Source organism: Sphaerotilus sp. FB-3, from assembly GCF_023706025.1.
GTDB classification, from domain to species: Bacteria; Pseudomonadota; Gammaproteobacteria; order Burkholderiales; family Burkholderiaceae_C; genus Sphaerotilus; species Sphaerotilus sulfidivorans.
Genome location: NZ_BQWE01000057.1, coordinates 54,849 through 168,363, shown reverse-complemented (window position 1 = coordinate 168,363; position 113,515 = coordinate 54,849). Strand labels below are relative to the sequence as shown.

The following is a 113,515-nucleotide window of genomic DNA, read 5'->3' as shown; positions in this document are numbered from 1 at the left end:
TGTTCGACGCCTTCGTCAGCGCGGGCAAGCCGGTGGTGGGCATCTGCCGCGGCTGCCAGCTGATCAATGTGGCGCTGGGCGGCACGCTCTACCAGGACATCCCGAGCCAGCGGCCCTCCGAGGTGCAGCACCTGCATGTGCAGCAGTACGACCGCCAGTTCCATGATGCCGAGATCCTGCCCGGCTCCGGGCTGGCGCGGCTCTATCCGGGTGTGCAGCGCACGACGATCAACTCGATCCACCATCAGGCGGTGAAGGACCTGGGGCGCGATCTGGTGGTCGAGGCACGCTCGGTGCCCGACGGACTGGTCGAGGCGATCCGCTGGCGCGGCCCCAGCCTGGTCTTCGGCATGCAATGGCATCCGGAGTTCATGGCCCAGGACCAGCATCACCCGTCGCAGCTCGACGGCCGGCCGATCCTCGAGGAGTTCCTGGCCGCCTGCCTCAGGCGCCGAGGCTGAGGCCGACTCCGGCGCTGGCGCCTGCACTGGCACGGCCGCGCACCAGCAGCGCCTCCAGCTCGGTGGCGGCCATCGGCCGGCCGAGCAGATAGCCCTGCATCTCGTCGCAGCCCAGGCGGGTCAGCATCTCGTGCTGCGCGCCGGTCTCGACGCCCTCGGCGACGATGCGCAGGTTCATCTTGCGTGCCATCGCGACGATGGCCTCGACGATGGCGATGTCGTCGCTGTCGTCCGGGATGCCGTCGACGAAGGAGCGGTCGATCTTGAGCCGCTGCAGCGGGAAGCGCTTCAGGTAGGCCAGGCTGGAGTAGCCGGTGCCGAAGTCGTCGACCGAGAGCTGCACGCCGATGCCGCGCAGCGCATGCAGCAGCGTCATCGTGCCGGCCGGATCCTCCATCATGCTGGACTCGGTGATCTCCAGCTCGAGGTACGCGGCCTCCAGGCCGCTGCGGCGCAGCTCCGAGCGCACCGTCTGGTCCAGACCCCGGCGCTGCAGCTAGCGCACCGACAGGTTGACCGCCACCCGCATCTCCGGATGGCCCTGCCGCTGCCACTGCCGCACCTGCCGGCAGGCCTCGCCGAGCACCCAGTCGCCCAGCGGGTGGATCAGGCCGCTTTCCTCTGCGATCGGGATGAACTCGGCCGGGCTGATCATGCCGCGCTGCGGATGGGGCCAGCGCAGCAGCGCCTCGACGCCGACGAGCCGGCCGCAGGCATCGAACTGCGGCTGGTAGTGCAGGCACAGCTCGTTGCGGTCGATCGCATGGCGCAGGTCGTTCTCCAGGCGCAGCCGGGCATGCGCCTGCCGGTCCATTTCCGGGCTGAAGAAGCAGTAGGTGCTGCGGCCGGCCGCCTTGGCGCGGTAGAGCGCGGTGTCGGCGTACTTCAGCAGCAGATGCTCGTCATGGCCGTCGCGCGGATACAGGCTCACGCCGAGACTGGCGCTCACATGCAGATCGTGGCCATCGATCAGGAAGGCCTCTTCGAACGCGCGGACCAGTTCCTCGGCGGTCTGCGCGATCTGGGCTGCCTCGGTCTGATCCTCGATCAGCACCAGGAACTCGTCGCCGCCGAGTCGCGCCAGCGTGACCTCCGGCGGCAGCTGCTGGCGCAGCCGCAGTGCCACCTGGCACAGCAGCTCGTCGCCGACCAGATGGCCGAGCGTGTCGTTGATGTTCTTGAAGCGGTCCAGGTCGATGAAGATCACCGCGAGCATGCGGCCGCGGTGGCGCGCCATGCGCAGCCCCTGCTCGAGCCGGTCGAGCACCAGCGAGCGGTTGGGCAGGCCGGTCAGCGCATCGTGATAGGCCATGTGCTGGATGCGCAGCTCCTGCAGATGCTGCTCGGTCACGTCCTGCGCGATGCTGGCGCGGCGCACGGTGCGGCTGCGCTCGTCCTGCACCGCGAAGCTGCGCAGATGCACATAGCGCACCTCGCCGGAGGGCTTGATGACCCGGAAGCGGGTATCGTAGTTGTCCCGGTCGGCGGCGCCGGCGCGGATCTCGCGCAGCGCGCGCTCGCGGTCCTCGGGATGAATGTGCGCGGTCCAGGCATGCCAGTCGTCCAGCAGGCCGGCTGCGGGCAGGCCCCAGATCCGCTCGATCGCCGGGCTGATGTACAGCAGCCGCCCCGCGACCGGGTCGCTGAGCCAGACCACATCGTCGATGGCGTCGGCCAGCTCGCGCAGCCGGCGTTCGCTCTCGGCCAGCGCGCGGCGCTCGCGTTCGAGCTGGACCCGCAGGCAGGCGGACTCCAGCGCGATGTGCAGGCGCGGCATCGCCAGGTCGCGCTTGACCAGGTAGTCGTGCGCACCGAGACGGATGGCCTGCGCGGCGGCCTCCTCGTCACCCTGGCCGGTGACGACGACGATCGGCAGGTCCAGGCCGCGCACCTCGCGGATCTCGTGCAGCAGCTCGAGCGCGTTCATGCCCGGCAGCAGATAGTCGAGCAGCAGCGCGTCGACCGGGCCGAGCCCGTCGGGGCTGCCGTGCTCGAGCGCGGCCAGCACCGCCTCGCCGCTGCCGACCACATCGAGCAGGATGTGCGGTGCCTGCTGGCGCAGGCGGCGGCGCAGCAGGTCGACATCGCTGGCGGTGCGCTCGGCATAGAGCACATGCAGCACCTGGGCCGGCGCATGGTCGGGCCGCTCGAGCCGGCGCTGGCGGGCCGCGGCGATGGTCTGGGTCAGCGTGTCGAGATAGCGGGTGTCCTTGACGATGTAGTCGTCGGCGCCGCTGCGCAGCGCGCGCACCGCTGCCTCCTCGTCGCCGCAGCCAGTCAGCAGCAGCACCGTGGTGCCGGGCCGGCTGTGACGGACCTGCGCCACCAGCTCGATGCCGTTGCCATCGGGCAGGTTCATGTCGATCAGCAGCACGTCGCAGGGGCGGGCGGCATCGGCCAGCAGCGCGCGCGCCTGCTCGAGCGTGCCGGCCAGCTGCAGCTGCATCTGCGGGGCCTGCTGCGCCAGCATCCGGCGGGTCAGGTCGGCATCGAGCGGGTTGTCCTCGACGTAGATCAGGTTCATGGGTCTTGGCCGCCGATGCTGCCGGCGGCAGGGGGAAATTCGAGCACGAAGGTGGCGCCGCGTCCCGGCTCTGCGCGGGCGTGAATGCGGCCGTTCATGCGCTCCATCGCCTTGCGCACGATCGCCAGGCCGATGCCGGTGCCGGGATAGTCCTCGACCCGATGCAGGCGCTGGAAGATCTCGAAGATGCGGTCGTGATAGCGCATGTCGAAGCCGATGCCGTTGTCGGCGATCGTCAGCTCGGTGCCGCCGCCAGGCGCCTCGAGCGGTCGCGCGGTGATCGTGATCTGGCAGGGCCGGTCCGGGCGTCTGAACTTGATAGCGTTGTCGAGCAGGTTGCGCAGCACCAGCAGCAGGCCGCGCCGCTCGCCGCGCACCGACAGCGTGCCGGTGTCGATGCGGATCTCGGCGGCCTGGCGGCGCAGGCTGTCGTCCAGCTCCGCCAGCGCCTCGTCGATCAGGCCGCGCAGCGGCAGCGCCACCAGGGTCGGACGCAGCCGCTCGACACGCGAGTAGGCCAGCAGATCCTCGATCAGCTGGCTCATCTGGCGGGCCGCCTGGCGGATGTTGTCGATGAAGAGCCGGCCCTCGTCGTCGAGCTGGTCGCGCTTCTCGGCCAGCAGGAGCCGGCTGTAGCCGTCGAGCCCGCGCAGCGGCGCCTTCAGGTCATGCGAGACCGAATAGGTGAAGCGCTCCATTTCGCGGTGCTTGGCCTCGAGCTCCGCGGTGCGCTCGCGAACCCGCTGCTCCAGGCCGGCATGCATCGCCTCGAGCTGCTGTTCCGCCCGCTTGCGCGCGCTGATGTCGAGCAGATAGCCGTAGGCGCCGGGCCGCCCGGTCGCGTCGATCTCCACCGTGGCCCGCGCTTCATGCCAGACCGGGCCCCGCAAGGGGTGCATCAGGCGGAACTCGTGATGGAAGTCGGTCAGATGAAGAGCGGCCTCGCGCATCGCCTGCGCCAGGGCATCGCGATCCTGAGCGTGCACATGCGGCAGCACTCGGAAGTCCGGCGCGGCCAGCTCGTGCTCGTCGCGGCCGAAGGCGCCGGGCCGCCCGGTCGCGTCGATCTCCACCGTGGCCCGGGCTTCATGCCAGACCGGGCCCCGCAAGGGGTGCAGCAGGCGGAACTCGTGATGGAAGTCGGTCAGATGAAGTGCGGCCTCGCGCATCGCCTGCGCCAGGGCATCGCGATCCTGAGCGTGCACATGCGGCAGCACCCGGAAGTCCGGCGCGGCCAGCTCGTGCTCGTCGCGGCCGAAGGCCCGGCACAGGCCGGGCGAGATGATGGTGAAGCGCAGCCGCGCCGGTGCGCCGTCGAGCTCCAGCGCGAACGGCGCGCCCGGCGACAAGCGCATGAAGCGCGCCAGCAGCCAGTCCGCCTGCTGGCGCTCCGGGCCGCCGAGCTCCTCGAACTGCCACAGGCGCAGGCCGGCGTGGCGCAGGCCGACGCGCAGCATCGCCCGAGGCGACAGGCCGGCAGGTGCGCCGATCTCCAGCCGCAGCGGCAGCCGTTGCGCCACCGTCGTCTCTGTCTGCGGGTCCGCGGAGGGTTCGGCCAGCAAGGCCTGGAGTGCCTTCTGATGCTCGGCGCCGATCAGCGTGCACATCGCCCGCCCCGGCTGCAGTCCGGGGCCGAACAGCTGCGCCGCCGCGGTGTTGAAGCCGCGCACCAGGCCGTCGCCGTCGTCCACCAGGACGGCGGCATCGGGCACGAGCGCAGCCAGCAGGTCAGGGGGCACGGTGGCGGACATGAGAACCGGAATCGAGTCGAAAAGATGAAAGATGTCGCAGAACGCGAGTCTGGCGGCAGTCTCGCATGGATGCCCGGTGATCTTTCGCGGATTGCCCGGGGTCAGGCATGAAAAACCTTCCGGTACCTCTGTCAACACCGGGTCAGGCCGGAACGCTGCAATCGCCGAAGTGTGATCTGATCAGGGCTGGCTGATGGTTTCTTGACCGTTGGCCTTGACTTCCGACTCCAAGAACAGGGTTTGCCCGCATGACGGCTGCCCACGATCCCCATGAAATCTGTTCCCCTTTTCTGCCTCGGCAGGTGCGTCGAGGTCCGTGATGTCCTCTGATCCGCGTTCTCTGCGTCGCCGCGCCGCGGCATTGGTGCTTCAGCCGCTGCTCCATGAGGCGGCCCTGCATGAAGCACTGTGGCTCCAGCACGACACCATGCGGGCCGATCAGGTCTCCGACATCATCGCCTTCGTCGATCGCCTGGCGGCGCAGCATCTCTTCGATGCGGCCACCGTCAAGCGGCTCTACAGCGACTTCTACAAGGCCCTGCGCGAACGCGAGGACCGGCTGCCGGCCGATCCCTGGCCGCAGATGCAGGCGGCCCGCGCCGCAGCCCAGCCGCCGGCGCCGGTCATGCCGCCCGCGCCGGTGGCGGCACCCATCGCGCCGGCTGCACCGGTCATCAATCCGGTCGAGCGCGCCTTGCAGGCCGCGCGCGACGAGGGCCGGGTGCCGCCGGCGCCTGCGGCCACGCCGCCCCGGGCGCCGGAGAGCGAGCCGGCCGCGGTGCTGTTCGGCGTGCTGGTCGGCTCGGTGGTGGCCGAGGTGCAGCGCTTCCATGTCGAGGCGCTCGACGAGGTGCGTCGCGACGTGCTGCGCCGTGCCGACACCGCCGCGGCGTCGCCTTCGCTGCGCCTGGCCTTCCGCGCCGCCTGGAGCCGGCCGCTCGACAGCGACTGGCGCCTGCCCGGCCCGGCCGGCGATCTGGCCGATCTGGTGCGGGTGCTGCATGTGGCGCTGGTCGATGCCTTCGGCCGCAATGGCGCCGAGCAGATCCTTGGCCGTGCGCTGCGCACCGCCGAGGCCCATCCCGAGGCGGCGCACTTCGCGCCGCGCCAGCTGCTCGAGACGATCGCGGGGCTGCGCCTGTGATGTCCGCTGTCCTGTCTTCCGTCCTGGAGTGATGATCGATGTCCCGCCTGCCGGATTCCCCTGACCTGTCCGACGAGATCGATCGCGACGAACGCCTGCCGATGACGACGCAGGAGCGTCGCCTGGTGCTGACCTCCTCGATCGGCACGATCTTCCAGTGGTACGACTTCTTCCTGTACGGCGCGATGGCCTCGGTCATCGCCCGGCAGTTCTTCACCTCGCTCGAGCCGGGTGCGGCCTTCATCCTGACACTGCTGGCCTTTGCGGCCGGCTTCGTGGTGCGTCCGATCGGCGCGGTGATCTTCGGCCATCTCGGCGACCGCATCGGCCGCAAGCAGACCTTCCTGGCCACCGTGCTGCTGATGGGCATCTCGACGGTGCTGGTGGCGCTGCTGCCGACCTACAGCACCGCCGGCGTGTTCGCGCCGATCGCGCTGGTGGCGCTGCGCATGCTGCAGGGCCTGGCGCTGGGCGGCGAGTACGGCGGCGCGGTGATCTATGTCGCCGAGCACGCCCCGCAGCACCAGCGCGGCGCCTACACCGGCTGGATCCAGACCACCGCCACCATCGGCCTGCTGCTGTCGCTGCTGGTGGTGCTGGGCGTGCGCACGCTGCTGGGCGAGGCCGCCTTCGCCGACTGGGGCTGGCGGGTGCCGTTCGGCCTGTCGGCGCTGATGCTGTCGCTGTCGCTGTGGCTGCGCCTGTCGCTGACCGAGTCGCCGGCCTTCCGGCGCATGCAGCAGGAGGGGCGTGGCTCGAAGGCGCCGCTGGCCGAGTGCTTCGGCCAGTGGAAGAACCTGCGGGTGATCGTGCTGGCGCTGTTCGGCCTGGTCGCCGGGCAGGCGGTGATCTGGTACACCGGCCAGTTCTACGCGCTGTTCTTCCTGACCGGCGTGCTGAAGGTGGAGGCGAGCACCGCGACCTGGCTGATGACGGTGGCGCTGCTGATCACGCTGCCGCTGTTCGTCGGCTTCGGGATGCTGTCGGACCGCATCGGCCGCAAGCCGGTCATCATGACCGGGCTGCTGCTGGCCTGCCTGGGGCTCCACCCGCTCTACCATGCGCTGACCCACTTCGCCAATCCGGCGCTGGCCGAGGCGCAGCAGAAGGTGCGCATCGTGGTGCGCGCCGACCCGGCGACCTGCTCCTTCCAGGCCAATCCGCTGGCGACCGATCTCAGCTTCTCGTCGGCCTGCGACATCGCCAAGCGCACGCTGGCCCAGCTGTCGGCCAGCTATCACAACGAGGCGGTGGCGCCGGGCACGCCCACCGAGGTTCGCATCGGCGAGACGGTGCTGCAGCCGCCCGAGGGCGTGTTGACCGACGACGGCAGCCGCTTCGACCAGGACAGCCTGCTGGAGGTCTCGCACTTCCGCAAGGAGGTGCTGCCGGATGCGCTGGCCGCGGCCGGCTATCCGGTCAAGGCGGATCCGGACCGGATGAACCGGGTCGGCGTGGTGCTGGTGCTGGCGGCGCTGATGGTGCTGGTCGCGATGGTCTACGGCCCGCTGGGCGCAGCCTTGGTCGAGATGTTCCCGACCCGCATCCGCTACACCGCGATGTCGCTGCCCTACCACCTGGGCAATGGCTGGTTCGGCGGTCTGCTGCCGTCGATCGCCTTCGGCATGTCGGCGCAGGACGGCAGCATGTACCACGGTCTGTGGTTCCCGATCGCGGTGGCCGGTCTGACCTTCGCGGTCGGCATGGCCTTCATCCGGGAGACCAAGGACGTCGACATCTACGCCAAGTTCCTGTACTGGCACCCGAACCGGCTGGGGCGCTGAGGCCCCCGGCGCGGGTGCGGGGGCGGTCAGGAGGTGCCGTCGTCCTCGGCACCCAGCGCGGCGAGGTCGTCGGCCTCGACCTCGCGCAGCGGCGGGGGCACCAGCGTGACCGGCACCCGGGCTCGGCGCACCACCTCGTGCGAGACGGCGTCCTGCAGCCGCCCGAGCAGTGCGCCATGGCTCAGCGTGGTCATGACGATCTGTTCGCAGCCCAGCAGCAGCGCCTGCTCGGCGATCTCATGGGCGGCGTCGCCGGTGACGACCGCCGTCTCGAATGCGATGTCCGCGGTCTGCAGCAGCGCCGCGGCCGGGGCGAGCACATGCTCTCCGGCCTCATGGCTGGCACTGTCGATCAGGCCGGCATCGGGTGCGAGCACCACTTCGTACAGGTGCGGCGGATCCTGCACGTTCAGCAGCACGGCCTCGATCTCGAGGCCCGCCTGCCTCATCCCGATCACGTGACGCACGGCGTCGAGCGCATGTTCGCTTCCATCAAAGGGCAGCAGGATGCGGATCATCAGAGGTTCTCCTTGGGGACGATGGACAGGGATCATCGTAGTCCCGCTCGCCTGCGCATGCAGGTCGAATGGCACAAGGAATCTCGAGAAAGGCAGTGGGGAAGGAAGGAGATCGCGCGAAGCGGGGGAGGGGGTGACGAGCCTTGACCCTGGCACTGAGTGCTAACGGTTAGGGCTGCTTCGTTCCCGACCTGACCCGGTTGGCCGCGCCCCCATGCAGGGAGGCCCGTCAACCCGGATTGTAGCTGATATTTTCCACACGCTTGCCGCCCTGCCGCGTCATGCGGCCTGTGCCACCATGCGCATGATCCCCACGCACCCGAGACAATCGACGGATGAAGAAGAACATCGAATTGCGGTCTGACACGGATGGCGCCGCAGAGGGCGCGAATGACGGTCAGGCAGAACGGCAGATCGCCCTGCGCAAGATCCATCGCCTGATGGCGTTCTGGCGCATCGAGCCCCATGAGCTGCGCGGACCGATCGCGCGTGCCGCACCGGCGGCGCCGGCCGAGGTGCGCTATCGCCATCCGGTGTCCGGTGCCACCTGGGACGGCCTGGGCCCTCAGCCTACCTGGCTGCGCGAGGCCCTGATCCGCGAGGGCTACACCGTCGACGAACTGCGCCGCGCGGTCGGGGAGGGATGATCGGCGCCTGAAATGCAAAGCGCCGCAGGTCTGCGGACCGTGCGGCGCGATGGAAGGCGCAGAGCTGACCGAAGGACAACAGCGCCAACGCGGCAGCCGACAAGGAAAAACGCCCCAGCGCTTGTGACGCTGGGGCGTTGATCTTCTTGAACTTTTGGCTCCCCGACCTGGACTCGAACCAGGGACCTGCGGATTAACAGTCCGTCGCTCTACCGACTGAGCTATCAGGGAACGGTCTGGCTGATGATGCGGATGAATCTGATGTTTGGCTCCCCGACCTGGACTCGAACCAGGGACCTGCGGATTAACAGTCCGTCGCTCTACCGACTGAGCTATCAGGGATCAGATTTGTCTGCGTCAGCTGACAAGAATTGAATTCTATTGTGAAACTTTGATGGTCTGCAAGAGGTCAGGCCGCTTTTTTTTGCGATGCCTCGAATGGACGTGGATCCGAGCGTTCCGGGGTGGTGTGCGGCAGCCAGAAGTCGAAGACCCCGCCGCCTTGCGGGTGCGGCTGGTAGATCAGGTCACCGCCGAGCTCTCGCATGATCTGGCGGCAGATGGCCAGCTCGAGGCCGCTGCCCTGGCTGGCATTCGGGGCGGCGCCATTGCGGCGGGACTGGAAGAAGGCGTCGAACACCGTCTCGTGCTCGTTGTCGGGCAGCGCTGCACCGGTGTCGCGAACGCGCCAGTGCAGCCGCTCCTGCAAGTCGATCTCGGCGCTGAGCGTGACCGGCTCGGAGGTGGGTGTCAGCGCCAGCGCACGCTCTGTCAGCAGCCGCACCACCTGCTGGAAGCGCAGCGGATCGACGCGGGCCCAGGCGGCAAGATCGCTGGCATGCTCGATCCGGATCGAGCGGCCCAGGCCTGCGGGGGCCTCGCGCGCATGTCCGACCACCTCGCGCACCAGCGCCAGGGTGTCGCTGGGTGTGCAGTGCAGCGTGCCGGCCGAGCTCTTGAGCCGCGACAGGTCCAGCAGGTCATCGACCACGCCGAGCATGCGCAGACCGGCCTGATGCACATGGCCGAACAGCTCCTGCAGCGCTGCATCGCGCCGGGTGCGCAGCCGGCCCAGCTCGGAGAAGCCGATGATCGACTGCAGCGGCGTGCGCAGCGCATGGCTGAGGTTGCCGATGAATTCCGACTCGGCCCGGTAGGCGGCCTCGATGGTCTGACGGGCCTCGGCCGCGCGCTGCTCGGCCTCGTGGAAGCTGGTGACATCGGTCAGGCTGCCGATGATGCCGCCGGCGCGCTCGCCCGGGCGGCGCAGCGTGACCTTGGTGACCAGCATCTGCCGGCGCTCGCCGCCCTGGAGCACGAACTCCTCGACATAGTGGCTGCGCCCGCTGCCGCTGCTGCTCCAGAGTGCATGGTCGAGCGCCTGGTGGTAGGCGAGCTGGCGCAGCCGCTCATGGCTTTCACCGCGCTGGCCCAGCAGCTGCTCGCGGCGCACGTCGAGCAGATCCTCGAAGGCCTGGTTGACCATCGCGTAGCGTCCGAGCGGATCGAGCACGAACATCGCGGCCGGCGCGGCCTCGATCAGGGTGCGCAGATGGCCCTCGCTGTCGACGAGCTGGCTGCGGGTCTGCTGCAGCGTGAGCATCAGCTGCTCCTGTGTTCTCAGGGCCCGCCAGGCCAGCAGCGTGCCCAGGCCGATCAGTCCCATCGAGGCGCACATCATCATCACCGACCACAGCAGCTTGTCGCGCACGGTGGTCTCGACCGCGTCGACCGGCTGCTCCAGCAGCGTGAACACCGGCCAGCGCCCGCTGGCATCGAAGCTGCTGAGCGCCTGCGTGCCGTCGATGCCGGGGCTGTCGTAGTGGCCGTGCTCGCGCTCCGGCAGGAAGTCCTGCAGCGCGGGCAGGGTCGGGCGGGATTCACCCGGACTGGCGACGAGCTGATCGGTGCCGCCGAGAATCTGGCCCTGGAAGTCCAGCAGCGCGGCCGACAGCGTGCCGTGTCCCAGCAGGCGCTGCTGCTGCGAGGCCAGCGCGTCGGGGTTGAGGGTGGCGATCAGATGGCGCACGGGTGGGCGTGCCGGACCGGCCTCAGCCGCCGCGATCCGGGTCGACAGGGTCATCACGCCCACGCCAGCGGGCGGCACGCCGCTCTGGCGCAGATCTCGACCGGGCAGCCAGCCGCCCAGCCGGATCTCCCCGGCCTCGCTGGCCAGCGTCAGCCGGCCGGTGTCGAGCGGGCGCAGGTCCTGCGGCGCGTGGGTGGCCGCCAGGATCCGGCCTTCGGTGTCGATCAGCCACAGGCTGCGCATCTGCGGTGCGATGCGCAGGGTCGCGAGCATGCTCTCGCGCAACGCGTCGGTCTCGCCTGCGGGCTGGCGGTCGATCTGGCTGGCGAGGGTCTGCAGCATCAGCGCGCTGGTGTCGAGCAGGCGCTGCGTCTCGCCCTGCAGCACCCGCACCAGCGTGTCCATGCGCCGGGTCTCGTCGGCGATGACCGTCTGGCGCTGCCGGGCCGCATAGGCGGCGGTCAGCAGCGCGACCCCGACCAGCAGCGTCATGCCGAGCCAGAGCAGCCGGCCGCTGTCGATCAGCGTGCGGGCTTGCGGGGCCTCGGTCGGCTTCATGGCTCGTTCCCGGTGCGCTGGACGATCTCGGACAGGCCGTGCCGGCGCGCGGCGGCCGCGAGCCGGCCGTCCTGGCGGATGTGCGCGACGAACTGGTCCACCCGGGCCAGCCAGGCCGCGTCGCCCTGCCGCAGCGCATAGGCGTAGGGCAGCACATGCAGCGGCTGCTGCGGGCTCAGCAGCCGCGCCCAGTCGGCGCTGTCGAGCAGGCGACGGCTGTAGGGATAGTCGGTCATGAAGACATCGATGCGACCGGACTCGAGCTCCTGTTCGCGGGTGTCGGGCGCCTTGACCACCACCAGCGTGGCATGGCGCAGCTCGTCGCGCATGACGGTCGCCATGAAGGTGCCGGCCTGCACGCCGACCAGCACGCCCGGCCGGTCGATGTCCTCCCAGCGGCGCACCACCCGGTTGCTGCGGGTGGTGATCGCATGAATGCCGCTGCTCAGGTAGGGCTGGCTGAAGGCCAGATGCTGGCGGCGCTGCGGCAGTGCGGCGACCGCGAACATCGCGATGTCGCAGCGGACCTCGCGCAGGTCATCGATCAGGGTCGCGAACGAGGAGTCGACATGCCGCAGCCGCACGCCCAGCTCGCGCGCCAGCTCGGCCGACAGGTCGATGTCGAGCCCGCCGAGCTGGCGGGTCTTGGGATTGCGGTAGCTGATGCCGTAGTAGTCCGGCCAGATGCACACCCGCAGCTCGCCCCGGCGCTGGATCTGCTTGAGCGTGTCGGCACCAGTGCCAGCGGCCTGAGCCGTCGGCAGCAGCAGGGCGCCGGACAGGCAGAGCAGCAGCGGCCTCATCATCCGCAGCAGGCGCGTGCTTAGAACCTTCTTCTTCATCCTGTTCGAGGTGTCCGCCACCGATGCGACGAATCAGAAGTGTGACGGCAGGGGTCCGGGTTCGGACAAGAGGGGGATGCGCTGCGGAGCTTTTTCCGATATTGCGCGTGCCGGATTTTACGGAAATAAGCAGCGCGAGGCGATGTCTCGCGCTCAAGCCTCATCCGTGTCGGCCGAGGCGCTGCTGCAGCAGCGTGCTGCTGCTGGTGTAGAGCAGCGGGCCGCGCTCGTGCGGGCGCAGGCGCTCGTGCGCGGCATGTGCGGCCAGCGTGGCCTCATGGAAGCCGCACAGGATCAGCTTCTTCTTGCCGGGATAGCTGACGATGTCGCCGGCGGCATGAATGCCGGGCGCGCTGGTCTCGAAGGTGGCCGGGTCCACCACCAGCAGCTTGCGCTCCATCGCCAGGCCCCAGTCGGCGATCGGGCCCAGGCGCGGGCTCAGGCCCTGGCAGACGATCAGCGTGTCGAGATCCAGCGTACGCAGGCCGCCGTCGGGCAGCGTGATGTCGACCTGCAGCAGCCGGCCGGCCTCGTCCTGGCGTGCTGCGGCGAACTGCGCCGCATGGAAGACGAGGCGCCCGGCCTGGCGCAGCGCGTCGATGCGCGCCAGCAGCGGCGCATCGGCCTGCAGCACGTCGCGGCGGTGCATCAGCTGCACGGGCGGCTGATCGGGCTGCTCGGCCAGCGCCGCGGCGCGGACCAGCGCCGCCTCGTCGCCGCCGATGACCAGCACGCGCTGGCCTGCAAAGCGTGCCAGCGCGGCCGGATCGGTCGCGGGGTGGTAGTGGAGATGGCGGCCCTCGAGACCTTCCAGGCCCGGTGCCTTGAGGCGACGCGGCTGGAAGGCGCCGACGCCGGCGCAGATGAAGACGGCGCCGGCGTCGAAGGTGGTGCCATCGGCGCAGGCCGCATCGAAGCGGCCATCGTCACGGCGGGCCAGCCGCGTGACTTCATGGCCGAGGTGCCAGCCTGGCGCCAGGGGTGCGAGCTGCGCCAGCAGCCGCTCGGTCAGCTCGCGGCCGCTGCACTCCAGGATGCCGGGAATGTCGAGGATCGGCTTGTCGGCATACAGCTCGACGCATTGTCCGCCGGCCTGCGGCAGCGCGTCGACGATCCGCACCGACAGGCCGAGCAGGCCGAGCTGGAAGGCCTGGAACAGGCCGACCGGGCCCGCGCCGATCACCAGCGCATCGGTCTGCACGATCGGTGCGGCCGGGCTCATCGGATCGGCGCGGCCGGGATCAGCGCACCAGCTGGTCGAGCTTGCCGGTCACGTCCTTCCAGTCGGCGTGATCGGGCAGCGGGTCCTTGCGCTTGGTGATGCTGGGCCATTTCGGCGACAGCTCGGCGTTGAGCTTGATGTAGACCTGCTGGTCGGCCGGCACGTCCTCCTCGGGGAGGATGGCGCTGACCGGGCACTCGGGAATGCAGACCGCGCAGTCGATGCATTCGTCCGGATCGATCACCAGGAAGTTCGGGCCTTCGCGGAAGCAGTCGACGGGGCAGACATCGACGCAGTCGGTGTACTTGCAGCGGATGCAGGCTTCGGTGACGACGTGGGTCATGACGGGGGAATTCGGTTCAGGGTTGAAGGGCGGGATTCTACGGGCTCAGGCCACGGAGGCCGGGGCAGGGGCTTGATCGGGGTCATGCGCGCCGTGCGCATCGTCCGGCAGCACCGGACGGGCGCCGGCGCCGACGGTGACCAGGGTCGGGCGGCCGTGATGCAGCGCGTCGGCCTCGGCCAGCGTGGCCACCGTGTGGCGGCTGGAGCGCTCGTCGGGCCAGCCGGCGCGCGAGATCACCACCACCGGCGTGTCCGCCGGCCAGCCGACCTCGGCCAGGCGCTCGGCCAGCGAGGGCAGCTGGCGCCCGGCCATGTAGAAGACCTCGGTGTCGGCGCTGCGCCGGGCCTCGAGGTCGCCGGTGCGGGTCATCGCGGTGCTGAAGGCGACGCTGCGGCCGATGCCGCGACGCGTCAGCGGCTGCTGCGTGGCGGCGGCGGCGGCCAGCGCCGAGGTGATGCCGGGCACCACCTCGCTGGCGATGCCGGCCTGGCCGAGCGCGTGCAGCTCCTCCTCGAGGCGGCCGAACAGGCTCGGGTCGCCGCCTTTCAGGCGGACCACCCGGGCCGAGCGGCGTGCCGACTCGACCAGCAGCAGGTTGATGCGTGCCTGGCCGGTGCTCTCGGTGCTGAAGCCGCGCTTGCCGACATCGATCCACTCGGCGTCGGGCGCTTCCTGGCGCAGCGCCGGGTCGGTCAGCGCATCGGCCAGCACGATCTCGGCCTGGCGCAGGCGCTGCAGCCCGCGCAGCGTGATCAGGTCGGCCGAGCCCGGGCCGGCACCGACGAAGACGACACGCACCTCGCTCATGGCTCGGCCGTCCTGGCTCAGGCGCCGACCAGCAGCGCGCCGCTGGTGCGGTTGGTGGTCGGATCGACCACGATCAGCGCGCCGCCGACACGGTTGTCGGCATAGGCCTCGACGGGGAGCGCCTGCTGGGTCTGGATCTGCACACGGCCGATCTCGTTGACCGAGAGCTGCTCGGCCTCGACCTGCTCCAGCGTGTTGATGTCCAGGCGGTGCTCGATGGCGGTGATGCGCGCCTGCACCCAGCGGTTGCCGTGGCGCACCCAGTACTTGCGGCCCAGCACCGCCGGCTCGGTGTCGAGCCAGGCCAGCGTGCCGCCGAAGTTCTGCTGCACCGGCGCGCTGCCGGGCGTGAAGATCCAGTCGCCGCGCGAGACATCGACCTGGCGGTCCAGCACGATGCCGGCGGACTGGCCGGCCTCGCAGCCGTCGACCACCAGACCGGCGTGGCGCACCTCGGCCACCACCGCGGTCTCGCCGCTGGGGTAGATCTGCACCGTGTCGCCGGCCTTCACGCCGCCGTGGGCGATGCGGCCCCACATCACGCGGTGCTGGTGGCCGGTGCCCTGGCCGTCGTCGCGGGCGACGTACTGCACTGGCACCAGCAGGTGGCCGTCATGCGCCTCGTCGGTGACCGGCAGGGTCTCGAGCAGCTGCAGCAGCGTCGGGCCGGTGTACCAGTCCCAGTTCGCCGACGGGGTGGCGACGTTGTCGCCGCGCAGCGCGGAGACCGGCACGATGCCGCGCACGGCGATGCCGGCTTCTTCGGCGAACTTGGTCAGCGCCTTGGCCACGGCGTCAAAGGCGGCTTGCGTGCCGACCTCGATCGCGTCGAGCTTGTTGATCGCGAAGACGATGCTGGGCACGCGCAGCAGGCGCGCCAGCAGGCTGTGGCGGCGGGTCTGCGGCAGCAGCACCACCTCAGGCACCGAGGTGTCGAGCTTGGTGATGTCCACCAGCACCACCGCGGCATCGCTGCCGGCGGCGGCTGTCACCATGTTGCGGGTGTACTGCTCGTGGCCGGGCGCGTCGGCGATGATGAACTTGCGGCTCTTGGTCGCGAAGTACTGGTAGGCGACGTCGATGGTGATGCCCTGCTCGCGCTCGGCCTCCAGGCCGTCGGTCAGCAGCGACAGATCGATCGGGGCGCCGGCGGCGCGCTTCTCCAGCGCGTCGAGCTTGTCGGCCAGGATGCCGCGGCTGTCGAACAGCAGGCGGCCGATCAGGGTGCTCTTGCCGTCATCCACGCTGCCCGCGGTCAGGAAGCGCAGGGCCTTGTGCGCCAGTTCCTCGCCGGCGTCGATGTGTTCCACGGTGCTCATCAGAAATAGCCTTCCTTCTTGCGGCGCTCCATCGAGGCCTCGGAGGTGCGGTCGTCCATGCGGGTGGCGCCGCGCTCGGAGACGGTCACCTGCAGCGTCTCGGCGACGATGTCGGCGGTGGTGGCGGCGTCCGACTCCACCGGGCAGGTGCAGGTCATGTCGCCGACGGTGCGGAAGCGCACGTCGACCGTCTCGACGGTGTCCTCAGCCGAGGGCGGCGTCACGTCGGTCACCGGCACCAGCAGGCCCTTGCGGCGGTAGATCTCGCGCTTGTGCGTGTAGTAGATGCTCGGCAGCGGGATGTTCTCGCGGGCGATGTAGAGCCAGACGTCGAGTTCGGTCCAGTTCGAGATCGGGAAGGCGCGGAAGTGCTCGCCCGGCTTGATGCGGGTGTTGAACAGGTTCCACAGCTCCGGACGCTGCTCCTTGGGCTGCCACTGGCCGAAGGCGTCGCGGTGGCTGAAGATGCGCTCCTTGGCGCGTGCCTTCTCTTCATCCCGGCGGGCGCCGCCGATCATGCAGTCGAAGCGGTGCTCCTCGATGGTCTCGAGCAGCGTCACCGTCTGGTGGCCGTTGCGCGACTCCAGCGGGTGGGCCAGACGGATCGTGCCCTTCTTCATCGAGTCTTCCAGATGCCCGACGATCAGGCGCTCGCCCATCTCGGCAATGCGCTCGTCGCGGAACTGGATGACTTCGGGGAAGTTGTGGCCGGTGTCGACATGCACCAGCGGGAAGGGCAGGCGGCCGCTGAAGGTCGGGCGCTCGCCGGGCCGGGAGGTCTTCTGCTTGAAGGCCTTCTCGGCGAGGTGCAGCACCACGCAGGAATCCTTGCCGCTGGAGAACAGCAGGCCGGGACGCTCGAAGGCGCCGGCGACCTCGCGCAGGATGAAGATCGCCTCTTCCTCCAGCGCGTCGAGGTGGCGGTGGTCCACGTCGGGAAGCGTTTGGGTCATGGTCTCGGGGACAGTCGTCGTGTGTTCGGGGGGCAGGGCGGCGCGACTCTCGCGCTCAGGCCGCCGGCTTCTGGGAGACGTGCAGGCCGCATTCCTTGGCCGATTCGTCTTCCCACCACCAGCGACCGGCGCGGAATTCCTGACCCACCGCGATCGCGCGGGTGCAGGGAGCGCAGCCGATGCTCGGCATGAACTGGTCGTGCAGCGGGTTGTAGGGCACATCGTTGGCGGCGATGTAGTGCCACACGTCGTTCCAGGACCAGTCCACCAGAGGATTGATTTTCGCACGACCCTGGTCGTCGGCCTCGACGGTGCGGACCTCGCCGCGTGCGTTGGACTGCTCGCGGCGCAGGCCGGTGACCCAGGCGGTGCGCCCGGCCAGCATGCGCGAGAGCGGCTCCATCTTGCGCACGCCGCAGCAGGCCTTGCGCAGCGCGATGCTCTCGTACATCGCCTTCTCGCCGTTCTTCTGCACGAACTCGATCACGGCCTCCTGCACCGGGCGGTAGACCTCGACCTTCAGGCCGTAGTGCGCCTCGATGCGCGGGATCAGCGCGACCGTCTCGGCATGCAGCGCGCCGGTCTCCAGCGTCGCCAGCGTGATCGGCAGCTGATGGCGCGCGATCAGGTCGGTGACGACCATGTCCTCGGCGCCGAGGCTGGTCGACTGGATGATGCTGCCGGGGTGGGCGGCGGCGGCATCCTTCAGCGCCTGCAGGGCCGCTTCCAGGCGGTCCTCGAAGCCCGGCTTCCTGCGGCCGTACAGGGCGATCGCGCTCATATCGCGGCTCCGGCGTTGATGAAGTCGGCGCCGCCGGTCGCGGCCGGACGGGCGAAGACCGGGCGGGCCTCGCCGATTGCGCCCTGGTAGTGGCCGGCGAAGAAGCCCAGCGCGCGTTCGGCGGCCTCGCGCGACTGGTCGCGGCGCAGCGCCACCGCGTCGAAGCCGGTGCGCTGCATCAGCGGCAGCATGTCGACCAGCGCCTCGCCGGTGGCGCGGATCTGGCCCTTGAACTGGTAGCGCACCCGCAGCAGACGGGCCTGGGTGTAGGCACGGCCGTCGACCCACTTCGGGAACTGCAGCGCGACGAGCGACAGGCGCGGCAGGTCGGCGGCCAGCGTCTCGACGTCGACGCTGTTGGGCAGGATCACGCCGACGGCCAGGCCGGCCGGCCAGGTCTCGCGCACCGCGTGCCACTGCTCCAGCGTCAGCAGCAGATGGTCCTTGGGCTGCGGGTGCGGGATCGGGCCGTCCTCGCCGCCGACGGTGTGCCACGGGTCATGGGCGATGTCGATGAACTTCATGGTGTGTCGTGTTCCGGATGTCGGTCGGCCGCGGCTCAGGCGCGGGCGGTGGCGGTGCGCTGGGCGTTGGCGGCGGCCTTGAACGGGTCCAGGCCGATGCGGTGCAGCGCGTCGATGAACTTCTCGTCGGGCTGGCGCAGCTCGCGGTAGGTGTCGAGAATGGCCTCGACCGCGTCGGTGATCTCGCTGGCGGCGAACGACGGGCCGATGACCTTGCCCGGCACGGCCAGCGGCGCATGGGCCGAGCCGTCCGAGCCGCCCAGCGTCACCTGGTACCACTCGCTGCCGTCCTTGTCGACGCCCAGGATGCCGATGTGGCCGCTGTGGTGGTGGCCGCAGGAGTTGATGCAGCCGCTGATGTGCAGGTCGATCTCGCCGAGGTCGAACACCTCGTCGAGGTCGGCGAAGCGCTCGGTCAGCTCGGCCGCCACCGGGATGGAGCGCGCGTTGGCCAGATCGCAGAAGTCGCCGCCCGGGCAGGCGATCATGTCGGTGACCAGGCCGATGTTGGGCGTGGCGTAGCCGGCGGCCTTGGCGGCGGCATGGACTTCGGGCAGGTCGCTGGCCTTGACCCAGGGCAGCAGCAGGTTCTGGTCGTGCGTGACGCGCAGCTCACCGAAGGAGAAGCGGTCGGCCAGGTCGGCGGCCGCGTCGAGCTGGGCGTCGGTGGCGTCGCCCGGGGCCTGGCCGGCGCGCTTGACCGACAGCGTCACCGCGCGCCAGCCCGGCACCTGGTGCGCGTGCACATTGCGCGCGAGCCAGCGCTGGTAGGCCAGCGACGCGTCGGCGTCCGCGGCCGGCTCGGCCAGCGGCTCGACGCCGGCCGGGCGGGTGAAGCAGGCCGCGACGCGGTCGAGCTCGGCCTGCGGGATCAGGTGCAGCGCGCCGTCCGGGTCGTTCTCGAGAATCTGGCGGAACTCGGCCTCGACCTGGTCGAAGTACTTCTGCCCCTCGGCCTTGACCAGGATCTTGATGCGCGCCTTGTAGGCGTTGTCGCGGCGGCCGTAGCGGTTGTAGACCCGCACCACGGCTTCCAGGTAGACCAGGATCTGGTTCCAGGGCAGGAACTCGCGGATCACCGAGCCGATGATCGGCGTGCGGCCCATGCCGCCGCCGACCAGCACCTTGAAGCCGACCTCGCCGGCCTCGTTCTTGACCAGCTGCAGGCCCACGTCATGCCAGCCGATCGCGGCGCGGTCCTCGGCGGCGCCGGAGATGGCGATCTTGAACTTGCGTGGCAGGAAGGCGAACTCGGGATGCAGCGTGCTCCACTGGCGCAGCACCTCGGCGTAGGGGCGCGGGTCGACCAGCTCGTCGGCGGCCACGCCGGCCAGGCCGTCGGTGGTGATGTTGCGGATGCAGTTGCCGCTGGTCTGGATGCCGTGCATGTCGACCGCCGCCAGCTTGTCCATCACGTCGGCGGCCTGCGTCAGCGGGATCCAGTTGTACTGGACGTTCTGGCGGGTGGTGAAGTGCACATAGCCGCGGTCATGCACCCGCGCGATCTCGGCCAGCGCGCGGATCTGGCCGCTGCCGATCGCGCCGTAGGGCACCGCCACGCGCAGCATCGGCGCATGGCGCTGGATGTACCAGCCGTTCTGCAGGCGCAGCGCCTTGAAGTCGTCGCCATCGAGCTGGCCGGCGAAGTGGCGGTCGAGCTGGTCGCGGAACTGGGCCGCCCGGGCGCGGACGAACTGGCGGTCGAAGTCGGTGTACTTGTACATGGTGGCTCTGGAGGCTCGGCTCGGTGATCCCGGACTCGGGGAGAACTCAGTGGAACGCCCGGTAGAGGTTGTAGATGCTGATGAGGGAGATGACGGTGCCGACCAGGGCCAGCAGCGCCTTCGTGTTCAGATGACGGGTCAGCAGCGCGGCCAGCGGTGCGGCGAACAGGCCGCCGATCACCAGCCCGGCCACCGTCGGCCACGGGCTCTCGCCGACCAGCATCGCGAAGACGCCGGCGCTGACGAAGGTCAGGAAGAATTCGGCCAGATTGACCGAGCCGATGGTGGTGCGCGGGTCGGAGCCGGTGCCCACCAGCGTGGTGGTCACCACCGGGCCCCAGCCGCCGCCGCCCACCGCATCGACGAAGCCGCCCACCAGCCCGAGCTTGGCGACATGGCGCGGCTCCTCGTGGCGGCGCTTGATGGTGCGGAAGATCTTGCTGATGACATACAGCCCCATCAGCAGCAGATAGATCGAGATGATCGGCTTGATGGTGGCCGCGTCGACGCTGGAGACCACCCAGGCGCCGGAGATCGCGCCGATCATGCCCGGCACCAGCAGCCGCAGGAACAGGCTCTTGTTGACGTTGCCGAGCTTGATGTGGGAGATGCCCGACACCCCGGTGGTGAAGACCTCGGCGATGTGCACCGCCGCGCTGGCCACGGCCGGGCTGGAGCCGGTGGCCAGCAGGAAGCTGGTGGAGGTGATGCCGTAGGCCATGCCGAGCGCGCCGTCGACCGTCTGCGCCAGCAGGCCGACCGCCACCGCGCTCCAGAAGGCGCGGCTCTCGAGCGTCTCGGCGATGATCTGGAAGCCGGTGTGGCCATCGGGCTGGTTGAACAGCCGCGTGCCCAGGAAGATCGTCACGCCCATCAGCAGGAAGACCACCGACCACATCGCGAAACGCAGGACCGGATGGTCGCCCGAATGCGTCACCGCATTCTCGAGCGGCGGCAGGCCGAGCTGCTGGTGCTCGGCGTTGACAGGGTTGTCGGTGAGGTCGAGGTCGCGGATCTTCATACAGGGGGCGCATGCTATCTGCCCCCTTTATGGCGACAAACGACAAAAAAGTGGATAGCTTATGTCGTATGGTTATTTTGGGGTGGCGCCAGCCGGGCGGAACGGCTCGCCGCCGATGCGGCTGCCGGCCGACAGGCCCTTCTTCGCGAACCAGCCCTGGTTCATCTCGAGCACGAAGCGCACCGGCTTCTTCGAGCAGTGCGAGTCCTCGGTCTGCGGCTTCATGTCCTCGATGTTGACGATGCGGCCCTCGTCGTCGAGGAAGGCGGCCGACAGCGGGATCAGCGTGTTGCGCATCCAGAAGCACTGCACGCCGGGCTGCTCGAAGATGAACAGCATGCCCTCGCCGGCGGGCATCGCGCTGCGGTGCATCAGCCCGATCTGGCGCTGCAGGTCGGTGCGCGCCACCTCGGCGCGGATCTGGTGCATGCCGGCCGTCAGCGTGATCGCCGGCAGCTTCTGCGGTCCCTCCTGGGCGAAAGCGGCACCCGGCAGCAGCAGGCTCAGCGCCAGACCCAGCGTCGACATCAGCGCCGCCCGGGGCCGCCTGGCCGGCCTCTGGCGCCGGAGCCGATCAGGATGCCGATCTTTCGTGGTGGAATCCCCACAGCGGTGCAGGTGGGTGAGGCGAGTCAACACGGCACATCCGGGTTGAACCGGATCGAACTTGATGTGGATCATGTTTTGAGGGGGGCTGCCCCCAAAGAATAGCGCATGCGTGGCGGCCGCCCGGTCGTCCCATGCCCCCCATGCCCGCCACAACCCCACCCTCCGCTCGTGTCGATGCTCCATTGACGCCGTCTTCGGCCGCGTCCGGACCTGTCACGCCAGTGGTGCCGGGCCAGTTCAGCGGCGATCCTGCGCTGACCGCCACCCAGGCCGCCGCGGTCGACGATCGCGCCCAGCAGCAGGCCTTCACCCAGTGGATCGACGATGGCCAGGGCGGCGAGCTGGGGCAGTCGCGCCTGCTGATCGGTGGCATGTACTGCGCGGCCTGCGCCGGCCAGATCGAGGAGGCGCTGCTGAAGGTCGACGGGGTGAGCCGGGCCGAGGTCAGCGGTGCCGCGCAGCGTGCGGTGGTGGTCTGGGATCCGCGGCGCACCCGGGTCTCCGCGATGATCGAGGCGGTGCGCTCGATCGGCTACGGGGCGTTTCCCGACACCGGGGCGCAGGCCGTCGTGCTGGCCACCAAGGAGTCGCGCCAGTCGCTGTGGCGGCTCTTCGTCGCCTCCTTCTGCATGATGCAGGTGATGATGTACGCCACGCCCACCTATGTGGCGGCGCCTGGCGACATCACGCCCGACATGCTCGGCCTGCTGAACTGGGCCAGCTGGGTGCTGAGCATTCCGGTGATCATCTTCGCTGCCGGTCCCTTCTTCCGCGGCGCCTGGAACGGTCTGCGCGAACGCCGCGTCTCGATGGACCTGCCGATCGCGCTGGGCATCGCGGTCACCTTCGTCGCCAGCTCGGTGGCGACTTTCGATCCGGCCGGGCCGCTCGGCTCGGAGGTCTACTTCGACTCGCTGACGATGTTCGTCAGCTTCCTGTTCGCGGCGCGCACGCTCGAGGCGCGGGCGCGCCAGCGTGCGGCGCAGTCGCTCGATGCGGTGATGCGCCGGCTGCCCGATGCGGTCGAGCGCCTGGATGCGGCCGACCGTGGCGAGCTGGTGCCGTCGTCGGCGCTGGTCGTCGGCGACCGGGTGCGGGTGCATGCCGGTCAGGCCTTTGCCGCCGACGGCCGCCTGCTCGAGGGCCGCACCCAGGTCGACGAGGCGATGCTGACCGGCGAGTCGCGTCCGGTCGACCGGGCCGTCGGCGACGAGGTCTCCGCCGGCTGCCTGAACCTGGGCGCGCCGGTGGTGATGGAGGTGCTGCAGCTCGGCGCGCAGACCCGCTACCAGCGCATCGTCTCGCTGGTCGAGCGTGCGCTGACCGAACGCCCCGCCTTCATCCTGGCCACCGACCGGCTGGCCGGCCCCTTCCTGATCGCGGTGCTGGTGCTGGCGGCGCTGGCCTGGGCCGCGTGGATGTTCATCGATCCGTCGCGGGCGCTGTGGGTGGCGGTCGCGGTGCTGGTGGTGACCTGCCCGTGCGCGCTGTCGCTGGGCGCACCGGTGGCGCTGCTGGCCACCGCCGGCGAGCTGGCGCGCCGCGGCATCGTCGTGCAGCGCCTGGATGCGCTGGAAGTCCTGACCCGGGTGGGCGACGTGATCTTCGACAAGACCGGCACCGTCACCGAGGACCGGCTGGCGCTGGCCGCCACCGTCGAGATGCAGCCGACCGCGCCGGTCTGCGCCGGACTGCCGGCCGGGCTGCTGCGCGATGTGGCCCGCCAGCTGGCCGAGCGCTCCTCGCATCCGCTGTCGCGTGCATTGGTGCAGGCGCTGCCGCCGGCCGACTGGTCGGCCGAGCCGACCGATCTGCTCGAGCAGGCCGGGCAGGGCGTGCAGGCGAGCGTGCGCATCGCGGCCTGCAGCCTCGAGGTCCGTCTGGGCTCCGGCGCCTGGTGCGGTGCAGCCGAGGCGGCGGCTGCGGTGCAGCGTCCCCAGGTCTGGCTGGCGCTGCGCGATCGTCAGGCCGATGCCGCTTCGCTCTGGCAGCCGGTGCTGCGCTTCGAGTTCGACGAGGTGCTGCGCGCCGATGCGGCCAGCGGCACCGCCCGCCTGGCCGCGGAGGGCCTGGCGCTGCACCTGTTCTCGGGCGACCAGCCCGGCAGCGTCGCGGCGATGGCCGCGCGGCTGGGCATCGCCGACGCGCGTTCGCGCTGCACGCCCCAGGACAAGCTCGAAGCGGTCGATGCCCTGCAGCGTCAAGGCCGTGTCGTCGCGATGGTCGGCGACGGGATCAATGATGCGCCTGTGCTGGCCCGCGCCGACGTGTCGATCGCGATGGGCACCGCGGCGGCGCTGGCCCAGGCCCGTGCCGACGTGATCGTGCTGTCCGACCGCATCGAGGATCTGCCGGTGGTGTTCGCGACCGCGCGCCGCACGCTGGCGGTGGTGCGGCAGAACCTGCGCTGGGCGCTGATCTACAACGCGGTGTCGGTGCCGCTGGCGCTGGTGGGCTGGATGCCGCCCTGGCTGGCCGGCGTCGGCATGGCGGCCAGCTCGCTGCTGGTGGTGGTCAACGCGCTGCGCCTGACCACCTGGCGGCTGCGTCTGCCGGGAAAGGGCTGAGCGATGGACATCCTTTTCCTGCTGATTCCGCTGTCCATCGTGCTGGTCTTCCTGATCATCGTGATCTTCGCCTGGGCCCTGAAGGCCGGCCAGTTCGACGACATCGAGCGAGAGGGCGAGCGCATGCTGCGCGCAGACCCGGACGAGCTTGATTCGAGTCAACCTCGTCGCTGACGGGGTGCCAAAGAATTCCCGTCCGGGATCGAGAGAGTTTCCAAGGAGCAACCAATGGCAATCAACACACAGACGGCTGGCCCCGTCTACAGCGATGCGGTGGTACGGCAGTTTGCCGTGGCCGCCGTGCTGTGGGGCATCGTGGGGATGTTCGTCGGGGTCGTGATCGCGGCCCAGCTGGCATTTCCCGAACTGACCAACGGCATTTCCTGGCTGAGCTACGGCCGGCTGCGACCGCTGCACACCAATGCGGTCATCTTCGCCTTCGGCGGCTGCGCGCTGTTCGCGACCAGCTACCACGTGGTGCAGCGCACCTGCCAGACCCGGCTGTTCGCGCCCGGGCTGGCCCAGTTCACCTTCTGGGGCTGGCAACTGGTGATCCTGGCCGCAGCCGTGTCGCTGCCGCTGGGCTTCACTCAAGGCAAGGAATATGCCGAGCTGGAGTGGCCGATCGACATCCTGATCGCCGTCGTCTGGGTCAGCTATGCCATCGTGTTCTTCGGCACCGTGGGCATCCGCAAGGTCAGCCACATCTATGTGGGCAACTGGTTCTTCGGCGCCTTCATCCTGGCCGTCGCGCTGCTGCACATCGTCAACTCGGCCGCGATTCCGGTCGGTCTGACGAAGTCCTACTCGGCCTATGCCGGCGTTCAGGATGCGATGGTGCAATGGTGGTACGGCCACAATGCGGTGGGCTTCTTCCTGACCGCCGGCTTCCTGGGCATGATGTACTACTACATTCCCAAGCAGGCCAACCGTCCGGTCTACTCGTACCGTCTGTCGATCGTGCACTTCTGGGCGCTGATCTTCACCTACATGTGGGCGGGTCCGCACCATCTGCACTACACCGCGCTGCCGGACTGGACGCAGTCGGTGGGCATGATCTTCTCGCTGGTGCTGCTGGCACCGAGCTGGGGCGGCATGATCAACGGCATCATGACCCTGTCGGGTGCCTGGCACAAGCTGCGTGACGACCCGATCCTGAAGTTCCTGATCGTCTCGCTGTCGTTCTACGGCATGTCGACCTTCGAAGGTCCGATGATGTCGATCAAGACCGTCAACGCGCTGAGCCACTACACCGACTGGACCGTCGGCCATGTGCACTCCGGCGCGCTGGGCTGGGTCGGCATGGTGTCGATCGGCTCGCTGTACCACCTGATCCCGCGCATGTTCGGCCGCAAGCAGATGTTCAGCGTGCGTGCCATCGAGCTGCACTTCTGGCTGGCCACCATCGGCATCGTGCTCTACATCGCCGCGCTGTGGATCGCCGGCGTCATGCAGGGCCTGATGTGGCGTGCCACCAACCCCGACGGCACGCTGGTCTACAGCTTCGTCGAGAGCGTCAAGGCGTCCTACCCGTTCTATGTCATCCGCCTGGGCGGCGGTCTGATGTACCTGACCGGCATGCTGCTGATGGCCTGGAACACCGTCATGACCATCCGCGCCGGCAAGGCCGAGCCGGTGGCCATCCCGCCGGTGGCCGCGGCCCACGCCTGACCCCGACCCACGGAGCAACATCACCATGGCAAACAAGAATGCACCGGTGACTGGTCACGAGAAGATCGAGACCAGCAACTTCCTGATGATCGTCCTGACGCTGGTCACCATCCTCTTCGGTGGCCTGACGGAGATCGTCCCGCTGTTCTTCCAGACCTCGACCACCCAGCCGGTGGAGGGCCTCAAGCCCTACACCGCGCTGCAGCTCGCCGGCCGTGACGTCTACCTGCGCGAGGGCTGCTACAACTGCCACTCGCAGATGATCCGTCCCTTCCGCGCCGAGACGCTGCGCTACGGCGAGATCTCCAAGGCGGGCGAGTTCGTCTACGACCATCCCTTCCAGTGGGGCTCGAAGCGCACCGGTCCTGACCTGCACCGCGTGGGCGGCAAGTACAGCGACCAGTGGCACTACGTGCACCTGATGAACCCGCGCGACGTGGTGCCCGAGTCGAACATGCCGGCCTATCCCTGGCTCGACACCGCGCCGGCCAATGTCGACATCGGCAAGAACATGGCCGCGCTGCGCAAGGTCGGCGTGCCCTACACCGACGACGAGATCGCCAAGGCGGCCGACGAGGTCAAGGGCAAGACGGAAATGCAGGCGCTGATCGCTTATCTGCAGGTGATGGGCACCGCAGGTGGCAAGGCGACCCCGGCCGCGACCACCGCGGCTGCGCAGTGACCGGAGGAGGAGCGTCATGGACATCGTCAACGACCTCCGCAGTCTCGTCACCGTCTTCTTCCTGATCCTGTTCCTGGGCATCGTCGCCTGGGCCTATTCCAGCCGCAACCGCTCGGCCTTCGACGAGGCCGCGTCGCTCGCGCTCGACGGTGACGAGCCGGCTGATCTCAAGACAAGCACAAGCAACGGAGGCACCCGTGAGTGACTTCATTTCGAGTTTCTGGTCGTGGTACGTCATCGCGATCGTGGTGGGCGGACTGGTGTTCTGCGTGTTCGTCCTGGCGGTGGCCAGCAAGCGCACCGTCATGGCGGACGACAATTCGACCGGCCATGTGTGGGACGAGGATCTGCGCGAGATGAACAACCCGCTGCCGCGCTGGTGGATGGGCCTGTTCATCATCACGGTGGTGTTCGCCGCGATCTACCTGACGCTCTATCCGGGCCTGGGTGGCAGCAAGGGCGTTCTGAACTGGTCGTCCAAGGGCCAGCTCGAGGCCGAGCATGCCAAGGCCCGCGAGGCGATGGCGCCGATCTACGCCGGCTTCATGACGATGACGCCGGAAGCGCTGGCGGCCGACTCGAAGGCCATGGGCATCGGCGAGCGTCTGTTCGTCAACAACTGCGCCGGCTGCCACGGCTCCGACGCGCGCGGCAGCAAGAGCTTCCCGAACCTGGCGGACAACGACTGGCTCGGCGGCACCGGCGTCGACTACATCGCCAAGACCATCGCCGAAGGCCGTCAGGGCATGATGCCCCCGATGGCTGCGGCGGTCGGCTCGGCCGAGGATGTCAAGAACGTCGCCCACTATGTGCTGAGCCTGTCGGGCAGCGCGCATGACTCGATCCGCGCGCAGCTGGGCAAGAGCAAGTTCGGCGCCTGCGCCGCCTGCCACGGTGCCGATGGCAAGGGCATGCAGGCCATGGGCGCGCCGAACCTGACCGACAATGTCTGGCTGCACGGCTGGGGCGAGGCCGCGATCGTCGACATCGTGAACAACGGCAAGACCAACATCATGCCGCAGCACGCCAGCCGCCTGTCGCCGGAACAGATCAAGGTGCTCGCCGCCTATGTCTGGAGCCTGTCGCACAAGGGTGACAAGCAGACCGCGCTCGCTCCCGCAGGGGATGCGAAAGCGCAATAACCTTAGGTTCATCCTGGGTTAAAACCGAGGCCATGGATACCAGCAAGACGGGCGCTTCGCCCATTTCCTCGCCCTCCGTGGCCTCTGCCTCCGCCGGTCCTGCGCCGGCTGCCGAGCCGGCAGCCGCCAGGACCGTCTCGCTTTACCAGAAGTCGAAGAAGATCTATCCGCGCGCCGTCAGCGGCTATTTCGCGAAGTGGCGCTGGGCCCTGGTGTGGCTCACCCAGATCGTCTTCTACGGCCTGCCCTGGCTGATGTGGAACGACCGCCAGGCGGTGCTGTTCGATCTGGTCAGCCGGCGCTTCTACCTGTTCGGTCTGGTGCTGTATCCGCAGGACCTGATCTACCTGACCGGACTGCTGATCATCTCCGCCTACGGGCTGTTCCTGTTCACCGCGGTGGGTGGGCGACTGTGGTGCGGCTACGCCTGTCCGCAGACGGTCTACACCGAGATCTTCCTGTGGTTCGAGCACCGCTTCGAGGGCGATCGCGCCCAGCGGATGAAGCTCGACGCCGGTCCGTGGACGGCCGAGAAGATCCGCCGCAAGGGCGCCAAGCATCTGGTGTGGGTGCTGTTCGCGCTGTGGACCGGCTTCACCTTCGTCGGCTACTTCACCCCCATCCACACGCTGGCGGCCGAGGCGATGACGCTCGGCTTCGGCCCGTGGGAATGGTTCTGGGTGCTGTTCTACGCCTTCGCGACCTGGGGCAATGCCGGCTTCATGCGCGAGCAGGTCTGCAAGTACATGTGCCCGTACGCGCGCTTCCAGAGCGCGATGTTCGACAAGGACACGCTGATCATCAGCTACGACGCCGAGCGGGGTGACCCGCGCGGCTCGCGCGGCAAGAAGGTCGACCCGAAGAGCAAGGGCCTGGGCGACTGCGTCGACTGTGGCGTGTGCGTGCAGGTCTGTCCGACCGGCATCGACATCCGCAACGGCCTGCAGTACGAGTGCATCGGCTGCGCCGCCTGCATCGATGCCTGCGACGGCATCATGGACAAGATGAACTACCCGCGCGGCCTGATCCGCTACGCGACCCAGAACGGCCTGAAGGAGCATTTCACCCGTGCGCAGATGTGGCGCCGGGTGCTGCGTCCTCGGGTGCTGATCTACACCGTGATCCTGGTGCTGATCGTGGCGGCGGTCGGCGCGAGCATCTGGATGCGCACGCCGTTCCGTGTCGACGTGATCCGGGATCGCGCTTCGCTGGCGCGCATCGTCGACGAAGGCCAGATCGAGAACGTCTATCGCCTGCAGGTGATGAATGCCGGCGAGCAGCCGCATCGCTACCGTCTGGGCGTGAGTGGCCTGAACGGCATCACGATCGATCCGGCCACGGAGATCGAGGTCGGCGCGGCCGAGGCCCGCTGGGTGACGGTGTCCGTCCGGGTTCAACCGGAGGCGGCAGCCGAAGCCGGACCGGGCTCGCACGAAATACACTTCGACATTGCGCGTGTCGATGCTCAGGATCCGGCGCCTCTGGTCGTGCGCGAGAAGTCGACCTTCATCATTCCGCGCTGAGGAGATCTCCACATGAGTCGAACCCCTGCGAATTCCTCCCTCACCTCCACCCCGGCCGACGATCCGCGGCCGTGGTGGCGCTTCAAGATGATGTGGCTGGTGGTCGGCGGGCCGCTGGTCGTCGTTGCAGCCAGCTTCGTGACGCTGACCCTGGCGCTGAAGAATCCCGATCCGGTCATCCAGACGGCCGAGCATGTGTCGGCCGATCAGGCGGCCAACGCGCCGGCCATGCAGGGCCGCAACCATGCGGCCACCGGGGGCGTCAAATGAAGACCGACCCGTTCGAGCATGACGGTTCGCCGGTGTTCGATGGCGGGGCGGAGGTCCAGCCCGCGGCCTCGGCGCGCGAGCGCCGCTGGCCGGCGGTGCTGTGGCCGTCCTTCCTGATGGCCGGCGTCGTCGAGATGCTGGTCTTCTCGATGGTCGATCCGGCCGACCTGCGCTGGATGGGCAGCCCGGTGGCCGACGCCGACGCGATGACGATCTACTCGGCCGCCTTCCTGCTGTTCTGGGTGCTGATCGCGCTGGCCAGCGCGATGACGCAGCTGGTGATGGGCGATGAGGGGGGGCCGTCCGCCGGACGGCATCCGTCGGCCTGATCTGACTGCCGGAGGGGCTCCGGCGAGACCCGGAGCCTGGCGCTCAGCAGTTGGCCGCGTTGACCACCCGCTGCAGCGCGTTCTGGTCGAGGATGCGGATGTCGCGCTGCTTGACCTCCAGGATGCCTTCCTCCTGGAACTTCGAGAAGGTGCGGCTGACCGTCTCCAGCTTCAGGCCCAGGTAGCTGCCGATCTCCTCGCGGGTCATGCGCAGCACCAGCGCCGAGGCCGAGAAGCCGCGCGCCTGCAGCCGCTGGGTCAGGTTCAGCAGGAAAGCCGCCAGACGTTCCTCGGCGCGCATCGATCCCAGCAGCAGCATCACGCCATGGTCGCGCACGATCTCGCGGCTCATGATCTTGTGGAACTGGTGCTGCAGCAGCGTGACCTCGCGCGACAGCGTCTCGAGCTGGCTGTAGGGAATCATGCAGACCTGCGAGTCCTCCAGCGCGATCGCGTCGCAGGAGTGGTGGTCGGTGCTGATGCCGTCGAGGCCGATCAGCTCGCCGGCCATCTGGAAGCCGGTGACCTGCTCGCGGCCATCCGCTGCCGACACGACGGTCTTGAAGAAGCCGGTGCGCACCGCGTAGAGCGCGGTGAAGGTCTCGCCGGCATGGAACAGGCTCTCGCCGCGGCGCACGGTCCGGCGGGTGCCGATGATGTCGTCGATCGAGGACAGCTCTTCGTCCGACAGGCCGACCGGCAGGCACAGCTCGCGCAGATTGCAGGCGGAGCAGGCGACCTTGAGCGCGTCAAGGCGGGGGGACGTCGTGGTGTCGTGCATGGCGAAAAAGGCGTTGGTGTTTCGATGCGGATCCGCTCGAGCCCCATTCTGAGGCCGAAGGCTCTCGATCCGATCAATCGCGGCCGATTCTTGGGGATGTGTCCTGCATCGTGCTTGAGCTGCGTCAAGGTACGCCGGGCATCCGTCGGCACAGTGTGCGTCCATGGACCAACCGACTCTCCAACCGACCCGCGGCAGCGGCCTGCAGGCCGAGCCCGTTCTGACCGACGAACTGCTGCACCGGATGGATCGGCCCGGACCGCGCTACACCTCCTATCCGACCGCCGACCGCTTTGTCGAGGCCTTCACCGCCGAGCATTTCCTGCAGGCGCTGGCCCAGCGCCATGACATGGGCGGGGCCGGCGGGACGGGCGCGCCGCTGTCGCTCTACATCCATGTGCCGTTCTGCGAGTCGGTCTGCTACTACTGCGCCTGCAACAAGATCGTCACCCGCGACCACGGCCGTGCCGCGGCCTACCTGGATGCGCTCGAGCACGAGATGGCGCTGGCGGCCGACGCGCTGGGCGAGCGGGTGCAGGTCTCGCAGCTGCACTTCGGCGGCGGCACGCCGACCTTCCTGAGCGACGAGGAGCTGTCGCGGCTGATGGCGGCGATCCGCACGCGCTTCGAGCTGCTGCCCAAGGGCGAGTTCTCGATCGAGATCGACCCGCGCACCGTCACCCGCCAGCGTCTGGCGCATCTGCGCGCGCTCGGGCTGAACCGCGTCTCCTTCGGCGTGCAGGACTTCGATGCCCAGGTCCAGCAGGCGGTGCACCGCATCCAGCCCTTCGAGCAGGTCGAGGCGCTGATGCGCGATGCGCGCGAGTTGGGCTTCGAGTCGATCAACGCCGACCTGATCTACGGCCTGCCGCGCCAGACGCCCGAGAGCTTCGAGCGCACCGTGCGCCAGGTCGCCTCGCTGCGGCCCGACCGCATCGCGATGTACGGCTACGCGCACCTGCCGACGCGCTTCAAGCCGCAGCGCCGCATCGTGCCGATCGATCTGCCCAGCGGCGGCCAGCGGGTGGGCATGCTGTCGCAGGCGCTGGCCGGCTTCGTCAGCCACGGCTACCAGTACATCGGCATGGACCACTTCGCGCTGCCGGACGACCCGCTGGCGCAGGCCAAGCGCCAGGGGCGGCTGCACCGCAACTTCCAGGGCTACAGCACGCAGGCCGACTGCGACCTGATCGGCCTGGGCGTGTCGGCGATCTCCCGGGTGGGGGCTTGCTACAGCCAGAACGCCAAGACGCTCGACGAGTATTACGATGCGCTGCGTTCCAACCAGCTTCCGGTGGTGCGCGGCCTGGCGCTGACGCGCGACGACCTGGTGCGGCGCGCGGTGATCATGTCGATCATGTGCCATGGCCGGCTCAGCTACGAGTCGGTCGCGCTGGCCCACCTGATCGACGTGCGCTCGTATTTCGCCGCCGAGATCGAGGCGCTCGAGGATCTGGCCCACGACGGCCTGGTCACGCTGAGCGAGGACGGGCTGGAGGTCACGCCGCTGGGCTGGTACTTCGTCCGCTCGGTCGCGATGGTCTTCGACCGTCACCTGCGGGCCGACCGCAACCGGGAGCGCTTCTCCAAGGTGATCTGAATGACAGGTGCGCTGCTGCTGACGGCGGCACTGATGGGCCTGGCCGGCACGCCGCACTGCGCGGCGATGTGCGCGGCCGGGTGTGCGGCGGTGGCGCGGCGCTGCACGCCGCAGGCGCCGGTGCGCGGCTCGCTGGGGCTGCTGGCCGGGCGGCTGCTGGCCTATGCGCTGGCGGGCGCGGCGGCGGCCTCGATCGTCGGCGGGCTGCGCTGGCTGGCCGAGGTGGCGGGCTGGCTGCGCCCGCTCTGGACCGGGCTGCAGCTGTTCATGGTGATGATCGGCCTGTGGCTGCTGCTGCGCGGACGCTTGCCCGCCGCGCTGGAGGCCTGGATCGAGCAGGGGGCAGCAGCCCGGCTCGAGCTGCCCGACGGCACGCGGCGCGTCGCGATGCCGGGCGAGCTCAAGGCCGCCGGTGTCGGCCTGCTGTGGCCGGCATTGCCCTGCGGTCTGCTGCATGCGGCGCTGCTGCTGGCGGCGGTGGCGTCCTCGCCGCTGGAGGGCGCGGCGGTCATGGCCGTCTTCGCGCTGGCCAGCAGCGCGGCGCTGCTGCTGGGGCCGGCGCTGTGGCTGCGGCTGCTGCCGGCCGCGCTGCGGCGCTCCGGCGCGGCAAGCGGGCCGGGCGATCTGCGCGCGACCTTGCCGCTGCGCCTGTCCGGGCTGGCGGTCATGCTGCTGTCGGGCTGGTCGCTGTTCGGCCACGGCCCCTGGGCCGAGGCGCTGATCGCCTGGTGCAGCTGAGCATTGCCGCGGATGCGGCGCCGGTCCGGCATGCCTAGAATCACCGGGCGCACCGAGACCCGAAAATCTCACGCTCTCCGCCCCCATTTCCTGTTTGAAACAAGCCACGAGACCGGACCCACCATGTACCAGCACATCCAGGTGCCTGCCGAGGGACAGAAGATCAGCGTCAACGAGGATTGCACGCTGAATGTCCCGAACCACCCGATCATCCCGTTCATCGAGGGCGATGGCGTCGGCGTCGATGTCACGCCGGTGATGATCAAGGTGATCGATGCCGCGGTGGCACGCTCCTACGGCGGCGAGCGCCGCATCCACTGGATGGAGATCTTCGCCGGCGAGAAGGCGACCCGCGTCTACGGCCCCGATGTCTGGCTGCCCGACGAGACGCTCGAGGTGGTGCGCGACTATCTGGTGTCGATCAAGGGCCCGCTGACCACGCCGGTGGGCGGCGGCATCCGCTCGCTCAACGTCGCGCTGCGCCAGGAACTCGACCTCTACGTCTGCCTGCGCCCGGTGCGCTACTTCAAGGGCGTGCCCTCGCCGCTGAAGGAGCCCGAGAAGACGGACATGGTCATCTTCCGCGAGAACTCCGAGGACATCTACGCCGGCATCGAGTACCCGGCCGGCAGCGAGAAGGCGAAGCAGCTCATCCGCTTCCTGCAGGAAGAGATGGGCGTCACAAAGATCCGCTTCCCCGAGACCTCGGGCCTGGGCGTGAAGCCGGTGTCGATCGAGGGCACCGAGCGCCTGGTGCGCAAGGCCATCCAGTACGCGATCGACCATGACAAGCCCAGCGTGACCCTGGTCCACAAGGGCAACATCATGAAGTTCACGGAAGGGGGCTTCCGCGACTGGGGCTACGCGCTGGCGCAGAAGGAGTTCGGCGCCGAGCTGATCGACGGCGGCCCGTGGATGCGTCTGAAGAATCCGAAGACCGGTCGCGACATCCTCATCAAGGACGCGATCACCGATGCCTTCCTGCAGCAGGTGCTGCTGCGTCCGGCCGAGTATTCGGTGATCGCGACGCTGAACCTCAACGGCGACTACATCTCCGACGCGGTGGCGGCGCAGGTCGGCGGCATCGGCATCGCGCCGGGCGCCAACCTGTCGAACTCGGTGGCGATGTTCGAGGCCACCCACGGCACCGCGCCGCGCTATGCCGGCAAGGACTATGTGAATCCGGGTTCGCTGATCCTGTCGGCCGAGATGATGCTGCGCCACATCGGCTGGGCCGAGGCCGCCGATCTGGTGATCGAGTCGATGGAACGCGCCATCCAGACCGGCCGGGTCACCTATGACTTCGCCCGCCTGATGGAGGAGGCGACCCAGGTTTCCTGCTCCGGTTTCGGCCAGGTAATGATCGAGCAGATGTCCTGATGACGCGGCGCGCCCTGAGCGCGCTGCACCGAAAAAGAAGGCCCGCAGTCGCGGGCCTTTTGTCGAGGGCCTTTTGTCTTGCCTGGTGGCTCAGGCGGCTGCGGTGTTTTCCGCCGCGGCCGGCTCTTCGGTGCGCATGCCCGCCTGGCCCCGGCCGGGTGGCGGGTCGATCTGGCAGATGTTGTGTGCCAGGCGGCCCTTGGGGCCGTCGACCAGATCGAAGCTGACCTGCGCGCCCTGCTTCAGGGTACGGAAGCCCTCCATCTGGATGGCGGAAAAGTGCGCGAAGACATCTTCGCCACCTTCGGCGGGCTGGATGAAGCCGAAGCCCTTGACGTCATTGAACCACTTGACGAGTCCGGTAGCCACTGATTTTTCTCCTCTTTCCCAACAAAAAACCCAATAGTTTCAATCGGATTCTGTAGATAGAGCCTGTATGTGTCAAGAATCTGTCAGCTCTGCCAGATCCGGCTTCTGGTGCGAAGCGTGAACCAATGGCGGTTTTCCCCAGGGGCGATGCCTGCCCGCGCCGGTCGAGCGATGGCGGCGGCGGGCCGCAAATCCTGACTCGGTCCGGCAGTGCGAAGATCGGGTTGTCCGGGTCTTCAGCGCACATCCCCGCCGATCTATAGAATGTTTTCCATGGCCAGCAACACGCCTGACGGATCGAATCCACTTCCCCCCGGCCCGCCCGATGACGGACAGGGCTCAGTTGTCGAGGAACGCCTGCTCCAGCGCGTGGAGCCGCCACGTTCCTATCAAGTCGTCATGCTGAACGACGATTACACCCCGATGGAATTCGTGGTGATGGTCCTGCAGCAGCATTTCCACCATGACATCGATGCCGCCACCCAGATCATGCTGAAGATCCATCATGAGGGGCGGGCGGTCTGCGGGGTGTATACCCGCGATGTCGCCGCGACGAAGGTCGAATTGGTTCTGGCAGCGGCACGGAGGGCGGGGCACCCGCTCCAGTGCATTTTGGAGGTCGCATGATCGCGCAAGAGTTGGAAGTCAGTCTGCACATGGCGTTCGTCGAGGCGCGGCAGCAGCGGCACGAGTTCATCACGGTCGAGCATCTGCTGCTCGCCCTGCTGGACAACCCCTCGGCATCCGAGGTGCTGCGCGCCTGCGCGGCCAATCTCGATGACCTGCGCAAGAGCCTGACGCAGTTCATCAAGGAGAACACCCCCACCGTCGGCGGCACCGACGAGGTCGACACGCAGCCCACGCTGGGCTTCCAGCGCGTGATCCAGCGCGCGATCATGCATGTGCAGTCGACCGGCAACGGCAAGAAGGAAGTCACCGGCGCGAACGTGCTGGTGGCCATCTTCGGCGAGAAGGATTCGCACGCGGTCTACTACCTGCACCAGCAGGGCGTGACCCGGCTCGATGTCGTGAACTTCATCGCCCACGGCATCAAGAAGTCCGATCCGCCGGAGCCGACCCGCTCGTCGGGTGAGTCCTCGTCTTCGTCGTCCTCCTCGTCCGAGGGCGAGAAGGAGGAGGGTGATGGCAAGGGCTCGCCGCTCGACCAGTACACCCAGAACCTGAACCAGCAGGCCCGCGAAGGCCGCATCGATCCGCTGATCGGCCGCGAGCATGAGGTCGAGCGGGTGATCCAGGTGCTGTGCCGCCGGCGCAAGAACAATCCGCTGCTGGTCGGCGAGGCCGGCGTCGGCAAGACCGCGATCGCCGAGGGCCTGGCCTGGCGCATCACCCAGGGCGACGTGCCCGAGGTGCTGTCCGAGGCCACCGTCTACTCGCTCGACATGGGCGCGCTGCTGGCGGGCACCAAGTACCGCGGTGACTTCGAGCAGCGCCTGAAGGCGGTGCTCAAGCAGCTCAAGGAGCAGCCGCATGCGGTGCTGTTCATCGACGAGATCCACACGCTGATCGGGGCCGGCGCGGCGTCGGGCGGCACGCTCGATGCCAGCAACCTGCTCAAGCCCGCGCTGAGCTCGGGTCAGATGAAGTGCATCGGCGCGACCACCTTCACCGAGTACCGCGGCATCTTCGAGAAGGATGCGGCGCTCTCCCGGCGCTTCCAGAAGGTCGACGTGGTCGAGCCGACCGTCGAGCAGACGATCGAGATCCTCAAGGGCCTGAAGTCGCGCTTCGAGGAGCATCACGGCGTCAAGTACGACGTCGGCGCGCTGCAGGCCGCGGCCGAGCTGTCGGCCAAGTACATCAACGATCGCCATCTGCCCGACAAGGCGATCGACGTGATCGACGAGGCCGGCGCGGCCCAGCGGGTGCTGCCGAAGAACAAGCAGCGCAAGAAGATCACCCGCGGCGAGGTCGAGGACATCGTCGCCAAGATCGCGCGCATTCCGCCGGCGAGCGTCTCCAGCGACGACCGCAGCAAGCTCAAGAGCCTGGACCGCGATCTCAAGAGCGTGGTCTTCGGTCAGGATGCGGCGATCGACGCGCTCTCGGGCGCCATCAAGATGGCCCGCTCCGGCCTGGGCAAGCCGGACAAGCCGATCGGCGCCTTCCTGTTCTCCGGCCCGACCGGCGTCGGCAAGACCGAGGTGGCCAAGCAGCTGGCCTACATCCTGGGCATCGACCTGATCCGCTTCGACATGTCGGAGTACATGGAGCGCCATGCGGTCAGCCGCCTGATCGGCGCGCCCCCGGGCTATGTCGGCTTCGACCAGGGCGGCCTGCTGACCGAGGCGGTCACGAAGAAGCCGCACTGCGTGCTGCTGCTCGACGAGATCGAGAAGGCGCACCCGGATGTCTTCAACGTGCTGCTGCAGGTGATGGACCACGGCACGCTGACCGACAACAACGGGCGCAAGGCCGACTTCCGCAACGCCATCATCGTGATGACGACCAACGCCGGTGCGGAGACGATGCAGAAGGCGACGATCGGCTTCACCACGCAGCGCGAGAGCGGCGACGAGATGGGCGATCTCAAGCGCATGTTCACGCCCGAGTTCCGCAACCGCCTCGACTCGATCGTGTCCTTCCGTGCGCTCGACGAGGAGATCATCCTGCGGGTGGTCGACAAGTTCCTGCTGCAGCTCGAGGGCCAGCTCGGCGAGAAGAAGGTCGAGGTCACCTTCACCGATGCGCTGCGCAAGCATCTGGCCAAGCGCGGCTTCGACCCGCTGATGGGCGCGCGGCCGATGCAGCGCCTGATCCAGGACACGATCCGGCGCGCGCTGGCCGACGAGCTGCTGTTCGGCCGCCTGGTCGACGGCGGGCGCCTGACGGTCGATGTCAACGAGGCCGGCGAGGTCAGCCTGGACATCGAGCCGCGCAAGAGCGACAAGCCCAAGGCTGAACCCGCCACCGCCTGATCCGGACCGGACATGAAGAAGGGCGCCCTCGGGCGCCCTTTGCGCTTTTCGGTTCTCCCGCTGGACGCTGGAGGGCGCGGGGGGTCAGGCGTCGGTGCGGCGGAAGTCGTCCTTGCCGGCGCCGCACTCCGGGCAGCACCAGTCCTCGGGCACCGCGGCCCAGGGCGTGCCCGGCTCGATGCCGTCTTCGGGACGGCCGGCTTCCTCGTCATAGACGAAGTGGCACAGCGTGCAGAGATGGGTCGCGGTGGCGAGTGGGGTGTTCATCGGGATTTCCGGGCAGGCAGGTCGACAGTGGGCGACAGTGGACGGGTGGACTGGACAGATCAGCGCGCGATTGTCGGCAGCGTGTCGCCGTGCCGGCTTGACCCATCGCAGTCCGAGGTCGCGGCCGCGGGCTGCGGCCCGGGTCAGCGCGCGTGAAGCCGCGGATCCTGGTGAAAGAAGTCACGCATCAGCGCATAGACCTCGGGAAATTCCAGCGCCAGGCCGTGCGGCGCGACGAAGAAGGCTTCGGCCGCGACCGGGAAGAACTCTTCCGGCCCTTGGGCCGCATACGGATCGAGCCAGGTCGGCCGGTCGGCATCGACCTCCGCGGCATGGTGCGCGAAGGCCTCGCCCATGACCGTCTGCCAGCGCTCGCGCTGCACGCGCGTCGGCAGCGCCGGCATGCCGTCGACCTGGCCGTCGCGCATGTCGATGACATGGACAAACTCGTGGATGACGACGTTGTAGGCCAGGTCCTGATCCGTCTCCAGCTGGCCGTCGCGGCCGCCGAGCCGCACGTCCTGCCAGGACAGCATCAGCGGACCGCCCTCGACCGCCTCGCCGGCCAGCACTTCTTCGCCGTTGTGCACCACGCCGTCCTCGTCATGCCACTGGCGCGGCACCACCACCTCGGACGGATGCAGCACGATGCCGACGAAGCCGTCGTACCAGTCGAGCTCGCCCGGCAGGTGCAGCACCGGCACGCAGGCCTGCGCGGCCACCGCGACCGCCATCGCGTCGTCGAGCACCAGGCCGCCGGCGGTGCTGAACTCCTTGCGGTCGAGCAGCAGCGAGGTCATCTCGCGCAGTCGCAGCAGGTCCTCGAGCGACCGGTGGCGCAGGAAGGGCCAGCCGCGCAGCGTCTCCAGCCACAGCTCGTCGGGAATCGCGCGGGCCTCGAGCACGCGGCGGCGGCGCCAGTCGCGCCAGGCCTGCTGCCAGCGCCTCAGCATGGCCGCGAGGCGAGGCGGGAGGGCGGTCGGCGGTGCAGGCCGCGGGCGTCCAGCCGCAGCACCTCGGCGCGGGCCGGGCCGTGCTGGCCGTCGAGATCCCAGTCCGACAGCACATGGCGGCTCAGGCCGGGCCCCAGCCGCTCGTCGCCGGGGCGGTGGGTGTGGCCGTGGATCAGGCGGTCGGCGCCGGCTGCGGCCAGCAGCGACAGCATCTCGGCGCGGTCCAGATCGGCATAGCCGGCCAGACCCTGCTCACGCTTGCGCTGCTCGCTGCCGTCGCGCAGCGAGCGCGCCACCGCCATGCGCTCGGCCAGCGGCCGCGCCAGGAAGGCCTCGCGCCAGCCGGGCGTGCGCACCTGGGCGCGGAAGCGCTGGTAGTCGCGGTCGTCCAGGCATTCGGCGTCGCCGTGCACCAGCACCTGGCGGTGGCCGAAGGCCTGCAGCACGCAGCGGTCGGGCAGCACCGTCCAGCCCAGGCGGCGCGCCGCCTCGGGACCCAGCAGGAAGTCGCGGTTGCCGGTGAGCATCGCCACCGGCCGGCGGCGCGCGGCCTCGGCCAGCGCCTGCAGCGCCTGCGCCATCGGGCTGACCGGGTCGGCCGGGGCGTCGAGCTGCTCGTCGCCGATCCAGACCTCGAACAGGTCGCCCATCAGCACGATCAGGTCGGCATCGCTGGCCGCCAGGTGTTCGGCCAGCGCGTGGGCGGTGGCGGGTGCCTGCTCGCCCAGGTGCAGGTCGGACAGCAGCTCGATGCCGCGCCAGTGCGGCGCGGCATGGATCTCGCTGGCGGCCCCGAGCGGGCCGTCCAGCAGCGTGATCACTCGACGATCACCGCGCGGGTGATGACGACGTCCTCGACCGGCACGTCGTCGTGGAAGCCGCGCGAGCCGGTGCGCACCTTCTCGATCTGGTCGACGATCGCGGTGCCGTCGACCACGCGGCCGAAGACGGCGTAGCCCCAGCCCTGGGCCGATTCCGAACGGAAGTTCAGGAAATCGTTGTTGGCGGTGTTGATGAAGAACTGCGCGGTGGCCGAGTGCGGCGCGTTGGTGCGCGCCATCGCCAGCGTGTACTTGTCGTTCTTCAGGCCGTTGTTGGCCTCGTTCTTGATCTCGCCCTTCGTGGGCTTCTGCTTCAGGCCCGGCTCCATGCCGCCGCCCTGGACCATGAAGCCCTTGATGACGCGGTGGAAGACGGTGCCGTCGTAGTGACCGCTGCGCACGTAGTTCAGGAAGTTCTCGGTCGACAGCGGAGCGCGCTCGGCGTCGAGCTCGATGCGGATGGTGCCGAGGTTGGTCTGCAGTTCGACTTGCGGGGATGCCATGGTGTTCATTTCTCCAGGGAGGCTTTCTTGATCAGGACAGGTTCGGCCGGCACGTCGCGGTGCATGCCCGCCGAGCCGGTGCGCACGGCGCGGATCTTGTCGACCACGTCCATGCCTTCGACGACGCGGCCGAAGACCGCATAGCCGTTGCCGTCCGGCGAGTTCGGCTGGTCCAGGAAGGGATTGTCCTTCACGTTGATGAAGAACTGGGAAGTCGCGGAATCCGGCACGCTGGTGCGTGCCATCGCGACGGTGCCGCGGGTGTTGCTCAGGCCGTTGCGGCTCTCCAGAGGGATCGGCGCACGGGTGGGCTTTTCCTTCATCGAGGGCTCCATGCCGCCGCCCTGGATCATGAAGTTGCCGATCACGCGGTGGAAGATGGTGCCGTCGTAGTGGCCCGCCTTCACGTACTCGACGAAGTTGGCGACGGTCCTGGGCGCCTTGGCGGCGTCCAGGTCGACGACGATGTCGCCCATCGACGTGGCCAGGCGCACCTTCTCGGCCTGGGCCGCGCCGGACAGCGCCAGGCCCAGGGCCAGCGCGGTCGCGATGCGGGCGAACGGGAATGCGGTCATCGGCTTCACTCCTTCAGTCCTTCGAAACGGTTTCGGAAAAGATCTTCCATTGTCCGTGCTCGCGCGCCCAGTACTGGCGGCGCAGCGGCCCCGGCGCATGTCCGCGCAGCACTTCGCGGAAGCTCGCCAGCAGCACCTCCTCGCGGTCCTGCCAGACGAACAGGCTCAAGTCTGCCAGCTGGCGATCGCGCCCGCCGCTGGCGGCCAATTCCCCGGCCAGCCGGGGGGCAGGATCGTGTTCGCCGTCGCCGGTCGCGAAGCGGGCCGAGTACAGCGCCCGCAGGGCTTCCAGATCGCCCCGCGCGCGGGCCAGGCGCCAGACCTCGACCAGATTGCGGGTACGCAGCCGCGCCTGGGCCAGGCTGCGCGGCGCCACCCATTCGAGCCGCTCGGCCACCAGCACCGGGGTGCGCCGCGGCACCAGCTCGAACATCAGCCGCTGCAGGTCCTCGTCGGCCAGCACCAGGTGGCAGGAGGGCGGCGGCATCACGCCCGGCGGCCGTGGCGAGGGGCCGTGCAGCCAGAAGGGCTGGGCCGGGCGCCCGAGTCTTCGGTCATGCTCGTTCGGATGGTCGAGCACCAGCGCGCCGGCGCCATGCTCCTCGCCGATCTGGCGTGGCGACAGGCGCGACTCGATCCGGTACAGGCCCAGCGGCGTGCCGGGCCGCAGCGGATCGCGCTCGTCGGCGCGCGGACCGACCCGCACCGGGCAGGTCGTCGCCACCCGCAGCTGTCCGGCACGCTGCTCGAGCACGAACAGCCGCGAGGTCGCGCATTCGATCGCCACCATCTGGCGCACCGAATCGGCCAGATGCACCACCTGCCGCGGCAGATGCTCGGGCGGCGGGGGGGTCTGCCAGGACTGCAGCCGCAGCACGCTGGCCTGGCGCCAGCGCGCCAGCCGCTGCGCGTCCAGCCCGGCCGGCGTGGGCTGCAGTCTGCCGGTCAGCACCAGCTGCAGGTCGGCGCAGGCCAGTCGGGCCAGCGGGTAGCGCGGTGTCTGGCGCAGCAGCGCCTCGACCTGGCGCAGCGCCTCTTCGAGCCGGCCTTCGCCGATCAGCCGGTAGACCGCCAGCAGCTGTTCCTCGGCGCCGGGCAGGCGATGGGCCGGCGCACCGGCCAGCCGTGCCGTCTGGCGTGTTGCCGGTGGTGTCGCTGGTGGTGTCGCTTGTGGCGCTGGCACGGTGGTCGCGAAGGCCGGCGGTGCATCGACCAGGCTGACGAAGCTCTCTCGCGGTGTCAGCGTGAGGCTGGACGCCTGTGTGTCCGGCATGTCCGGTGTTTCCGGGTCAAGCCGGCTCGACCGCGGTGGATGCGCAGGCGAGGGCACTGCTGCCGGGCGCCGATGCCGCATCCACAGCAGGGTGCCGGCCGCGCCGCCCAGCAGCGTCAGCATCAGCAGTGCTGCCCGTGCCGGCGAAGACGGCGCTCGCGCCGGTGGCTCGGGCGTGCCGGGCTCCGCCCAGGCCAGTTCGTCCGCCGTGGCCTGGGCCTGCAGCCGAACCAGATTGTCATGCGCCAGCGCATGGGGGCGGCTGGTGCGCAGTGCCTGCTCGAAGGCGGCACGGGCCTCGTCGACGCGGCCGTGGCGTGCCAGCAGCACGCCGAGATTGACCAGCGGTTCGGGCCGCCCGGGCTGCTCGCGCACCAGCTGCTCGAACAGGCGCATCGCCTCGCCGTCCTGGCGGCGCTGCGCCAGCTCCAGCGCCTGCATGAAGCGCTGCTGCTCCGGCGTCGACGCCGGCGCGGCGGCGGCTGCCGGCCCGCCCGCCAGGCCGGCAGCCAATGCCAGCATGAGCAGGCCGTGGGCCGGCCGGCGAGGGGCATCGAAGGCGGTCGGTGGAATTCCGCGGCGTGGCGCGGCTTCCTCGGCAGGCTGGATCATGAGCGGATTGTGCATAGTCCGGCGCGATCGCTCCCCGCCGGCAGGGGTGCCGGTACCGGGCGAATGCCCGGCCGGCGGGGCTATACTGGCCGCCCGGTCGACATCCCGAGGTCCGTTCGCGACCCTCCTGCCGACCGCTTCCCGCCACCGAATTTCCGCCGATCGATGACTCTCCGCATCCACAACAGCCTCACTCGCACGCTCGAAGACTTCCAGTCCATCGAACCCGGCCAGGTGCGGATGTATGTGTGCGGCATGACGATCTACGACCTGTGCCACATCGGCCACGCGCGGATGATGATGTCCTTCGACGTGGTGCAGCGCTGGCTGCGGGCCAGCGGCTATGCGGTCACCTATGTGCGCAACATCACGGACATCGACGACAAGATCATCCGCCGTGCGGTCGAGCGCGGCATCACCATCCGCCAGCTCACCGACGAGATGACGGCCGCCATGCATGCCGACATCGGCGCGCTGGGCATCGAGCCGCCGACCCACGAGCCGCGCGCCACCGAGTACGTGCCGCAGATGCTGTCGATGATCGGGCTGCTGCAGGAGAAGGGCCTGGCCTACCAGGCCGGCAATGGCGACGTGAACTACGCGGTGCGCCGCTTCCCCGGCTACGGCAAGCTCTCGGGCAAGTCGCTCGACGACCTGCGCGCCGGCGAGCGCGTCGCGGTGGCCGACGGCAAGGACGATCCGCTCGACTTCGTGCTGTGGAAGTCCGCCAAGCCGGAAGAGCCGGAAGACGCCAAGTACCCGTCCGCCTACGGCCCGGGCCGTCCCGGCTGGCACATCGAGTGCTCGGCGATGAGCTGCGCGCTGCTGGGCGAGACCTTCGACATCCATGGCGGCGGGCTGGACCTGCAGTTCCCGCACCACGAGAACGAGATCGCCCAGAGCGAGGGTGCCACCGGCCAGCCCTTCGTGCGGACCTGGATGCACAACGGCTTCCTGAACGTCGACAACGAGAAGATGTCCAAGTCGCTGGGCAACTTCTTCACCATCCGCGACGTGCTGAAGTCCTACGACGGCGAGACGCTGCGCTTCTTCATGCTGCGCGTGCATTACCGCAGCCCGTTCAACTTCAGCGACGCCGGCCTCGACGATGCCCGCAGCGCGCTGCGCCGGCTCTACACCGCGCTGGACGCGGTCGAGGCTGCGCCGGTCGAGATCGACTGGGCGCATCCGGCCGCCGCGCGTTTCAAGGCGGCGATGGACGATGACTTCAACACGCCGATCGCGGTGGCGGTGCTCTTCGAGCTGGCCGGCGAGGTCAACCGCGACCGTTCGGCCGAGGTGGCCGGCCTGCTGAAGGCGCTGGCCGGCGTGCTGGGCCTGCTGCAGCAGGCGCCGCGGGCCTGGCTGCAGGGGGCGACCGGCTCGGACGACACCGGTCTGGCCGAAGCCGAGATCCTCGCGCGCATCGAGGCGCGCACTGCGGCCAAGAAGGCACGCGACTTCGCCGAGGCCGACCGCATCCGCCAGGAACTGCAGGCTGCCGGCGTCGTCCTGAAGGACGGCCCGCAGGGCACCACCTGGGTGCGCGCCTGAGCCCCGCTGCCGAGCGTCTGACGCCTGACACGATGAGCGACGCTGCTGCAGCGATGGACGCCGGCGCGCCGGTCGCGCTGGTCACGCCGGACTACTGGGACGAGGCCTGCCGCTACCTGGCGCGCCGCGACCGGGTGATGAACAAGCTGATCCCGCGCTTCGGCACCGCGCGGCTGCGCAGTCGCGGCGACGCCTTCACCACGCTGGCGCGCTCGATCGTCGGTCAGCAGGTCTCGGTCAAGGCGGCGCAGTCGGTCTGGGAGAAGGTCGTCGGCCTGGGGCTGGGCCAGCGCCATCACATCGATCCGGTCGCGCTGTCGAGCCTGTCGGTCGAGTCGATGCGCGCTGCCGGCCTGTCGGTGCGCAAGGTCGAGTACCTGCGCGATCTGGCGCGCCATTTCGTCGAGGGCTGCGTGCACGAGACCGACTGGGGCTCGATGGGCGACGAGGCGATCATCGAGGAGCTGGTGGCGATCCGCGGCATCGGCCGCTGGACCGCCGAGATGTTCCTGATCTTCTACCTGATGCGTCCGAACGTGCTGCCTCTGGACGACGCCGGGCTGATCCGCGGCATCAGCCTGAACTATTTCAGCGGCGAGCCGGTCTCACGTGCCGAGGCACGCGAGGTCGGCGACGCCTGGGCGCCCTACCGGTCGGTCGCGACCTGGTATCTGTGGCGCAGTCTCGACCCGCAGCCGGCGGGCGGCTAAACTAAAGTACAGTCCGTGATCAATTCCCGGCCCCAATCCGTCCGGCGGACGCGGGGCCCCGGGAGCCAACCAGGATCGATGCCCATGAGCAAGAAACACTTCCTCGACTTCGAACAGCCGATCGCCGAGCTCGAGACCAAGATCGAGGAACTGCGCTACGTGCAGAACGAGTCGGCGGTGGACATCTCGGAAGAGATCGAGCGCCTGTCGAAGAAGAGCCAGCAGCTTGCCAAGGACATCTACTCGAGCCTGTCGCCCTGGCAGGTCACGCAGATCGCCCGCCATCCGCAGCGTCCCTACACGCTGGACTATGTCGGCGAGATCTTCACCGACTTCCAGGAACTGCACGGCGACCGCGCCTTCGCCGACGACTTGTCGATCGTGGGCGGTCTGGCGCGCTTCAACGGCCGCGCCTGCATGGTCATCGGCCACCAGAAGGGCCGCGACACCAAGGAGCGCGCCGCGCGCAACTTCGGCATGGCCCGACCCGAGGGCTACCGCAAGGCGCTGCGCCTGATGAAGCTGGCCGAGAAGTTCGGTCTGCCGGTCTTCACCTTCGTGGACACGCCCGGCGCCTATCCCGGCATCGGCGCCGAGGAGCGCGGCCAGTCCGAGGCCATCGGCCGCAACATCTTCGAGATGGCGCAGCTCGAGGTGCCGATCATCACCACGATCATCGGCGAGGGCGGCTCCGGCGGCGCGCTGGCGATCTCGGTGGCCGACCAGGTGCTGATGCTGCAGTTCTCGGTCTACTCGGTGATCTCGCCGGAAGGCTGCGCCTCCATCCTGTGGAAGACCGCCGAGCGCGCCAGCGATGCCGCCGAGGCCCTGGGCATCACCGCGCACCGCCTGAAGGCGCTGGGCCTGGTCGACAAGATCGTCAGCGAGCCGGTCGGCGGCGCGCACCGCGACACCCGCCAGATGTGCGCCAACCTCAAGCGCGCGCTCAACGACGCGCTGCGCCAGGTCGGCGACCTGAAGGCCAAGGAGCTGCTGGACCAGCGCTACGAGCGCCTGCGCGCCTACGGCCGCTTCACCGACACCAAGGCCTGATCCGCCCCCTGCGATCCGCCTTCTTCGATTCCCTCGAGCCCGGTCCGGTCGCGGTCGCCTGCAGTGGCGGGCGCGACTCGATGGCGCTGCTGCACGCCACCTGGCGGGCCGCGCGTGATCTGGCCGGGCAGGGTGCACCGGCCTTGCCTGTGCATGCGCTGCATGTGCACCACGGCCTGAGCCGTTTCGCCGACGACTGGCGCGACCACTGCGCGCGCCAGTGCGAGCGCTGGCGTGCCGAGGGCGCCGATCTGCATTTCCATGTCCGCCATCTCGGGCTGCGGCCGCAGGCCGGCGAGAGCCTGGAGGCGCTGGCGCGCGAGGGCCGCTACCGCGCGCTGGCCGACATGGCGCGCGAGGCCGGCTGCCGTGTCGTGCTGCTGGCCCATCACCGCGACGACCAGGCCGAGACTTTCCTGCTTCAGGCGCTGCGCGGTGCCGGCGCAGCCGGTCTGGCGGCGATGCCGCGCGCGATCGAGCGCGAGGGTCTGCGCTGGCTGCGGCCCTGGCTGGCGCGGCCGCGCGCCGAGATCGAGGCCTATGTCGCCGCTCACCGCATCGCGCATGTCGACGACGACAGCAATGCCGATCCGCGTCACGCCCGCAACCGGCTGCGGCTGCAGGTGATGCCTGCCCTGCGCGAGGCCTTCCCGCAGGCGCCGCTGGCGCTGGCCGATGCGGCCGCGCGGGCGCAGGATGCGGCCGAGTGCCTGGATGCGCTGGCGGAACTCGATCTCGAGGCGGTGCGCGACCCGGACGGCCTGGCGCTGCAGGCTGCTGCGCTGGCGGCCCTGTCGCCCGCGCGCCGGCGCAATCTGCTGCGGTGCTGGCTGGCGGGCCAGGGGGTGGCGGTGCGCGCATCCTGGCTCGAGCGTCTGGCGGAGGAACTGCCTCAGGCGGACTCGGGTGCGGTGTGGCCGCTGGATGCCGCCCGCATGCTGCGGCTGCACCGTGGTCGGCTGGCGCTGGACGCGCGAGGTGAGCCGAGCGCGAATGTCCGCTCGGACACGCTGCCGGACGAGATCGCGCTGGCGCCGCTGCTGCCGCCCGGGCTGTCCGCAGGACAGGCGCTGACGCTGGCGCTGCCGGGCTGGTCCGGCCGCCTGCATCTCGAGCCGGTGGTCGCGGGCGGCCTGGCGTGGGCCGATCTGGCTGCGCTGGTGGCGCGGCCGCGCCGGGGCGGCGAGCAGTTCCAGAGCCATGCGGCCGGCGTGCCGCGTGCGCTGAAGAAGCAGTTCCAGGCCGCTGGCGTGCCGGCCTGGCTGCGTGATGCGCCGCTGCTGTGGCGCGGCGAGCGGCTGGTCTGCGTGCCGGCGCTGGGGGTCGATGCCCGCGAGCAGGCGCCGCCGGGCGCGCCCCAGTGGCGTCCGCGCTGGGCCGGATGACGCTTCGATGTCACGCTTTCGGGAAATCCCCGTCGGAAAGTCGTTAAAATCGACGGTTTTCCGCTCCAGGCGGCCTGTCATCAAGTCAGGAAACCCGGAGCGGCTGTCCTGCCACTCCACTGCGACTCGCCGTTTCCGCGCGAGCCACACACTCATGGCTTTGATCGTTCACAAGTACGGCGGCACGTCGATGGGCTCGACCGAGCGCATCCGCAACGTCGCCAAGCGCGTGGCCAAGTGGGCCCGCGCCGGCCACCAGATGGTGGTCGTTCCGTCGGCGATGAGCGGCGAGACCAATCGCCTGCTCGGCCTGGCCAAGGATGTCTCGCCTGCGGTCCAGACGCCGGCCGTCACCCGCGAGCTCGACATGATCGCCTGCACCGGCGAGCAGGTCTCGGTGGGGCTGCTGTCGCTGGCGCTGCAGGCCGAAGGCATGGAGGCCGTCAGCTATTCCGGCTGGCAGGTGCCGATCCGCACCGATTCGTCCTACACCAAGGCCCGCATCCAGAGCATCGACGACGCCCGCGTGCGTGCCGACCTGGCCGCCGGTCGCGTGGTCGTCATCACCGGCTTCCAGGGTGTCGACGAGGACATGAACATCACGACCCTGGGTCGCGGTGGCTCGGACACCTCGGCCGTCGCGGTCGCCGCGGCGATGAAGGCCGACGAGTGCCTGATCTACACCGATGTCGACGGCGTCTACACCACCGACCCGCGCGTCGTGCCGGAGGCCAAGCGCCTGAAGACCGTCTCCTTCGAGGAGATGCTGGAGATGGCGTCGCTGGGCTCCAAGGTGCTGCAGATCCGGTCGGTCGAGTTCGCCGGCAAGTATCGCGTGCCGCTGCGCGTGCTCTCGAGCTTCACTCCGTGGGACATCGCCATCGAGGAAGAAGCCAAGTCGGGCACGCTGATCACTTTCGAGGAAGACGAGAAGATGGAACAAGCCGTTGTGTCGGGCATCGCGTTCAACCGCGACGAAGCCAAGCTGACCGTGATGGGCGTGCCGGACAAGCCGGGCATCGCCTATGGCATCCTGGGCAAGGTCGCCGAGGCCAACATCGATGTGGACGTGATCCTGCAGAACGTCTCGCATGACGGCAAGACCGACTTCTCGTTCACCGTCCACCGCAACGACTACCAGCGCACGCTGGACCTGCTGAAGTCGCAGGTCGTGCCGGCCATGGGCGCCGAGGCGGTCATCGGCGACACCAAGATCTGCAAGGTGTCGATCGTCGGCATCGGCATGCGCTCGCACGCCGGCGTGGCCTCGACGATGTTCCGCGCGCTCAGCGACGAGGGCATCAACATCCAGATGATCACCACCAGCGAGATCAAGACCTCGGTGGTCATCGACGAGAAGTACATGGAGCTGGCGGTGCGCGCGCTGCACAAGGCCTTCGGCCTGGACGCGGCCTGATTCGTCTGCCGGATGGAAATGCGCATTCCGGCCTGAAAGGGGTTTACAGATCAGGCTGGATCGCGCTATAGTCCAATTCTTCGCCGGAAACGTGACCGAGTGGCCGAAGGTGCTCCCCTGCTAAGGGAGTATGCGCCAAAAGCGCATCGAGGGTTCGAATCCCTCCGTTTCCGCCAGAAAGCAGACGCCCTGCAGTCGCAAGACTGCAGGGCGTTACTGCTTGGGCAAACCGGTTCATCTCTGCGGATTTCATGCCTGCGGTTCATCCGAGGCTAAGACCTTGGCCATCGACAGTCGATAGCCTCTGGATCCCACTGAACTGGCGCGTCCTGTCGCTCGCTCACGCGAACCGACGGGTGGCCGGCCTCCATGATGAATCAGACCCCTTCCGCCGAAAGAACCCACGAGATCGACCTGCTGCGCGGGTTGGCCTGCCTGGCCGTGGTCATGTTCCATTTCCTCTACCGCGGACAGCTCGATGGCTGGGTGAGCGGCGAGGTGCCGGCCTGGCTGGCCTGGGTGTCGGCACATGGCTATCTGGGCGTGCACCTGTTCTTCATGATCAGCGGCTATGTCATCTTCATGTCGGCGCAGGGCGCGACGCCACGGGCCTTCGTGGCTTCCCGGGTCGCGCGCCTGTATCCGGCCTACTGGGTGGCGGCGCTGCTGACCGCCGGCACGGCCTGGCTGCTGGCATCCCCGACTTTCTCGGTCAGCTGGCAGACCCTGCTGGGCAATCTCACGATGCTCACCCACCTGATCTGGGTCGGGCAGGAGCCGCCCTATGTCGATGGCGCCTACTGGTCGCTGGCGATCGAGTTCCAGTTCTACCTGATCATGCTGGGCCTGATCGTGGCGAACCGTCTCGCCCGCATCGAGCGCTTCATGGCCGGCTGGCTGCTGCTGTCCTCGCTCGACTTTCTCCGGCCGGTCTATCTGGCGGAGCTGCTGCTGGTGCTGGAGTGGGCGCCACTGTTCTGCGCCGGCATGCTGTTCTACCGCATCCGCGAGCGCGGCCTGGAGCGGCAGACCTACATGATGCTGTGGTGGTGCCATTTCCTGACGGTCGCACGCGCCACCGCGCCCCAGTCCCTGCGGGCCGGGGAGGGCGCGCCCGGCGAGTGGAGCGTCGCGCTGCTGCTGACCGCCTTCTTCTTGATCTTCTGGCTGGTGGCTTCGCGGCGCTGGACGATGCGCGCGTCCGCGCTGACCGCCTGGGCGGGCCTGCTGACCTATCCGGTCTATCTGCTGCACCAGAACATCGGCTACATGCTGCTCGAGTGGCTGCGGCCGCTGGAGTCCTCGCTGCTGCTGCGCCTGCTGCCGGTCATGGCGCTGATCGTCGTGGCGTCGATCCTGTTGAACCGTGGCGTCGAGCGTCCGTGCGGTCGCTGGCTCCGTCGACGGCTGGCGCCCTCGCAGCCGGTGCCGGTGCCGGCGCCGATGCCCAGGCCTCAGGCTGTGGCGTCCCCGCATCGTCATCTTGAGCCTTCGCGCTGAACGAAGGCTGCATCGTCGATTGCCGACCGTGAGCGGGGTCGGCCTGGGGCAAGATCACGCCCCATGCGCTTCGATCTGGTCACGCTCAATCTGGTGCTTGCCATCGCGGAGACGCGCAGCATCACGCGCGGGGCCGAGCGCGAGCATCTGGCGCTGGCGGCCGCGAGCAAGCGGCTGAGCGATCTGGAGACGCGCCTGGGCGTGCAGCTGTTCGAGCGGCGCGCGCGCGGCGTCGAGCCGACCGCCGCCGGGCTGGCGCTGATCCGCCACATCCGCAGCCTGCATGCCTCGCTGCACGCGATGGAGGAGGAGGTCGCCGAGTTCTCGCGTGGCATCCGCGGCCATCTGCGCATCGTCGCCAACGCCTCGGCGATCGCCGAATGCCTGCCGCCGGACCTGGCGGCCTTCTCGCGCGCGCATCCCGAGATCCGCATCAGTCTGGAGGACCAGACCAGCGCGGAGCTGCAGCGCTCGGTCGCGGAAGGCGCCGCCGATGTCGGCATCTTCGTGCCGCCGCTGCTGGAGCCGGCGCGGCTGCAGACCTGGCCCTACCGCGACGGTACGCTGGTGCTGATCACGCCGGCCGGCCATGCGCTGGGCCGGCAGGCCGCGGTGCGCTTCGCCGATCTGCTCGAGCATGACTTCATCGGCCAGCACACGGGTGCGGCGCTGCAGCAGATGCTGCTGGCGCAGGCCACCGAGCTGGGTCGCCCCTTGCGTGCACGCATGCAGGTGCGCGGCTTCGACGCGATCGCGCAGCTGGTCGAGGCCGGGCTGGGCATCGCGCTGATGCCCTCGGCGGTCGCGCAGCGCCTGGCACGGCTGTTCCGGCTCGAGATCGTCGCGCTGGACGAGCCCTGGGCGCGGCGCGACTACCGGGTCGGCGTGCGCGCGCAGGAGGTGCTGCCGGCGGTCGTGCGCCGCTTCGTCGAGTTCCTCTGTCCGGCGGCCTTCGTGTCGGCGGACGAGCCGTCCCTGTCCCTCTTGCCCCCCTCATTTCCCTCATCCCCCACCGAGAACCCGTCATGACCGGACGCACCCTCTACGACAAGCTCTGGGACGAACATGTCGTCCACACCGAGGAAGACGGCACCGCCATCCTCTACATCGACCGCCATCTGGTGCACGAGGTGACCAGCCCGCAGGCCTTCGAGGGCCTGCGCCTGGCCGGGCGCAAGCTCTGGCGCGTCAGCTCGGTGGTCGCCACCGCCGACCACAACACCCCGACCGACGGCTGGGAGCTGGGCTACGACGGCATCAAGGACCCGATCTCGCGCCAGCAGATCGTCACGCTGGATGCCAACATCAAGGAATTCGGCTCGGCTGCCTATTTCCCCTTCATGGACAGCCGCCAGGGCATCGTGCACGTCATGGGCCCGGAGCAGGGCGCCACGCTGCCGGGCATGACGGTGGTCTGCGGCGACAGCCACACCTCGACGCACGGCGCCTTCGGTGCGCTGGCGCACGGCATCGGCACCTCCGAGGTCGAGCATGTCATGGCCACCCAGACGCTGCTGGCCAAGAAGGCGAAGAACATGCTGGTGAAGGTCGACGGTCAGGTCGCGCCCGGCATCACCGCCAAGGACATCGTGCTGGCCATCATCGGCCGCATCGGCACCGCCGGCGGCACCGGCTACACCATCGAGTTCGGCGGCGCGGCGATCCGCGCGCTGAGCATCGAGGGCCGCATGACGGTCTGCAACATGGCGATCGAGGCGGGCGCGCGCGCCGGCCTGGTCGCGGTCGACGACAAGACCATCGAGTACGTCAAGGGCCGCCCCTTCGCGCCGACCGGGCCGGAATGGGATCTGGCGGTGTCGCACTGGCGCACGCTGCACTCGGATGCCGATGCGGTGTTCGATGCGGTGGTCGAGCTGGATGCCGCGCAGATCGTGCCGCAGGTCACCTGGGGCACCAGCCCGGAAATGGTCACCGGCGTCGATGCGCGCGTGCCCGATCCCGAGAAGGAGCGCGATCCGGTCAAGCGCGACGCGATGGAGCGCGCGCTGAAGTACATGGCGCTCGAGCCCAACAAGGCGATGTCGGACATCCATGTCGACCAAGTCTTCATCGGCTCGTGCACCAACAGCCGCATCGAGGACATGCGGGAAGCCGCGGCCGTCGTGCGCCGCCTGAACAAGCGCGTGGCCGCCAACGTCAAGCGCGCGCTGGTCGTGCCGGGCTCGGGCCTGGTCAAGGCGCAGGCCGAGGCCGAAGGTCTCGACCAGGTCTTCAAGGCCGCCGGCTTCGAGTGGCGCGAGCCGGGCTGCTCGATGTGCCTGGCGATGAACGCCGACCGCCTGGAGCCGGGCGAGCGCTGCGCCTCGACCAGCAACCGCAACTTCGAGGGCCGTCAGGGCGCCGGTGGCCGCACCCACCTGGTCAGCCCGGCGATGGCCGCCGCGGCCGCGCTGGAAGGCCGCTTCGTCGACATCCGCTCGATCGCCTGAGCAAAAGACGCCTGAGAACACACGCACCATGCAAGCCTTCACCGTTCACCAGGGCCTGGTGGCCCCGATGGATCGCGACAATGTCGACACCGACGCGATCATCCCGAAGCAGTTCCTCAAGTCGATCCAGCGCAGCGGCTTCGGCCCGAACCTGTTCGACGAGTGGCGCTATCTCGACCAGCCGGGCCAGCCCGGCGTGCCGGAGTCGGCCCGCCAGCCCAACCCCGACTTCGTGCTGAACCAGCCGCGCTATGCTGGCGCCTCGGTGCTGCTGGCGCGCAAGAACTTCGGCTGCGGCTCCAGCCGCGAGCACGCGCCCTGGGCGCTGGAGCAGTTCGGATTCCGCGCCATCATCGCGCCGAGCTTCGCCGACATCTTCTTCAGCAACTGCTTCAAGAACGGTCTGCTGCCGATCCAGCTGCCGGACAGCGTGGTCGCGCAGCTCTTCGACGAGGTCTTCGCCTTTCCCGGCTACCAGCTGACCGTCGATCTGCCGCGCCAGGTCATCGTCAAGCCGGACGGCACCGAGATCGCCTTCGACGTGCAGCCCTTCCGCAAGTACTGCCTGGTCAACGGCTTCGACGACATCGGCCTGACGCTGCGCCAGAAGGACAAGATCCAGGCCTTCGAGGCCGAGCGTCTGGCCCGCATGCCCTGGCTGGCGCACCGCCAGGTCGGCTGAGCCGCCGTCCCCGTTCCTGTCTTTCGCGTCCTTCCCGTCTTTCCGAGATTCACCATGACCCACAAGATTGCAGTCCTGCCCGGTGACGGCATCGGCACCGAGATCGTCGCCGAGGCCGTCAAGGTCCTGAACGTGCTCGAGCTGCCGCTCGAGATGGAGACCGCACCGGTCGGCGGCGCCGCCTATGAAGTCGCCGGCCATCCGCTGCCCGAGTCGACGCTGAAGCTGGCCCAGGATTCCGACGCCATCCTGTTCGGCGCCGTCGGCGACTGGAAGTACGACACGCTCGAGCGCCGCCTGCGCCCCGAGCAGGCCATCCTGGGCCTGCGCAAGGCGCTGGGCCTCTTTGCCAACTTCCGTCCGGCCATCTGCTACGAGCAGCTCGTCGGCGCCTCGAGCCTGAAGCCCGAGCTGATCGCGGGCCTGGACATCCTGATCATCCGCGAGCTCACCGGCGACATCTACTTCGGCCAGCCGCGCGGCCGCCGCGTCGCCACCGATGGCCACTTCCCCGGCGCCGAGGAAGCCTTCGACACGATGCGCTACAGCCGCCCGGAGATCGAGCGCATCGCGCACGTTGCCTTCCAGGCCGCGCGCAAGCGCTCGAAGAAGGTCACCTCGGTCGACAAGGCCAATGTGCTGGAGACCTTCCAGTTCTGGAAGGACGTGGTCACCGAGGTGCATCAGCAGTATCCGGACGTCGAGCTCGAGCACATGTACGTCGACAACGCCGCGATGCAGCTGGTCAAGGCGCCGAAGAAGTTCGACGTGCTCTTCACCGGCAACATGTTCGGCGACATCCTGTCGGACGAGGCGGCGATGCTGACCGGCTCGATCGGCATGCTGCCCTCGGCGTCGCTCAATGCCAACGGTCAGGGCCTGTACGAGCCCAGCCACGGCAGCGCGCCCGACATCGCCGGCAAGGGCGTGGCCAATCCTCTGGCTACAATCCTGTCCGCTGCCATGATGCTTCGTTTCTCCCTCAACCAGCCTGAAGCGGCCGACCGGATCGAGTCGGCTGTTCGCGCTGTGCTGGCCGCCGGCCTGCGCACGCCGGACATCTGGTCGGAGGGAACGACGCGGGTGGGCACGCGCGAGATGGGTGACGCCGTGGTCGCGGCGATCACCGGCAAAGGCATTACCAAGAGCTGACCGCTCCGCCTCGTCTCGCCTGTTCCTCCCTCAACCCCGGCGAAGCGAGCCGGGGAGGGTCGGGACACCACTCGTCAAACGGCGCCAGGAAAGCGCCACGGAAAGGGCAAGAAAATGAAACTCGTCGGATTGGTCGGATGGCGCGGCATGGTCGGCTCCGTCCTGATGGATCGCATGCAGGCCGAGGGCGACTTCGGCCTGATCGAGCCGCTGTTCTTCTCGACCTCGAACGCCGGCGGCGCCGCGCCGTCGATGGCCAGGAACGAGACCAAGCTGCAGGACGCCTACGACATCGAGGCCCTGAAGCGCTGCGAGATCATCATCACCGCGCAGGGCGGCGACTACACCACCGAGGTGTTTCCGAAGCTGCGTGCGGCCGGCTGGAACGGCCACTGGATCGACGCGGCCTCCACGCTGCGCATGAAGGATGACGCGGTCATCATTCTCGACCCGGTCAACATGCCGGTGATCAAGGACGCGCTGGCCAAGGGCGGCAGGAACTGGGTGGGCGGCAACTGCACCGTCAGCTGCATGCTGATGGGCGTGGGCGCGCTCTACAAGGCCGGTCTGGTCGAGTGGATGTCGACGCAGACCTACCAGGCCGCCTCGGGCGGCGGCGCGCAGCACATGCGCGAGCTGCTGACGCAGTACGGCACGCTGAACGCCGAGGTCAAGTCGCTGCTCGACGATCCGAAGAGCGCCATTCTCGAGATCGATCGCCAGATCATCGCCAAGCAGCGTGCGCTGACCCCGGCCGAGACCGCCAACTTCGGCGTGCCGCTGGGCGGTTCGCTGATCCCGTGGATCGACAAGGATCTGGGCAACGGTCAGTCCAAGGAAGAGTGGAAGGGCATGGCCGAGACCAACAAGATCCTGGGTCTGGGCGAAGGCTTCGGCTCGGCGCCGATTCCGGTGGACGGCTTCTGCGTGCGCATCGGCGCGATGCGCTGCCACTCGCAGGCCCTGACCTTCAAGCTGAAGAAGAATGTGCCGACCGCGGACATCGAGGCGATGATCGCCGCCGACAACGAGTGGGTGAAGGTGGTGCCGAACACCCGCGAGGCCACCATCCGTGACCTGACCCCGGTGGCCACGACCGGCACGCTGACCATTCCGGTCGGCCGCATCCGCAAGCTGGCGATGGGTCCCGAGTACGTCGGCGCCTTCACCATCGGCGACCAGCTGCTGTGGGGCGCGGCCGAGCCGCTGCGCCGCATGCTGCGCATCCTGCTCGACGCCTGATCCGTTATCCTGCTCCTCGATCCGCAAAATGTGCGGATGTCCGTTGCCCTCGGGCAACGGGCCTGCGCAGGGTCAATTGCACGCCAAGCGATCGTGCGAGAAGCTCCGAATGTCAGGCAGAGCATGAGCTTGTCTTTGTATCTGCTTGATGTTATTGTATTTTCGGATATTTGAGCGGGCAAAGCCCGTATTGACTGGTGCGAAAGACGGAGAGGATCCGGGGTTCGCAGCTTGGGAGACGCCTTGAAAACCGAGACGAAGCGCACCGGGCGTTTGGCTCTGAAACAGATCGCGGCCGCTGCCGCCATGATGGCGATCATCGGCACGATGACGCCGGCCTCGGCGCTCAGCCTCGGACGGCTCAGCGTCCAGTCGGCATTGGGCGAGACCCTGAAGGCCGACATCGATGTCACCAGCCTGACGCCTGACGAGGCCGCCAACCTGCGGGTGAAGGTCGCGCCGCCGGATGCCTATCGCATCGCCGGCGTCGACTACAACCCGGTGCTGCCGTCGACCTCGGTCACGCTGCAGCGTCGAGCCGATGGCACGCCCTTCCTGCGCATCACCAGCGATCGTCCGGTCCAGGAGCCGTTCGTCGACGTGATTCTCGAGCTGTCGTGGTCGAGCGGCCGCCTGCTGCGCGAATACACGCTGCTGTTCGATCCGCCGTCGACCGCCAAGGTGCCGGCCCCGACCACACCGGCGGCGATCGCCGCTGCGCCGGCGCCTGCACGTGCTTCGCGCGCCGAGCCGGCCCAGGCTCCTGCGACGGCTGCCGCAGACGCTGCATCGCGTGCGGAAGCGCGTCGTGCTGCGGCGGCCTCCGCTGCTGCGGACGCCGCCTCCAAGGCCGCCGCCCGTCGTGCCGCAGCGCCTGCGCCCACGCCTTCACCGGCTCCTTCGAGCGATTCCGCCCAGACGGCCGAGGGCAGTCAGTACACCGTGCGCCCGGGCGATACGCTGTCGGGCATCGCGACCAAGCTGCAGGTGTCCGGCGTCTCGCTCGACCAGATGCTGGTCGGCCTGTACCAGGGCAACAGCCAGGCCTTTGCCGGCAACAACATGAACCGCCTGCGTGCTGGTGCGGTGCTGAACGTGCCGAGCCAGGACAAGCTGGCCAGCATCGACGAGCGCCAGGCCCGCCGCACGATCCTGGCCCAGAGCGCCAACTTCAACGCCTACCGTCAGCGCCTGGCCTCGGCCGTGCCTGAGCAGACCCGCGCGCCTGAGTCCTCGCGCAAGGCCAGCGGCGATGTCAAGGCCGGCGTCGAAGTCCGTACCGGCACTGAAAATCAGCCGAAGGATGCGCTGAAGATCGTTCCCGGCGCTCCTGCCAAGTCTGCCGCCGCAGCGGCCGACGAGAAGGTGATCAAGGATCGGGCCAACCAAGAGCTTGCAGACCGCCGCGCCGAAGCCGAGCGTAACCGCATCGAACTTAACAAGATGCTGGCGGCTTCCGGTGTGAAGCCGGGTGCCAGCGCGCCGGGCGCGGTGCTGCCGGCACCGGTCGTCAGCGTGGCCTCCGCGCCGGCCGTCAAGGCCTCCGAGGCGATCGCCGCGGTCACCGCACCGCCGCAGGTGGCCTCCGAGCCGCTGATCGCGCCGCCGCCGGCTTCCGCACCTGCCGTGGCCGCCAGCATGCCCGAGGCACCGCCGGTCGCCGCCTCGCGTCCGCCGCTGCCGATGGATCCGGTCACCGCGGAAGAGCCCTCGCTGCTCGACTCGCTGTCCGAGAATCCGCTGCTGCTGCCGGGCGCCGGCCTGATCCTGGCGATCCTGGCCGGCCTGGGCTACTACCGCCTGCGTGGCCGCAGCAAGGACGAGGCCGGCGTCACTTCCTTCCTCGAGAGCCGGATGCAGCCGGACTCCTTCTTCGGCGCCAGCGGTGGCCAGCGGGTCGACACCCGTGACGCGGCAGCCTCCGGCTCGCCGTCGTCGATGAGCTACTCGCTGAGCCAGATCGATGCGATCGGCGACGTCGATCCGGTTGCCGAGGCCGATGTCTACCTGGCCTACGGCCGCGACCTGCAGGCCGAGGAAATCCTGAAGGAGGCGATGCGCGCCAATCCGGAGCGCCTGGCCATCCGCACCAAGCTGCTCGAGGTCTACGCCAAGCGTCGTGACACCAAGGGCTACGAGATGCTCGCCGGCGAGCTCTACGGCCTGACCGGCGGTCAGGGCGAGGACTGGCTGCGTGCCCAGGAGCTCGGTCGCTCGATCGATCCCGAGAATCCGCTGTACGAGCCGGGCGGTCAGCCGGGCGCCGATCTGGCCGGCAACCTGCCGCGCGAGCCGCTCGGTGCCAGCACGATGCCGCAGTCGGTGGTGCCGTCGCCGTCGCGCTTCGGCACGGCAGTGGGGTTGGGTGCTGCAGGCGTGGCGGGTGCTGCCGCCGCGGCTTCGGTGCCGGATCTGGATCTGGATGCGATCGTCGACACGCCCGCGCCGTCCTTCGCCGCGCCCCGGGTGGCTGCACCGGCCGTCGACGAAGTCGATCTGGACATCTCGCTGCCGGCGCCGATGGATGATCTGCCCTCGGTGGCGGGGGGCTATGTCAGCGCCGCGGACGCCAGCTTCGTCGACAGCCGCCAGCCTGACGCCGGCCCGGACTCGGGCAGCGGCATGATCGACTTCGAGCTGCACGACCTGCCCGACATCTCCGAGCCGACTCTGTCGGCGGCGGCCGCGACCAGCGCCTCGAAGGTCGACTTCGACGGCCTGTCGCTCGACTTCGACCTGAACCCGACGCAGTCGCCTGCGCCGGACTCGATCGTCGACGAGTATCCGGTGCTGCTCGATGGCACCGAGGACGACGGCGATCCGCTCGCCCGCAAGGTCGACCTCGCCAAGGAGTTCCTCGACTTCGGCGACAAGGAGTCGGCCCGCGACATGCTGCAGGACGTCATCGAGAAGACCGACAGTGCCGAGCTGAAGGCCCGCGCGCAGTCGATGCTCGACGGTCTGGCGTGATCGCCCGGTTCCAGTCCGCCTCCTTTCCCGTGCAGGGAACGACGCCTTGCGCATCGCGCTAGGCGTCACCTACCGTGGCAGCGCCTATCACGGCTGGCAGAGCCAGCCCGGCGGCGCCACGGTCCAGGATCATCTGGAATCGGCGCTGTCGCAGTTCGCGGCCGCGCCGATCCACACCGTCTGCGCCGGTCGCACCGACACCGGGGTGCATGGCCTGAATCAGGTCGTGCACTTCGACACCGACCGGGTGCGTGAACCCTTCTCCTGGCTGCGCGGCACCAACCGCTACCTGCCCGCCGACATCGCGGTGCAGTGGTGCCGCACCGTGCCGGACGACTTCCATGCCCGCAACCATGCGCGCGGGCGGCGCTACGCCTACATCCTTCTCGAGTCGCCGATGCGGCCGTCGATCGACGCCGGCTCGGTGGGCTGGTCCTTCCGCCGGCTCGACGGCGAGGCAATGCGCGAGGCCGCGGCGCACCTGATCGGCGAGCACGACTTCTCGGCCTTCCGCTCCTCGGAATGCCAGGCGGCCTCGCCGGTCAAGCTGATGCGCGAGATCGGCGTGCGACGCTGCGGTGCCTACTGGCGCTTCGACTTCGAGGCGGTGGCCTTCCTGCACCACATGATCCGCAACATCATGGGCTGCATGGTCGCCGTCGGCAGCGGCAACCGGCCCAGCGGCTGGATGGCCGAGGTGCTGGCCTCGCGCGACCGCGACTGCGCTGCGCCGACCTTCTCCCCGGACGGGCTGTATTTCCTCGGTCCCCGCTACGATGCGCACCTCGGGCTGCCGATGCGCACCGCGGGCTTCGACGTGCTGCCCGGCGCGGCCGACGACGGTCTGCCTGCGGCCTGAGTCCGAAGCCGGCCGCCTGCGCGGTCGGTCTGCAGCCTGTCCCGTTCCTGAGTCTTCCCGAATCTGCCGAGCCTTCGATGCCAGCCACTCTGTCCCGCGCCGCGCGCACGCGCATCAAGATCTGCGGCCTGACCCGCGAAGCCGATGTCGATGCCGCGGTCGAGGCCGGTGCGGACGCGGTCGGCTTCGTGCTCTGGTCGGGCAGCGCCCGTCATGTGACGCTGGCCCGCGCGGCCGAACTGGCGCGGCGCCTGCCGCCCTTCGTGATGCCGGTCGGGCTGTTCGTCAATGCCACGCCGCCGGAGATCGATGCGGCCTGCACCGCCATTCCGAACCTGCTGCTGCAGTTTCACGGAGATGAAACTCCTGCGCAGTGCGACGCCGCCAGCACCGGCCGGCGCCCCTACATGCGGGCGGCACGGATGAAGCCCGGCTTCGATTTGTTAGACTTTGCACAGTCTTATCCCAATGCCCAGGCCATCCTGCTCGACGCGCATGTCGAAGGCTATGGCGGAGGCGGAAAGGTCTTCGATTGGTCTCTCGTTCCGTCCGGCGTGCTCCGTCCGGTCGTTTTGTCTGGTGGGTTGAGTCCTGCCAACGTGATCGATGGCGTGCTTCGCGTGCGGCCCTGGGCCGTTGACGTGAGTTCCGGCGTCGAGGTCGGCAAGGGTCTGAAGGACGCCGAGCTGATGCGCCGGTTCTGCGAAGCCGTCCGCGAGGCCGACGCACGCCGTGCCGACGCCGACCGCGGCGAGTGATTCCCGAGATTTCCGAGATCTTCCTGTCTTCACCGGATTCCCGACCATGTTCCAGTACGACCAGCCCGATGCCCGCGGGCATTTCGGCATCTACGGCGGCAGCTTCGTTGCCGAGACGCTGAGCCACGCCCTCGACGAGCTGCGCCAGGCCTACGACCGCTACCGCGACGACGCCGAGTTCCTCGCCGAGTTCCGCCGCGAGCTCAAGCACTTCGTCGGCCGCCCGAGCCCCGTCTACCACGCCGCGCGCATGAGCCGCGAGATGGGCGGCGCGCAGATCTTCCTCAAGCGCGAGGACCTCAATCACACCGGCGCGCACAAGATCAACAACGTCATCGGCCAGGCGCTGCTGGCCCGGCGCATGGGCAAGCCGCGCGTGATCGCCGAGACCGGCGCCGGCCAGCACGGCGTGGCCACCGCGACGATCTGCGCCCGCTACGGCCTGGAGTGCGTCGTCTACATGGGCGCCGAGGACGTCAAGCGCCAGAGCCCGAACGTCTATCGCATGCACCTGCTCGGCGCCAAGGTGGTGCCGGTCGAGTCGGGCAGCAAGACGCTCAAGGACGCGCTGAACGAGGCGATGCGCGACTGGGTGACGAACGTCGAGAACACCTTCTACATCATCGGCACGGTCGCGGGTCCGCACCCGTACCCGGCGATGGTGCGCGACTTCCAGAGCATCATCGGCCAGGAGTGCCTGGCGCAGATGCCCGAGATGATCGCCGAGCTGGGCGGCGGCGCCGAGCGCCAGCCCGATGCGGTGGTGGCCTGCGTGGGCGGCGGCTCCAATGCGATGGGCATCTTCTACCCGTACATCCCGCATGAGGCCACGCGCCTGATCGGCGTCGAGGCGGCGGGCGAGGGCATGGACACGAACAGGCACTCCGCCTCGCTGCAGCTGGGCAGGCCCGGCGTGCTGCATGGCAACCGCACCTACATCCTGCAGGACGCCAACGGCCAGATCACCGAGACGCACTCCGTCTCCGCCGGTCTGGACTATCCCGGCGTCGGCCCGGAGCATGCCTACCTGAAGGACATCGGCCGCGCCGAGTACGTCGGCATCACCGACCGGGAAGCGCTCGAGGCCTTCCACTACCTCTGCCGCACCGAGGGCATCATCCCGGCGCTGGAATCCAGCCATGCAGTCGCCTACGCGATGAAGCTGGCCAAGACGATGCGCCCGGATCAGCACATCCTGGTCAACCTCTCGGGTCGTGGCGACAAGGACATCGGCACGGTGGCCGACCTGTCGGGCGCCGAGTTCTACTGCCGCCCGTCGTGCCGCGGCCTGTCCGTCAAGGGCCAGATCAACGGAGCTGCCCAGTGAGCCGCATCCAGACCACCTTCGCCCGCCTGGCCGCCGAAGGCCGCAAGGCCCTGATTCCCTATGTCACCGCGGGCGACCCCTATGCCGACGTGACGGTCGAGCTGATGCACGCGATGGTCGCCGCCGGCGCCGATGTCATCGAGCTGGGCGTGCCCTTCTCCGACCCGATGGCCGACGGCCCGGTCATCCAGCGCGCCAGCGAGCGTGCGCTGCTCAAGGGCGTTTCCACCGCCGACGTGCTGGCGATGGTGCGCGCCTTCCGCCAGGACGATGCCAGCACGCCGGTCGTGCTGATGGGCTATGCCAATCCGGTCGAGTGCTTCGGGCCCGACCGCTTCGTCGATGACGCGAAGGCTGCCGGCGTCGACGGCGTGCTGATCGTCGACTACCCGCCGCAGGAGTGCGAGGCCTTCGCCGCCCGCTTGCGTGCGGCCGACATGGACGCGATCTTCCTGCTGGCGCCGACCTCGACCGACGCGCGCATGCAGGAGGTCGGCCGCATCGCGACCGGCTATGTCTACTATGTGTCGCTCAAGGGCGTGACCGGTGCCGGTCACCTCGACACCGCGGCGGTGGCGGCGATGGTGCCGCGCATCCGTGCCGCGGTGAACGTGCCGGTCGGCGTCGGCTTCGGCATCCGCGATGCCGCCACGGCGGTGGCGGTCGCGCAGGTGTCCGATGCGGTCGTCATCGGCTCCCGTATCATCCAGCTGATCGAGAACGAGCCGCGCGAGCGGGTGCCGGGCGTTGCCGCCGGCTTCCTGCGCGAGATCCGCGCGGCCCTCGACACGCTGCAACTGCAAGCTTCATCCGCAGGAGAATCCGCATGAGTTGGCTCGACAAGCTGCTGCCCCCGAAGATCCAGCAGTCCCGGCCCAGCGAGCGCCGGGCCATGCCCGAAGGCCTCTGGGTCAAGTGCGACGCCTGCGAGACGGTCCTGTACAAGACCGATCTCGACGGCAATGTGAATGTCTGCCCGAAGTGCGGTCATCACCACCGCATCGGCGCGCGCGAGCGCCTGAACGCCTTTCTCGACGACGAAGGTCGCTACGAGGTGGCGCAGGAGGTGGTGCCGGTCGACGCGCTGAAGTTCAAGGACAGCAAGAAGTACCCTGACCGCATCAAGGAAGCGATGGAAGCCACCGGCGAGACCGATGCGCTCGTCGTGATGGGCGGCTCGGTGATGAGCATGCCGGTCGTGGCCGCGTGCTTCGAGTTCGACTTCATGGGCGGCTCGATGGGCTCGGTGGTTGGCGAGCGCTTCGCGCGCGGTGTCGAGACCGCGCTCGAGCAGAAGGTGCCCTTCATCTGCTTCACCGCCACCGGCGGCGCGCGCATGCAGGAAGGCCTGCTGTCGCTGATGCAGATGGCCAAGACCAACGCGGCGCTGACCCGCCTGGCCCGCGCCAAGCTGCCCTACATCAGCGTGCTGACCGACCCGACGATGGGCGGCGTGTCGGCTTCCTTCGCCTTCGTCGGCGACGTGGTCATCGCCGAGCCGAAGGCGCTGATCGGCTTTGCCGGCCCGCGCGTGATCGAGAACACCGTGCGCGAGAAGCTGCCCGAGGGCTTCCAGCGCTCCGAGTTCCTGCTGCAGAAGGGCGCGCTCGACATGATCGTCGACCGCCGCGAGCTGCGTCCGACCGTGGCCAAGCTGCTGGCGATGCTGCAGCGCCAGAGCGCCGACGCGGTGTCCTGATCGCCGCCGTCATGGCCTGTCGTCCGGGGGCGTCCGCGAGGCGCCCTCGGTCTTTTCCGAGTCTGCCTTCGAGACCTCCTCCGAGATCTCCTTCGAGATGATGACCCTTTCCGACTGGCTCGCCCACTGCGAGCGGCTGCATCCGTCGACGATCGAGCTGGGCCTGGAGCGTGTGCAGCGCGTGCGCGAGCAGCTCGGCCTGCGCTTCGAGGTGCCGGTGTTCACGGTGGCCGGGACCAACGGCAAGGGCTCGACCTGCGCGATGCTCGAATCCATCCTGATGCAGGCCGGCTACCGCACCGCGGTCTACGGCTCGCCGCATCTGGTGCGCTTCGAGGAGCGCATGCGCCTGAACGGCGAGGTGGTGGCCGCTGAGCTGCTGCTGCCGCATTTCGAGGCGGTCGAGGCTGCGCGCCTGGCCACCGGGCAGTCGCTGACCTATTTCGAGTTCACCACGCTGGCCATCCTGCGCGCGATGAGCGTGCAGTCGCTGGATGCGGTGATCCTGGAGGTGGGCCTGGGCGGGCGGCTCGACGCGGTCAACATCATCGACACCGACTGCGCGGTCATCACCAGCATCGATCTCGACCACATGGACTGGCTGGGGCCGGACCGCGAGGCGATCGGCCGCGAGAAGGCCGGCATCATGCGCCCGGGCCGTCCGGTGGTGGTCTCCGACCCGGTGCCGCCGCAGAGCGTGGTCGACCACGCCGAGGCGCTCGGCGCCGACCTCTGGCGCTTCGGCCGCGACTTCAACTATGCCGGCGACCGCCAGCAGTGGGGCTGGAGCGGGCGCGGGCGGCGCTGGAACGCGCTGGGCTATCCGGCGCTGCGCGGCGCCAACCAGCTGATCAATGCCGCGGGCGTGCTGGCGGCGCTGGAGGCGATGCGCTCGCGCCTGCCGGTGCCGGCGCAGGCCATCCGCAACGGCCTGGCGCTGGTGGAGCTGCCCGGGCGCTTCCAGGTGGTGCCGGGCCAGCCGACGCTGGTGCTCGACGTGGCCCACAACCCGCATGCGGCGGCGGTGCTGGCGCAGAACCTCGATCAGATGGGCTACTTCCCGCGCACCCACGCGGTGCTGGGCGCGATGGCCGACAAGGATCTGGCCGGGCTGGTCGCGCCGCTGCTGCCGCTGGTCGACACCTGGCATCTGTGCGCGCTCGACATCGGCCGTGCCGCCTCGCCCGAGCAGCTGCGCGCCGCGATCGAGACGGCGATTGCCGCCCGGCCGGCGGATGCCGCGCCGCTGCCGCCGCAGCGCATCGTGCTGCACGCCGATCCGGTCGCCGCCCTGGGGCAATCCCTGAAGTCAGCCGACCCCACTGATAGAATCGTCGTCTTCGGATCGTTCCACACCGTCGGTGGAGTGCTGCAGAAGGGACTGCCGAGACTGGGTGCGGCCCATGTCGGGCCGGCTGCGGGTGCCCCGACCAAAGCGGCCTGACGGCTGAACCAGATGGGTCTTCTCTCCTCTCTCAAGCGCAAGTCGTCCGAGCCCGCTGCGCGCCGCCTGCCGCCGCAGGATCCGGCGCAGGTGGAGCTTCTGCGCACCCGGGCTCGCCGGCGCCTGATCGGCGTGGCGGTGCTGGTCGGGCTGGCGGTGGTGGCCCTGCCTTATGTCTTCGATGCGACGCCGCGTCCGGCCCGGCCGGAGCTGACGGTGCGCATGCCCGGCGAGCCCGCCGAGATCGTGATGCGCGAAGGCACGGCCGCCGGCCTGCAGCCAGGTGCGGATCCGGCCAGTGTCACGGCATCGCAGCCTGCGATGGCGGCATCGGCCGCCGCAGCCGCCGCTTCCCAGGCGCCTGGCCTGAGCGCGACGCAGATGGCGATGGCCGGTGCCGGCGTGGCCGCGGTCGGAGCCGCTGCCGGCATGGCGGTGGCCAAGGCGCCCAAGGACGACATCATCACCGAGCCGCGCGACGCGCAGGCCGAGGCCCGCGAGCGCGAGCGCCAGAAGGCCGCAGCCGACAAGGCCGCAGCTGAAAAAGCCGAGCGGGCCGAGAAGGCGCGCCAGGAGCGCCTGCGGCTCGAGCGGGCCCGTGAAAAGGCTGAGAAGGAAAAGGCCGAACGCGCAGAACGTGCTGAGCGGGCCGAGAAGGAGCGCCTGCGCCGTGAACGGGCCGAGAAGGCAGCTGCCGCAGAAAAGGCCGCCGCTGCCGAAAAGGCCCGCCGCGAGCGCGAGAAGGACAAGGCGCGCGACGAGCGGCGCTATGTCGTTCAGGTCGGCTCCTTCTCGGAGGCCCGCACGGTGCGCGAGACGCGCCAGCGCGTCGAGGGCCTGGGCCTGAAGTCCTTCGAGCAGCATGTCGACACCTCGTCCGGTCGGCGTACCCGTGTGCGCCTGGGGCCGTTCTCGACCAAGGAGGAGGCTGCGCGCGCCGCCTCGAAGCTCAAGGCTGCCGGCGTCAGCGCCGCGGTGCTGCCGCTCTGAGCGCGCCGCTGGACCGGGCCGCGCGGGCATGATGCTGCTGGAGGATCTGGGATGGATCGACCTGTCGATGCTGGCGGTGCTGCTGATGTCGGTCGTGGCCGGCGTGCTGCGCGGCTTGGTCAGCGAGTTGATGTCGCTGGCGGGCTGGTTCGTCGCCTGGCTGCTGTCCCAGGCCTGGGGCGGCGATGTGGCGCGGATGCTGCAGCCTCAGGCCGCCGACAGTCCGCTGGCACGACTGACCGGGCTGGTGGTCTGCTTCATCGTCACGCTGCTGGCCTGGCGCCTGCTGGCCTGGCTGCTGCAGCAGCTGATCCAGGCCTCGCCGCTGGCGCCGCTGGACCGGCTGCTGGGCGCCGGCTTCGGGCTGCTGCGCGGCGTGCTGGTGCTGTGGGCGCTGGCGATGATGCTGTCGCTGACGCCGCTGGCGCGCCAGGACGCCTGGCAGGTCTCCAGCGGCATCGGCTGGATCGCGAAGGTCCACGGCTGGCTGGCGCCGTGGCTGCCGGGCGACTGGGGGCCGGCGGGCGTCTCGCCGCCGGCTGAGCCCGCCGCGCCGGTGTCCTGAAGCCTGGCGCCTGCAAGAATTCCCTCGGGAAGGGCGGTCCTGATCGCCCTTCCCGGACCTGTTTGTTGCTGAAGATGGAGTGAACGATGTGTGGCATCGTCGGGGTGATTTCCAAGTCGCCCGTCAACCAGTTGATCTATGACGCGCTGCTGCTGCTGCAGCACCGGGGCCAGGACGCGGCCGGCATCGTGACCGCGATGGGCACGAAGTTCTTCATGCACAAGGCCCGCGGCATGGTGCGCGACGTCTTCCGCACCCGCAACATGCGCGCGCTGCCGGGCACGCTCGGCCTGGGCCAGGTCCGCTATCCGACCGCGGGCAACGCCTACAGCGAGGAAGAGGCTCAGCCCTTCTATGTCAACGCGCCCTTCGGCGTGGTGCTGGTGCACAACGGCAACATCACCAACGCGCATGCGCTGAAGAAGGAGCTGTTCGACATCGACCGCCGCCACATCAACACCGAGAGCGACACCGAGGTGCTGATCAACGTGCTGGCGCATGAGCTCGAGCAGGCCGCGCGCGACCTGCCGCTGACGCACGAGGAGATCTTCAAGGCGGTCGCGGCGGTGCACCGCCGCGTCAAGGGCTCGTATGCGGTGATCGCGCTGATCGCCGGCTACGGCCTGCTGGCCTTCCGCGATCCGTTCGGCATCCGGCCGCTGTGCCTGGGCGCGTCCGAGACCGCCGAGGGCACCGACTGGATGGTCGCCAGCGAGTCGGTCACGCTGGAAGGCACCGGCCACCGCCTGGTGCGCGATGTCGAGCCCGGCGAGGCGGTCTTCATCTCGCTCGACGGCCAGATGCACACCCGCCAGTGCGCCGAGCGTCCGGTGCTCAACCCCTGCGTGTTCGAGTTCGTCTACCTGGCGCGCCCGGATTCGGTCATCGACGGCATCTCGGTCTACCACGCCCGCCTGAACATGGGCGAGACGCTGGCGCAGCGCGTCATCAACATGATGCCGCCCAGCGAGATCGACGTGGTCATCCCGATCCCCGAGTCCAGCCGTCCGGCGGCGATGCAGCTGGCGCAGAAGCTCGGCAAGCCCTACCGCGAGGGCTTCGTGAAGAACCGCTATGTCGGCCGCACCTTCATCATGCCGGGGCAGGGCGTGCGCAAGAAGAGCGTGCGCCAGAAGCTCAATGCCATCGGCATGGAGTTCAAGGGCCGCAACGTGCTGCTGGTCGACGACTCGATCGTGCGCGGCACCACCAGCCGCGAGATCGTGCAGATGGCCCGCGAGGCCGGCGCCAGCAAGGTCTTCATGGCCTCGGCCGCGCCGCCGGTGCGCTTCCCCAACGTCTACGGCATCGACATGCCGACCAAGACCGAGCTGATCGCGCACGGCCGCACGATGGACGAGATCCGCGACTACATCGGCTGCGACGCGCTGATCTACCAGGATGTCGACGCGATGAAGCGTGCGGTGCACGCGCTGCGCCCGGACCTGAAGGGCGTGGAGGCCTCATGCTTCGACGGCCACTACATCACCGGCGACGTCTCGGCCGAGGACTTCGACGCCATCCAGACCCAGCGCGCCAGCCAGCCGCAGGACGAGGAGGGCGCCGAGCGCACCCGCCTGTCGCTGCAGAGCCCGTCGCAGTGAACCTGTCCGTCGCCTGACCCGGAGAGAACCGCATGACCGAGCCCAAGCGCCTGCCGCGCCTCGAGTTCGCCGACGATGTCCGGCTGGAGACGCTGGCCGTGCGCCAGGGCCTGCCGGCCACGCCGTGGGGCGAGAACTCGGAGGCGCTGTTCCTGACCAGCAGCTTCGTCCATCCTGACGCGGCCACCGCCGCGGCACGCTTCGCGCAGGAGGAGGAAGCCTTCGTCTACAGCCGCTTCACCAACCCGACGACCATGATGATGGAGCGCCGCCTGGCGGCGCTGGAAGGCACCGAGGCCTGCATCGCCACATCCAGCGGCATGTCGGCCATCATGCTGCTGGTGATGGGCCTGCTGAAGGCGGGCGACCATGTCATCTGCTCGCGCAGCGTGTTCGGCTCGACCATCAAGCTGCTGCAGGGCGAGTTCGGCAAGTTCGGCGTGCAGACCACCTTCGTGTCGCAGACCGATCCCGAGGCGTGGCGCGCGGCGCTGCGCCCCGAGACGAAGCTGCTGTTCGCCGAGACGCCGAGCAATCCGCTCACCGAGGTCTGCGACATCCGCGCGCTGGCCGACATCGCGCACGGCGCGGGCGCGCTGCTGGCGGTGGACAACTGCTTCTGCTCGCCGGCGCTGCAGCAGCCGGCCAGGCTGGGCGCCGACCTGATCATCCACTCGGGCACCAAGTACCTGGACGGACAGGGCCGCGTCGTCGCCGGCGCGATCTGCGGGCCGGCGGCGCTGATCGACGGCCCCTTCATGAGCGTGATGCGCTCGGCTGGCATGTGCCTGTCGCCGTTCAATGCCTGGGTGGTGCTCAAGGGTCTGGAGACGCTCTCGATCCGCATGGAGGCGCAGGGCGCGCGCGCGCTGGCGCTGGCCGAGTGGCTGGAAGCGCAGCCGCAGGTCGCCCGCGTCTACTATCCCGGCCTGAAGTCGCACCCGCAGCATGCGCTGGCCATGGCGCAGCAGGGCGGCAACGGCGGCTCGGTGGTCAGCTTCGTCGCCCGCGGCGACACGCCCGAGGCCGCGCGCGCCAACGCCTTCGCGGTCATCGACGCGACCAGGATCTGCTCGATCACCTCGAACCTGGGCGACACCAAGACCACCATCACCCATCCGTCGAGCACCTCGCACGGCCGCCTGACCGAGGCGCAGCGGCTGGCCGCCGGCATCACGCAGGGCATGATCCGCGTGGCCGTCGGCCTCGAGCATGTCGACGACCTGAAGGCCGACCTCGCGCGCGGCCTGGCCCTGATCTGAGTTCCCCATGACCCAAGTCCGCACCCGTTTCGCACCGTCCCCGACCGGCTTCATCCACCTCGGCAACATCCGCTCGGCCCTCTATCCCTGGGCCTGGGCGCGCTCGCAGCAGGGCACGCTGGTGCTGCGCATCGAGGACACCGACGTCGAGCGCTCGTCGCAGGAAGCCGTCGACGTGATCATCGAGAGCATGAAGTGGCTCGGCCTCGACCACGACGAGGGCCCGTTCTACCAGATGCAGCGCATGGACCGCTACAAGGAAGTCCTGGCGCAGCTGGTCGAGCAGGGCTGGGTCTACCCCTGCTACATGAGCACCGAAGCGCTCGACGCGCTGCGCGAGCGCCAGATGGCCAACAAGGAAAAGCCGCGCTACGACGGCACCTGGCGGCCGGAAGAGGGCAAGGTGCTGCCGCCGGTGCCGGAAGGCGTCAAGCCCGTGCTGCGCTTCAAGACGCCCCAGGGCGGTTCGGTGGTGTGGGAAGACAAGGTCAAGGGCCGCATCGAGATCAGCAACGACGAGCTCGACGATCTGGTCATCGCGCGCCCCGACGGCACGCCGACCTACAACTTCTGCGTCGTGGTCGACGACATCGACATGGACATCACCCATGTGATCCGCGGCGACGACCATGTCAACAACACGCCGCGCCAGATCCATGTCTTCCGCGCGCTCGGCAAGGAGCCGCCGGTCTACGCGCATCTGCCCACCGTGCTGAACGAGCAGGGCGAGAAGATGAGCAAGCGCCGCGGCGCCAAGCCGGTGACGCAGTACCGCGACGAGGGCTATCTGGCCGAGGCGGTCGTCAACTACCTGGCGCGTCTGGGCTGGAGCCACGGCGACGACGAGATCTTCAGCCGCGAGCAGCTGGTCGAGTGGTTCAACCTCGACCACCTCGGCCGCAGCGCCAGCCAGTTCGACGAGACCAAGATGCGCTGGGTGAACGCCCAGCACATGAAGCTGTGCGACAACGCGGTGCTGGCCGGCCTGGTGGCCGAGCAGCTCGGCCGGCGCGGCATCACGGCAGTGGCCGACGAGCGTCTGGCGGCGATGTGCGCGCTGTTCAAGGACCGCTGCAGCACCACGGTCGAGCTGGCCGACTGGCTGTCGATCTACTTCGTCGACGTGCAGCCTGCCGAGGCGGATCTGGCCCAGCACCTCAACGAGGTGTCGCGTCCGGCGCTGGTGCAGCTACGCGACCGGCTGGCCGCGCTCGAGACCTGGGACGCCGCGGCGATCAACGCCGCCATCAAGGCCGTCATCGGCGAGCTGAAGATCAAGATGCCGCAGCTGGCCATCCCGCTGCGTGTCCTGGTGTGCGGCCGCGCCCAGACGCCGTCGGTCGATGCGGTCCTCGCGCTGTTCGAAAAAAATATTGTGCTGAAACGCTTGCAAAGCGTTTGAGTCCATCACATAATCTCATTCTCGCTTGAACGACGAGACGCCTGACGAAAGACGGCAAGCAATTGAAGTCCGGAGTCGACCAGAGATGGTCCTGAACGGGGGTATAGCTCAGCTGGGAGAGCGCTTGCATGGCATGCAAGAGGTCAGCGGTTCGATCCCGCTTACCTCCACCACAGCAAAGCGTTTCGAGGTTCAAGTCGCGAAGGACAAAGACCCCTTCGTCTAGAGGCCTAGGACACGACCCTTTCACGGTTGTAACAGGGGTTCGAATCCCCTAGGGGTCGCCAAGTTTGACGATACTTGGCCTGAGCAGTCAGGCGCTAAACGTCACCGACGCGGAGTGGTAGTTCAGTCGGTTAGAATACCGGCCTGTCACGCCGGGGGTCGCGGGTTCGAGTCCCGTCCACTCCGCCAAGAATTTCGTGATATCGATCTGTCCGATGACCCCTTCGTCTAGAGGCCTAGGACACGACCCTTTCACGGTTGTAACAGGGGTTCGAATCCCCTAGGGGTCGCCAATCATGATCCAGCTTCATGAGCGGCGATGCCGGCAGATCGATGCGATGCAGTACAAGTTCCCATGACGCTTGGGGCGCAAGCCTGAAGTCACGGACCGACGCGGAGTGGTAGTTCAGTCGGTTAGAATACCGGCCTGTCACGCCGGGGGTCGCGGGTTCGAGTCCCGTCCACTCCGCCACAATTTGGGGGTATAGCTCAGCTGGGAGAGCGCTTGCATGGCATGCAAGAGGTCAGCGGTTCGATCCCGCTTACCTCCACCAAATTCTCTTTGACCCCTTCGTCTAGAGGCCTAGGACACGACCCTTTCACGGTTGTAACAGGGGTTCGAATCCCCTAGGGGTCGCCAAGTTTGACGATACTTGGCCTGAGCAGTCAGGCACTAAACGTCACCGACGCGGAGTGGTAGTTCAGTCGGTTAGAATACCGGCCTGTCACGCCGGGGGTCGCGGGTTCGAGTCCCGTCCACTCCGCCAAAATTCAGAAGCCTGTTCATGCAAGTGAACAGGCTTTTTCTTTTTCCATTTTTCCATTGGCGCGTGATGCCTTCCGGCTTCTTCAGGGAAAACCAGGGACTCGGGGGTGGTGAGGAGCGTGGTGCTGCCTACAATGCCTGAGCTTTCTATCAACTCCGGGCCTGGCCCCGCTATCTCCATGCAAGTCACCGCTTCCGCCTTCAAGGCCTATGACATCCGCGGCATCGTCGGACAGGCGCTCGATGAACAGTTCGCCGAGCATCTCGGCCGTGCCTTCGGCAGCGAGGCCGTCGCGCTCGGCGAGAAGGTGGTCGCGGTCGGCCGCGATGGCCGGGTGTCGGGTCCGTCGCTGAGCGCGGCGCTGATGCGCGGCCTGGCCGCCACCGGCCTGGACGTGATCGACCTCGGCGCGGTCACCACGCCGATGCTGTACTACGTTGCCGCCACCCGCGGCGAGATCGGCTGCCGCAGCGGCATCCAGGTCACCGGCAGCCACAATCCGAAGGACTACAACGGCTTCAAGATGGTGCTCGGCGGCGTGGCGATCCACGGCGAGTCGATCCAGCGCCTGCGTCAGCGCATGGAGGCCGAGAACTACACGCTGGCCGCGCAGCCGGGCACGATCGCGGCGCTGGACATCCTGCCCGAATACACCGCGCGCATCCTGGGTGACTGCAGGATCAGCCGGCCGCTGAAGATCGTCGTCGATTCGGGCAACGGCATTCCGGGCGCCTCGGCGCCGGGCATCCTGAAGGCGATGGGCTGCGAGGTCATCGACCTGTACAGCCGTGTCGACGGCGACTTCCCCAACCACCATCCCGATCCGTCCAAGCCGGAGAACCTGGCCGACCTGATCAAGGTGGTCCGCGCGACCGAGGCCGACCTCGGCCTGGCCTTCGACGGCGACGGCGACCGCCTGGGCCTGATCACCGCCGACGGCCAGAACATCTTCCCGGACCGCCAGATCATGCTCTACGCGCAGGACATCCTGTCGCGCAACCCCGGCGCCACCATCATCTACGACGTGAAGTGCTCGCAGCGTCTGCCGCAGGCGATCCGCGAGGCCGGCGGCGTGCCGATGATGTGGAAGACCGGCCACTCGCTGGTCAAGGCCAAGCTGAAGGAAACCGGCGCGCCGATCGCCGGCGAGATGAGCGGCCACATCTTCTTCGGCGAGCGCTGGTACGGCTTCGACGACGCGATGTACACCGCCGCGCGCCTGCTGGAGATCCTGTCGCGCCATGCGGATCCGAGCGCGGTGCTCAACGCGCTGCCGACCAGCTACTCCACGCCGGAGCTCAATGTGCCGGTGCCGGCGGGCAACCAGCACGAGGTCGTGGCGCAACTGGTGGCGCAGGCCGACTTTCCCGGCGCCGAAATCGGTACCATCGACGGTCTGCGCGGCGACTATCCGGACGGCTTCGGCCTGATCCGCGCCTCGAACACCACGCCGGTGCTGGTGCTGCGGTTCGAGGGACACACGCCCGAAGCGCTGGAGCGCATCCAGCATGACTTCATGGCGGCGCTGCGCAAGGTGATGCCCGAGGCGGAGGTGCAGGCCGCGGCGCATTGACGCGTCCCTGCCTGCGCCGCCGAAAGACTGTCGTTGATGGCCCTGCTGCCTGCCGAACCTCGCATCCTGATCGTCAAGCTGTCGTCCCTGGGCGACGTGATCCACGCGATGCCGGTGGTGGCGGACCTGCGTGCGCGTCACCCCGGCGCGCACGTCGACTGGGTGGTGGAGCCCGGTTTCGCGCCGCTGGTGCGCCGGGTGGCGGGCATCGGCGAGGTCATCGAGTGCGCGCAGCGGCGCTGGCGCAAGCGCTGGTGGAGCGCCGAGGTCCGCCGCGAAAAGCGGCAGTTTCGCGAGCGCCTGCGTGCGCAGGCCTATGACGCGGTGGTCGACCTGCAGGGGCTGACCAAGTCGGCGCTGGTCGTGCTGTCGGCGCGGAGGGCGCCGGGCGGCCTGCGCTATGCGCTGGGCAACCGCACCGACGGCTCCGGCTGGGAGGCACCGACCCGCTGGGTGGCCGACCGGCCGATCGAGATCGAGCCGCGCATCCATGTGGTCGACCGCTCGCGCCATCTCTGCGCCGAGGCCTTCGGCACCGCGATCGACACGCCACCGCGTTTCGGGCTGCAGGCCGCGACTCGGCCCGATCCGGCGCGGCCGCTGATGGTGCTGGTGCACGGCACCTCGCGCGACGACAAGCTCTGGCCCGAGACGCACTGGATCGACTTCGGCCGGCGCCGGGTCGGGGAGGGCTGGCATCTGGCGCTGCCCCAGGCCGACGCGGTCGAGGCCGCACGGGCCGCGCGCATCGCCGCGGCCATCGGTGACGCGCACTGCACGCTCTGGCCGAAGATGAGCCTGGACGCGATCGTCGACCGCTTCGGCGCCGCGCAGGCGGTGGTCGGCGTCGACAGCGGCCTGTCGCATCTGGCGGTGGCGCTTGACCGGGTGCATCTGCAGCTCTACAACTTCCCGACCTCCTGGCGCACCGGGCCGCAGCCGGCGCACGGCCATCAGCATCAGCTCAGTGTCGAGAGTGCTGCCGCCGGCGAGCCGCCGACGCTGGAGCAGGTCGAGCAGGCCTGGCGGCAGGTGGCGCCGTGAACGCGCCGCGACCGCATCCGGATCTGTCGCTGCGCGAGCGTCTGGCGCTGATCGGCTATGGCCAGCTGATGCGCCTGCTGCTGCCGCTGCTGATCGGTCGGCTGCTGTGGCGCGCGCGCCGGGAGCCGCTCTACCGCGCCGCGCTGCCCGAGCGTGTCGGCCTGGGCGAGCCGGTGCGGCCGGGCGCGCTGTGGCTGCATGCGGTCTCGCTGGGCGAGACCCGTGCGGCCGAGCCGCTGATCCAGGCCCTGCGCCAGGTCTGTCCGGACTTGCGCCTGCTGCTGACCCACGGCACTGCCACCGGCCGCGAAGCTGGCACCGCGCTGCTGCGCGAGGGCGATGCCCTGCGCTGGCTGCCGCTCGACACGCCTGGCGCGACCCGCCGTTTCCTGCGGCGCCATCGTCCGGCGCTGGGTGTGCTGATGGAGACCGAGGTCTGGCCGGCGCTGCTGCATGCGGCGCGGCAATCCGGCGTGCCGGTCGTGCTGGCCAATGCGCGGCTGTCGGAGAAAAGCCTGCGCCAGTCCTTGCGCTTCGATGCCTTGCTCCGACCGGCGGCGCGCGCCTTCACCGCCGTGCTGGCACAGACGGCGGACGATGCCGCTCGGCTGCGCCGGGCGGGTGCGCCGGAGGCGGCGATCGAGATCTGCGGCAATCTGAAATACGACCTGCAGCCGGCACCGGCGCTTCTGGCCACCGGGCTGAGCTGGCGTGCCGGTCTGGCGCGGCCGGTGGTGCTGGCTGCGAGCTGGCGCGAAGGCGAGGACGAGCCGCTGCTGGCGGCCTGGCGTGCGGCGCTGGCGCAGCGTGCGCCCTCGCAGCCTCGGCCGCTGCTGCTGCTGGTGCCGCGCCATCCGCAGCGCTTCGACGAGGTCGGCGCCAGCGTGATCGCCAGCGGCCTGACGCTGGTGCGGCGCAGCAGCTGGGCCGGCACCGGGCCGGGCGCTCTGGCCCGGGAGGCCGATGTCTGGCTGGGCGACTCGATGCGCGAGATGCCGGCCTATTACGCCTGCGCGGATGTGGCGCTGCTGGGGGGCAGCTTCGCGCCGCTGGGCGGGCAGAACCTGATCGAGGCGGCCGCCTGCGGCTGCCCGGTGCTGGCCGGTCCGCATGTCTTCAACTTTGCCCAGCCGGTGGCGCGGGCGCTGGCGGCGGGTGCAGCCTTCCAGGTCCCGGACCTGGACCAGGCGGTGCAGCAGGCTTTGTCGCTGGCAGACGACGCCGAAGCTCAGGCTGCGGCGCGGCAGGCCGCGCTGGGCTCGGTGGCGGCTGATCAGGGCGCGGCGGCCCGCATGGCCGCGCGCCTGGCGGCACTGCTGGGCCCGAAGTCGGCCGAACTCAGCGGCTCGTGCCGAGCAGGGCGCTGACCGCGTCGATGTCGGCCGGATTCAGCGTGCCGGCGGCCTGGCGCAGCCGCAGGCTGTTGAGCAGCACCTCGTAGCGTGCCCGGGCCAGATCGCGCTGGGTCGAGTAGAGCTGGGTCTGTGCATTGAGCACGTCCAGATTGACCCGCACGCCGACCTTGTAGCCCAGCTTGGTCGCGTCGAGCGCCAGCCGCGACGAGGTTTCCGCCGCCTCCAGCGCCTTCACCTGGGCGGCACCCGACTGCACGCCGAGAAAGAGCTGCCGTGTGGCCTGGGCCACGCCACGGCGGGCAGCCTCCAGGTCGTTGCGTGACTTCTCTTCCAGCGCCAGCGCCTCGCGGACCTGGTTCTGGATCGCGTCGCCGGTGTAGAGCGGCATCCTGACCGTCACCCCGATCGAGTTGCTGGTGGTGGTGCCGGCGCCACCGGCCGACAGTGCGCCTGAGCCGCGGTTGTTGGTGCTGGCCAGCTGGCCCTGCAGGTCGACCGTCGGCAGGTGACCGGCCTGGGTGCGGCGGGTTTCCAGCTTCGCGATCTCATGGGCCAGACGGGCCTTGCGCACGCTCGGGCTCTGTTCGGTCTTCTCGACCCAGGACTCGATGCCCTCGCCAGGCAGCGGCAGTGCGGTGGCCGGCTTCAGTCCCAGCGGTTTCAGATCGGCGCGGCCGACCAGCTGCTCGAGCGCCAGGCGCCGGGTGCGCAGCTCGTTGTCCGCGGCGATCTCCTGGGCGGTGGCCAGATCGAAGCGGGCCTGGGCCTCGCGGGTGTCGGTGATCGTCGCGGTGCCGACCTCGAAGTTGCGCTTGGCCGAGGCCAGCTGCTCGCCGATGGCGGTCTTGGAGGCGCGGGCGGTCGAGAGCGCGTCCTGCGCGATCAGCACATCGAAATAGGCCTGTGCCACCCGCAGCGTCAGGTCCTGCTCGGCGCTGCTCAGGTCGGCCTCGGCCAGGTCGAGCGCACGCCGGGCCTTGTCGATGGTCAGCGTGTTCTGCCGATTGAACAGCGTCTGCGTGGCCGACAGGCCGACCACGGCGGCGGTGTTGCTGCGCGAGTCGTACAGCGGCGTGTCCGAGCTGGAGCGGGTATAGCTGCCCTGCAGTCCGACATTGGGGCGCTGCAGGGCCTCGGCCTGGGCGCTGCGGTGACGCGCGGATTCGGCGCCGGCCCGTGCGGCCAGGAAGGCTGCGTCATGGCCGCGCGCGAGCTCATGCAGCTCCTTCAGGCTCTGCGCACCTGCAAGCGGCGTGGCCAGCGTGGCGGCCAGTGCGGTCAGCAGCAGCGGCAGACGCAGGGTCTTGAACAGGGCGGGGGGCGTCGGCAGGCTCATGGTTTCCTCGCAGGGAGTCGGCAATCTCAGTACAGCGGCACGGTCGGATCGACCTGGCGTGACCAGGCGTCGATCCCTCCCGTGATGTTATACGTACAGGGGTATCCTTGCCGCTCGAGGAACAGCGCGACCTGCAGGCTGCGCATGCCGTGATGGCACAGCGCGAGCACCGGACGCTGCGGATCGATCTCCGCCAGGCGGCCCGGGATCTGCTGCATCGGGATGTCCAGCCGCTGCGCGCCCGGCAGCGACAGCGAGGCGGTCGCGATCTCCCAGGGCTCGCGCACGTCGAGCAGCAGCGGCGCGTGCCCTTCGGCGACAAGGGCCTGCACCTGTTCGGCCAGGCGGGTCACGGCAAGCTGCTGCATCGTGCGGACTCCAGAGGAGAGATCGGGAAGGGCGGCGGGATCAGAAGGCGAAGGTGCTCGGGCTGGCGAAGCCTTCCAGGCGCGGCGCGACGGTGTCGAACAGCACCTCGGTGCGGAACTCGCGCTCGCTGACACGGCGGATGCGCAGCGCGCGCATCACCGGCTCCGCGCCGACGATGGCCACCAGGCGGCCGCCGACCTTGAGCTGCTGCAGCAGCGCCTCGGGCACTTCGGCCACCGAGCCCGACAGCACGATCGCGTCCCAGGGGCCGCGGCCGGCGTCGCCGTTCGAGCCGTCGCCCTGGCGGACCTCGACATTCATGATCGCGGCATGGCGCAGGTTCTCGCGCGCCAGCGAGGCCAGCTCGGCGCGCTTCTCGTAGGTGACGACCGTCTGCGCCTTGTGCGCCATCAGCGCGGCCATGAAGCCTGAGCCGGTGCCGACTTCCAGCACCTTCTCGTGGCGCAGCAGGCCCAGCTCCTGCAGCAGGCGGGCCTCGACGCGCGGCGCGAGCATGACCTGGCCGCCGGGCAGCGGCACTTCCAGGTCCATGAAGGCGACGGCGCGGTGCGCGGCCGGAACGAAGTCCTCGCGCTTGACGACGGCCAGCAGCGACAGCACGGACGGGTCGAGCACGTCCCACGGACGGATCTGCTGCTCGATCATGTTGAAACGGGCCTGTTCGACGTTCATCTTGGATTCCTCGCGAGAAAGAGCATGCGCAACAAAACCCGACATTCTAGGAGGCCGATCCGGTGCCCGATGTGGCATCGGGCCGACGATCCGGGCCGAAGCGTCGCCTCGTCCACACGCTCAGGTCGTCGATCCAGCAATAGATCACCGGCACCACCACCAGCGTCAGCAGCGAGGAGGTGATGACGCCGCCGATCACCGCCTGGCCCATCGGCGCGCGCTGCTCCGCGCCTTCCGACAGCGCGAAGGCCAGCGGCACCATGCCGAAGACCATCGCCAGCGTGGTCATCAGGATCGGTCGCAGCCGCACCCGGGCGGCCAGCAGCAGCGCCTCCTCGCGCCCGAGCCGCCGGCCGGGCTGGCCGCCGTCATCGTCCAGATGCACCTCGCCGGCGCGGGCACGGATCGCGAAGTCGATCAGCAGGATCGCGTTCTTCGTGACCAGCCCCATCAGCATCACCACGCCGATGATCGAGAACAGGTTCATCGTCGAGCCGAACAGCAGCAGCGCGCCCACCACCCCGATCAGCGTCAGCGGCAGCGAGCTCATCAGCGCCACCGGCTGCATGAAGCTGCGGAACTGCGAGGCCAGGATCATGTAGATGAAGATCACGCCCATCGCCAGCGCCGAGACGGCGTGTCCGAAGCTCTCGGCCATGTCCTTGGTCGAGCCGCCGAAGCGCCAGCGCAGGCCCGGCGGCAGCGGCTCGCTCTCGAGCACGCGGCGGATGTCGGCCGAGACCTCGCCGAGCGAGCGGCCCTGCACGTTGGCGGTGATCTCGACCTCGCGCGCGAGGTCGCGGCGGTTGATCTGCTGGGGCGTGCGGTCCTCGCCCAGCTCGGCGATCTGGTCGAGCCGCACCAGCCGGGCGCTGCCGTCGGCGTTCTGGCCGGCCGGCATCATCAGCCGCGCGATGTCGGCCGTGCTGTCGCGGGCCTGCGGCGCCAGCCCGACCTTGACCTCGACATTGAGCTCGTCGCTGGCGCGCCAGTTGCCCACCGTCTGCCCGGCCACCAGCGCGCGCAGCGTGCCGGTCACGCCGGCCACGCCCAGGCCGAGATCGGCGGCGGCATCGCGGCGCAGCGTCACCGCCAGCGTCGGCTGGTCCGCGCGGGCGCTGCTGTCCAGATCGACCAGGCCGGGAATCCCGCGCAGCCGCTCGAGCAGCCGCTCGGTCTGTCGCTGCAGCTCGCCCAGGTCGCTGCCCTGCAGCGACAGCATCAGCGGCTTGTTGCCGCCGACCGCATCCATCAGGCCGACATGGGTCACGGTGATGCCGGGCACCTGCAGCAGCTCCTGGCGCAGCGGCGCGGCGAGCTGGTCCTGGCTGAGCTGGCGGTCCTTGCGGTCGACCAGCCGGATGTAGATCTGCGCGAAGATGCGGCCCTGCGCCTGGCCGGCGTTGATCGTCGCCAGGGTGTATTTCACCTCGGGGCGGCGGCGGATCAGCGCCTCGACCTCGCGCACCCGCGCCTCGGTCACCTCCAGCGAGGAGCCGACCGGGGTGTGGAAGCTGACGAAGGTCTCGGAATAGTCGGCCTTGGGCACGAACTCGGTGCCGAGCGAGCGGGTCAGCGCCAGCGCCGCCACCAGCGTGCCCAGCGCCAGCACCACCGTCAGCAGCCGGTGGCGCAGCGACCAGCCCAGCAGCGCCTGATAGCCCTCGCCCAGCCGGTGCGAGCCACGGTCGACCGCATGGGTGATCCGCCCCAGCGTGCGCTCGTAGAGCGTGACCGGCCGGAAGGGCTGCCCCTCGGCCTGCACCGCCGGGTCATGCCAGACCGCGCTGAGCATCGGGTCGAGCGTGAAGCTGACGAACATCGAGATCAGCACCGCCGCGACGATGGTGATGCCGAACTCGTGGAAGAACTGGCCGATGATGCCGCCCATGAAGCCGATCGGCAGGAAGACGGCGACGATCGACAGCGTGGTGGCCAGCACCGCCAGGCCGATCTCGGCGGTGCCGTCGAGCGCGGCGCGCCGGGCATCCTTGCCCATCTGCACATGGCGCACGATGTTCTCGCGCACGACGATGGCGTCGTCGATCAGCAGGCCCACGCACAGGCTCAGCGCCATCAGCGTGATCATGTTGACCGAGAAGCCGAACCACTGCATGAACAGGAAGGTGCCGATCAGCGCGATCGGCAGCGTCAGGCCGGTGATGACGGTCGAGCGCCAGGAGTTCAGGAACAGGAAGACGATCGCGACCGTCAGCAGCGCGCCCTCGATCAGGGTCTGGCGCACATTGGCCACCGAGACCCGGATCGGGCGCGAGCTGTCGCGCACCCGGTCCAGCCGCAGCTCGGCGGGCAGCGCGCCGGCGGCCTGCAGCGCCGCCAGCTCGCGCTCCAGGCCGTCGACCACCTCGATGGTGTTCTGGCCCTGGGCCTTCTGCACCTCGAGCACCAGGCTGCGCCGGCCGTCGAGCAGGGCCAGCGAGTCGGCCTCCTGCGGGCCGTCGACCACCTGCGCGACCTCGCCCAGGCGCACCAGCGTGGCACCGCGGCGCGCGACCACCAGCCCGGCGAAGTCCTCCGGCCGCTCGATGCGGCCGCGGATCTGCACCACCCGTTCCTGCTCGGCCGAGCGCAGCAGGCCGGCGGGCAGGTCCTGGTTCTCGCCGCGCACCGCGGCGATCACCTGCTCGGCGCTGATGCCGGCGGCCTCCATCCGCACCGGATCGAGCTGGATCTGGATCTCGCGCCGCACCGCGCCGACCAGCGTGACCGAGCCGACGCCGCGCACATTCTCCAGCCGCTTCTTCAGCACCTGCTCGGCCCAGAGCGTGCGCCGCATCGCGCCGGCCGCATCGGCCGCGTCGGGCAGCGCATCGGCGTTGCCGGACGCCCGCACCGCCACGCTCCAGATCGGCCGGCTCGCCGGATCGAAGCGCTGCACCTTGGGCTCGCCGATCTCCTCGCGCAGCTGCGGCTTGAGGATGGCGAGCTTCTCGCGCACATCGTCGGCGGCGCGCCGGCCGTCCATCGTCAGGTCGAACTGGATGATGACCACCGAGGTGCCGGCATAGCTGCGCGAGGACAGCTGGCTGATGCCGGCGATCGCGTTGACGCTTTCCTCGATCTTGCGGGTCAGCTCGGTCTCGACGATCTCGGCGGCGGCGCCGGGATATTCGGTGCTGACCACCACCGTCGGAAACTCGATGTCGGGAAACTGGTCGACCTTCAGGCGCTGGAAGGAGAACAGCCCCAGCACCACCAGCGCCAGCATCACCATGGTGGCCAGGACCGGATTGGCGATCGAGACGCGGGTGAACCACATGATGGACGTGACGGCGCGAGGTTCAGCGCAGCACGGCCGGCGTGCCGTCGCGCACCGGACCGAGCCGGCCGGCCAGCACCCGCGCGCCCTCGCTCAGGCCGTCGAGGATCTCGATCGACGCGGTGCCGTCGATCTCGCCACGCGCCCCGGTGCGAACCGCGCGCTGGCGCAGCAGGCCCGCGCCGGTGTCCAGCTCGATCACATGCGGCTGCGGCTGGTCGACGCGCACCGCCGACAGCGGCAGCACCAGCGTGCTGCGCCGGCCCTGCTCGATCCGACCGCGCGCGAACAGGCCGGCACGCAGCCCCGGTGCCGGCTCGATGGCCAGATGCACCGGCACCGACCGGGTGCCGGCCTGCGCGGCCGGGCTGATGCGCAGCACCCGGGCCCGCACCGGCGTGTCCACGCCCTCGACCTGCAGCACCGCGCCTGCGCCGATGCGGGTGCGGGCCAGTTCGGCCGCCGGCACGGTCGCCTCCAGCTCGAGCCGGTCGAGATCGATGATCTCCAGGAGGCGCGCCTCCAGCGCGACCCGTTCGCCCGGCTGGGCCAGGCGCTGCGCGACCTGGCCGCTGATCGGTGCCTTCAGCACCGTGTCGTCGAGCGCGCGCCGGGCCAGATCGGCGCTGGCGCGGGCCGACTGCAGTGCCGCCTGGGCGGCGCGGTGGTTCGAGACCGAGGTCTCCAGCGCGGTGGGCGAGATGAAGCCCTGCTCGACCAGCGCGCGGTTGTTCTCCAGCGTCCGCCCGGCGATGTCGAGCTGGGCCTGCGCCGACTCGATCTGCTGCTCGGCCTGGCGCAGCCGCAGCTGCGCATCGGCCGGATCGATGCGCCCGACGATCTGGCCGGCGCGCACCGTGTCGCCCTCGCGCGGGCCCAGCTCCAGCAGCTCGCCGGCGCTGCGCGCCTTGACCTGCGCGCTGACCGCCGCCTTCAGGCTGCCGGTCAGCGCCACCGCATCGACCAGCTCGGCCCGGCGCAGCGTCACCAGATCACTGTCCTGGAGCTGCAGCGCGGCCTGGGCCGGCAGCGGCGTGGCGCTGGCCGAGGCCGGTGCGGCGGCGCCGGCCGTGCGGCTCGACAGCTTCCAGCCGGCCAGACCCAGCAGGCCCAGCGCGAGGGCGCCGGCGGCAAGAGCGGTCGATCGCTTCATCGGCGTCAGGGTTCCGGATGGGTGGAGATGCCGCGCAGCACCAGATCGATGTGGGCGCGGATGAAGGTCTGCGGATCCAGGCCCATGCCCGGGCATTCGCAGGCGCCGAGCGAGTGCCGGTGCACGCACAGCATCACCAGCGGCATGACGATCGAGTAGACCACCGAGAGCACGTCGACCTGCCGGAACTCGCCCGAGTCGATGCCGCGCTGCACCATGCCGCCGATCAGCTGCGAGCCGGGCTGCGAGACCTCGTTGAACCACAGCTCGGCGATCTCCGGAAAGTTGCGCACCTCGCTGACCACCAGCTTGAACACGCCGGAGGCATCGCTCTCGAGCGTCTGCATCCACCAGTCGACCAGCAGCGTGCGCATCAGCTCGGTGGCACTGCCCTGATGGGCGGCCACCCGGGCCAGGCCCTCGGCGATGCGGGTCGACACCCGCTGCGAGATCACCTCCCGGAGCAGGTCTTCCTTGCTGGTGTAATACAGGTAGAGCGTGCCCTTGGAGACACCGGCCAGCCGGGCGATGTCCTCGGTCTTGGTCGCGGCGAAGCCCTTCTCGACGAAGAGCTGCAGCGCGGCGTCGAGCAGCTCGCTGGGCCGCTCGGCCTTGCGGCGCTGGTGCGAGGCCGGCGGCGCTGGCGTGCCAGCCGGATCGGGCAGGTCGGAGCGTTCGGACGGTTCGGCGGACAAGGCGGGTTTCCGGGGCATGATAATGACTAACCGGTCAGTAATGTAGTGGAGCAATGAAGTGAGCGCAATGACAGGGGCGGCGTCTGCACAGGACGGCCGGTCGGCGGGCGGTCGTCGGGGGCTGCTGAGGATCGGCGCGATGGTGCTGGTCGGCGGGCTCTGGGGCTGCGCCTCGGTGGTGCCCAGGGAGTTCACCACCAGCGAACGAGAGATGCAGGCGGCGCTGTCCTCGCGCTTCCCGCTGCAGCAGAAGGTGCTGGAGGTGTTCGAGGTGCGCATCAGCTCGCCGCGGGTGCTGCTGCAGCCGGGGGCGGGCCGCATGATGCTGGGCTTCGACATGGGTCTGCGCGAGACGGTGCTGAGCCGGCGCGATCTTCGCGGCAACATCATGTTCAGCAGCGCGCTGCGCTACGAGCCGTCCGACGGCACGATCCGGCTGGACCGGGTGCGGCGCGAGAACATCGCCATCGACGGATTGCCGCCAATGCTGGCCACCGGCCTGAACCGCTGGGGCGGCTGGCTGGCCGAGTCGATGCTGGAAGGTCTGGAGATCCACCGCATCGACCGGCTGGCGCTGGAGCTGGCGGCCAAGGCCGGGCTGCAGCCCGGGCCGATCGAGGTGCGCCCGGGGGGCATCACGCTGCGGCTGGTGCCCTTGCCGGTGAGCGGCAATATGGCGCCGGCTCGATCCTGAGGCCGGGCTGAAGGCCGGTCGGCCGGTTTGCATGCTGGCGCGTTGAGCTGCTGTTGCAACTCATTTCGGCCTTCATGGCCGTGTCATGACGATGAAGAAGTCGACATGGCGGCGCTCAGGCGCCGCGCTGCTGATGCTGGGCGGGCTGAGCGTGCTGTCCGGCTGCGTGGTGGTCCCGGTGCCGGGCCATGGTCACCACCGGGGGCACGGGCGTGATGTGGTGGTGGTGCCGGCGCCGCAACCGGCGCCGCGGGTCATCGTCGTGCCGGAAGACCGACGCGGGCACGGAGGCCGTGGTCATCACGACCGCCGGGGCGGCCGCTGGCAGGACGACTGAACGGATCAGCGCGGGCCGTGGCCACGGCCGCGCGGGGCCGGACGGCCGCCGCCGAAGCCGCCACGCGGGCCGCTGCGGTCGTCGAAGCGGCGCTCGCCGTCGAAGCGCGGAGCGCCTTCCTGACGACGCGGGCCCTGACCGCGCGGGCCGTCATGGCGGGGCTCGCCGCGGAACTCCGGGCGGCCTTCATGGCGCGGAGCCTCGAAGCGGGGCGCCGCATCGAAGCGCGGTGCCGAGTCGAAGCGCGGGCCGTCGAAGCCGCCGCGACGCGGTGCGCCGTCCATCGGACGCGCGAAGCCGTAGCCGCCACGGTCGCCGCCACGGTTGTCCGGGCGACCGCCATAGCCGCCGGGACCGCCATGGCCGCGATGCGGCGGACGGCCGCCGTCACGACGCGGAGCACGGCTGAACATCTCCGGCGCCGGGCGCTTCGGTTCCAGGCCGGCCAGCGTGCCCACCGGGATCGACTGGGTGGTGAACTGCTGGATGCGGCGGATCATGCCGACATCGCGGCGCTCGGCCAGCGTGATCGCGCGGCCCGAGCGGCCGGCGCGGCCGGTGCGGCCGATGCGGTGCACATAGTCCTCGGCCTTCATCGGCAGGCCGAAGTTGATGACATGGCTGATGGTCGGCACGTCGATGCCGCGCGCGGCGACGTCGGTGGCCACCAGGATGCGCAGCTCGCCGCGGCGCAGCGCCATCAGCGTGCGGTTGCGACGGCCCTGCGGCATGCCGCCGTGCAGCGGCGCGACCGCATGGCCCATCTCGTACAGATGGGCGGCCAGCTCGTCGGCATCGCGCTGGGTGCTGGTGAAGATCACCGCCTGCTGCATCTCGGTGCTGGTCAGCAGGTTCTCGAGCAGTGCCGACTTGTGGTCCAGGTCATCGGCCCACAGCAGCTGCTGCTCGATGTTGGCGTGGCTGTCGGTGTGGTTGGCGACCTCGATGCGCTGGGCATCGTCCTTCAGGATCTGGTCGGCCAGGCGACCGACCTGACCGGCGAAGGTCGCGCTGACCATCACGGTCTGGCGGCCGGCCGGCAGGGCTTCGGCGATGCGCTCGATGTCCTCGATGAAGCCCATGTCCAGCATGCGGTCGGCTTCGTCCAGGATCAGCATCTCGACCTGGCCCAGGATGGCCTTGCCGCTGTCGAGGTGGTCGATCAGGCGGCCCGGGGTGGCGATCAGCAGATCGATCGGACCGCGCAGCGCGGCCAGCTGGGCGCCGTAGGGCACGCCGCCGACGACGGTGGCGACCTTCAGGTGCGGGATGTGGCTGCCGTAGGTGACCGCGGCCTTGGAGACCTGGATGGCCAGCTCGCGGGTCGGGGCCAGCACCAGCACGCGCGGACCTTGCGGCGGCTGACCGCGCAGCGGGCGGCGGCTCGCGGCCGGATTGGCTTCGCGGGCGGCCAGCACACGCTCGAGTGCCGGCAGCACGAAGGCGGCGGTCTTGCCGCTGCCGGTGTTGGAGCACACGCGCAGATCCGCACCGGTCATCGCGGCGGGAATGGTCTGCGCCTGCACGTCGGTCGGGTTCTCGTAGCCGGCAGCGGTGACGGCTTGCAGGATGGCCTCGTTCAGGCCCAGGGTCGAAAAGCTCATGTGAATACTCTCATCCGGCGCCACTCGGGCGCCATTCGGCAGGGGTTTCCGGCTCGCCGCGGGCGAGGTGGAAACACGGGATGGCAGGCCGGCGAAGGCAAAGGCGCGTCATCCGCATGGCGCCTGGCATCGCGGTCGGTACAGGGGATTGGAATCAAGCCTGCCGGGGTCGAATAGCATCGCCGCCGACCGCGCCTGCAGCCCCGCAGTCGCCGATTCCTGAAAAGGATGCGGTCTGCCGGAGGATGAGGGAAAGAGGAAGGTCAGAGGGGATGTGCGAAAGGCTGAACGGTGCTGCCCGTGAAAGCGGCATCAACAGCAGACTCAGATTCTAGCGCATTCCCTGATGGACTGCACGTCTGTCGTCTGATCTCGAGCTGATCCCGAAGCGGAAGAATCCGGCCTGTAACCGCGCGCCGCTAGGATCGTCCGGACGACAAATCCGCACAGCAAAGGATGAATGGATGACGGAATCGAATCCTGCCGGCGCGCCCCGGCCGCTGCGCCTGGCCCTGATCGCCCATGACGGCCGCAAGGACCGCATGATCGCGCTGGCCCGGGAGTTTGCCCCGCGACTGCGGGGCTGCACGCTGTGCGCGACCGGCACGACCGGCGGGCGGCTGGCCACCGAGCTGGGTCTGGAGGTGGAGCGGCTGCTCAGCGGCCCGCTCGGTGGCGATCTTCAGATCGGCGCACGGCTGGCGGTCGGCGAGATCGACGCGGTGGTCTTTCTTCGCGATCCGATGACGCCGCAGCCGCATGAGCCCGACATCCATGCGCTGGTGCGCGCCTGCGATGTGCATGACGTGCCGTGCGCGACCAACGCCAGCACCGCGCGGCTGCTGCTCGATCAGATGCTGCCGCGCGCCGCTTCGGCCTGATCAGGCCTGGACCACCTTGTGGTGGGCGGCCGGCACCGGCCAGCCGGCTTCCTGGCCGACGCGCGCGATCGCCTCGTTGGTGTCGAAATAGACCTGCCAGTAATGGTCGGTGTGGGTGTAGGGCCGCACCGCGATCACCGCACCCTCGAGCTTGAAGTCGAGCAGGTTGATCTCCGGCACCGGGCTCTGCGCGACATTGGGGATCTGCGCGATGGCCGCCTTCAGGCGCGTGATCGCGTCCAGCGGATCGACGCCCTGCGCCAGCTGCGCGGTGCGCTCGACGCGGCGCACCGGCAGCGTCGAGTAGTTCTGCACCGTGTCGCCGAAGACCTTGCCGTTGCCGACGATGGTCATGACATTGTCCGGCGTGATGATCGTGGTGCCGAACAGGCCGAGCTCGTGCACCGTGCCGGTCACGCCGCCGATCGAGACGAAGTCGCCGACCTTGAACGGCCGCAGCACCAGCATGAAGGCGCCGGCGGCGAAGTTGCCCAGCATGCCGCTCCAGGCCGCACCGATGGCCACGCCCGCACCGGCCAGCATCGCCGCGAACGAGGTGGTCTGGATGCCGAAGTAGCCCAGGATGCCCAGCACCAGGGTGATGTTCAGCGCGATGGTGATGATCGAGCCGAGGTACTTGGTCAGCGTCGGGTCGATCGAGTTGCGGTTCATGCCCGCCTGGATCAGGTGCACCACCTTGGAGATCAGCCAGCGGCCGACGATCCAGAAGATCAGCGCGGCGCCGATCTTCATCAGCAGGTCGATCGCAGTGGTGCCCAGGAAGGTCTGGATCGTGTCGATGTTCATCAGAAATCCTCCTCGAATGTGCAATATTGCACATCTCGAATGTGACGGATTTCCGGTTGCGGCGCCACCTTCCTTGGGCTAGGTCGTCGAGTTGTCGCTTTCGCGCAGCAGCTCGCGCAGGCGTGCGGCACTGACATCGCGCGCCGCACCGAAGCCGGCAATCTGGCGCGCCGCCTGCACCCGCAGCCGCACCACGCTGAAGTCCGGCAGGCTGGCCAGCATCTCTCCGGCCGGATGGCGCGCGATGTAGATCGCCAGCGCCGCGCGGGCATCGTCGCTGCCCGACTTGGGGTGCAGCGCCTCGACCTGCAGCGTGGCGCGCGGCAGCGCGTGCACGCTGTCGGCGGCCTCCTCGCCGGCGCAGACCAGGACGCTGGCGTGCGGATGAAGCATCAGCTGCCGGGTGTGCGCGGCCAGGGCGCTGATCAGGATGATCAGGTCGGGCCCTGCCGGATCGAGCGCCCACGGCGCCATCGAGACGGCCGGGGCGCCGGCCTCGTCGATTGTGCCCAGCGCCAGGGTGCGCCGGGTGCGCAGCAGCTCCACCAGCAGCCGGTCCATGCGGCTGGGTGCAAGTGCCGGTGTCATGCCATCAGGGGTATTGCTCATCGTGAAATCTCTGGCAAACAGCAGCGCCTGGGAACGGTTCCTTGCACTTTTCGGGCGTGTCGCATGGGTGTGGCGCCATACTTCGGTCCAGGTTCACGATGAAGCGACAGACCGCAGCACGGGAAGGCCCGAAGCGGCACGCAGGGAGTGCGGACCATGACCAAGGATATTGCCACGCTGCTGCTGGCGCTGCTGCTGTGCCATGCGCTGCTGCTGGTTCACCTGCTGACGGTGCGGGGCACCGTGCTGGGCCGACGGCCGGAGATCCGGCTGCTGCTGCTGGCCATGCTGGCGATCTGTGTCGGCGATCTGCTGCTGATGTGGCGCCAGCAGCTGTCCGGCCCGCTCTGGCTGCTGCTGTCTAACACCAGCATCGCTCTCGGTGCGGTGCTGCTGAGTGCCGCCGCACGCTGTCTGCTGACCGGCCGGAGCTTCAGCCGCTGCGATCTGCTGCTGCTGCTGGGCGGTGCGATCGGTCTCGCGCTGCTGCTGATGCAAGGCGCGGCCTATGCCTGGATCGTTTCGTGGGTCAATCTGTGGCTGGCTGTGCTGCTGCTGCCGATCCCGTGGCGGGTGATGCGCCATGGGCGTGGCCGCGAGCGTGCGCTGCGCATGGTGCTGGTGGGTGGGCTGGTGGGCGGGCTGAGTGCGCTGGCACGTGCCGCAGATCCCTATCTGGCCACGCAGGCGCCGGTCTCGCTGCTGCAGCCGACCAGTCCGCTGGGTGCCTGGCTGTTTCTGACGATGAGCTTCGGTGCCTTCTCGATCATGTTCGGCCTGCTGATGGCGAGCTTCGAGCGCAGCGCGGCGCAGCTCGAACAGATGGCCTCCACCGATGGCCTGACCGGCTGCCTGAACCGTGGTGCCACCCGCACGCTGGTCGGCCACGAGATCGAGCGCAGCCGGCGCGAGCGGCGTCCGCTGGCGCTGGTGCTGCTGGATCTGGATCATTTCAAGCGCATCAACGACAGCCACGGCCATGCGGCGGGCGATGCGGTGCTGCAAGGCTTCGCGCAGGCGGTGCGCTCACGGCTGCGTCATTCGGACATCTTCGGCCGCATGGGCGGCGAGGAGTTCTGCGTGGTGCTGCCGTCGACCGACCGGTCCGGCGCGCATGAGGTGGTCGATGCGCTGCGCCGCGAGGTCGAGCGGCTGGTGGTCGAGCAGCCGGGCGCGGTGCGGCTGAAGGTGACGGTGTCGGCCGGCACGGTGGTCTTCGACCCGCTGGCCGAGCGGATGACGCCCTCGGCCGACCAGCTCTTCGCGCGGGCCGACATGCTGCTCTACCGTGCCAAGCATGCCGGCCGCAACCAGGTTCAGACCAGCGGCTGGGTCAGTCTGAACCCGCTCTGAGCCGAGCGCTGTCTGCCGCTCAGTGGCTCTGCTGGATGCCGGCGATCAGCCAGCTGCCGTCGCTGCGTGCATGCTCGCGCACCAGATGCCAGATCTCGTCGAAGGCGGTGGCGTCACGGCCGGCCTCCTCGCGGATCAGGCCGCTGTAGCGCACGCTGACGATGTCGCGGTCGCTCTCGCGGGCGAAGTCGATCGCCTCGGCGCGCACTTCGACCACATCGGTCTGCTGCGCCGCACCCTGGCGGTCCTGCAGGTCGACGCGGACCGCGGCGAACATTTCCGGCGTGGTGAAACGGCGCAGATCCTCGAGGTCGGCGCGGTCGTTGGCCGCCTGCATGCGGATGAAGATCATCCGGGCAGCGCGCTCGAAGCCGGCACGGTCGAAGTCGGCCGGCAGCGACGGGGCGAAGGCGGCTGCAGCCGGTGCGGCACCGAAGCTGGCTGCCGCGCTGCCGGGCATGGCCACCGACGGACCGTTGCCCTGTTGCGGGGTGGCGGGGCTCGGCCAGCTGGCCTCATGGCTGCCACGCTGCATCGGCTGGCCGCCGAAGCCGGCGCCTGCACCGGCGGGGGCCAGCGTCGGTGCGGTCTTGCGATTGCGGTTCATCAGCCAGCGAATGGCGAAGACCGCCACCAGCGCCAGCAGCGCGATCATCATCATGTCGGCGAAGGCTTCGCCCAGACCGAAGTGGCTCAGAAGCGCCGCCAGGCCGATGCCGGCAGCCAGACCCGCCAGCGGGCCCATCCAGGAACGCTTGCCTGCGGCGGCCGCTGCGCCAGTGGCGGCCGTGGCCGCGCCCGGCACGGCCTGCTGCACCGGTGCCTGGTTGGGCGCCTGGGCGGGCGTGCCCGGCTGCTGTGCGGGTTTCGGGGCCGGTGCGCTGCGCTGCATTCCGGAGGAGCCGCCGCCGCCCAGGCGCTTGGCTTCGGCCAGCGTCGGAGCCAGGGCGGTGGACAGGGCCAGCACGCACACGGCAGTGCGCAGGAAGGTTTTCATCGCGGTCTCGTCGAGAGTGAGGTTGAACACGCCAGATGAGACCGGTTTCGCGGTTCGCAAGTTCCCCGGGATAACCCTGATCTTGGCAGGGCCGGCATCCGGGCGGGTTCAGAGCGGGGGCGCATGCACCCGGATGCGCACATGGGCCGCCTCGACCACCACCTCCTGGCCCGCGCGGATCTTGCAGGTCTTGCGGGATTCGGGCTGGCCGTCCACCTGGACCTGGCCATCGGCCACCAGGGTCTTGGCCGCGCCGCCGCTGTGCGCGACGGCGGTGGCCTTCAGCAGGGCATCGAGCGGGATGAAGTCGCCGCGCAGTTCGAAGTCGATCAGGTTCATCCGCCCGATGGTAGCCGGTGCGCGGTGCGCCGGGCTCAGTCGACCCGCTTGACCAGCGGCGGCCGGCCCGGATGGCGAGCATCACCCGCCGGCTGGCCGGCGGCCCGTCGCCGTGCTTCCTGCAGCACCTCGGCCGGCAGGCGCGACAGCAGCCAGTGCAGCGCCAGCGGCACCAGCACCAGATCGTCGGCCAGGCCGAGCAGCGGCAGGATGTCCGGAATCAGATCGACCGGCGAGAACAGATAGAGCCCGAGGCCGATCACGCCGGCACGGAACCAGCCCGGCGCATGCGGGTGTCGGAAGGCATGCCAGGCCACCTTGGCATCACCGCGCACCAGCGACCAGATCAGGGTCAGACGCTTCCACATCACGCAACCTCCATGACGGCAGGATGAAGAGACGGCCGCGATTCTGCGACAGATCGTCTTCATCCTGCCTGAACCCGGAGGGTGCTGCCACGCACCGTCAGGTCATCGGGCCGGTGGCGGCAGCGCTCAGCGCTGGGCGGCGACGAACTTCAGCGCGGTGCCGCCATTGGCGGTGATGATCCAGTTCGTGCTGTCGTAGCCGACCTGGCCATAGCCGCTGGTCACGACCGGCAGCATGTACTTGTCGCGCGGCAGCAGCCAGGTCATGTCCTTGAGCGAGCTGGCGTGGCTGGCGCTGAAGGTCGCGAAGCCGTTGCTGGTGCTGGCGTTCCACTGCACGTCCAGACGGCGGTTGCCGAACTGGGCCATCTCGGTCATGGTGTACCACTTGAACTTGCCCATGGACTGCAGCCAGTCTGCCCGCTGCAGCATCGGCGCCAGGGCCGGCAGGTGGCCGCGTGCGCCCGGCGGATGGTTGTAGAACATCCGGTTGGTGCGCTGGTTGACCACGAAGCTCTGCAGGTCGAGCAGCCACTGGCCCGACTGCTGGTCGCTGATGCCGAACTCCTCGAACTCCTCGAAGGTGGCGTACTTGCCCAGCGGCACGATCGGGAAGCTCCACATCGACCGGGTCAGCCGGTTGCCGGCGCGCCAGGAGCGCACGCCGGCCGCGCCGGTGTCGCCGACGAAGTACATGCCGACCACGCCGCGGTTCTCCAGCCAGTTCACCGCCCAGGTCGGGTTGTTGCCCTGCGGGGCCGAGTACTCGGTGGCGCGCTTGCCGTTCAGGCGGTCGACGGCGGCATGGTTGAGCTCCAGCCACGGCAGGTAGGTGGCGGCGTTGTCCTCGCTGGCGCCCAGGCCGTAGAGGTCATGGTTCCAGCCGCCGTGCGAGCCGATCTGATGGCCGACCGGCAGGTCGCGGATGCGCTTGAACTGCGTCTGTGCGGCGGCATTGGTGTCCAGGCTCATGCCGTTGCCGTCGCCGAGCGAGACCACGTCCGGGCCGGCGGTGAAGTGGATCGAGAACGGGCCGCGCCGCAGCACCGAGGTGCTGTCGAGCAGGTACTTGGCGTCGACGGTCAGGTCGTCGCCGTCGTCGATGTGCCAGTTGTAGATCAGGCCGCCCCTGCCGCGCGGCTGGACCGACATGGTCGGCAGCTTCACCACATCGCGGGCGAAGGCGTCGAGGAAGCCGTGCAGCGGCGCCGAGTCGGTGCCGATGGCCTTGAAATAGCCCAGCGGCATGTTGACGAACAGCACCTGGCCGCTGCCGACATTGCGCGTGCCGGCCACCAGGCCGTGATCGGGCGAGGACAGCCAGACATTGCCGCCGAAGCTGCCGGTGGTGACATAGCTGAAGTAGTCGGCGTAGCCGTAGCCGTAGGTGCTGATGGCCTGCGGAGTGCTGTCGGCGGTGCTGGTGGTGCCGCTCTGGTCGACATAGCTGCCGCCCGACAGCAGCGCACGCAGGAAGTCGGTGGTGACGGGCACCGAGCTGAGCGACAGCAGCGGCAGCGTCGAGGTGGCTGCGCTCACCTTGGTCGACAGGCTGACGCTGGGCACCGGCAGTGCGTTCAGGCCGAGCAGGTTGCGCACCGCCAGCGTCTGGCGCTTGCGCACGTTCTGCGAGCTGGCGTCGATACGCTTCATCGCGCGTCCCATGATGGCCGACTGCATGTGACGGGTGCCGCCCGGATCGCTGGCGCTGGCCGGCACGAAGGTGGTGGTGGTGCTGGTGCCGGCCGCGCTGCTGGCCGACACGTAGGGCAGGTACTTGCCCGGCGGCAGCGAGAGCTTCTCCAGCCGCGCCTTGGTGCCCACGACCGGGCCGAAGCCGACGACGCGGTCGCGCAGGCTGTCGTACAGGGTGTAGTCGACGCCGACCAGATCGGAGAAGCGCGACTTGGTCGGTGCGTAGAAGCCGGCGTCGGTCAGCGCGCCGGCGTCATAGACCAGCATCAGCTTGCCGCCGAGGTTGGTGTACTGCTTGACCGCGGCCACCACCGCATCGCTGGCCTTGATGTGGGCGCTGTCGGGCATGATCAGGCCGGAGATCTTCGCGGCCGAGCTGCTGCCCAGCGCGAGGAACTGCGAGCTGGTCATGGTCTGCAGCTTCACGCCTTCCTCGGCGGCGGAGTCGGTCCACACCTTGACCGGCCAGCTGCTGGCCACCGCGTCGTCGGGCACCAGCAGCACCAGCGCGTCGCGCGACTGGGCGGCGGCCGGCAGGCTGGCCAGCGTGGCCAGCACCAGCGGCGCGAGCCGCGCGGCCGGGCGGCGCCAGAGCCGGCTCACCAGCGCGGCCAGGGAAGGGGGGCTGAACTTCGATGTCATGATCGTCTGCTCTCTCTCTGTGGTTGTCGGAAGACTCGGGATTCGGGATGCGGAACTCGTGATGTGGCCGACGGGGCTCAGGGCTTGCGCCCGCTGGCCGGGGCCGCGACGTCCAGCGGCTCGGGCAGCGGGGCCTGCGGCGGGCCGGGCTCGGCCAGCCACAGCAGCCACAGCAGGTCGCTGACCTGGAAGGGCCAGGCGAAGGGCGTGTCCGGACGCAGCCAGGCGGCGCGCGCGCGCGCCACCCACTCGGCGGCGGCGCGGCCGTCACCGCTGCAGTGCGCGGCGACCGCGGCGGCCGGCCACCAGAAGCCGGCCGGATCGACATTGCGGCGCGGCCACTCCGGCCAGCGCGCCGAGACGCGCTGCCAGGCCTGGCGGCCGCGCTCGCGGGTGAGCCGGTCCTCGGGCAGGCTCCACAGCAGCGGCCAGGCCTGGGCCATCACGTCCGGATACCAGCGTCCGCTCTGCACCGGCGCGGCGCCGGCGCTGGTCAGCCAGAGCCCGGCCTGCGGCTGCCACAGCACCTGCTCGATGCCGCGCCAGGTGCGCCGCTCGCGCTCGCGGCTGAGTTCGGCCACCGCCGGCTGCTTCCAGACTTCCTGCTGCAGCGCGGCCAGAGCCCGCCAGCCCGCGGCCACCTCGACCGCATCCATCAGGTAGCTGACCGGGTGATCGAGCTTGGCGTGGCTCAGCCCGTCGGGCTGCTGCAGCTGCGCCAGCGTGGTGGCGGCGCGGCGAAAGGCCCGCTCGATCACCGGATCGCGCAGCAGCGCCGGGTCGCCGCCGTGGCGCAGATAGGCCTGCGCCAGCAGGAACATCGACGCGATGGTGCTGTCGGTGGCGTCGATCTGGCGGCAGTGGCGCGGCTCGATGTCGGGCGGGCAGACCGTCATCTCGCGGCCGTCGGCGCTGATCCAGCGGTCGAACAGCACGCCGCGGTCCTGGCCGTCGACCGGCAGATGGCGGATCTGCCAGCGCAGCCAGCGCGCAGCCTCCTCGCGCAGCGTCGGGTCGATGCGCAGCGCGCCGATCAGGCCGAGATTGGCCTCGTAGGCGGCGATGTGGTGCCAGGCCCGGCCCGAGGCGTCGACATGCGCCGGCGACAGCGTGCGCCGGATCGCGCCGTCGCTGATCTGGCCGGGCGCACGCACCACCAGCCGGCGCATCATCAGCACCGCCGCGTCGCGGAAGGCCGGATCGACCAGCGCGGCAGCGGCGCAGCCGCTCTCCAGCGGTGGTGCGGTCGGCGCCGCGCTGCTGCGCCCCGGCAGCGTCAGACCCAGACCCAGGCTGAAGCCCAGCGCGGCCAGGATCGGTCGCAGGCGCGCCCGCGCTGCGGATTTCCGTGCGTTTCTCATCGCGGCTCCAGCCGCCGCAGCGTGCGGGCGTTGGCCAGGCTGATCGCCCAGCCGTAGATCGCGACGAAGCCGATGATCGCCACCATCACCCCGAACAGCAGATGCAGCAGCGGCATCGCCAGCAGGCCGGCGTGATGCAGCACCAGCGCGTGCAGGGCGTAGAGCAGCGGCGCCAGCAGCAGCAGCCAGGCCCAGGTCAGCAGCGTGACGCCGAGCCGCGCCCACCAGCTCACCTCGAAGAACCAGAAGGTCGGCAGATGGATCCAGGGCGTCAGCAGCATCAGCACCCAGATCTGCTGCAGGCCGTTGCCGACATGCTCGCGGGGCGTGTGCGGAAAGCTCGCCGGCCACAGCACGAAGAACAGCACCGCCGCGCCATGGATGAGGGCCGCCAGCCGCAGCAGGTACATCGCCGGGCGGCCGGCGTCGGGCAGCAGCCCGGCCGCCCACCACAGCGCCACCACCCCGATCGCGTTGAAGGCCAGCGTGCGGGGCGAGGGCAGATCGACGAAGAGCTCGAGGGCCGGCGTGGCGATCAGGAAGGGCAGATCGGCCGGATGCAGCGCGGCGGGGAAGCGACCCGACAGCTCCAGCCGCTCCAGCCACCACAGCAGCTGGCGCCCCCAGAGCTGGCCGGCCGCGTCGATCTGGCTCGCCAGCACGGCGGTCAGCAGCGTGGCCAGCAGCAGGCCCTTGAACAGACGCTGGCGCGGCAGCTGCAGGCCCCAGATCGAGCGGTGCATCGCGATGCGGCCGCCACGATGGCCATGGTGCTGCAGCTCGCCCAGCACCGAATGCTGCAGGCTGTGGCGGAAGTCGGGCCGGGCCGTGCGGCCCAGGAGCCGGCGCAGGAGCTTGCTCATCGCGGCACCGGGCCTCACATCTGCACGAACACGCCGCCGCCCAGCGTGGTGCGGCGGTAGCTCGGGTTCAGATAGCGCTCGGCGCGCAGCACCACGCCCCAGTCGGGCGCGATCCACCAGCGCCAGTCGGCGCCGATCGTGGTGCTGGAGAAGTCGACCGGCTGCACCGTGTCGCCCAGCGCCAGCCAGGCCTCGCGGCCGTGCGAGACGCGCAGCGCCAGGGTCTGCTCGCCCGGCACGCCCAGCGTCACCGCCAGCCAGGGCATGGTCGAGCTGACATTGCCCGGGCGGCTGCGGTTGAGCGTCGCGCCCAGCTCCAGCACGCCGAAGGACTGGGCGTAGTAGGTGGCCGAGATCTTCAGGCCGCTGTCGCTGCGGCCGGCGTCGAAGCGGGCGTGGTAGCCGCCCAGCGTGGTGACCCAGCGCCGCTCGGTGCCCCACTTGCGCGAGACCGAGGCATCGACGCGCGAGCGGTTCCAGTTCGGCCCGCCCCAGCCGCCGGCCAGTGCCGCGCCTGCGAACCAGTCGGCGTCGATCGTCTTCGTCACGCCGGCGGCGACGATGCCGCCATCGGCGTCGAACTTGCGCTCGCCCAGCAGCTCGGCGTTGAGCACCGTGCCGCTGCCGAGCGCCCAGCTGCCGCGCAGATGGGCGCTGCGGCCGTCGGGCAGTCCGGCGCTGTAGCGGCTGGTGCCGGCACCGATCTCGAGGGTGTCGCGGGCGGCGGCCGGCGGGGCCAGCACGGCCAGCGCGGCCGCGCCGGCCAGGGCGATCCGCGCCAGGCGCGGCACGGGGGTGTTCGGTGTCTTCATCGGGAATTCCGGGGCTGGGCTCACAGGCCGAGGTCGCGCTGCAGCACGTCGGCGATCTGCCGCGAGGTCGTGCCGTCGCCGAAGGGGTTGGTGGCGTCGCGCATGCGCTGCAGGCCGGCGCCGCCGGGCTCGGCGAGCAGGCCCGAGACGGTCGAGACGATGCGCTCGCGGTCGGTGCCGACGATCAGGCCGGCACCGGCGTCGATCAGCTCGGGGCGCTCCGTGGTGTTGCGCAGCACCAGCACCGGGCAGGACAGCGCCGCGCCTTCCTCCTGGATGCCGCCGGAGTCGGTCAGCGCCAGCACGCTGCGGTGCAGGCACCACAGCAGCGCGGGATAGTCGAGCGGCTCGCACAGGGTGAGGCGGCCTTCCAGCGCCGGCACCTTCTCGGCCAGCTCGGCATGGACCGCGTCGCGCACCACCGGATTGCCGTGCACCGGCCAGACCACGGCGACATCCGGATGCGCCTCCAGCAGCTGCGCCACCGCCTGCGCGATCGAGGCGATGCCCTCGCCCCAGTTCTCGCGCCGGTGCGCGGTCACGGTGATCAGGCGCCACTTCGCCAGCTCCAGGCCCTGGCGCAGCGGATCGAGCGCGGCCGGCAGCACCGGCGTGCCCTCGGCCAGCAGCGCATCCACCCGCGCGGTGCCCTGCAGCGCCGCGTCCACCGCGGTGTTGCCCACGACATGCACGCCGGCGCGGATGCCCTCGCGCTCCAGGTTGCCGGCCGCGCGCGAGGTCGGCGAGAAATGCCAGCGCGACAGCCGCGCGGTCAGCTCGCGGTTCATCTCCTCGGGGAAGGGCTCGCGGTGGTTGAAGGTGCGCAGGCCCGCCTCGACATGCCCGACCGGCACGCCCTGGTAGAAGGCCGCCTGCGCCGAGGCCAGCGTGCTGGTGGTGTCGCCATGCACCAGCACCGCGGCCGGGCGGGTGCGCTCGAACACCGCGGCCAGCCCCTCGAGCAGCAGCGCGTTCAGGTGCGAGAGCTCGCCGCTGCGGCGCTCCAGCGTGACCTCGTGCTCCGGCTCGATGCCGAAGAACTCGTACAGCGGCTGCGCCATCTCGCGGTGCTGGCCGGTGTGCACCCAGGCCACCGGCAGGCCACGGCGGCGCAGCTCGGCATGCAGCGGCGCCATCTTGATGATCTCGGGACGGGTGCCGACGGAGATGAGGATCGGGGCAGGGGAGGGGCTCGGGTTCATCGGGGACGCTCTCTCTGGGTTTTCGTGATGGATTCGGGGGGGCGGATTCAGGCGGGAACCGGGTCGACGCGCACCTTCAGCGCGCGGCCGTCGGCGGCGCGCACCCGCCACTGCGTGCCGCTGCGATCGACCTGCGCGCTGCCGCTGAGCACCACCGGCCGGTCGTAGCGCGTGGCCGGCAGCAGCCAGGTCATGCCTTCGAGCGATTCGGGGTGGCGTGCCTGCAGCTGGAGCTGGCGTCCCTCGGGAGCCAGCGACCAGACGGTGCGCAGACGCCGGTTGGCGAAATCGCTGTACTGCGTCATCGTCATCCAGCGCAGCCGGCCCGCCGTGGTCAGCTCGCGGCTGTGGCGCAGCCATTCCTGGAAGGCCTGCGGATACATCACCAGGCCGAAGGGATGGAAATAGACCAGCCGCAGCGTGCCCTGCTCGGCGCAGAAGTCGGAGACCTCGTCGAGCCAGTCGGCGATGACCTGCTCCGGCGTGCCGGCCGCACGCGCCTCCTCGAAGGAGGCATGGCGCCCGAAGCCCAGCACCGGAAAGCTCCAGATGTCCGGGCGCGGGCGCCGGCCGTCCTGGAAGCTGCGGGTCGGCGCCATGCCGGTGTCGCCGGTGAAATAGAAGGCGCGGATCTCGCGCTGGCGCAGCCAGCCGGTCACCCAGGCCGGGTGATGGCCCACCGGCGCGGAGTACTCGCGCACCGGCCGGCCTGAGAACTGCGTCAGCAGCAGCGAGTTGCGGTCGATCATCGCCTCGGCGGCCTCGCGCTCCATCGTGTCGAGATTGGCCGCGAACCAGTTGTGGATCCAGCCGCCATGGCTGCCGATCTCGTGGCCCTCGGCGGCCAGGCGGCGCACCCAGGCCTGCGCCTGCGGGTTGGCCGCCAGATCCATGCCGCGGCCGTCGCCGGGCTGGTCGACATCCGGGCCGACCGTCAGATGGATCGAATACGGCCCGAGCCCCTTGGCGAAGGCGCCCAGCTCGTCAGCGCGCTCCAGCGCCGGCAGTGCCTTGCGGTCGTCGATGTGCCAGTTCATCACCACCGCGCCGATGCCGTCCGGCACCGCGGAGAGCTGCGCCTGGCCGGCCAGGTCGCGGGCGAAATGCTGCAGGAAGCCGTGCAGCAGCAGGCCGTCGGTGGCCAGCTTCAGCGGGGTCAGCGGCAGGTTGACGAACAGCACCTGGCCGCGGCCGGCCGCTCGCTCGCCGGCGATCAGGCTGCCGTCGGGCGCGCGCATCAGCACCGTGCCGTCGAAGTCGCCGCGGGTGACGAAGCTGGCATGGCGCATCCGGCCGTAGCGGTAGCCGGCCAGCACCGGCAGCGCTTCGCCGTCCGGGCCCGGGTCGGGGCGGTAGCGGCTGTAGGGCAGGTCGTCCGTGCCGCGCACCAGCTTGCCCGGCGGCAGGCCCAGGGCGGCGATCTGGCTCGGCTGCACCTGCACCTCGGTCTCGCGCAGCATGCCGGCGCCGAGCTCGCCGTAGAGCCCGTAGTCGACGCCGGCCAGATCGGACAGGCGCGAGCGCTCGGCGCGGTAGCGGCCGTCGATGTCCTGCAGGCCCGCGTCATGCACCAGCATCAGCCGGTCGCCGGCGCGCACCCGCTCGCGCAGCGTCATCGCCAGCGCGTCGCTCATGCGGCGGTGCAGGGCGTCGGGCAGGATCAGCGCATCGCCGCGGCCGTCGCCGCGCTGGCGCACCAGCTCGGAGGCGCTCATCGGCTCGAGCTTCAGGCCGAGCTCGTCGGCGGCGTTCTGCCAGGCGGCCTGAGGCGCCGGATCGGCCGCCTCGGTGTCCGGCAGCACCAGGATCAGCCGGGCGCTGCTCGCCGGGGCATCACCGTCCTGACGGAAATGCCGGTGGGTGGCCGCAGCCGCCCCGACCAGCAGCAGCACGACGCCGACACGCTGCCAGCCCGCACGGGACAGGGCAAGCAGGGACAGGCCGGCGGAGCGGGCGGTGCGGGGGGAGGGGCGTGGGTCGGTCATGGATGCAATGGGGCCGTCATGCGTGTCAGGCGGCGGCCTGGCCGGGCAGCGGCGCCAGCGGCGTGCGTTCGTCGATCGTCTCGTCGTCGCGGCCGCCGGTGTCCAGCAGCGGCGAGGGCGCGTCGCCGCTGCTGCCGGCCCAGACGGTGCCGTGCACCACCACGCCGAGCGCGACCTCGATGCGCGGCGCGCAGACGGTGGCCGGATGCTGCGGCGAGCCGACGACGCAGCCCGGACCGAGCACCACCGCCTCCTCCGACATCACCGAGCCGGCGATATGGCTGCCCGCGCCCAGCACGATCTCGCCGGGCGAGACCAGGGTGCCGTCGATGCGGGCACCGGCGCCGACGGCCAGATCGCCATGCGCCTTCAGGCCGCCCTGGATGCGGCTGCGTGCGCCGATCTCCAGATCACCCTGGCAGACCAGATCGCCCTGGTGATGCGAGCGCGGCGCCAGCGCAAGCGAGGCGGTGGCCAGGCCGCGCCGGGCGATGCTGTCCCAGCGCACCGGCGCGTCGTAGCCGATCACCGCGGCTCCGGGCGGCGCGGTGTCGATGTCGATGCGGCGCTGGCCGGCCCAGACGGTGCCGTGCACCACCACGCCCTTGCCGATCTCGACCCGGGGCGCACGCACCGTCGCATGCGTGCCGGGCAGGCCGATGACGCAGCCCGCGCCCAGCACGATCGTGCTCTCGGAAATCACCGATCCCTGCACCTCGGCTCCGGCGGCGATGTAGATCTCGCCGGCCGCAGCCAGGCTGCCCGCCAGCACCGCGCCGGCGCCGACCTGGACCGCACCGGTGGCGCGCAGCCGGCCCTGGCCGTGGCAGCCCTCGCCGATCGTCACATGGCCGTCGACATCGAGATCGCTGTCCCAGTGGCGCAGCGCGGCCACGATCAGCGCGCCCTCGACTCGCGCCGGCTGGCCCGGTGCGCCCGGGCGCAGCCCGTCGGCCCGGCCCAGCGCGGCGGGCAGGCCTTCGGGATGCGGGCGATGCGCGGCATCGACCGCACCGGCGAAGCGGATCACCGGCGCATGCAGCAGCGAGAAGCTCACCTCGCGCCCGATCAGCAGCGAGTGCTCGGCGCTGATGCGCCCGGCCAGCACGCTGCGGTCGCCCACCACCACCTGGCGGCCATGCGCCCAGCGCAGCACCCGCACCCGCTCGGGCAGCAGCAGCGCCTGGCGGGCGCGCAGCGCGCGGTAGGTGTGGCCGGCAGCAGCCTGCATCGTGCCGGCGCAGGACATCTCGGCCAGACCGTGCAGGCGCTCGGGCAGACGGCAGTCGCCGTCGCTGTGCCAGATGCGGCGGCTGCGGCCGCTGCGCACCTCGCGCTCGTCGAGCGGCCAGGGCGCGCGCACCGCCTCGGCGGGCAGATGCACCAGCGGCACGCCGCCGATCTCGATCAGGCCGCGGTCGACCGCATCGTCCAGGCGCTGGCCGAAGCGCTGCGCCATGTAGTCGGGCTCGAGCGCATCGGCCTCGTCGATCGGCAGCGGGGTGACATCGCTGGGGCGGCGCCACTCCTGCAGCGCCGGCAGCAGCGGCAGCACGATCACCAGCAGCGTCAGGCCGATCAGCAGCAGCGTGATCTTCATGGCTGCGCTCCCGGCGGGGTGCCCGGCTGGGCGGCCGCGCCCGGCGTGCGGGCCGGCGCGCTGCGGTAGCGCGCGGTCTTGTCCCACTTGAGCTGCGGCGTGCCCAGGCGGTCGAGCACCACCTGCTCGAGCACCCCGCGCGAGATCGCCATCGCGCTGACGATGAAGCCCAGCCAGTTGAAGGCCAGCAGCCGCACCCGGTTGCCCGATCGGTCCATGTGGGTGGCCGCGGCGATCTCGTAGAAGGCGGCGAAGTTGCCCAGCGCGCCGTGCGTCATGAAGGCCAGCACCACCAGGGCCGGCGCGCTCCAGGCCACCGAGACGGTGAAATACATCAGCAGGCTCACCAGCCAGCCCAGCAGCAGCACCGGCGCCATCAGGTAGACGCCCAGCAGCAGCGCGCCGTCGATGCGCTCGCGCCAGCTCAGGTCGGGCTGCGTCAGGCAGCCCACCGTGTGGCGCCACATCGCCTGGTTGTGGCCCTTGGCCCAGCGCTTGATCTGGCGGGTGCGCACCGCCCAGCTCTGCGGCACCTCCTCGTAGCATTCGGCGCGGTTCTGGTAGATGGTCTTCCAGCCGCCCAGCAGCAGCCGGTAGGTGAGGTCGGTGTCCTCGGCCAGCACGTCGTCATGCCAGCCGCCGACCGAGTGCAGCGCCGCGATCCGGATGCCGCCCACCGTGCCGCCGTACTGCGGCACCAGTCCCAGGTTCATGCGCGCCTGCTGGTCGACCTGGTAGCCGCCGGAGCGCTCCAGGTCGAGCAGCCGCGTCAGCAGGTTGGCGCCGCAGTTCTGCGGCACCACGCGGCCCATCACCGCGCCGACCTCCGGGTCGAAGAAGGGCGCCATCAGCCGCCGGATCAGGCCCTTGGAGGGCAGGTAGTCGGCATCGAAGACGATGATGAAGTCGGTGTCCACCGTCTCGGTGGCGTCCTTCAGCGCCGCGGCCTTGCCGGGCTTGCCGTCGGTGCGGTGGAAGGGGCGGATGCGGCCGGGATAGCGCTCGACCACCGCGTCGATGATCTCGCGGGTGCGGTCCTTCGAGCGGTCGTTGACCGGCACGACGATCATGCGGTCCTGCGGATAGTCGACGCCCATCAGGTTGACCAGGCAGTCCTCGATGACCGCCTCCTCGTTGTGCGCGGCCACGAAGATCGTCACCCGAGGCCAGTCGGCGCTGACCAGGCTGGCATAGGGATGGCGCTGGCGGCCGAACATGCGGTTCAGCGTGAAGCCGTAGTGGCGCACGGTGTAGACCGCCATCAGCGCGACGATCGTGGCCATCAGCGCCAGCAGCGACCAGGCCCAGGCCGGGCCGAGCAGGCTGTCGACCTCGAGCTGCCAGCCGGGCGCGGCGCTGGCGACCGCCGGGGCCGGTGCGAGCGCGAGCAGGCACAGCCGCGGGTGCCGTCGCGGGGCAGCCGGCAGGGGCTGAAACGGGGAATTCAGGGGGCGGGACATCGTCTGGGGGCGTGTCGGCATGGGAAGGATCACCTTTGCCGACTTGTTTCTCTTTGTAAGAATAACCTAAACAAAGTATCTTTTTGTGATCGATGCATGAGTCATCCCCTGCTGTTAAGGGAGTGCAAGCCGGCGCCTGGCCGGATCTGCGCGGTGATTGCCCGCCATATCGCCTGATCGGAGTGCAAACTTGAACTGCCCCTGATCCAGGCGTGTCGTTCGGTTGACACTGAAATTTCAGTGGCTGCATGCCCGCGCCGACAATCGCGGCGTGTCGATCATTTCCTCCCCTTCCTCTGCCGATTCACCGGATCCACTGGATTCGCCCGCGGGCGAGCTGTCCTTCCGTCATCCGGTGGTGGCGGGCGTGCTGGTGCTGGGTCTGCTGCTGTCGCTGGTCGCCTGGTGGGCCCTGGCCCGGCATCAGGCGCAGGAGGCCGATCGCCGCTTCGAGATGCAGGTGCAGGTGCGCCAGCAGCATCTGGTGCGCCATGTCGACCATCTGCAGCGCCTGGCGCGCAGCTTCCAGGGGCTGTTCCTCGCCAGCCGGGAGGTGTCGGCCCAGGAGTTCGCTGCGCATTTCGATGTGCTGCAGATCGCCCGCGGTCTGCCCGAAGTGCTGTCGGTGCGCTACGACAACTGTCCCGCGGCCGTGGTCTGTGCCGGGCCGGTCTTCCTGAGCACGAACGGTCTGGGCACGGCGGGACGCGATCTGCCGGCCGGGCCGGGCGATGCGGCGGATGCCGCAGCGGTCGACGCGGACAGCCGCGACCGCAACCGGACGGTCATGCATGCGCCGCTGCATCTGGCCGACGGCCGGGTGGCGCTGCAGATCAGCGCGCCGGTCTATCTGGGCGGCGAGGGTGACCCCGGCTCCGTCGAGAGCCGGCGCGAGCACCAGGCCGGCCACCTGCGGGTGCTGGTCGATGCGGCGCGGCTGATGCAGGTCAGCCGGGTGGGCGAGGCCGAGTTCGACGGACTGCGGCTCCAGCTCAGCGATGTGGGCAGCGTGGCCGATGGCCGCTCGCCCCAGCCGGTCCGCACGGTCCATGCCGATCCCGGCGGGCTCGCGCCGGCGTCATCGCGCGACCGGCGCGATCTGACCTTCGAGGTCGGCGAGCGGCTCTGGCGCCTGAGTCTGGTCCGCCCGCCCTCCGAGCCGCTGCTGGGCGCGATGCCGCTGCTGGCGCTGATGTCCGGGCTGGTGCTGACGGCCGCAGCCGTCGCGCTGGTGATGCGGCTGCTGCGGCGTGCCAGCCGCAGCGAGGCCGAATGCCGCCGGCTCGACAGCATCGTCGCCGACGATGACGCCCGGCTGCGCAGCATCGCCCGCCAGGACGGGCTGACCGGTCTGCTCAACCGCGAGGCCTTCCAGGAGCTGCTGGCCGAGCGGCTGCACCTGTGGGCGCTGCAGCCGGCTGCGGCCGGGCGGCTGGTGCTGGTGCAGCTCGACCTGGACCGCTTCCAGAAGATCAACGAGATGCTCGGCCACGGGGCGGGCGACCAGGTGCTGCTGGCGATCGGCGAGCGGCTGTGCGGACTCGGCGGCCTGAACGGGGCGCCGAGCGGTCTGCCGGCCGAGCCGGTCCTGCTGGCGCGACTGGGCGGGGACGAGTTCATGCTGCTGTTCCAGGGGCCGATGCTGGGCGACGTGGCGGTGATCGAGGCGCTGGCGCGTCAGCTCATCGAGCGCCTCGGCCAGCCGCTGCAGGTCGGCAGCCACACCCTGCGTCCGGGCTGCAGCCTGGGGCTGGCCTGGATCGACGCCGGCGCGGTGGCGGACCTGAGCGCCGGCACCGATGACATCGGCCTGATGGTGCGCACCGATCGGGCGCTGCACCAGGCCAAGCGCGCCGGCCGTGCCCAGTTCCGCATCGATGCCGGGCAGGAGGTGCCGGTGCCGGTCGATCAGCTCCGCCTCGAGGCGGATCTGCATCATGCGATCGAGCGGCGCGAACTCGAGCTGTTCTTCCAGCCGCAGTTCGATGGCCGCACGCTGCAGGTGGTGGGCGCCGAGGCTCTGCTGCGCTGGCGCCATCCGCAGCTGGGCATGGTGCCGCCGGACCGTTTCATCCCGCTGGCCGAGGAGTCCGGCCTGATCGTGCCGATCGGACGCTGGGTGATCGACGAGGCCTGCCGCCAGGCGGCGCAATGGTCGGCGCTGGCGTGCCGGCCGATCGGGGTGGCGGTGAATGTGTCGGTGCGGCAGATGCTGGGCGACGACATCGCGTCGGTGGTGGCGCAGGCACTGCGGCGCCACGCGCTGCCGGCACAGCGCCTCGAGCTGGAGATCACCGAGAGCCTGGCGGTGGGCGATGTCGCCCAGGCGCGGCTGCTGCTGGCGCGCCTGGCGGATCTGGGTGTCGGCGTGGCGATCGACGACTTCGGCGTCGGCTACTCCAGCCTGGCCTATCTGCGCGACCTGCCGGTGCAGCGGGTCAAGATCGACCGCTCCTTCCTGCGCCAGGTGCCGCAGGATGCCGGCAGCTCCCGGCTGGTCGGCGCGATGGTGTCGATGGCGCGCGCGCTGGAGATCGGCCTGGTCGCCGAAGGCGTCGAGACGGTCGAGCAGCTCGATTTCCTGTGCGAGCAGGGCTGCGACGCGATCCAGGGCTATCTGCTCGGCCGCCCCATCGCCGGCGACGACTTCCTGCATCGCCTGATGGCCGACGACTTCGGGCATCGCGGCAGAAATCCGGCAGCAAAGTCGTGATCTTTGGTCAACCCTGAAACAGGGGGTTTTTGCTGTGCAATATTCCTCTTTTGAATTGAATCATTGACTGATTCTTGAGAGTCAACCCCGTGGATGCGGGTGTTGTGGCGGTGATTTTCGAGATTTTTCTAGGTACGGTGCAGATCAGGGGAATGCGACACCCGGCCCACGCAGAAAGCAAGAAGCTCGTCCGACGAGCCTCCGCGTGTCGTCAATGCACCACCAAGAAGGTCCGACATGATCCGCACGAAGATCGCCTCCACTTCTGCCGCCACTTCTGCTGCCGCTTCCACCGCCGCCCTGCTGGCGGCGCTCCTGATCGGCGCTGCCGCACCGGCACCGGTCGCCGCCGAGACCCGCCATGCGGCGGTCATCACGCTCGATGGCAACTGGTACCTGCAGTCCGGCCAGGTCCGCAACGACTCCTCGGACGGCATCACGCTGACCGGGTTCTGGTACTCGATGGGGGCCCAGGAGGCCGGCATCGGGGTCTGGGAGCGCTACGAGGGCAGCCACCAGACGCTCGATCCGCTGGCTGGCACCAGCGATCACTATTCGACCGCCTACTGGGGCGGCCTGAGCCTGGACAGCGGCCAGTCGATGCGCTTCGGCGGTCTGGACCTGGACCGCATCGCCTCGACCTCGCCGGTGCGCATCGACAGCGAGACCATCGACAGCACCGGCAGCTCGCTGCGCAATGCCTATGTCGAGGTGCTGTTCAGCGATGGTCTGCGCGGTCGGGTGGCGCTGGCGGCGCAGTCCTGGAACACCACCCAGGTGCTGACGATCCAGGTGGCGTCGCCGGTGCCCGAGCCGGCGGCCGCGGCGATGTTCGGCGCCGGTCTGCTGGGCCTGGCCGTTTTCGGCCGCCGGCGTCAGCAGGCGACCCGTTCAGGCCGCTGGGGCTGAGGCCGGCGCCGGCGCGAACTGCGTCCAGGCCTGCAGCGCCTCGGCGCAGTACATCAGCGCCGGCCCGCCGCCCATGTAGACCGCCACGCCGAGCATTTCCTCGAACTCGGCGCGCGTGGTGCCCAGGCGGATCAGCGCCTTGACATGGAAGCCGATGCAGCCGGCGCAGCGCTGGCTGACCGCGATCGCGGTGGCGATCAGCTCCTTGTGCTTTTCCGACAGCGCGCCGTCGGCCATCGAGGCCGCGGCCATCGCGCCGAAGCCCTGCATCGTGCCCTTCTGGGTCTGGCGCAAGCTGGCGAGCTCGCGGCTGATGTCGCGGGTGAGGTCGGGATAGTGGATCTCGGACATGGCGGGCAGGGCCGGCAGCGCAGGCCTGGAGTGGGTTAATACCCAACATGGTATGTTGGGCGACCAAATCGGCCTTGATGGCGGTCAAGGCGGTCGAATCCGTCGCCGTCTGTGGCCTTCGGCGATCCGGCTGGCGGCGCGGGCCGGACTGCGGCGACAATGGAGGGTTTCCCCTTCGCCCCGCCAGATCTGCCGAGAGGGCCCGACCCGTGACCGCCTCCACCCTGACCGCGCCGCCCAGCCCCCCGAAGCTGCTGAACCAGTACCGTCCGTACTGGCCGAAACGCTTCGGCACCGCGCCCTTCCTGCCGATGAGCCGCGCCGAGATGGACCAGCTCGGCTGGGATTCCTGCGACATCGTCATCGTGACGGGCGACGCCTATGTCGACCATCCGAGCTTCGGCATGGCGGTGATCGGCCGCACGCTCGAGGCGCAGGGCTTTCGCGTCGGCATCATCGCGCAGCCCGACTGGAACTCGGCCGAGCCCTTCCGGGCGCTGGGCCGACCGAACCTGTTCTTCGGCGTCGCCGCCGGAAACATGGATTCGATGATCAACCACTACACCGCCGACCGGAAGATCCGCTCGGACGATGCCTACACGCCCGGCGGCGTGGCCGGCAAGCGCCCGGACCGCGCCACGCTGGTCTACACCCAGCGCTGCCGCGAGGCCTTCAAGGACGTGCCGGTGATCGCCGGCGGCATCGAGGCGTCCCTGCGCCGCATCGCGCACTACGACTACTGGCAGGACAAGGTGCGCCGCTCGATCCTGGTCGACGCCAAGGCCGACCTGCTGCTCTACGGCAATGCCGAGCGCGCCATCGTCGAGATCGCGCACCGCCTGGCCGCGCGCGAGCCGATCGAGCGCATCACCGACGTGCGCGGCACCGCCTTCCTGCGCCGCACCGACGACCCCAGCGCCGCCGGCTGGTTCGAGCTGGACTCGACCGAGGTCGACCGGCCGGGCCGCATCGACGCCTTCATCAACCCCTACCAGACCACCGAGGAGCAGGCGGCCGAGCAGGGCACGACCTGCGCGAAGGAGTCCGGCGGCGCCCCGGCGGCCGATGGCGCGCAGCCGATCCGCCTCATTCCGTCGGCGCGGGCGCTGTCGGGCCGCATCCAGCTGCCGCCGCGCGAGCGCACCGTGATCCGGCTGCCGTCCTACGAGCAGGTCAAGTCCGACCCGGTGCTCTACGCCCACGCCAGCCGGGTGCTGCATCTGGAGACCAATCCCGGCAACGCCCGCGCGCTGGTGCAGCGCCACGGCGAGCGCGATGTCTGGATCAACCCGCCGCCGATCCCGCTGACGATGGCCGAGATGGACCAGGTCTTCGATCTGCCCTACGCGCGCAGCCCGCACCCGAGCTATGCCGACGAGACCGGTGGCCATGACGGCGCGACCAAGATTCCGGCCTGGGAGATGATCCGCTTCTCGGTCAACATCATGCGCGGCTGCTTCGGCGGCTGCACCTTCTGCTCGATCACCGAGCATGAGGGCCGCATCATCCAGAGCCGCTCGGAAGATTCGATCATCCGCGAGGTCGAGGAGATCCGCGACAAGGTCAAGGGCTTCACCGGCGTGGTGTCCGATCTGGGCGGCCCCACGGCCAACATGTACCGGCTGGGCTGCTGGTCGCCCGAGATCGAGGCGGCCTGCCGCAAGCCGTCCTGCGTCTACCCGGACATCTGCACCAACCTGCGCACCGATCATTCGCCGCTGATCCGCATCTACAAGCGCGCGCGCAACCTCAAGGGCATCAAGAAGATCCTGATCGGCTCGGGGCTGCGCTATGACCTGGCGGTGAAGTCGCCCGAGTACATCCGCGAGCTGGTGACGCACCATGTCGGCGGCTATCTGAAGATCGCGCCCGAGCACACCGAGAGCGGGCCGCTGTCGAAGATGATGAAGCCGGGCATCGGCACCTACGACCGCTTCAAGGCGCTGTTCGAGAAGTTCAGCGAGGAGGCGGGCAAGAAGCAGTTCCTGATCCCGTACTTCATCGCTGCGCACCCCGGCACCCGTGACGAGGACATGATGAACCTCGCGCTGTGGCTGAAGGAGAACGGCTTCCGCGCCGACCAGGTGCAGACCTTCTACCCGAGCCCGATGGCCACCGCGACGGCCATGTACCACTCCGGCATGAACCCGCTCAAGGGCATCAGCCGCGACGCCGCGCGCGCCGAGAAGGTCGACATCGTGCGCGGCGAGCGCCGCCGTCGGCTGCACAAGGCCTTCCTGCGCTACCACGATCCGAACAACTGGCCGCTGCTGCGCGAGGCGCTCAAGGACATGGGCCGCGCCGACCTGATCGGCAACGGCAAGCATCACCTGATCCCGACCTTCCAGCCGGCCACCGACGGCAGCTACCAGAGCGCGCGGCGCAAGAACTCGACGCCGGTCGGCGTCAAGGCGGCGCCGAACCGGCCGGTGGCCAAGGCGGGCGCGAAGAGCGGCGCCGCGCCGTCGGGCCAGAAGATCCTCGTGCCGGGCAGCCGGGGGCAGGCCGCGCCTGCGGTCAAGGCGCCGCCGAAGCCCGGCACGATCCTGACCCAGCACACCGGCCTGCCGCCGCGCGTCACCGGCGCGGCCAGGCGCCGGCCGCGCTGAGATCGCCCGGGCCTTTCAGGTCGCTCAGCCCTTGACCAGGCCGGTCATCGTCAGCACGTCGAAGTGGCTGCCCTTGACCGTCTTCAGCTCGGTGACCAGACGGCTGTTGTTCCAGCGCGGATCGGGGGCGCCGCTCAGGTAGAAGGCGCTGCCATGGTCGGCGACGAACATGCCGTAGGTCTTCAGCGCGGTCAGGACGGCCTTGGCCTCGTTGCTGAAGGTCGTCGGAATCACGAAGGTCGACTTCAGGCGCAGTCGTGCGCCCATCGGCGGCAGCGCGGTGCTGGTGTTGCTGGACGACCAGTGCGTTGCCGGCGGCACATAGGCCTTGCGGGTTCTCGGCACGGTGAAGCGCAGTGCGTGGCGGATGCCGCCGGCACCGCGCATCGCCTCGTCGTAGCGCACCAGGCCGGGAAAGATCGGCAGGCCGGCGGCGTCTGCGCTGGTCCAGCCTGCCTTGGCGGTCGGGCGGATCGTCAGGCTGTCGAGGTGGAAGACCGCGCCGCAGTCGGCCGACCAGCTGCCGTCGGCGTTGGGGAAGGCGCGGTAGAGTTCGTACAGGCGGTTGTTGTCGCGGTCGATGACGATCACATGGCGATCGCCCGAGCTGGCGGCGCCGCCCTCGATCGGCGCGGTGCGCGGCACCGGATAGGGGCCGGGCTCGCTCTCCGAGGCATAGGCGGTGAAGCGGATCGTCACCTTGGCCTGGCTGCCCGAGACCACCACATAGGGAATGCCGATCGGGCCGCCGTCCCAGGTGCCCGAGCCGAAGTCCGGCCGCAGGCTGGCGGTGGCGCCGATGCTGGCGATGATGGCCGCCGAGCCGGGGTCGACCGCGGCCTTCGAGATGTCGGTGTTGAAGGCCTGTCCGGCCGGAAAGGGCAGGGCGCCGTTGAGCGCGGCGTTGTTGCCCAGACTGGCGCCTTTCAGGCTGCCGTAGACCGGAGTGACGGTCTGCGCCTCGGCGCGGGCCGGCCACAGGCCGGGGGCGCTGCCCAGCGCGGCCAGCGCCACCAGCAGCTGGCGCCGCTGCGAGGCGGTGTGCGTCAGGGCTTCGACAGGGCCGATGGCGATCGGGGCATCGGTCGGGGCGACGGAGGTGGGGGCGGTGTTCTTCATCATGGACATCATTGTTCCGGTCCCCGCCGCAAGTGTCTGTGTTCATGGCATCGGGCCCGGTAAGGACCGTTTCCCGGTCGCACAATCCGCCACTGGCGCGTATCAGAGAGAACCAAGACGTGTTTTTCGTTTTTCGGGCCGTCTTCCAGGCCTTCGAGCGGCGAGTCGATCCGTTTCCTGCCGAGGAGATCGCGCCGCCCCGCCCCGGGCTGTGGCGCTTCGTCTGGGACAGCAGCGCCGGCATGCGCGGCCACATCCTGGTGATGGCGCTGTGCACCGCGCTGATCGGTGCCTTCGAGGCCTGGATGTTCGGTGCGCTCGGCACGGTGGTCGACACGCTCGGGCAGGCAGATCCGGCCGGGCTCTGGCACACCCACCGCGCCGACCTGCTGCTGCTGCTGGCCATCGTGCTGGGCAGCGTGGCGCTGGTGGCGCTGCAGACGATGCTCAAGCACCAGACGCTGGCCGGCAGCTTCCCGATGCGGCTGCGCTGGAACTTCCACCGGCTGATGCTCGGCCAGAGCCTGGCCTTCTATCAGGACGAGTTCGCCGGCCGGGTCGCCGCCAAGGTGATGCAGACCGCGCTGGCGGTGCGCGACACCACCTTCATCCTGACCGACATCCTGGTCTTCGTGACCATCTATTTCGTGACGATGACGCTGCTGGCCGGCGGGCTCGACCGCTGGCTGCTGCTGCCCTTCGTGGTCTGGCTGCTGCTGTACGCCGCCTCGGTGGCCTGGTTCGTGCCGAGGCTGGCGCGGGTCGGTCGCACGCAGGCGGATGCGCGCTCGCTGATGACCGGCCGGGTCAGCGATGCCTACACCAACATCGCCACCGTCAAGCTGTTCTCTCATGCACGGCGCGAGGCCGACTTCGCCCGCAGCGCGATGGGCGACTTCCTGGTCACGGTGCATGGCCAGATGCGGCTGGTCAGCCTGTTCGAGATCGTCAACCATCTGCTGAGCATGGGCCTGATCGCCGCCACCGCCGGCATGACGCTGTGGCTGTGGAGCCAGGGCCAGGTCGGCATCGGTGCGGTGGCGGCGGCCACCGCGATGGCGCTGCGCCTGAACGGCATGTCGCACTGGGTGATGTGGGAGATGACCGGCCTGTTCGAGCACATCGGCACGGTGCAGGACGGCCTGGCCACGCTGTCGCAGCCGCGCCGGGTGGTCGACCGGCCGGGCGCGGCCACGCTGGCGGTGCCGCGCGGCGAGATCCGGCTGGAGCGGCTCACCTTCGGCTACGGCGGCGCGACCGACGAGCCGCTGATCCGCGATCTGGACCTGCACATCCGCCCGGGCGAGCGGGTCGGCCTGGTCGGGCGCTCCGGCGCGGGCAAGTCGACGCTGACCCATCTGCTGCTGCGCTTCCATGACCTGCAGGGCGGGCGCATCCTGATCGACGGTCAGGACATCGCCACCGTCACCCAGGACAGCCTGCGCGCGCAGATCGGCATGGTCACGCAGGACACCTCGCTGCTGCACCGCTCGGTGCGCGACAACATCCTGTACGGCCGCCCGGACGCGGGCGACGCCGAGATGATCGAGGCCGCGTGCCGCGCCGAGGCCGACGGCTTCATCCGCCAGCTCTCCGACCCGTCCGGGCGCAGCGGCTACGACGCGCAGGTCGGCGAGCGCGGCGTCAAGCTCTCGGGCGGCCAGCGCCAGCGCATCGCCATCGCGCGGGTGATCCTGAAGGATGCGCCGATCCTGCTGCTCGACGAGGCCACCAGCGCGCTCGACTCCGAGGTCGAGGCGGCGATCCAGACCAGCCTGGACACGCTGATGCAGGGCAAGACGGTGGTGGCGATCGCGCACCGGCTCTCGACCATCGCGGCGATGGACCGGCTGGTCGTGCTCGACCGCGGCCGCATCGTCGAGCAGGGCGACCACGCCACGCTGCTGGCGCAGGGCGGGCTGTATGCGCGGCTCTGGGCACGCCAGAGCGGTGGATTTATCGGCGAGGATGAAACTGGATGTATCGAGCAACCGGATTTATCCGGTAATTCGGCCTCAAGTTCTGGCTAACGCGGTCGGTCGGACGCATGGCCCGTGGGTACACTCTTTCCCGCAGGATTCTTCATAAATCACTAACCGAACGGTACCGCCGCCTCGCTCTCCAATGGCCGCACGATCCCCGGCAACTCCCTCGACCCAGTTCGACCTGAAGAGCGCCTCGCTGGCGCTGGTCGCGCTGGTGCTGCGCACCACCCGGCTGGAAGAGCTGGAGGCGCAGTTCGAGGCACGCATCGCGCCGTCGGCCGACTTCTTCAATCGCGATCCGGTCGTCATCGACCTGACGCATGTGCGCGATCAGGTCGAGCCGGTCGACTTCGCCGGTCTGGCCGCGCTGCTGCGCCGCTACAGCATGGTGCCGGTGGCGGTGCGCTCGGGCTCGCCCGAGCAGCTGGAAGCCGCGCTGGAGGCGGGTCTGTGCGAGGCGCCCGATTCCGGCGCCGATCTGCCCCATGCCCGCGTCGCGCCGCCGCCGGAGCCGGTCGCAGCGCCCGAGCCTGAGCCGGTCGCGCCGGCCGAGGCAGCAGCGGATGCCACCGATCCGGACGCGCCGTCCGAGGACGAACCGGCGCTGCCGGTGCCGACGCTGCTGGTGGTCGACCGGCCGCTGCGCTCGGGCCAGCAGGTCTATGCGAAGAACGCCGACCTGGTGGTGCTGGCGCTGGTCAGCCACGGCGCGGAGGTGATCGCCGACGGCAGCATCCATGTGTACGCGCCGCTGCGCGGCAAGGCGATCGCCGGCGCGACCGGCGACATCAGCGCGCGCATCTTCTCGACCTGCATGGAGCCGGAGCTGATCTCGGTGGCCGGCATCTACCAGACCACCGACCCGCCACTGCCGGTCGAGGTGCGCGGCAAGGCCGCACAGGTCCGGCTCGACGGCGACACGCTGGTCATCGAGGCCATCAAGGCCTGAAGCCCCCACAAGGGCTGCAGGCGGGACAACGACAACAGACAAAGACGAAGAAAGGACCACGACGGATGGCCAGGATCATCGTAGTGACCTCCGGCAAGGGTGGAGTCGGCAAGACCACGACCAGCGCAAGCTTCGCGTCGGGGCTGGCGATGCGGGGGCACAAGACCGCAGTGATCGACTTCGACGTCGGTCTGCGC

The 113,515-nt window shown here is 69.6% G+C and carries 98 protein-coding genes, 11 tRNA genes, 1 other RNA gene and 1 pseudogene (2 of these 111 only partly in view); 63 read left to right on the top strand and 48 right to left on the bottom strand.

The genetic code is table 11. From position 1 onward, the window contains the following. Positions 1-461 carry the 3' portion of a gamma-glutamyl-gamma-aminobutyrate hydrolase family protein gene (locus NFT33_RS17415; protein ID WP_149503047.1) on the top strand. It extends 337 nt beyond the left edge of the window, so the window shows 461 of its 798 coding nt (coding positions 338-798); the start codon falls outside the window, past its left edge; it ends in the stop codon at positions 459-461. Here the strand turns inward: NFT33_RS17415 and NFT33_RS17410 are convergent. Both NFT33_RS17410 and NFT33_RS17405 read right to left on the bottom strand, forming a co-directional pair. Next, a pseudogene (locus NFT33_RS17410) lies at positions 445-2,985 on the bottom strand (two-component system response regulator). The gene NFT33_RS17415 and the pseudogene NFT33_RS17410 overlap by 17 nt on opposite strands. Further along, complete coding sequence (locus NFT33_RS17405; RefSeq protein ID WP_251677205.1) at positions 2,982-4,736, bottom strand: sensor histidine kinase; 1,755 nt, start codon at positions 4,734-4,736, stop codon at positions 2,982-2,984. The pseudogene NFT33_RS17410 and the gene NFT33_RS17405 overlap by 4 nt, the downstream one beginning before the upstream one ends. A 427-nt stretch (positions 4,737-5,163) precedes the next feature. Here NFT33_RS17405 and NFT33_RS17400 point away from each other — a divergent pair, with 427 nt between their 5' ends. Beyond that, positions 5,164-5,880, top strand: coding sequence for a hypothetical protein (locus NFT33_RS17400; RefSeq protein WP_251677203.1), 717 nt, complete (start codon positions 5,164-5,166; stop codon positions 5,878-5,880). A gap of 38 nt (positions 5,881-5,918) precedes the next feature. Further along, positions 5,919-7,664: an MFS transporter gene (locus NFT33_RS17395; protein ID WP_251677202.1), complete on the top strand. Its 1,746-nt coding sequence runs from the start codon at positions 5,919-5,921 to the stop codon at positions 7,662-7,664. A 26-nt stretch (positions 7,665-7,690) separates the two neighbouring features. On the opposite strand, the gene NFT33_RS17390 is transcribed toward NFT33_RS17395, so the two are convergent. Beyond that, entirely contained in the window at positions 7,691-8,182 is a 492-nt protein-coding gene (locus NFT33_RS17390) for a universal stress protein (protein ID WP_220785735.1), read from the bottom strand. A 132-nt stretch (positions 8,183-8,314) separates the two neighbouring features. Beyond that, positions 8,315-8,413, bottom strand: an RNA gene (gene ffs / locus NFT33_RS17385) — signal recognition particle sRNA small type. A gap of 104 nt (positions 8,414-8,517) precedes the next feature. On the opposite strand from ffs, the gene NFT33_RS17380 reads away from it, so the two are divergent. Continuing rightward, on the top strand, positions 8,518-8,829 hold the full coding sequence (locus NFT33_RS17380) for an H-NS family nucleoid-associated regulatory protein (RefSeq protein ID WP_251677200.1): 312 nt from the start codon (positions 8,518-8,520) through the stop codon (positions 8,827-8,829). Positions 8,830-8,984: 155 nt separating this feature from the next. Here the strand turns inward: NFT33_RS17380 and NFT33_RS17375 are convergent. The 14 genes from NFT33_RS17375 to NFT33_RS17310 form a co-directional block, all read right to left on the bottom strand. Then, positions 8,985-9,060: transfer RNA gene (locus NFT33_RS17375), tRNA-Asn, on the bottom strand. Between the two features lie 35 nt (positions 9,061-9,095). Beyond that, positions 9,096-9,171, bottom strand: a tRNA-Asn gene (locus NFT33_RS17370). A 67-nt stretch (positions 9,172-9,238) separates the two neighbouring features. Further along, complete coding sequence (locus NFT33_RS17365; protein WP_251677198.1) at positions 9,239-11,416, bottom strand: ATP-binding protein; 2,178 nt, start codon at positions 11,414-11,416, stop codon at positions 9,239-9,241. Beyond that, complete coding sequence (locus NFT33_RS17360; RefSeq protein WP_309296164.1) at positions 11,413-12,219, bottom strand: ABC transporter substrate-binding protein; 807 nt, start codon at positions 12,217-12,219, stop codon at positions 11,413-11,415. Before NFT33_RS17360 ends, NFT33_RS17365 begins: the two co-directional genes overlap by 4 nt. Positions 12,220-12,418: 199 nt before the next feature. Then, positions 12,419-13,480: an NAD(P)/FAD-dependent oxidoreductase gene (locus tag NFT33_RS17355; RefSeq protein WP_251677197.1), complete on the bottom strand. Its 1,062-nt coding sequence runs from the start codon at positions 13,478-13,480 to the stop codon at positions 12,419-12,421. Between the two features lie 19 nt (positions 13,481-13,499). Further along, positions 13,500-13,823 carry a ferredoxin FdxA gene (gene fdxA, locus NFT33_RS17350; protein ID WP_251677195.1) on the bottom strand — a complete coding sequence of 108 codons (324 nt, stop codon included), beginning with the start codon at positions 13,821-13,823 and terminating at the stop codon, positions 13,500-13,502. A 45-nt stretch (positions 13,824-13,868) separates the two neighbouring features. Then, complete coding sequence (gene cobA / locus NFT33_RS17345; RefSeq protein ID WP_251677193.1) at positions 13,869-14,633, bottom strand: uroporphyrinogen-III C-methyltransferase; 765 nt, start codon at positions 14,631-14,633, stop codon at positions 13,869-13,871. A gap of 17 nt (positions 14,634-14,650) precedes the next feature. After that, complete coding sequence (locus tag NFT33_RS17340; protein WP_251677191.1) at positions 14,651-15,952, bottom strand: sulfate adenylyltransferase subunit 1; 1,302 nt, start codon at positions 15,950-15,952, stop codon at positions 14,651-14,653. After that, positions 15,952-16,905, bottom strand: a complete 954-nt coding sequence (cysD, locus tag NFT33_RS17335; RefSeq protein WP_220785730.1) for a sulfate adenylyltransferase subunit CysD — start codon at positions 16,903-16,905, stop codon at positions 15,952-15,954. The genes NFT33_RS17340 and cysD overlap by 1 nt, the downstream gene beginning before the upstream one ends. Positions 16,906-16,960: 55 nt before the next feature. Then, a complete protein-coding gene (locus tag NFT33_RS17330; protein ID WP_251677189.1) occupies positions 16,961-17,686 on the bottom strand; it encodes a phosphoadenylyl-sulfate reductase in 726 nt (241 codons plus the stop codon). Beyond that, on the bottom strand, positions 17,683-18,210 hold the full coding sequence (locus NFT33_RS17325) for a DUF934 domain-containing protein (protein ID WP_251677187.1): 528 nt from the start codon (positions 18,208-18,210) through the stop codon (positions 17,683-17,685). Before NFT33_RS17325 ends, NFT33_RS17330 begins: the two co-directional genes overlap by 4 nt. A 35-nt stretch (positions 18,211-18,245) precedes the next feature. Then, the gene (locus NFT33_RS17320; RefSeq protein WP_251677185.1) at positions 18,246-19,934 is read right to left on the bottom strand and encodes a nitrite/sulfite reductase; all 1,689 of its coding nucleotides are present in this window, start codon (positions 19,932-19,934) and stop codon (positions 18,246-18,248) included. A 46-nt stretch (positions 19,935-19,980) separates the two neighbouring features. Further along, the gene (locus NFT33_RS17315; protein ID WP_251677183.1) at positions 19,981-20,955 is read right to left on the bottom strand and encodes a sulfite exporter TauE/SafE family protein; all 975 of its coding nucleotides are present in this window, start codon (positions 20,953-20,955) and stop codon (positions 19,981-19,983) included. A gap of 72 nt (positions 20,956-21,027) precedes the next feature. Beyond that, positions 21,028-21,483, bottom strand: coding sequence for a DUF192 domain-containing protein (locus NFT33_RS17310; RefSeq protein WP_251677181.1), 456 nt, complete (start codon positions 21,481-21,483; stop codon positions 21,028-21,030). Between the two features lie 305 nt (positions 21,484-21,788). On the opposite strand from NFT33_RS17310, the gene NFT33_RS17305 reads away from it, so the two are divergent. The 9 genes from NFT33_RS17305 to NFT33_RS17265 are packed head-to-tail and all read left to right on the top strand — an operon-like array spanning position 21,789 to position 29,748. Next, positions 21,789-24,131 carry a heavy metal translocating P-type ATPase gene (locus NFT33_RS17305; RefSeq protein WP_251677179.1) on the top strand — a complete coding sequence of 781 codons (2,343 nt, stop codon included), beginning with the start codon at positions 21,789-21,791 and terminating at the stop codon, positions 24,129-24,131. 3 nt (positions 24,132-24,134) lie between these two features. Then, positions 24,135-24,305, top strand: coding sequence for a cbb3-type cytochrome oxidase assembly protein CcoS (gene ccoS / locus NFT33_RS17300; RefSeq protein WP_037484206.1), 171 nt, complete (start codon positions 24,135-24,137; stop codon positions 24,303-24,305). 54 nt (positions 24,306-24,359) lie between these two features. After that, complete coding sequence (gene ccoN, locus NFT33_RS17295) at positions 24,360-25,802, top strand: cytochrome-c oxidase, cbb3-type subunit I (protein ID WP_251677176.1); 1,443 nt, start codon at positions 24,360-24,362, stop codon at positions 25,800-25,802. A gap of 25 nt (positions 25,803-25,827) precedes the next feature. Further along, positions 25,828-26,484 carry a cytochrome-c oxidase, cbb3-type subunit II gene (ccoO, locus tag NFT33_RS17290; RefSeq protein ID WP_251677174.1) on the top strand — a complete coding sequence of 219 codons (657 nt, stop codon included), beginning with the start codon at positions 25,828-25,830 and terminating at the stop codon, positions 26,482-26,484. Positions 26,485-26,500: 16 nt separating this feature from the next. Continuing rightward, on the top strand, positions 26,501-26,689 hold the full coding sequence (locus tag NFT33_RS17285; protein ID WP_149503069.1) for a cbb3-type cytochrome oxidase subunit 3: 189 nt from the start codon (positions 26,501-26,503) through the stop codon (positions 26,687-26,689). Continuing rightward, positions 26,682-27,626: a cytochrome-c oxidase, cbb3-type subunit III gene (ccoP, locus tag NFT33_RS17280; RefSeq protein ID WP_251677172.1), complete on the top strand. Its 945-nt coding sequence runs from the start codon at positions 26,682-26,684 to the stop codon at positions 27,624-27,626. Before NFT33_RS17285 ends, ccoP begins: the two co-directional genes overlap by 8 nt. A 32-nt stretch (positions 27,627-27,658) precedes the next feature. After that, positions 27,659-29,149 (top strand): cytochrome c oxidase accessory protein CcoG, encoded by a 1,491-nt coding sequence (ccoG, locus tag NFT33_RS17275; RefSeq protein WP_220785721.1) that lies wholly within the window; start codon positions 27,659-27,661, stop codon positions 29,147-29,149. 12 nt (positions 29,150-29,161) lie between these two features. Then, a complete protein-coding gene (locus tag NFT33_RS17270; protein ID WP_251677170.1) occupies positions 29,162-29,419 on the top strand; it encodes a hypothetical protein in 258 nt (85 codons plus the stop codon). Beyond that, on the top strand, positions 29,416-29,748 hold the full coding sequence (locus NFT33_RS17265) for a hypothetical protein (protein WP_251677168.1): 333 nt from the start codon (positions 29,416-29,418) through the stop codon (positions 29,746-29,748). The genes NFT33_RS17270 and NFT33_RS17265 overlap by 4 nt, the downstream gene beginning before the upstream one ends. A 43-nt stretch (positions 29,749-29,791) precedes the next feature. On the opposite strand, the gene fnr is transcribed toward NFT33_RS17265, so the two are convergent. After that, positions 29,792-30,529 carry a fumarate/nitrate reduction transcriptional regulator Fnr gene (fnr, locus tag NFT33_RS17260; protein WP_149503073.1) on the bottom strand — a complete coding sequence of 246 codons (738 nt, stop codon included), beginning with the start codon at positions 30,527-30,529 and terminating at the stop codon, positions 29,792-29,794. Positions 30,530-30,692: 163 nt separating this feature from the next. On the opposite strand from fnr, the gene hemN reads away from it, so the two are divergent. From hemN to icd, 3 genes are all read left to right on the top strand, one after another. Further along, positions 30,693-32,129, top strand: a complete 1,437-nt coding sequence (hemN, locus tag NFT33_RS17255; protein ID WP_251677166.1) for an oxygen-independent coproporphyrinogen III oxidase — start codon at positions 30,693-30,695, stop codon at positions 32,127-32,129. After that, entirely contained in the window at positions 32,130-32,867 is a 738-nt protein-coding gene (locus tag NFT33_RS17250; protein WP_251677164.1) for an urease accessory protein UreH domain-containing protein, read from the top strand. A gap of 123 nt (positions 32,868-32,990) precedes the next feature. Continuing rightward, positions 32,991-34,247, top strand: a complete 1,257-nt coding sequence (gene icd, locus NFT33_RS17245) for an NADP-dependent isocitrate dehydrogenase (RefSeq protein ID WP_149503076.1) — start codon at positions 32,991-32,993, stop codon at positions 34,245-34,247. Between the two features lie 90 nt (positions 34,248-34,337). Here the strand turns inward: icd and NFT33_RS17240 are convergent, their stop codons facing one another. After that, positions 34,338-34,616: a cold-shock protein gene (locus tag NFT33_RS17240; RefSeq protein WP_251677162.1), complete on the bottom strand. Its 279-nt coding sequence runs from the start codon at positions 34,614-34,616 to the stop codon at positions 34,338-34,340. A 264-nt stretch (positions 34,617-34,880) separates the two neighbouring features. On the opposite strand from NFT33_RS17240, the gene clpS reads away from it, so the two are divergent. Both clpS and clpA read left to right on the top strand, forming a co-directional pair. Further along, positions 34,881-35,243 (top strand): ATP-dependent Clp protease adapter ClpS, encoded by a 363-nt coding sequence (gene clpS, locus NFT33_RS17235; RefSeq protein WP_180692766.1) that lies wholly within the window; start codon positions 34,881-34,883, stop codon positions 35,241-35,243. Further along, positions 35,240-37,555: an ATP-dependent Clp protease ATP-binding subunit ClpA gene (gene clpA / locus NFT33_RS17230; protein ID WP_149503079.1), complete on the top strand. Its 2,316-nt coding sequence runs from the start codon at positions 35,240-35,242 to the stop codon at positions 37,553-37,555. Before clpS ends, clpA begins: the two co-directional genes overlap by 4 nt. 84 nt (positions 37,556-37,639) lie before the next feature. On the opposite strand, the gene NFT33_RS17225 is transcribed toward clpA, so the two are convergent. The 6 genes from NFT33_RS17225 to NFT33_RS17200 form a co-directional block, all read right to left on the bottom strand. Beyond that, positions 37,640-37,822, bottom strand: coding sequence for a rubredoxin (locus NFT33_RS17225; RefSeq protein ID WP_149503080.1), 183 nt, complete (start codon positions 37,820-37,822; stop codon positions 37,640-37,642). A 143-nt stretch (positions 37,823-37,965) separates the two neighbouring features. Beyond that, positions 37,966-38,775 (bottom strand): M90 family metallopeptidase, encoded by an 810-nt coding sequence (locus NFT33_RS17220; protein WP_251677160.1) that lies wholly within the window; start codon positions 38,773-38,775, stop codon positions 37,966-37,968. Further along, positions 38,769-39,596 carry a UDP-2,3-diacylglucosamine diphosphatase gene (locus NFT33_RS17215; protein ID WP_251677158.1) on the bottom strand — a complete coding sequence of 276 codons (828 nt, stop codon included), beginning with the start codon at positions 39,594-39,596 and terminating at the stop codon, positions 38,769-38,771. Before NFT33_RS17215 ends, NFT33_RS17220 begins: the two co-directional genes overlap by 7 nt. Next, complete coding sequence (locus NFT33_RS17210; RefSeq protein ID WP_220785715.1) at positions 39,593-40,099, bottom strand: peptidylprolyl isomerase; 507 nt, start codon at positions 40,097-40,099, stop codon at positions 39,593-39,595. The genes NFT33_RS17215 and NFT33_RS17210 overlap by 4 nt, the downstream gene beginning before the upstream one ends. Before the next feature lie 5 nt (positions 40,100-40,104). Beyond that, a complete protein-coding gene (locus NFT33_RS17205) occupies positions 40,105-40,674 on the bottom strand; it encodes a peptidylprolyl isomerase (RefSeq protein WP_251677156.1) in 570 nt (189 codons plus the stop codon). Positions 40,675-40,687: 13 nt separating this feature from the next. Continuing rightward, positions 40,688-42,559, bottom strand: coding sequence for a tetratricopeptide repeat protein (locus tag NFT33_RS17200; RefSeq protein WP_251677153.1), 1,872 nt, complete (start codon positions 42,557-42,559; stop codon positions 40,688-40,690). Positions 42,560-42,724: 165 nt separating this feature from the next. Here NFT33_RS17200 and cysS point away from each other — a divergent pair, with 165 nt between their 5' ends. The 35 genes from cysS to NFT33_RS17025 all read left to right on the top strand — a co-directional run bounded on the left by cysS (position 42,725) and on the right by NFT33_RS17025 (position 75,560). After that, a complete protein-coding gene (gene cysS / locus NFT33_RS17195) occupies positions 42,725-44,113 on the top strand; it encodes a cysteine--tRNA ligase (RefSeq protein ID WP_251677151.1) in 1,389 nt (462 codons plus the stop codon). Further along, a complete protein-coding gene (locus NFT33_RS17190) occupies positions 44,098-44,823 on the top strand; it encodes a DNA-3-methyladenine glycosylase family protein (RefSeq protein ID WP_446829406.1) in 726 nt (241 codons plus the stop codon). The genes cysS and NFT33_RS17190 overlap by 16 nt, the downstream gene beginning before the upstream one ends. A gap of 84 nt (positions 44,824-44,907) precedes the next feature. Further along, complete coding sequence (locus tag NFT33_RS17185; protein WP_037484171.1) at positions 44,908-45,876, top strand: acetyl-CoA carboxylase carboxyltransferase subunit alpha; 969 nt, start codon at positions 44,908-44,910, stop codon at positions 45,874-45,876. Positions 45,877-45,956: 80 nt separating this feature from the next. Continuing rightward, the gene (gene tilS / locus NFT33_RS17180) at positions 45,957-47,261 is read left to right on the top strand and encodes a tRNA lysidine(34) synthetase TilS (protein WP_251677149.1); all 1,305 of its coding nucleotides are present in this window, start codon (positions 45,957-45,959) and stop codon (positions 47,259-47,261) included. Between the two features lie 154 nt (positions 47,262-47,415). Then, the gene (locus NFT33_RS17175; RefSeq protein ID WP_149503085.1) at positions 47,416-48,678 is read left to right on the top strand and encodes an aspartate kinase; all 1,263 of its coding nucleotides are present in this window, start codon (positions 47,416-47,418) and stop codon (positions 48,676-48,678) included. A gap of 85 nt (positions 48,679-48,763) precedes the next feature. Further along, positions 48,764-48,854 (top strand) — tRNA-Ser (locus NFT33_RS17170). 196 nt (positions 48,855-49,050) lie between these two features. Beyond that, positions 49,051-50,178 carry an acyltransferase family protein gene (locus NFT33_RS17165; protein WP_251677147.1) on the top strand — a complete coding sequence of 376 codons (1,128 nt, stop codon included), beginning with the start codon at positions 49,051-49,053 and terminating at the stop codon, positions 50,176-50,178. 63 nt (positions 50,179-50,241) lie between these two features. Beyond that, positions 50,242-51,207 (top strand): LysR family transcriptional regulator, encoded by a 966-nt coding sequence (locus tag NFT33_RS17160; protein ID WP_149503087.1) that lies wholly within the window; start codon positions 50,242-50,244, stop codon positions 51,205-51,207. Then, positions 51,204-52,628 (top strand): 3-isopropylmalate dehydratase large subunit, encoded by a 1,425-nt coding sequence (leuC, locus tag NFT33_RS17155; protein ID WP_251677145.1) that lies wholly within the window; start codon positions 51,204-51,206, stop codon positions 52,626-52,628. The genes NFT33_RS17160 and leuC overlap by 4 nt, the downstream gene beginning before the upstream one ends. Before the next feature lie 28 nt (positions 52,629-52,656). Next, on the top strand, positions 52,657-53,310 hold the full coding sequence (gene leuD, locus NFT33_RS17150) for a 3-isopropylmalate dehydratase small subunit (RefSeq protein WP_251677143.1): 654 nt from the start codon (positions 52,657-52,659) through the stop codon (positions 53,308-53,310). Between the two features lie 54 nt (positions 53,311-53,364). Beyond that, positions 53,365-54,462, top strand: a complete 1,098-nt coding sequence (leuB, locus tag NFT33_RS17145) for a 3-isopropylmalate dehydrogenase (protein ID WP_149503090.1) — start codon at positions 53,365-53,367, stop codon at positions 54,460-54,462. Between the two features lie 114 nt (positions 54,463-54,576). Continuing rightward, positions 54,577-55,704, top strand: a complete 1,128-nt coding sequence (gene asd / locus NFT33_RS17140) for an aspartate-semialdehyde dehydrogenase (protein WP_251677141.1) — start codon at positions 54,577-54,579, stop codon at positions 55,702-55,704. A gap of 306 nt (positions 55,705-56,010) precedes the next feature. Further along, positions 56,011-58,674 carry a FimV/HubP family polar landmark protein gene (locus NFT33_RS17135; RefSeq protein WP_251677139.1) on the top strand — a complete coding sequence of 888 codons (2,664 nt, stop codon included), beginning with the start codon at positions 56,011-56,013 and terminating at the stop codon, positions 58,672-58,674. A 46-nt stretch (positions 58,675-58,720) separates the two neighbouring features. Next, positions 58,721-59,533, top strand: a complete 813-nt coding sequence (truA, locus tag NFT33_RS17130) for a tRNA pseudouridine(38-40) synthase TruA (protein ID WP_220785704.1) — start codon at positions 58,721-58,723, stop codon at positions 59,531-59,533. 77 nt (positions 59,534-59,610) lie between these two features. Next, positions 59,611-60,291: a phosphoribosylanthranilate isomerase gene (locus NFT33_RS17125; RefSeq protein WP_251677137.1), complete on the top strand. Its 681-nt coding sequence runs from the start codon at positions 59,611-59,613 to the stop codon at positions 60,289-60,291. A gap of 46 nt (positions 60,292-60,337) precedes the next feature. Then, positions 60,338-61,618, top strand: a complete 1,281-nt coding sequence (gene trpB / locus NFT33_RS17120) for a tryptophan synthase subunit beta (RefSeq protein ID WP_251677135.1) — start codon at positions 60,338-60,340, stop codon at positions 61,616-61,618. Further along, positions 61,615-62,448, top strand: a complete 834-nt coding sequence (trpA, locus tag NFT33_RS17115) for a tryptophan synthase subunit alpha (protein ID WP_251677133.1) — start codon at positions 61,615-61,617, stop codon at positions 62,446-62,448. Before trpB ends, trpA begins: the two co-directional genes overlap by 4 nt. Further along, a complete protein-coding gene (gene accD / locus NFT33_RS17110) occupies positions 62,445-63,317 on the top strand; it encodes an acetyl-CoA carboxylase, carboxyltransferase subunit beta (protein WP_037486172.1) in 873 nt (290 codons plus the stop codon). The genes trpA and accD overlap by 4 nt, the downstream gene beginning before the upstream one ends. A 97-nt stretch (positions 63,318-63,414) precedes the next feature. Then, positions 63,415-64,761, top strand: a complete 1,347-nt coding sequence (folC, locus tag NFT33_RS17105) for a bifunctional tetrahydrofolate synthase/dihydrofolate synthase (RefSeq protein ID WP_376744178.1) — start codon at positions 63,415-63,417, stop codon at positions 64,759-64,761. A gap of 12 nt (positions 64,762-64,773) precedes the next feature. Beyond that, positions 64,774-65,751 (top strand): SPOR domain-containing protein, encoded by a 978-nt coding sequence (locus NFT33_RS17100; protein ID WP_251677129.1) that lies wholly within the window; start codon positions 64,774-64,776, stop codon positions 65,749-65,751. 28 nt (positions 65,752-65,779) lie between these two features. Next, the gene (locus NFT33_RS17095) at positions 65,780-66,316 is read left to right on the top strand and encodes a CvpA family protein (RefSeq protein WP_251677127.1); all 537 of its coding nucleotides are present in this window, start codon (positions 65,780-65,782) and stop codon (positions 66,314-66,316) included. An 86-nt stretch (positions 66,317-66,402) separates the two neighbouring features. After that, on the top strand, positions 66,403-67,920 hold the full coding sequence (purF, locus tag NFT33_RS17090) for an amidophosphoribosyltransferase (RefSeq protein ID WP_173804489.1): 1,518 nt from the start codon (positions 66,403-66,405) through the stop codon (positions 67,918-67,920). A gap of 32 nt (positions 67,921-67,952) precedes the next feature. Further along, positions 67,953-69,182: an O-succinylhomoserine sulfhydrylase gene (locus NFT33_RS17085; RefSeq protein ID WP_251677125.1), complete on the top strand. Its 1,230-nt coding sequence runs from the start codon at positions 67,953-67,955 to the stop codon at positions 69,180-69,182. Between the two features lie 7 nt (positions 69,183-69,189). Next, a complete protein-coding gene (gene gltX, locus NFT33_RS17080; RefSeq protein WP_251677123.1) occupies positions 69,190-70,584 on the top strand; it encodes a glutamate--tRNA ligase in 1,395 nt (464 codons plus the stop codon). 97 nt (positions 70,585-70,681) lie between these two features. Next, positions 70,682-70,757 (top strand) — tRNA-Ala (locus tag NFT33_RS17075). Between the two features lie 38 nt (positions 70,758-70,795). After that, positions 70,796-70,871 (top strand) — tRNA-Glu (locus tag NFT33_RS17070). Between the two features lie 50 nt (positions 70,872-70,921). Further along, positions 70,922-70,998 (top strand) — tRNA-Asp (locus tag NFT33_RS17065). A gap of 28 nt (positions 70,999-71,026) precedes the next feature. After that, positions 71,027-71,102 (top strand) — tRNA-Glu (locus NFT33_RS17060). Between the two features lie 102 nt (positions 71,103-71,204). Next, positions 71,205-71,281 (top strand) — tRNA-Asp (locus NFT33_RS17055). 6 nt (positions 71,282-71,287) lie between these two features. Beyond that, positions 71,288-71,363, top strand: a tRNA-Ala gene (locus tag NFT33_RS17050). Positions 71,364-71,373: 10 nt separating this feature from the next. Further along, a tRNA-Glu gene (locus NFT33_RS17045) sits at positions 71,374-71,449 on the top strand. A gap of 50 nt (positions 71,450-71,499) precedes the next feature. Next, positions 71,500-71,576: transfer RNA gene (locus NFT33_RS17040), tRNA-Asp, on the top strand. A 178-nt stretch (positions 71,577-71,754) separates the two neighbouring features. Further along, a complete protein-coding gene (locus tag NFT33_RS17035) occupies positions 71,755-73,149 on the top strand; it encodes a phosphomannomutase/phosphoglucomutase (protein WP_220785695.1) in 1,395 nt (464 codons plus the stop codon). A gap of 36 nt (positions 73,150-73,185) precedes the next feature. Continuing rightward, positions 73,186-74,193 carry a lipopolysaccharide heptosyltransferase I gene (gene waaC, locus NFT33_RS17030; RefSeq protein ID WP_251677121.1) on the top strand — a complete coding sequence of 336 codons (1,008 nt, stop codon included), beginning with the start codon at positions 73,186-73,188 and terminating at the stop codon, positions 74,191-74,193. After that, a complete protein-coding gene (locus tag NFT33_RS17025) occupies positions 74,190-75,560 on the top strand; it encodes a 3-deoxy-D-manno-octulosonic acid transferase (protein ID WP_309296163.1) in 1,371 nt (456 codons plus the stop codon). The genes waaC and NFT33_RS17025 overlap by 4 nt, the downstream gene beginning before the upstream one ends. Here the strand turns inward: NFT33_RS17025 and NFT33_RS17020 are convergent. The 6 genes from NFT33_RS17020 to NFT33_RS16995 are packed head-to-tail and all read right to left on the bottom strand — an operon-like array spanning position 75,532 to position 83,074. After that, positions 75,532-76,884, bottom strand: a complete 1,353-nt coding sequence (locus tag NFT33_RS17020; RefSeq protein WP_251677119.1) for a TolC family outer membrane protein — start codon at positions 76,882-76,884, stop codon at positions 75,532-75,534. The two genes, NFT33_RS17025 and NFT33_RS17020, sit on opposite strands and share 29 nt — an antisense overlap. A gap of 26 nt (positions 76,885-76,910) precedes the next feature. Beyond that, entirely contained in the window at positions 76,911-77,252 is a 342-nt protein-coding gene (locus tag NFT33_RS17015) for a rhodanese-like domain-containing protein (RefSeq protein WP_251677117.1), read from the bottom strand. 40 nt (positions 77,253-77,292) lie between these two features. After that, positions 77,293-77,946: a protein-L-isoaspartate O-methyltransferase family protein gene (locus NFT33_RS17010; protein WP_149503108.1), complete on the bottom strand. Its 654-nt coding sequence runs from the start codon at positions 77,944-77,946 to the stop codon at positions 77,293-77,295. A gap of 46 nt (positions 77,947-77,992) precedes the next feature. After that, positions 77,993-81,226, bottom strand: coding sequence for an efflux RND transporter permease subunit (locus NFT33_RS17005; RefSeq protein ID WP_251677115.1), 3,234 nt, complete (start codon positions 81,224-81,226; stop codon positions 77,993-77,995). Between the two features lie 22 nt (positions 81,227-81,248). Continuing rightward, the gene (locus tag NFT33_RS17000) at positions 81,249-82,379 is read right to left on the bottom strand and encodes an efflux RND transporter periplasmic adaptor subunit (RefSeq protein WP_251677113.1); all 1,131 of its coding nucleotides are present in this window, start codon (positions 82,377-82,379) and stop codon (positions 81,249-81,251) included. 5 nt (positions 82,380-82,384) lie between these two features. Further along, positions 82,385-83,074, bottom strand: coding sequence for a TetR/AcrR family transcriptional regulator (locus NFT33_RS16995; RefSeq protein WP_251677111.1), 690 nt, complete (start codon positions 83,072-83,074; stop codon positions 82,385-82,387). 58 nt (positions 83,075-83,132) lie between these two features. Here NFT33_RS16995 and NFT33_RS16990 point away from each other — a divergent pair, with 58 nt between their 5' ends. Continuing rightward, positions 83,133-83,768, top strand: a complete 636-nt coding sequence (locus NFT33_RS16990; RefSeq protein WP_251677109.1) for a YceB family lipoprotein — start codon at positions 83,133-83,135, stop codon at positions 83,766-83,768. A gap of 85 nt (positions 83,769-83,853) precedes the next feature. Then, positions 83,854-84,105, top strand: a complete 252-nt coding sequence (locus NFT33_RS16985; RefSeq protein WP_251677107.1) for a hypothetical protein — start codon at positions 83,854-83,856, stop codon at positions 84,103-84,105. Between the two features lie 5 nt (positions 84,106-84,110). On the opposite strand, the gene NFT33_RS16980 is transcribed toward NFT33_RS16985, so the two are convergent. Next, a complete protein-coding gene (locus NFT33_RS16980) occupies positions 84,111-85,709 on the bottom strand; it encodes a DEAD/DEAH box helicase (RefSeq protein WP_251677105.1) in 1,599 nt (532 codons plus the stop codon). 464 nt (positions 85,710-86,173) lie between these two features. On the opposite strand from NFT33_RS16980, the gene NFT33_RS16975 reads away from it, so the two are divergent. Continuing rightward, positions 86,174-86,590: a methylglyoxal synthase gene (locus NFT33_RS16975; protein ID WP_251677103.1), complete on the top strand. Its 417-nt coding sequence runs from the start codon at positions 86,174-86,176 to the stop codon at positions 86,588-86,590. Here NFT33_RS16975 and NFT33_RS16970 read toward each other — a convergent pair whose 3' ends face one another. Together NFT33_RS16970 and NFT33_RS16965 are read right to left on the bottom strand one after the other, a co-directional pair. Beyond that, a complete protein-coding gene (locus tag NFT33_RS16970) occupies positions 86,591-87,397 on the bottom strand; it encodes a mechanosensitive ion channel family protein (RefSeq protein ID WP_251677101.1) in 807 nt (268 codons plus the stop codon). Between the two features lie 78 nt (positions 87,398-87,475). Then, positions 87,476-88,006: a HugZ family pyridoxamine 5'-phosphate oxidase gene (locus tag NFT33_RS16965; RefSeq protein ID WP_251677099.1), complete on the bottom strand. Its 531-nt coding sequence runs from the start codon at positions 88,004-88,006 to the stop codon at positions 87,476-87,478. A gap of 156 nt (positions 88,007-88,162) precedes the next feature. On the opposite strand from NFT33_RS16965, the gene NFT33_RS16960 reads away from it, so the two are divergent. Further along, a complete protein-coding gene (locus tag NFT33_RS16960; RefSeq protein WP_251677097.1) occupies positions 88,163-89,359 on the top strand; it encodes a GGDEF domain-containing protein in 1,197 nt (398 codons plus the stop codon). 19 nt (positions 89,360-89,378) lie between these two features. Here the strand turns inward: NFT33_RS16960 and NFT33_RS16955 are convergent, their stop codons facing one another. The 11 genes from NFT33_RS16955 to NFT33_RS16905 form a co-directional block, all read right to left on the bottom strand. After that, complete coding sequence (locus tag NFT33_RS16955) at positions 89,379-90,356, bottom strand: Tim44 domain-containing protein (protein WP_251677095.1); 978 nt, start codon at positions 90,354-90,356, stop codon at positions 89,379-89,381. Positions 90,357-90,464: 108 nt separating this feature from the next. Next, on the bottom strand, positions 90,465-90,695 hold the full coding sequence (locus NFT33_RS16950) for an RNA-binding S4 domain-containing protein (protein WP_149503120.1): 231 nt from the start codon (positions 90,693-90,695) through the stop codon (positions 90,465-90,467). 35 nt (positions 90,696-90,730) lie between these two features. After that, a complete protein-coding gene (locus tag NFT33_RS16945; RefSeq protein WP_251677093.1) occupies positions 90,731-91,063 on the bottom strand; it encodes a YkvA family protein in 333 nt (110 codons plus the stop codon). A 126-nt stretch (positions 91,064-91,189) separates the two neighbouring features. Continuing rightward, complete coding sequence (locus tag NFT33_RS16940) at positions 91,190-93,400, bottom strand: polysaccharide deacetylase family protein (protein ID WP_251677091.1); 2,211 nt, start codon at positions 93,398-93,400, stop codon at positions 91,190-91,192. A gap of 77 nt (positions 93,401-93,477) precedes the next feature. Next, a complete protein-coding gene (locus tag NFT33_RS16935) occupies positions 93,478-94,761 on the bottom strand; it encodes a hypothetical protein (protein WP_251677089.1) in 1,284 nt (427 codons plus the stop codon). Then, positions 94,758-95,624 (bottom strand): hypothetical protein, encoded by an 867-nt coding sequence (locus NFT33_RS16930; RefSeq protein ID WP_251677086.1) that lies wholly within the window; start codon positions 95,622-95,624, stop codon positions 94,758-94,760. The genes NFT33_RS16935 and NFT33_RS16930 overlap by 4 nt, the downstream gene beginning before the upstream one ends. A gap of 14 nt (positions 95,625-95,638) precedes the next feature. Then, positions 95,639-96,436: a YaiO family outer membrane beta-barrel protein gene (locus tag NFT33_RS16925; RefSeq protein ID WP_220785680.1), complete on the bottom strand. Its 798-nt coding sequence runs from the start codon at positions 96,434-96,436 to the stop codon at positions 95,639-95,641. Positions 96,437-96,456: 20 nt separating this feature from the next. Then, complete coding sequence (gene wecB, locus NFT33_RS16920) at positions 96,457-97,638, bottom strand: non-hydrolyzing UDP-N-acetylglucosamine 2-epimerase (protein ID WP_251677084.1); 1,182 nt, start codon at positions 97,636-97,638, stop codon at positions 96,457-96,459. 47 nt (positions 97,639-97,685) lie between these two features. Beyond that, entirely contained in the window at positions 97,686-99,623 is a 1,938-nt protein-coding gene (locus NFT33_RS16915) for a polysaccharide deacetylase family protein (protein WP_251677082.1), read from the bottom strand. A gap of 25 nt (positions 99,624-99,648) precedes the next feature. Next, the gene (locus NFT33_RS16910; RefSeq protein ID WP_251677080.1) at positions 99,649-101,223 is read right to left on the bottom strand and encodes a bactofilin family protein; all 1,575 of its coding nucleotides are present in this window, start codon (positions 101,221-101,223) and stop codon (positions 99,649-99,651) included. Beyond that, entirely contained in the window at positions 101,220-102,683 is a 1,464-nt protein-coding gene (locus NFT33_RS16905; RefSeq protein WP_251677078.1) for a glycosyltransferase family 2 protein, read from the bottom strand. The genes NFT33_RS16910 and NFT33_RS16905 overlap by 4 nt, the downstream gene beginning before the upstream one ends. Before the next feature lie 271 nt (positions 102,684-102,954). Between NFT33_RS16905 and NFT33_RS16900 the strand changes: the two genes are divergently transcribed. Both NFT33_RS16900 and NFT33_RS16895 read left to right on the top strand, forming a co-directional pair. Next, complete coding sequence (locus NFT33_RS16900) at positions 102,955-105,396, top strand: putative bifunctional diguanylate cyclase/phosphodiesterase (protein ID WP_251677076.1); 2,442 nt, start codon at positions 102,955-102,957, stop codon at positions 105,394-105,396. Positions 105,397-105,633: 237 nt separating this feature from the next. Then, complete coding sequence (locus NFT33_RS16895) at positions 105,634-106,305, top strand: PEP-CTERM sorting domain-containing protein (RefSeq protein WP_220785674.1); 672 nt, start codon at positions 105,634-105,636, stop codon at positions 106,303-106,305. Here the strand turns inward: NFT33_RS16895 and NFT33_RS16890 are convergent. Further along, positions 106,288-106,656, bottom strand: a complete 369-nt coding sequence (locus NFT33_RS16890) for a carboxymuconolactone decarboxylase family protein (RefSeq protein WP_251677074.1) — start codon at positions 106,654-106,656, stop codon at positions 106,288-106,290. The genes NFT33_RS16895 and NFT33_RS16890 overlap by 18 nt on opposite strands. Positions 106,657-106,865: 209 nt before the next feature. Between NFT33_RS16890 and NFT33_RS16885 the strand changes: the two genes are divergently transcribed. After that, positions 106,866-109,265 (top strand): YgiQ family radical SAM protein, encoded by a 2,400-nt coding sequence (locus NFT33_RS16885; protein WP_251677072.1) that lies wholly within the window; start codon positions 106,866-106,868, stop codon positions 109,263-109,265. Between the two features lie 24 nt (positions 109,266-109,289). On the opposite strand, the gene NFT33_RS16880 is transcribed toward NFT33_RS16885, so the two are convergent. Beyond that, positions 109,290-110,384 (bottom strand): hypothetical protein, encoded by a 1,095-nt coding sequence (locus NFT33_RS16880; RefSeq protein WP_246607103.1) that lies wholly within the window; start codon positions 110,382-110,384, stop codon positions 109,290-109,292. Positions 110,385-110,503: 119 nt separating this feature from the next. Between NFT33_RS16880 and NFT33_RS16875 the strand changes: the two genes are divergently transcribed. The 3 genes from NFT33_RS16875 to minD all read left to right on the top strand — a co-directional run. Then, a complete protein-coding gene (locus tag NFT33_RS16875) occupies positions 110,504-112,414 on the top strand; it encodes an ABC transporter ATP-binding protein (RefSeq protein ID WP_251677070.1) in 1,911 nt (636 codons plus the stop codon). Positions 112,415-112,508: 94 nt separating this feature from the next. Beyond that, positions 112,509-113,318, top strand: a complete 810-nt coding sequence (minC, locus tag NFT33_RS16870) for a septum site-determining protein MinC (RefSeq protein ID WP_251677068.1) — start codon at positions 112,509-112,511, stop codon at positions 113,316-113,318. 65 nt (positions 113,319-113,383) lie between these two features. After that, positions 113,384-113,515: the 5' end (the start) of a septum site-determining protein MinD gene (minD, locus tag NFT33_RS16865; protein WP_220785671.1), read on the top strand. Its footprint extends 684 nt past the window's final position; only the first 132 of its 816 coding nucleotides appear in the window; it begins with the start codon at positions 113,384-113,386; its stop codon lies beyond the right edge, outside the window.

Coding starts and splice junctions, on each gene's coding strand:
- NFT33_RS17405 (WP_251677205.1), bottom strand. CDS start 4,736: ATGTCCGCCACCGTGCCCCCTGACCTGCTGGCTGCGCTCGTGCCCGAT.
- NFT33_RS17400 (WP_251677203.1), top strand. CDS start 5,164: ATGCGGGCCGATCAGGTCTCCGACATCATCGCCTTCGTCGATCGCCTG.
- NFT33_RS17395 (WP_251677202.1), top strand. CDS start 5,919: ATGTCCCGCCTGCCGGATTCCCCTGACCTGTCCGACGAGATCGATCGC.
- NFT33_RS17390 (WP_220785735.1), bottom strand. CDS start 8,182: ATGATCCGCATCCTGCTGCCCTTTGATGGAAGCGAACATGCGCTCGAC.
- NFT33_RS17380 (WP_251677200.1), top strand. CDS start 8,518: ATGAAGAAGAACATCGAATTGCGGTCTGACACGGATGGCGCCGCAGAG.
- NFT33_RS17365 (WP_251677198.1), bottom strand. CDS start 11,416: ATGAAGCCGACCGAGGCCCCGCAAGCCCGCACGCTGATCGACAGCGGC.
- NFT33_RS17360 (WP_309296164.1), bottom strand. CDS start 12,219: ATGAGGCCGCTGCTGCTCTGCCTGTCCGGCGCCCTGCTGCTGCCGACG.
- NFT33_RS17355 (WP_251677197.1), bottom strand. CDS start 13,480: ATGAGCCCGGCCGCACCGATCGTGCAGACCGATGCGCTGGTGATCGGC.
- fdxA (WP_251677195.1), bottom strand. CDS start 13,823: ATGACCCACGTCGTCACCGAAGCCTGCATCCGCTGCAAGTACACCGAC.
- cobA (WP_251677193.1), bottom strand. CDS start 14,633: ATGAGCGAGGTGCGTGTCGTCTTCGTCGGTGCCGGCCCGGGCTCGGCC.
- NFT33_RS17340 (WP_251677191.1), bottom strand. CDS start 15,952: ATGAGCACCGTGGAACACATCGACGCCGGCGAGGAACTGGCGCACAAG.
- cysD (WP_220785730.1), bottom strand. CDS start 16,905: ATGACCCAAACGCTTCCCGACGTGGACCACCGCCACCTCGACGCGCTG.
- NFT33_RS17330 (WP_251677189.1), bottom strand. CDS start 17,686: ATGAGCGCGATCGCCCTGTACGGCCGCAGGAAGCCGGGCTTCGAGGAC.
- NFT33_RS17325 (WP_251677187.1), bottom strand. CDS start 18,210: ATGAAGTTCATCGACATCGCCCATGACCCGTGGCACACCGTCGGCGGC.
- NFT33_RS17320 (WP_251677185.1), bottom strand. CDS start 19,934: ATGTACAAGTACACCGACTTCGACCGCCAGTTCGTCCGCGCCCGGGCG.
- NFT33_RS17315 (WP_251677183.1), bottom strand. CDS start 20,955: ATGAAGATCCGCGACCTCGACCTCACCGACAACCCTGTCAACGCCGAG.
- NFT33_RS17310 (WP_251677181.1), bottom strand. CDS start 21,483: ATGTCGACGCTGGGTCTGGCGCTGAGCCTGCTGCTGCCGGGTGCCGCT.
- ccoS (WP_037484206.1), top strand. CDS start 24,135: ATGGACATCCTTTTCCTGCTGATTCCGCTGTCCATCGTGCTGGTCTTC.
- ccoN (WP_251677176.1), top strand. CDS start 24,360: ATGGCAATCAACACACAGACGGCTGGCCCCGTCTACAGCGATGCGGTG.
- ccoO (WP_251677174.1), top strand. CDS start 25,828: ATGGCAAACAAGAATGCACCGGTGACTGGTCACGAGAAGATCGAGACC.
- NFT33_RS17285 (WP_149503069.1), top strand. CDS start 26,501: ATGGACATCGTCAACGACCTCCGCAGTCTCGTCACCGTCTTCTTCCTG.
- ccoG (WP_220785721.1), top strand. CDS start 27,659: ATGGATACCAGCAAGACGGGCGCTTCGCCCATTTCCTCGCCCTCCGTG.
- NFT33_RS17270 (WP_251677170.1), top strand. CDS start 29,162: ATGAGTCGAACCCCTGCGAATTCCTCCCTCACCTCCACCCCGGCCGAC.
- NFT33_RS17265 (WP_251677168.1), top strand. CDS start 29,416: ATGAAGACCGACCCGTTCGAGCATGACGGTTCGCCGGTGTTCGATGGC.
- fnr (WP_149503073.1), bottom strand. CDS start 30,529: ATGCACGACACCACGACGTCCCCCCGCCTTGACGCGCTCAAGGTCGCC.
- hemN (WP_251677166.1), top strand. CDS start 30,693: ATGGACCAACCGACTCTCCAACCGACCCGCGGCAGCGGCCTGCAGGCC.
- NFT33_RS17250 (WP_251677164.1), top strand. CDS start 32,130: ATGACAGGTGCGCTGCTGCTGACGGCGGCACTGATGGGCCTGGCCGGC.
- icd (WP_149503076.1), top strand. CDS start 32,991: ATGTACCAGCACATCCAGGTGCCTGCCGAGGGACAGAAGATCAGCGTC.
- clpS (WP_180692766.1), top strand. CDS start 34,881: ATGTTTTCCATGGCCAGCAACACGCCTGACGGATCGAATCCACTTCCC.
- clpA (WP_149503079.1), top strand. CDS start 35,240: ATGATCGCGCAAGAGTTGGAAGTCAGTCTGCACATGGCGTTCGTCGAG.
- NFT33_RS17225 (WP_149503080.1), bottom strand. CDS start 37,822: ATGAACACCCCACTCGCCACCGCGACCCATCTCTGCACGCTGTGCCAC.
- NFT33_RS17220 (WP_251677160.1), bottom strand. CDS start 38,775: ATGCTGAGGCGCTGGCAGCAGGCCTGGCGCGACTGGCGCCGCCGCCGC.
- NFT33_RS17210 (WP_220785715.1), bottom strand. CDS start 40,099: ATGGCATCCCCGCAAGTCGAACTGCAGACCAACCTCGGCACCATCCGC.
- NFT33_RS17205 (WP_251677156.1), bottom strand. CDS start 40,674: ATGACCGCATTCCCGTTCGCCCGCATCGCGACCGCGCTGGCCCTGGGC.
- NFT33_RS17200 (WP_251677153.1), bottom strand. CDS start 42,559: ATGATCCAGCCTGCCGAGGAAGCCGCGCCACGCCGCGGAATTCCACCG.
- cysS (WP_251677151.1), top strand. CDS start 42,725: ATGACTCTCCGCATCCACAACAGCCTCACTCGCACGCTCGAAGACTTC.
- NFT33_RS17185 (WP_037484171.1), top strand. CDS start 44,908: ATGAGCAAGAAACACTTCCTCGACTTCGAACAGCCGATCGCCGAGCTC.
- tilS (WP_251677149.1), top strand. CDS start 45,957: ATGGCGCTGCTGCACGCCACCTGGCGGGCCGCGCGTGATCTGGCCGGG.
- NFT33_RS17175 (WP_149503085.1), top strand. CDS start 47,416: ATGGCTTTGATCGTTCACAAGTACGGCGGCACGTCGATGGGCTCGACC.
- NFT33_RS17165 (WP_251677147.1), top strand. CDS start 49,051: ATGAATCAGACCCCTTCCGCCGAAAGAACCCACGAGATCGACCTGCTG.
- NFT33_RS17160 (WP_149503087.1), top strand. CDS start 50,242: ATGCGCTTCGATCTGGTCACGCTCAATCTGGTGCTTGCCATCGCGGAG.
- leuC (WP_251677145.1), top strand. CDS start 51,204: ATGACCGGACGCACCCTCTACGACAAGCTCTGGGACGAACATGTCGTC.
- leuD (WP_251677143.1), top strand. CDS start 52,657: ATGCAAGCCTTCACCGTTCACCAGGGCCTGGTGGCCCCGATGGATCGC.
- leuB (WP_149503090.1), top strand. CDS start 53,365: ATGACCCACAAGATTGCAGTCCTGCCCGGTGACGGCATCGGCACCGAG.
- asd (WP_251677141.1), top strand. CDS start 54,577: ATGAAACTCGTCGGATTGGTCGGATGGCGCGGCATGGTCGGCTCCGTC.
- NFT33_RS17135 (WP_251677139.1), top strand. CDS start 56,011: ATGATGGCGATCATCGGCACGATGACGCCGGCCTCGGCGCTCAGCCTC.
- NFT33_RS17125 (WP_251677137.1), top strand. CDS start 59,611: ATGCCAGCCACTCTGTCCCGCGCCGCGCGCACGCGCATCAAGATCTGC.
- trpB (WP_251677135.1), top strand. CDS start 60,338: ATGTTCCAGTACGACCAGCCCGATGCCCGCGGGCATTTCGGCATCTAC.
- accD (WP_037486172.1), top strand. CDS start 62,445: ATGAGTTGGCTCGACAAGCTGCTGCCCCCGAAGATCCAGCAGTCCCGG.
- folC (WP_376744178.1), top strand. CDS start 63,415: ATGATGACCCTTTCCGACTGGCTCGCCCACTGCGAGCGGCTGCATCCG.
- NFT33_RS17100 (WP_251677129.1), top strand. CDS start 64,774: ATGGGTCTTCTCTCCTCTCTCAAGCGCAAGTCGTCCGAGCCCGCTGCG.
- NFT33_RS17095 (WP_251677127.1), top strand. CDS start 65,780: ATGATGCTGCTGGAGGATCTGGGATGGATCGACCTGTCGATGCTGGCG.
- purF (WP_173804489.1), top strand. CDS start 66,403: ATGTGTGGCATCGTCGGGGTGATTTCCAAGTCGCCCGTCAACCAGTTG.
- NFT33_RS17085 (WP_251677125.1), top strand. CDS start 67,953: ATGACCGAGCCCAAGCGCCTGCCGCGCCTCGAGTTCGCCGACGATGTC.
- gltX (WP_251677123.1), top strand. CDS start 69,190: ATGACCCAAGTCCGCACCCGTTTCGCACCGTCCCCGACCGGCTTCATC.
- NFT33_RS17035 (WP_220785695.1), top strand. CDS start 71,755: ATGCAAGTCACCGCTTCCGCCTTCAAGGCCTATGACATCCGCGGCATC.
- waaC (WP_251677121.1), top strand. CDS start 73,186: ATGGCCCTGCTGCCTGCCGAACCTCGCATCCTGATCGTCAAGCTGTCG.
- NFT33_RS17020 (WP_251677119.1), bottom strand. CDS start 76,884: ATGAGCCTGCCGACGCCCCCCGCCCTGTTCAAGACCCTGCGTCTGCCG.
- NFT33_RS17015 (WP_251677117.1), bottom strand. CDS start 77,252: ATGCAGCAGCTTGCCGTGACCCGCCTGGCCGAACAGGTGCAGGCCCTT.
- NFT33_RS17010 (WP_149503108.1), bottom strand. CDS start 77,946: ATGAACGTCGAACAGGCCCGTTTCAACATGATCGAGCAGCAGATCCGT.
- NFT33_RS17005 (WP_251677115.1), bottom strand. CDS start 81,226: ATGTGGTTCACCCGCGTCTCGATCGCCAATCCGGTCCTGGCCACCATG.
- NFT33_RS17000 (WP_251677113.1), bottom strand. CDS start 82,379: ATGAAGCGATCGACCGCTCTTGCCGCCGGCGCCCTCGCGCTGGGCCTG.
- NFT33_RS16985 (WP_251677107.1), top strand. CDS start 83,854: ATGACGATGAAGAAGTCGACATGGCGGCGCTCAGGCGCCGCGCTGCTG.
- NFT33_RS16980 (WP_251677105.1), bottom strand. CDS start 85,709: ATGAGCTTTTCGACCCTGGGCCTGAACGAGGCCATCCTGCAAGCCGTC.
- NFT33_RS16975 (WP_251677103.1), top strand. CDS start 86,174: ATGACGGAATCGAATCCTGCCGGCGCGCCCCGGCCGCTGCGCCTGGCC.
- NFT33_RS16970 (WP_251677101.1), bottom strand. CDS start 87,397: ATGAACATCGACACGATCCAGACCTTCCTGGGCACCACTGCGATCGAC.
- NFT33_RS16965 (WP_251677099.1), bottom strand. CDS start 88,006: ATGAGCAATACCCCTGATGGCATGACACCGGCACTTGCACCCAGCCGC.
- NFT33_RS16960 (WP_251677097.1), top strand. CDS start 88,163: ATGACCAAGGATATTGCCACGCTGCTGCTGGCGCTGCTGCTGTGCCAT.
- NFT33_RS16955 (WP_251677095.1), bottom strand. CDS start 90,356: ATGAAAACCTTCCTGCGCACTGCCGTGTGCGTGCTGGCCCTGTCCACC.
- NFT33_RS16950 (WP_149503120.1), bottom strand. CDS start 90,695: ATGAACCTGATCGACTTCGAACTGCGCGGCGACTTCATCCCGCTCGAT.
- NFT33_RS16945 (WP_251677093.1), bottom strand. CDS start 91,063: ATGTGGAAGCGTCTGACCCTGATCTGGTCGCTGGTGCGCGGTGATGCC.
- NFT33_RS16940 (WP_251677091.1), bottom strand. CDS start 93,400: ATGACATCGAAGTTCAGCCCCCCTTCCCTGGCCGCGCTGGTGAGCCGG.
- NFT33_RS16935 (WP_251677089.1), bottom strand. CDS start 94,761: ATGAGAAACGCACGGAAATCCGCAGCGCGGGCGCGCCTGCGACCGATC.
- NFT33_RS16930 (WP_251677086.1), bottom strand. CDS start 95,624: ATGAGCAAGCTCCTGCGCCGGCTCCTGGGCCGCACGGCCCGGCCCGAC.
- NFT33_RS16925 (WP_220785680.1), bottom strand. CDS start 96,436: ATGAAGACACCGAACACCCCCGTGCCGCGCCTGGCGCGGATCGCCCTG.
- wecB (WP_251677084.1), bottom strand. CDS start 97,638: ATGAACCCGAGCCCCTCCCCTGCCCCGATCCTCATCTCCGTCGGCACC.
- NFT33_RS16915 (WP_251677082.1), bottom strand. CDS start 99,623: ATGACCGACCCACGCCCCTCCCCCCGCACCGCCCGCTCCGCCGGCCTG.
- NFT33_RS16910 (WP_251677080.1), bottom strand. CDS start 101,223: ATGAAGATCACGCTGCTGCTGATCGGCCTGACGCTGCTGGTGATCGTG.
- NFT33_RS16905 (WP_251677078.1), bottom strand. CDS start 102,683: ATGTCCCGCCCCCTGAATTCCCCGTTTCAGCCCCTGCCGGCTGCCCCG.
- NFT33_RS16895 (WP_220785674.1), top strand. CDS start 105,634: ATGATCCGCACGAAGATCGCCTCCACTTCTGCCGCCACTTCTGCTGCC.
- NFT33_RS16890 (WP_251677074.1), bottom strand. CDS start 106,656: ATGTCCGAGATCCACTATCCCGACCTCACCCGCGACATCAGCCGCGAG.
- NFT33_RS16880 (WP_246607103.1), bottom strand. CDS start 110,384: ATGAAGAACACCGCCCCCACCTCCGTCGCCCCGACCGATGCCCCGATC.
- minC (WP_251677068.1), top strand. CDS start 112,509: ATGGCCGCACGATCCCCGGCAACTCCCTCGACCCAGTTCGACCTGAAG.